Below are 115,343 nucleotides of genomic sequence, written 5' to 3'. Positions count from 1 at the left end.
GCGGCCGCCTACGGGCACTCGACCATGCTGCAGGCTGCACAGGCTGCAGCCGACGCCGGGGTTGGGCGGCTCGCCGTGACGCATATCAGCGGCCGGTACGACGATGCCGCCGTCGCGCAGTTGCTCGACGAAGTCCGGGACGTCTTCCCCGACATCGTCGCGGCCTCCGACTTTCTCGAGCTGTGCGTCGCCCCGCGCGGCACCAAGCGCGATCGCACGCGGGAACCGTGACGCCGCAGGATTCGCTGATGCGGCTAGGTGCGCTCCCCCGGAAGGGGCTGTCCCCAGTCATCTCTGATGATGGGGGACGGCCCCGTTTTTTCATCGATCATCTGGCGCCATTGTCGAATGGATACTATAATTGATGTCAGGAATGATGACATAAAGAGTATCGGGAGTGAGCGGGATGCAGATCAAGGTTGACGACTTGGACGGCAGCGAAATCATCGAGCTGCTGGAAGAACATATGCGCAGCATGTACGAGCATTCTCCGCCGGATAGCGTCCACGCCCTTGACCTATCGGGCCTCAAAAAGCCGGAGGTGACGTTCTGGACCGCATGGGAGGACGGATCGCTGCTTGGCTGCGGAGCGCTGAAGGAGTTGGACGAGTCGCATGGAGAGCTCAAATCCATGCGTACGTCGGCGAGGCATTTGCGCAAAGGCGTCGCCCTGGGGGTGCTGACGCATATTATCGGCGAGGCCAGGCGGCGCGGCTATCGGCGGATCAGCCTGGAGACGGGATCGATGGCGTACTTCGAGCCCGCCCGTCGGCTGTACGGGAGGGTCGGCTTCCGCGAATGCGATCCGTTCGCCGACTACGAGCCGGATCCGAACAGCGTGTTTATGACGATGGAGCTTTGAAGCGAGAGTAGCCCGCCGAGCCGGCGGGCTTTTTTCTGTCTCCGGCCGGATCAAAGGGATGGACCGACCCGCTTCCCCAACATTCGCCAATTCTTTTTGCCGGACGGCAAGGATATGGCAGGATCATGTCGAATATGAAAATGGTGCCGGGCTTTCCAACGCCGGACCCTACCCCGGAATCATGCGTATTTCCTTTTTGAGGCCAATAGACTATAGAACGAAGCGCCTTTTGGAAGGAAAATGAAACATTCCGTCCCGATCCCCCGTAATCCACCTTAAGGAAAGCGAAGCGGTCGCCGGTCCGACGCCCTACAGAATAGAACCAAGAAGGAGCAAGCGAACATGGGTGCCAAATTCATCAAATTGCTCGTTCTCGTCATCGGGATCGCAGCCGTCGATATTATCGTTCTCTCGCCGGGAATGGTCGGCTTGCGGATCGGCGAGAGCGCGATGCAGACCGCGGCGGGAATCACGCTGCTCGTCGCGAGCGCCCTGCTCCTGCTCTACGCCAGCTACGCCATGCTGTTCCGCCAGCCGGCCGCCGTAAAGGTTCGCGAGATCCAGTCGCGCGATGATTTCGAGCAGGCGCTGTCGCGCTTTCGCCGCGTCAAGCCGCTGGAAGGCGATATCGCGCTCGCGCTGTCGCAGATCGAACGCATGGACAAAAAGCAGGAGACGCTGCGTTCGGCGCTGGGTCAGCGCTTCGCGCCGGGGGAGCTGAGCTACGGCAAGTTCGCCTCTGTCATCGAAGAGGTGGAGAAGCTGTTCTACCTGAATATCCGCAGCGTCCTGAACCGGCTGAACGTCTTTGACGAAGCCGAGTACCGCAGCATCACCGCGGGCGGATCGTCCCGGCTGCCGCCGCAGCTCCTCGAAGAGAAGGCCGCGCTCTATCAGGCCCATCTGATCTTCGTCAAGCAATCGCTCGCCACGAACGAGGAAATGCTGCTCAAGCTGGATAAGCTGCTGGTCGAGATTTCGCGCCTCGACGGCATCGAACCGGGGGACATCGAAGGGATGCCGGGGATGCAAGAGATCGACGCGCTCATCAAGCAAACCAAATTCTACAGACAGTAAGAGGTGCCGAACATGCCCAAAGCCGGTAAATTTCTGCTCTTATCCCTTGTGATCTTGGCCGTCGTCTTCGGCCTCGTCTACTACGGCGTCAACCTGACTTCCAATCTGGGCAAATCGAAGTCCCAGGTGTCCGCAGAGGACGCGGGCAAACGGCTGAGCAAGCTGTACAAGGACATTCGCGTCGGCACGGCCGAACCGATCAAGGGTCAGATCGACCTCGATCCGATCGACGTCGCGTCGTCGCTCCCGGACATTTCCAAGTTCCCGGTTACCGTCGAGCCCACGACCGGGACATTCGTCGAAATCTTCTCCTCCACGGAGAAGTCGGGGACCGGCGTGGACGGCTGGCTGACCGAGGTGGCGACGGCCTTTAACCAATCCAAGCCGACCGTGAACGGGCAGCAGGTGTCCGTAAAGATTCGCAACATCGCCTCCGGCACCGCCACGGACTACATCAAATCGGGAAAATACGTTCCGGACGCCTTCACGCCTTCGAACGAGCTGTGGGGCGAAATGGTCAAGGCGAGCGGCGTCAAAACGACGCTCGTGTCGGAGCGGCTCGTCGGGAACGTCCCCGGAATCGTGATCGCCAAGGCGAAGTACGACGCGCTTGTCGACAAGTACGGTTCGGTTAACGTCAAGACCGTCACCGACGCCATCGCGAACAACGAGTTTTCGATGGGCTACACCGATCCGTTCGCCAGTTCGACGGGGCTGAACTTTCTGGTGACGGCGCTCAGCACGTTCGATAGCGCCAATCTGCTCAGCGACAAAGCCGTTCAAGGGTTCGAGAAGTTCCAAGCCAACGTGCCGTTCATCGCGTCGACGACCATTCAGATGCGCGACGCGGCCAAGTCCGGCATGCTGGACGGCTTCGTCCTCGAATACCAGACGTACTTCAACGCGGCCGATCTGAAAAGCGGCTACGTGTTCACGCCGTTCGGCGTGCGGCACGACAGCCCGCTGTACGCGCTGGGCGACTTGCCGAAGGCGAAGCTCGACATCCTCAAAGCATTCTCCGATTTCGTCACCCAGGACAGCTACCAGAAGGCCGCCGAGAAAAACGGCTTCAACCAATTGAAAGACTACAAGTCGGAGCTCGCGCCGGTCGACGGCGGTCTGCTGTCCTCCGCGCAAAAGCTGTGGAAGGAAAAGAAAAACGGAAGCAAGCCGCTTGCGGCCGTCTTCGTCACCGACGTGTCCGGCAGCATGGACGGCGAGCCGCTGAACCGGCTCAAGGAGTCGCTGATGAAGGGGCAGAAGTACCTGGGCAAAGACAACGCGATCGGACTCGTCTCGTATTCGAGCAGCGTCACGGTCAACCTGCCGATCGCCAAGTACGATACGCTGCAGCAGTCGATGTTCGTCGGCGCCGTGAACAGCCTGCAGGCCGGCGGCGGCACGGCGACGTTCGACGGCATCATCGTCGCCTTGAAGATGCTCGAGGACCATCTCGCGGCCAATCCGGGCGAAAAGCCGATCATCTTCGTCCTGAGCGACGGGGAGACGAACGAGGGCTTGTCGCTGAACGACATCAAGGCGCTGGTCGAGACGTACCAGGTTCCGATCTACACGATCGGCTACAACGCCAACATCAAAGCGCTGCAAAGCATTTCGAGCATCAACGAAGCGGCCAGCATCAACGCGGATACCGACGACGTCGTGTACAAAATCGGCAACCTGTTCAACGTCCAAATGTAAGGCGATACGAGGTTCCCACTAAGGAGGAAAACGCATGTCATTCACGATGGAAGTCGCCAGCCCCGAAGAAATCAAAGCGGTCATCGAGCAGGAGGTGAAGCCGGTCCCCGAGGACGTCGCCAAGCTTCAGCAGATCGCGGACGACAACGTCTCCACGATCATGACGATCGATCTCGATTCCCTCGACAAACGCAAAGAAATTCTGCAGTCGATCGAGACGTTCGGCCTGAACACGATGAAATCTTCCTCGGGCAAAAACCAGCTGCTGCAAGTGCAGGTCGGCAACCTGTCCAAAACCGGCGACGAAGGCGGCATGGTGGCCAAAGGACTGACCGATCTGCATATGCAGCTGAAGGATCTGGACCCGAGCGTCATCGACTTCGCCAAGACCGGCTTCCTCGGCAAGCTGTTCAATCCGCTTCGCGCGTATTTTCTGAAATACCAGAAGGCGGACTCCGTCATCGCGGACATCGTCGTCTCCCTGGACAAAGGGCGGGTCACGCTGAAAAACGACAATACGACGCTTGAGATCGAACAGCAGACGCTGCGCGACCTGACCAAAAAGCTGCAAAAGGAAATCCAGCTGGGCATGATGATGGATCAGTCCATCGAAGCGCAGCTCGAAGCGGCCAAGCAACGGGAGGAGGACCCGGACAAGATCCGGTTCATCACCGAAGAAGTGCTGTTCCCGCTGCGCCAGCGGGTCATGGATCTGCAGCAGATGCTCGTCGTCAACCAGCAAGGCATCATGGCCATCGAAGTCGTCATCCGCAACAACAAGGAACTCATTCGCGGCGTCGACCGCGCGAAGAACGTCACCATCTCCGCGCTCAAAATCTCGGTTACCGTCGCCAGCGCGCTGTACAATCAGAAGATTGTGCTGAAAAAGATCGAGCTGCTGAACCAAACCACCAACGATCTGATCGCCGGGACATCCCGGATGCTCAAAGAGCAGGGAGCCGCGATCCACAAGCAGTCGCTCGAAACGAGCATCTCGGTCGATACGCTGAAACAAGCGTTCGCGGACGTGCTGTCTGCGCTTGATTCGATCAGCACCTACAAACAGGAGGCGCTGCCTAAAATGCGGGAGACCATCAATCAGTTCCGCGAGCTCGCCGATACCGGCGAACAGCAAATCCAGCGGTTGGAGAAAGGTCAAAAGCTGGGACTTTGACCGAAGCATGACGAATTCGAACGAAACGCATGAACAGATCCCGAGGAGAACCCCGCGGGATCTGTTTGTCGCTAGGAGCGCCGACGTTAGCGCTGCCTGCCCTCCTTGAAGTAAATGTTGTCGCGAATGTTGACTTTGACCGATAGTTCGAACTTCAGTTGCGGGAACCACTTCGTTTTCCATTCCTTGATTTGTCTCTCGTTCATCGTCGGGCGGAAGATCTGGCCGACGCCGAGGAAGTCGGAGTCGAGTCCGCGCATTTTGGCGACGATCTCGTCGCCTTTCTCGTCGATAAGCAGCCGAATCTCCTCTGCGATCTGCCGATTGGATAGGTTTCTTTTGTTTTCCGTCACGGCGACGTCCAGATAGACGTCGCTTTTGAGCTGCGGGCCAGACGCCGTCCAAGATTTGTGGTGGCGCATCTTGGCTTTTTTGATAATGACGGTCGTGTCTTTGGCCGCCTCGATCGTTCCTCCCGTATACTTTTCCAGGAAGATATTGTAGATCAACGTCTGCTCCGGCGTCATGGAGCCGACCATCTTGTTCTTCTTCATGATCGCGGAGCCCCTGAAGTCGTACAATGTGTCCGTCCCCATATGCACAATCGGATAGGCCAGATCCTCGGTGTAGGATTGGCTGCCCTTGAACGCTTCCCATATTCGTACAATGGAAACATTCGGCGTCCAGCCGCTCTCCTCGCTGAAATAATCGTAGGACGATATTTCCGGGGTCGGGCTGATCTGGTGGTGCAGCGTTTTGTCGAAGTCGCCCGTGACGATGGCCACCATGCCCTTGATGGAGATGTCGTTGGCCCGAATCGCGAAATCCATGACATCCTCCAAGCCGCTCTTTGCCATCTCCTCGCTAATCAGGAACAGCCGCAAATGCAGCAGGTCTACATGCTTTTCCGCTTTGGTGCGGATGAGGTCCAGCGCTTTGCTGATCGAGTCGGCCTCCTGTTGCAGGATTTGCGTCTTCCCGATGACGGAGGGAATTTGGAGCGTGATGGAGTAGTCCGCGTGCTTGCCCTTCGTAATGCCCATAACGACGGGCAAGTAGCGTTTGTTGATGTCGCGCACGTCCCAACAGCCGCACAGGAGGACGAGCGGGAGGAGGGCAGCCAGCACCCGCGTCATCCTTGTCATCCGGAAGACCTCCTTTTGTACCGTCCCAACAAGGCCAAGACGAGCGGGAGAACGATCATGCTGTAAAGGCACAGCGTCGCGCTCAACGCGAAGAAACGGTCCAGCATCTGCATGCCGTGGATGCGCAGGCTGAGGAAAAACATCGCAATGCCGACCAATCCCGCCAACCATTTGTCGCCCATGGGCAAGTAAAGCTTGCGAAGCAGCGTCAGGATCATCCAGATCCGAACGGACGATTCGACGATGCCCAGGGCGCTGGAGGAGACGACCGAGAACGTGGGCAGCCAATCGAAGATGACCCACTCGAGATCGACCGTGTCCGACGCCATCGTCACCGGGTATTGAAACCGTGCCGCCGTTTCCTGGCCGAAAATGAGCAGCGGCACGTAGACACTCGCGAATTGGAAGACGGTCACGAGCGCCATCGCCGGCCAGAGCTTGCGCAGCTTGACCGGCTTGCGCGAAGAGACCATGCCCAAAAACAAAAAGCCGGAGAAGGCGAACAGGCTCGTATAAAACGAAGGCTGCGCGAGGAACGCGGGATCGGACCGCCAGACGGGGAAAATGTTGCGCCATTCAAAATTGGAATAACTGATGAACATCGAGAACACCACGAAGGGCATGAAGGAGAGAAACAGCGCGGCGCCCAAACGGGCGATCGTCTGAATGCCTTTGACCGCGGCGTAAATCGGCAGCGCCATATACAACATCAGCACGGCCCATAGCGGCGTAGAGGGCAGCATAACGATGTTGATCTTGACGAGCTGATAGCGGCTCTGCAGAATGACATAAAAAAACAAAAACGCCACGAACGGCAGGAGAAGCGCCCTTGCCGCCCAGGCGCCTACCGTCTCCCGAATGATCTCGCCGATGTGCCGCCCGGGGAAAGCGGAAAGCCCCTTCAAATACAACCAAGCCAGCAGCAGCTCGAGCAAGCACCCGATCGCGATGGCTTCCCAATGCCCGCTCGAGGTTGTCTCGATCACCTTCGTCGCATAGAAAGACAGGATGGCGGCCAAATGGATCTGCACGAATAATGCGCCCAACAAACGCTTACTCATCCGCTTTCGATCCCTTCACGCTGAGACTGAGATAAGGCACCGTTAACGTTTTTAAGCCGGCAAAGTAAAGGAACATCCAAATGACGGCGACTTCGAGCCCCAAAATGCCGAAAGCGGCGCTGACGAACAGCACGACGTATTTGAAAATGCGGATGCCGATCGTATTCAAATATCCGGCGACCGTAAAATTCGCGATCGTCGAAGCCGCCAGGATGATGATGAGCAGGTTGCTGACCAGCTTCGCCTGCACGATGGCTTGTCCGAGAATAATGCCTCCGATCATCGTGATCGTCGGACCGATGCTCTTGGGCAAGCGGGTAGTCGCTTCGATGACCATTTCCAGGACGAGCAGCATGAGCAGCACTTCGATAAACGCGGGATAAGGGACGCCTTCGCGGCTTTTGGCGACCGAGAGGGCAAGCTGAATCCGCAGCAATTCCGGATTGACGGAGTTGAGCACGACGTAGAGACCCGGCATGACGATCGCGAAGACGATGCCGATCAACCGGATAAACCGGAAAAAAGCCAAATAAGTTTGCGGATAGTTGTGGTCCGTCTTGATGGACCAAACATCCCGGACGATCGCCGGAACCGCCAAAGCGTTCGGGAACTGATCCAAGAGCAGCACTGCTTTGCCGTCCAGCAAATTTTGAGCGGCTTCCTCCGGCAGCTCCGTCGAAACGTACGTGGCCACCAGCGCAAATCTGGGATGCCCCAATAGGCCGAGCAAATCGTCGACTTGCCGGATGTCCCGGCGCTTGTTTTGCTTCAAGCGGTCGTCCACCGCGCGGACGATCTCGGGGTTGGTCTCGCTCCGAAGATAGACCAGCGCGACTTCCCGGCAAGACGTGCTCCCGAGCGAATACTTGACGATCATCAAATCCTGCCGTTTCAGATTTTTGCGAAGGAGGCCGATGTTGATCTGAAGTTCTTCCGTAAAGGCGTCGTTGGCGCCCTGGATCCGATTCTCGTTTTCCGCGGACGAGACCGGCCGCGTGATGGCGGGAGGTTCCGCCTTGAACACCATGGGCTCGCCCGACTCCGGATGGCGGATGACCAGCTTGCCTTGCAGCAGGAGATGCGCCAGTTCCGTTAACGTAGGATCCGCGCGGAGCCGGTAGAGATCGGCTAGCTGCTCCAGTGCGCGAATGTCCGGGCGAAGGCCGACGAGGCTTTGATCCATCCGTTCCAGCGTCGCCGGGAGATCGACGATCGATTCGAACATATAGACGGCGACGGCCCGGCCTGCGATGACGGCTTGCTTGATGGCAAAGTCGGCGTTTCCCTGAAACTTCTCCACCAGCAGTTGTTCCCACCCTCGAGTTGCCATCCGCGCTCACCTGATCCCCTCTGGGTTGTTCTCGAATCCCTTTATGTGTTTCCCAGCAATCGGCTGCGCTATGCGGAAGCTGGCGATGCTGCCGATGATCGGATGAAACGCAAGGTGCATGGAATCGCCTATCATTCGCGTAAGATTGCTCCTCATCGGCCGGCCGGTCCAGTCTCTATAATGAAAAGGCGCGAAGGCAAACGAGGCGGCCTGGTCCTGCGTTCGCCTCGCGCGATCGGAGAAGAGGAGGGGATTAGGAAAAACGGGCTTTTTGGCAAGCGTTGAAAGCGATTAGAATTGGAACCGCTGTCATGGCACTTCGAAGTTCCTTTTGCTTTTCTCGCCGTGCAACCCATCGACAAGAGGAGGACTGTAATGCGCCATAAGTATATCGCCTGGTCGTTAATCGTGAGCATGCTGTTTACCGGCCTGATCCTGGCAATCGGTCCGTTCTCGCCGGCATCCGCCGCCGGCGGAACGAATCTGACGCCGGGCAAGACGATCACCGCAAACGGCCAATCCCAGAACTATGCGCCGAGCCATGTCAAAGACGGCGACGCCGGCACGTATTGGGAAAGCACGAACAACGCCTTTCCGCAGTGGATTCAAGTCGATCTAGGGTCCAGCGTCAGCATCGACCAGCTCGTGTTGAAACTGCCCGCCGGCTGGGAAGCAAGGACGCAGACGCTGGCGGTCCAAGGCAGCGCGAATGGGACGACGTTCGCGGATCTCGTCGCTTCGGCCGGTTACACGTTTAATCCGGCCAGCGGCAATGCGGTTACGATCAACTTCGCCGCAGCGAGCGCGCGATACGTCAAATTGAATTTCACGGCCAATACCGGCTGGCCTGCCGCGCAGCTCTCGGAGCTTGAAATTTACGGAGCGGACGGCGCGACGCCGACGCCGTCCCCGACGCCGGGCACCGATACGTATCAAGCCGAATCTGCCGCGCTGACCGGCGGGGCGAAGGTGAACACGGACCATGCGGGCTACGCCGGCACGGGGTTCGTCGACGGCTACTGGAACCAAGGGGCGACGACGACATTTACCGTCAACGTGCCGAGCGCCGGCAACCGTAACGTCACGCTGAGATACGGCAACGCGAATAGCGCGGCAAGTACGCTCAGCATCTACGTGAACGGCGCGAAAGCGAGAACGACGTCGCTGCCGAACTTGGCCAATTGGGATACGTGGGGCACCAAGACGGAGTCGCTCAATTTGAACGCCGGCACCAATACGATCGCTTACAAATACGATCCTGGCGATTCGGCCAACGTCAACGTCGACCAGATCACGATCGAGGCGGCAACCTCCACGCCGACGCCAACACCGACGCCAACGCCAACACCAACGCCAACACCAACGCCGACACCGACGCCAACGCCAACACCGACACCGACACCGTCGCCGGGAAGCAATATCGCGATCGGCAAGCCGATTACTGCCTCGTCCAACACGTATACCTATGTGGCGACCAACGCCAACGACAACGATACGAGTACGTATTGGGAAGGAGCGGGCAACCCGAGCACGCTGACGCTCGACCTGGGCGCCAACTACAACATGACTTCGGTCGTGCTTAAGCTGAATCCGGCCGCGGTTTGGGCTACGCGAACGCAAACGATCCAGGTGCTCGGGCACAATCAGGACACGACCACGTTTGCCAACCTCGTCTCCTCGCAGGCGTATACGTTTAACCCGGCTACCGGCAATACGGTGACCATTCCCGTCACGGCGACGGTCAAGCGGCTGCAACTGAACATCGCTTCGAATTCGGGCGCGCCCGCAGGCCAAATGGCCGAATTCCAGGTGTTCGGCGCGCCCGCTCCGAATCCCGACTTGACGATTGCCGGCATGTCCTGGTCGCCGGTGTCTCCGGTCGAGAACAACGCGATTACGCTGAACGCGACTGTGAAAAACATCGGGACCGACAACGCGCCCGCGACGACCGTCAACTTCTATCTGAACAACGAGCCGGCGGGCACCGCCGCCGTCGGCGCGCTCGCGGCGGGGGCGCAGACGACCGTGTCGGTCAATGCCGGCGCGAAAAACGCGGGCACCTATAGCGTCGGCGCCAAAGTCGACGAAAGCAACGCGATCATCGAGCTGAATAAGGACAACAATAGCTACACGAATCCGAACGCGATGACCGTGACGCCGGTGGCGAGCTCGGATCTCGTCGGCGCCGTCTCCTGGTCGCCGAACGCGCCCGTCGCGGGCAACGCGGTGAGCTTCTCCGTCAATCTGAAAAACCAAGGCACTATCGCGACGGCCGGTGGGGCGCATGACGTCACGGTCGTCTTGAAGAACGCCGCCGGAACGACGGTTCAGACGTTCAGCGGCGCGTACAACGGCGTCTTGGCCCCGGGCGCGTCCGCGAATATCGTCCTGCCCGGCACATGGACGGCCGCGAGCGGCAGCTACACGGTGACGACGACCGCGGTGGCGGACGCGAGCGAGCTGGAGAGCAAGCAGGCGAACAACGTCGGCACGACCAATCTGGTCGTCTACGGCCAGCGCGGCGCAACCGTACCCTACAGCCGCTATGACACGGAGGACGCCGACTTGGGCGGAGGCGCCGTGCTGCGGACCGCGCCTACGTTCGACCAGTCGCTGACGGCATCGGAAGCGTCCGGCCAAAAGTATGCCGCGCTGCCTGCGAACGGCGCGAGCGCGACGTGGACGGTGCGGCAAGGGCAGGGGGGCGCGGGCGTTACGATGCGCTTTACGATGCCCGACTCGCAGGACGGGATGGGACTGAACGGATCGCTGGACGTATTCGTCAACGGCGCCAAGGCCAAGACGGTGTCTTTGACGTCCTACTACAGCTGGCAGTACTTCTCGGGCGACATGCCCGGCGACGCGCCTAGCGCGGGCCGGCCGCTGTTCCGCTTCGACGAAGTCCACTGGAAGCTGGATACGCCGCTGAAGCCCGGCGATTCGATCCGCATTCAGAAAAACAACGGGGATAGCCTGGAATACGGCGTCGACTTCCTCGAGATAGAGCCTGTGCCTACTGCCGTTCCGCGTCCAACCAATTCCGTCTCGGTGACCGATTACGGCGCCGTGGCAAACGACGGGCAGGACGATCTGGCCGCCTTCAAGGCCGCCGTCAACGCCGCGGTCGCCTCCGGCAAAACGCTCTACATCCCGGAAGGGACGTTCCATCTGAGCGGCATGTGGGAGATCGGCTCCGCGAACAACATGATCAACAATCTGACCGTTACGGGCGCCGGCTTCTGGTACACGAACGTCCAGTTTACGAACCCCAACGCGTCGGGAGGCGGCATCTCGCTGCGGATCTCCGGCAAATTGGATTTCGGCAACGTGTATCTGAACTCGAACCTGCGATCGCGGTACGGCCAAAACGCCGTCTACAAAGGCTTCATGGACAATTTCGGCACGAATTCCGTCATCCACGACGTTTGGGTAGAGCACTTTGAATGCGGCTTCTGGGTCGGGGATTATGCCCATACGCCAGCCATCTACGCGAACGGGCTGACGATCGAGAACAGCCGCATCCGCAACAATCTGGCCGACGGCGTCAACTTCGCCCAGGGCACGAGCAACTCGACCGTCCGGAACAGCAACCTCCGGAACAACGGCGACGACGCGCTGGCCGTGTGGACCAGCAACACGAACGGGGCGCCGGCCGGCGTCAACAATACGTTCTCGTACAACACGATCGAGAACAACTGGCGCGCCGGCGGCATCGCCTTCTTCGGCGGCAGCGGTCACAAGGCCGACCACAACTACATCGTCGACTGCGTCGGCGGGTCCGGCATCCGGATGAACACGGTCTTTCCGGGCTACCACTTCCAGAACAACACGGGCATCGTTTTCTCCGACAATACGATCGTGAACTGCGGCACCAGCAAGGATCTGTACAACGGCGAACGCGGCGCGATCGACCTCGAGGCGTCGAGCGACGCCATTCGCAACGTGACGTTCACGAACATCGATATTCTCAATTCGCAGCGCGACGCGATCCAGTTCGGCTACGGCGGCGGCTTCGAGAATGTCGTGTTCAACAATATGACGATCAACGGCACGGGGCTGGACGGCGTGACTACGTCGAGATTTTCGGGCCCGCATCTGGGCGCGGCGGTATTCGCCTACACGAGCAACGGCGCGGCCACGTTCAACGGCTTGAAGACGAGCAACGTCGCGTACCCGGGACTGTATTACTTGCAAAACGGCTTTAAACTGACGATCAACAACTAGCGGATCGTCCATATACGAAACGAAAACGCCGAGACCTTGAACCCGGGGCGGAAAAGACCTCTTTTCCGCTCCGGTTTATTTTGGCAACAGGAAGAAACGATTATAGCCAAAAAAGACGGTTTGCCGACGTCGGATGTTCCGATACAATGAAAGCAACCAGAATGAAGGAGGCTATTTCCATGAGAAACGATACGATGCGCAGAGGACGGACCTATAAGGGTGCAGCGCATTACTGATCGACCCTGTTCGGGCTGCCCCCTTTTAGGTGTTTGCACAAGAACACGAAAAGGGGCACATTCATGCGATTTCCGATTCGCCGATTTTTTTCCTATTACCAACCCTACAAACGCCTGTACCTGACCGTATTGGGCTGCGCCTTCCTGGTCTCGGCGGCGGCGCTCGTCTTTCCGCTGCTCGTGCAGCATCTGACCAAGGTGGTGCTCCAGGGCGACTTGTCCGAGGCGCTCGGAAAAGTGTACGCCATAAGCGGATGGATGCTGGCGCTGATCGCGATTCAGGCGATCGGGAACTATATCGTGGATTACAAGGGGCACGAAGTGGGCGCCCGCATGGAGAGCGACTTGCGCGGCGAACTGTTCGCGCATATGCAGACGCTGTCCTTCGATTTTCACGACGGGCAGCGCACCGGACGCCTCATGTCCCGCATTACGAACGATTTGCTGCTGCTTTCCGAACTGTATCACCATGGGCCCGAAGATTACGTCAAATATATCGTTCGATTCGTAGGCGCATTTGCGATTTTATGTACGATCGACGCCCGGTTGACGCTTGCCGTTTTTTGCTTTTTCCCGTTTATGGCCGCCTATTCCTTGTACTTCAACAAGAAGTTGAATCGCGCGCTGACGCGGAACAAGGCGCGGATCGGCGACGTGAACGCGCAGGTGGAGGACAGCCTGTCGGGCATTCGCGCCGTCCAGTCGTTTGCCAACGAGCGGTTGGAGATCGAGAAATTCGACCGGGAAAACCGCCGGTTCCTGGACAGCCGGAAGGCGACGTACAGAGCGGAAGCTTATTATTTCAACGGCATCGAAACGATGATCCAGCTCATCACCATGACGGCCATCGTTTACGGCAGCGCGCGGATGATCGGACATTCCATGGAGATCGCGGATCTGATCACGTTTCTGCTGTACATCGGCTATATGATCGAGCCCATTCAGCGGCTGACGCATATGAGCACGCAGCTGCAGGAAGGCGTCACCGGCTTCCAGCGCTTCATGGAGATCATGAATCTGAAGCCGACGATAACGAGCAAGCAGGGCGCTGCGGTCTTGCGCGGCGTAAGGGGCGAGATCTCGTTTCGCGATGTTTCCTTCCGCTACGAAGACCGCCCGGACCCGGTGCTGAACCATCTGTCGCTGCAGGTCCGGCCCGGAGAATACGTGGCGCTCGTCGGTCCGTCCGGCGCCGGCAAGACGACGCTCTGTTCGCTGATTCCGCGGTTTTACGAGGCCTCGGAGGGGCACGTGCTCCTAGACGGGATCGATGTCAAGGATCTGGAGCTGCAGTCGCTGCGCCGACACGTCGGAGTCGTACAGCAAGACGTCTTCCTGTTCGCGGGAACGATCCTGGACAACATTCGGTACGGCCGTCCGGATGCGACCGACGAGGAGGTCGTTGCCGCCGCCAAGCGCGCCCACGCGCACGATTTTATCCTGAAGCTGCCGGACGGCTATCGCTCCGAAATCGGACAACGCGGGCTGAAGCTGTCGGGCGGGCAGAAGCAGCGGATCAGTATCGCGCGCGTCTTTTTGAAAAATCCGCCGGTGCTTCTCTTCGACGAAGCCACGAGCGCCCTCGACAACGAAAGCGAGCGCATCGTCCAAGCGTCGCTCGAAGCGCTGGCCCAAGGACGCACAACGATCGTCATCGCCCACCGGCTGTCGACGATTCGACACGCGCAGCGGATCCTGGTCCTGACGGAGGACGGAATCGCCGAGGAGGGGACGCACGAGGCGCTTCTCGCCCGAGGCGGCATGTACGCGCGATTGTACGCCATGCAGCATGCCGTACACGTCTAATCCGTTTCGATTTGTACGACGGCCCTTCCCCTGTACGGGGGAGGGCCGCTTCTTTTTAACAATTTCGTAAGAATCGGCAGCTATACTGGGATCGGACAGGGGAAAATTCACAACCTAGGAGCGTGTCATGAAACCCGACAAGAAAGTTTGGATCCCGGCTGTCGCTGCCGCTATAATCGCCGTGTTGCTGATCGCCGTTTCCTTGTATGCCGGATGGACGCACGAACGTCCTGACGGGAAAATACCACATCCTCCGGGACCTCGCAACGAAGGCCTCGGAGAATATGCCACCACTTTAGGGACGATAGCGTTATTCGCCGGCGCAGCCGGTTTCAGCTGGTTTTGGTTCAGGAAACGGCTCAAATCGCCGTCCGGCTTGGTGCGGCGTGCGGGAAAGCTGCTTTATGCGTGGCACAAGCCGCTGGGGTGGGTCACCGTTTCACTGATCGCGATTCACGGGGCATACCTCGGGATCGCCAAGTTCGGCGACGACAAAGTTTACACCGGCCTTGCAGGCTTTATCGTGCTGGTGACGCTCGCCGGATACGGTCACCTGATCCGCCGGGTTCGCAACAGGTGGATGAGGGCCGTGCATCGGTCGCTCGGGTTGTTGTTGGCTCCCGTTCTGATCGTACATGCCGGCGGATCTGCCATCCTTGCGATCCTAGCGGCGCTAGCCGTCGGGGCGGCGGTGTCTCTCCTGGAGAGGATCGTTAGAACAAACCGTGCGCCGGACACCGGCCCGTCTTCGTAAACGAAACAAACCTTCCATCGGTATGGGCCGAAGCCGGCAGTCCAAGCGACTGCCGGCTTGCTGCCGTTTCGAGCCCAATGACCGTCTCGTATGGGCGAATGCAAACACGGCAGCCCTCCTGCGGACATATACCTAAAGAAGCAAACGGGAGGGAGAAGAGGCACAAATGGATTACATGGACCTGCTATCGAGGCTGGGCGTCGGTTCCGCGCATCCCGGCGGCTTTGCCGCCACCAGGAAGCTTCTGGAACGCGTAGGCCCGCCGGCCGAATTGCATATCCTGGAGGTCGGCTGCGGGACCGGCAAAACGGCTTGTTATCTCGCGGCGAACGGCTATCGGGTCACCGCCGTCGACCGTCATCCGCTCATGCTTGAAAAAGCCAGGAAGCGCGCGGAGAAAGAAGGGATCGCGGGCATTGAGTGGGTGCCGGGGGACGTGCAGCGGCTTCCGTTCGACGACGGCACCTTCGACGTCGTCATCGCCGAATCCGTCACGATCTTCACGCAGATCGACCAAACGCTGGCCGAATATGCCCGCGTTCTAAAACCGCAAGGCCGTCTGTTCGACCGAGAGCTGGTCCGCTACAAACGGATTCCCGAGGATATGGTCCAAGAAATGAAGGATTTTCTCAAATTGGAACGCCTGCTAAGCCGGGACGAGTGGCTTTCCGCGCTGCGTCTGGCCGGACTTCGGGTCGAACAGCCAAAGCTGGAGTCGTTTCGCAGCCACGAGGCATCCGTCGAGCCCGGCGATTTCGAAGAATTGGACGTTCAAACGCTGCTCGATCCGGAAATCGGACAAGGATTGATGCAGTATACCCAATTGATGCTGGCGCAGGAAGCTTACTTCCGGGTGTGCCAGTTCGAAGCGCGCAAACCTTAAAGCTTGAGGCCGCCGAGCAGCGGCATGATCGTGCGCAGCATGCCGAAGCCGAGCTTGATTCCCGGCCATGCTTTGCCGAGCATGCCGAACATGCCGCCGCCGGTTGCCCCGATGCCGCCTGCGCCCAAAGCGCCGGCGGCGCCGGGCAGCCCTGCTCCGCCGCCCAACAAGCCTCCCAAACCGCCGCCCAAGCCTCCTCCGAACAGCGAGGAGGCAAGGCCCAGCAAGCCGGAGGTACGGACGCTGCCCGACGGCCGGCTGCGCGAACCGCGCCATTTGCGCGGGCTTTTTTCGCCGTGCAACGTGAAGTGTCCTCGACCGACTTCGGAGATGTATCCGACGTAATAGCTGCCGTCCTTTAAAACCACGCAGACCGGGGCGCCGATCCACGGCCTTACCCGATCCGCTTGCCAATTCGCTTTTGCCGGATGGATGGAGATCACCTTCTTTCTCGTTTGGTTATCCTATGCGCGCCGTGCCGGTTCGCTTGTACGTCTACCATTCTCCTGCATAATCGGCGAAATCGCCCAGCGGGAAGAACGGCAAAAGTAGACGGATGAACAAGCGGCCACGGGATTTTGGCATATGTTAACCTATCGGACGGGAGAGATGTCCGCACTCCAGAAGAGAGGAGAGGCTAGCTTGATTCCAATTTCCCCTGTGAATGAAGAGACCGTCCGCTGCTACGTCGGCGCTCCGGTCTGCGCGGTGCTGAACGACGGCACTCGCCACTTCGGCATCCTGCGAGGCATCGACGGCGGTCATTTGCATCTGGGCGGAGGCGGCGGCGAGCTGACGCTGGCGTCATTTCAAAAGAAAGCGAAAGCCAGAGCCAAAACGCACGCTGGCCGAAGACCTTCCGGCAAAAAAGCGAAAACGTCCGCTTGGGGCTGGGGCGGCGGCTGGGGTTGGGGCGGCGGTTGGGGCTGGGGCTGGGGCGCAGGCTTCGCGATCAGCCTTGCGGTGCTCGCCAGTCTGTTTTTCCTTCCGTTCTTCTTCATCTGATGCCCGAAAAGGCAGGCGCGATCGCGGCCTGCCTTTCCCGCGCTGGGACGCGTCGAAGCTTGGGACTTGAACTAGCCGACCTCGATTCATGGCATCATTTTTGCCGGGGCGGGTTATATGTCCAAGAAGAGCGCCTCCCGGACACATACACTAAGACGTAAGTCAAAACCCCGTGAGGAGTGAGCGAACGATGGGATACGGAGCAGGAGCTAGCTGTGCAGGCTACGGCAGCAGCGCTGCATTAGTGTTGGTGCTGTACATTCTGCTGGTCATCATCCTGGCTGGCGCAGCCTTCGTCTAATCGGGCGACACGGCAATGGCCGAGCGGCCTTTCTCGAGAGAGAAAGGCCGTTTTTCGTATGGGCAGAGACATCCAAATCCCGCCTCATTTTACAGAAGGTTAGCAAAATTCGGGATTTCGCCGAACATAACGTCTTTATGCTAGGAATCGAAGTCGAAAAGAGAGCAGGTGAGCCGTGAGTACGACGGAGCAAGAGCTTACCCGGCCGATCCAGGCAAGCAGGCGAATCGCCCGACGCGCCAAACGCCTTGCCGTCTGGAGAGAGAATATGGCGGGATATGTTTTTTTGGCGCCTTCCCTCCTACTGTTTGCTATGTTCCTGTTTGATCCGCTCGTCCAATCGATTTATCTCAGCTTCCATCTGACAGATCCGAGGGGACGCATCGCGGCGTTTGTCGGATTGGACAACTTTACGCGGCTGTTCGCTTCCTCCGCGTTCTGGAACAGCCTCGCCGTGACGCTGATGACGCTCGATTCGACCGGCAGTCTGCGGGGCATCGTCGACGGCGCAAACGGCAAGTTCGAAGTCGGCACCGCCTTTCTGCCAAAGCCGGACGGCGCTCCGGAAGGCGGCGTCATCGTAGGCGGTGCGAGCCTGTGGATCTTGAACAACAAGCCGGATGATGAGCAGAAAGCCGCTTGGACGTTCATCCGATATTTGGCCGAGCCAAAGACGCAAGCGCAGTGGCATATCAGCTCCGGCTACTTCCCGATCAACAAAAAAGCGTACGAAGAGCAGAACGTGAAGATCAACCTGGTCAAGTACCCGCAATTCCAGACGGCGATCGACCAGCTTCATGCGACGAAGCTGACGCCAGCGACGCAAGGCGCGGTCATGGGCGTCTTCCCGGAAGCGCGGCAGATCGTCGAAGGGGCGATGGAGGAGGCGTTCTCCGGCGCCAAGGAGACGAAAAAAGCGCTCGACGACGCCGCGAAGGCAATCACCGACAAGATCGCGACATACAACCGCACGGTGAAATAACGAATAGTCAAGCCAAGCCGCGAAGCTCCATCGGGAGCGAAGCGCGAACAGCCGAAAGAAGCACTTTCGTTGGAAAGTGCTTCTTTCGTTTTTGATTCCGCTGCGAAGGCAGGCGGGTCATTCATAGGAACGCGGAATCCGCTTCCGGTGTTTTTGCGCCGCGACTTCGTCGAACAGATTGCCGTTCGGATCCGGCTTCCCGGGCGAGGCGGGGTGCAAGGGCGCCAATATCTTCTCCAGATCGCCGATCGTGACGGGCTTCGCATGTTCCTTCCACTCGTAGCCCAGTTGTCCGCTTATTTCCATCGTGACCGTTCGGAGATCTTCGACCCGGCTGATTCCCTTTTCCCTTAATCTCGCTTCCAGTTGGTCGACGGTCAAGCGCAGCTTTTTGAGATTCGCCATGATCATCTTGCCGTCTTGGACGACCAGCGTAGCTTTGCCCAGAAAACATCGCTCTACCCAGTCGAATTTGAGCGACAGATACTGAACCGCTACCAGCAAGCCGACGAATACGCACAACACCATAATCGTTTTCCACAAACCGTTGCCGGCCACGGCATGACTGATGTTGGAAGCAATGGCCAAGAGCGTTACGATTTCGAGCCCCGTCATTTCTCCCACCGTTTTCTTCCCGACGACCCGCATCAGACAGAACCCGACGAAGAGGATGATAAGGGCATCCACCATAAAATTCATGCGCTGCTGCTCCTTTCCCGCGGCAGGGTGATCTAGCCGGCAATCGCGTTTCGCATTTGAATTTGGAACTCCTTGTCTCATTCTTTCTAGAAGGGAAGCAATCGATACCCGATGACAGCGCGGCCGCCTGGGAAAGGAGAGCGTCCCTATCGATCTTTTCGAGCCGCGGTTACATTCCTTGAGGAGATAGGCATATATGGTGACAAGCTCATGCAACCATTCATAAGGTACATCAAGAAAGGTGGGAGCTTTTCATGAGCGGATATCGGAGCGCTACGATTCTAAGCAAATGGAAAAAAACGGGTTGGTTGATGACGGACCGAAGCTTGCGCAAACATATTCCCCCTACGCGCCTTTTCAAAAAAGACCATTTATCCTCGATGCTTTCTCGATATTCGACGGTGTACTTCAAGCCCACAAACGGTTCGGGCGGCGTCAATATCGTTCGAATCAAGAAGGTCCGGAAGGGCTATCACACGGAAGGGAGCGCCGGAAAAGCCACCTATCCTACGATCGACAGCTTATACAACAAGTTGAAGCGTTTCGCGCGGGGAAGATCTTATGTGTTGCAGAAAGGGATCCAGCTCGCGAGAACAAACGGAAAGCCGTTCGACATCCGCGTTATGGTACAGAAAACGAATCATGGGAAGTGGGTAAGCACGGCGGTAATTGCCAAAATAGGAAAACCGGGAAAGGTTGCCACCAATTATAATCAAGGGGGAACGCTCGGATATTTTCGCCAAACCATGTCCGGCGCGGGATACAGCCATGCCTCCGCGAATCGAAAAGAATCGCAGCTGAAGCGTATGGGGGTCCAAGCAGGTCGGGTATTCGATCGTCGCCAAAAAGGATTTAGAGAATTAGGCCTGGATGTAGCTTTGGATTCATCGGGCAAACCGTGGATCCTGGAGGTCAACACGAAACCTCAATTTTACCCCTTGAAATGGATGAGAGACAAAGCCCTGTATCGACGCATCTTATCTTACGCGAAAGCATACGGAAGATCTAAATAAATCGTGCGATTGACGGCCGGGAACGTCGCTTCCAATAATCGAGCTATGAAGTCCCGAGCTTGCCGACCGAGCGGTTCGAAATTGTCTCGATCGATGGAACCGAGGCCGTATACGACAAGGATCAAGCGGTTTTGACTTTCTATCAGAGCGAAGAAGGCACCCGTCTTCAATACGAAATTCACTTGTTCCGCTCGATCGAGAATCCGCCGCAACTCGACGATTTGATCGAGGCGGCACGAAGCTTTTTGTAAGCCAAATAGGCCCCCAGGGCGATAGATGATCGAATGTATTCGATTTTTAGCACACCATGCGCACCTCAATTATCGTGTACAATCGCAATCAGCTAAAAGAAGAATATGACTTCCCTGGCTTAATCCAGCCGGAACAGTTGGTGTCGTTTGCGGTACGCGCCCGGCGTGAGGGCGGTGTGGCGCTTGAACAACCGCGTGAAATAGGTGTAATCGTGGAAGCCGCATTGTTCGCCAACCTGAACGAGCGGATCGTCCGAATGCGCCAGCAGCCGTTTGGCACGCTCCATCTGCAGCCGGTGTCTGTATTGGAGCGGACTCATCCCGGTCGTCAGCTTCAGGCAGCGCGATAAATAATCGAAGTGATAGTTCAGATCGCACTCCATCCGTCCCGAGTCGAACGGAAGCTCCAAGCGGCCAGCCAAGTATGCGGCCGCCCGTTCGCCGATCTCGTAGGCGCGCGCTTCCGGACCGTTTTCCCGCAGGCCGTTCTGAAGCTGCAGCAGCGCCTGTCCGAACAACAGATGGAGCGCGTAGGATCGGGCGGGCGTCACGGCGACGTGCAGAGCCAGCATCTCTTGCAGCAACGGCACGAGGGTTCGCAGATCGACGCTGCCGAACTTGGGAATGGAGATGACGGCGGGGAGGGGCTCGGTAGCCTGATCCGTTGACTGCATGATCGACTGAGGCCGGCCGGTTTTCGCGATCGGCATCGTCTCCGCCGCATGCGGGTGCCGGAAGTGGATCCAGTAAACCTCGGTCTCCGCATCCGTCGGCCGATACCCGCGATGCAGGCGCCCCGGCTCGAGGACCAGCACCCGGCCGGCGGAAATGTCGTAGCGGATGCCGTCTTCCTCCATATACAGCGCACCCTTGGCGACGACGATGAGATCGTAGACGTCGAAGCGACGCTCGGCATGGACGACGCCCGGCTGCCACAACACGTGCCCGATCGCGGCCAGCAGCGGCATTGGCGGCACCTGCATCTCCAATACGAGCATCTCGACGCCTCCCTTCGGAAATGTAGATATTGTACGATAGAATGTCGTCTTTGTCAGCTGCGCCAACGGATTCGAGCTGATAAAGTGATAGCTATCATCCGATTCCGATAGGAGGACGCTCGTATGGAACGTTCAGATCTGGTGCAGCGGCAGCGCTGGTTCGTCAATCAAAGGTTCGGCATGTTCATCCATTTCAACAGCGCCACGGTTCAATTCGCCGACAAGGAAATGAAGGACTGGGAGTACGATCATGAAAATCACGATGCGCCTCGCTTGTATCCATTCGATCCGAAAGACTGGCAGCCGGATCGGCTGGACTGCGCGCAATGGGCGCAAGCCGCGAAATCGGCGGGTATGAAGTTCTCGGCGCTGACCGCGAAGCACCACGAAGGCTTCAGCTTGTGGCCGACCCGTTTCACGGAGCATTGCGTGCGCAACGCGACGATCCAAACGGACGTCGTCGCGGCCTATCTCGATGCTTTCAGGCGGGAAGAGATCGACGCGGGACTCTATTTCTCCATGCTGGATTTGCATCATCGGATCGGCCGCAAAAAGTGCACGCCGGCAGACAAGCAATTGATCCTGAATCAGCTTGAAGAGCTGTTGACCGGCTACGGCGACATTCCGTTCCTCGTCATCGACGGGTGGAACGCGCATTGGGGCGGGCCAAGTTACGAGGATCTGCCGTTCGAGGAAGTCGACGCCCTGGTCAAGCAACTGCAGCCGAACTGTTTGCTGATGAACATCAGCTGTGAATCCAACCTGAACCATACGGATATCGTTTTCTACGAAAACGCGGCGGGCCAGGAAGTGGAGCATTCCTTTGCCGGACCGGGAGCGGGCTGCCACATTTTGTCCGACACCTGGTTTTGGAGGACGACCGACACGGCGATGGAGCTGAAGTCGGCGGATTGGGCGCTCGAGCGAATCCGGACAGCCAACCGGCAGAACGTGACCTTCTTCTTGAACGGGGCGCCGAACAGGCAAGGGCAGCTGGATGCCAACGTACTGGAACGTTTCCGGGAAATCGGCGAGCGCTACCGTCCGCCGGCCAACCTGGACGCGCTGCCGGACAACTGGCTTTATCGGGCGTAGGGGCTGTTCGGCTTTACTATTTACAACAAAGCTTGCATTTGCCCAATAGGCAGAGGCGGTCTCGCGGGAGTATAGTGAGGGCGAAGAGAGCGTAAGCGGTTGCATGTCCCGGCGGCGCCAGGCTTTCCTTTCGACAGTCGGTCTTCGGGGGCATTCGCGCGCGTTCGCTCGACCAAACCCAAGCGAGGTGGAGTGATGAAACGAAAGACGTTGAAGCTGCTCCTGTCCTGCTGTCTGTTGTTCGGAATGCTCCCGTGGGGCGCTTCGGCCGCGACGCCCCCGGAGTCGGTCATCTACGGCGGAGGCCCGTTCTATGCCGGGGGAACGGCAACGATGAACGATCTCCGGCAATCCGGGTTTACGACGGTCATGCTGTGGACGATCCACGTCAACGCCAACGGAGACTTGTACTACAACGATCAAAAGGTCGTATCGAACGGCGCTTACGTCGGCAAAGCATCCTGGCCGAGCGAACTGGCAACGCTGAAGCAGGCGCCGACGTCGGTCAAGCGGCTCGAGATCAGCGTCGGCTCCTGGGGCGTAAACGACTTTCAAAACATCAAAGACCTGATCGCCGCCCAAGGAACGGGAACGACCAGCATCCTCTACAAAAATTTCTCCGCCCTCAAAAATGCCATCGGCGGGGACGCGATCAGCTTCGACAACGAGGACCTGTATGACGTAAATTCGTCCGCGGCGTTCGGCAACATGCTGGCAGGACTCGGGTACAAGATTACGCTGTGCCCGTACACGAACGTCAGTTATTGGCAAAGCGTCAAATCGCAGCTCGGTACGAAGGTCGACCGCATCTATCTGCAGGTATACGACGGCGGGGCGGGGAACAACCCGTCGACCTGGAGCAGCCAGCTCGGGATGACCGTCATGCCGGGACTGGACAGCAAGACGTCCAGCAGGGGCAATACGCCCGCCCAGGTGAATAGCAGGATGAGCGCTTGGAAAGCGTCGGCAGGCATTGCCGGCGGTTTCATCTGGTACTACGACGCCATTTTGAACAACCCGTCCGGCGGCTCGGCGGCCGATTACGCGGCTGCCATCAACGGGGCGCTGGGCTCTCCGAGCTCCGGGTCGATCGCGACCGGCGGGACGGTCACTGCCAGCCAAGGAGGCAGCCCGTCCGGCGAAGAGAAGGAGAAGGCGTTCGACGGCAGCAGCGCGACCAAGTGGCTGATCTTCGCCGCGAGCGGCTGGATCCAGTACCAATTCGGCAGCAATGCCGCCTATGCGGCGACCTCGTACTCGATCACGTCGGCCAACGACTATGCGGCGCGCGATCCGAAAAACTGGACGCTGCTGGGGTCTAACGACGGCGCGACCTGGACGACGCTCGACACGCAGACCAATCAAACGTTTGCGAGCCGATTCCAGACGAAGAGCTATTCGTTCGGCAATACGACTGCCTACAAATACTATCGGCTGAACGTGACCGCCAACAACGGCGGGGCGGAGCTGCAGATCGCGGAGATCGGCTTGTACTTGTAGACCTTCAACCAAAAACGGCGGACGCCCCCTTGGGCGCCCGCCGTTTTTGGTTTGGGCAAGCGTAACTTCTAACGCCAACCGTCAACTTGCGCCGCTCGCGCCGCCTTGCATTTTCCGGTATTGCGCCGGCGCGACGCCGACGTATTTTTTGAAGTGCTTGTAGAAGTGCGCGGCGTCCCAGTAGCCGACGGCCTCCGAAATTTCCTGCATCTTCATCTTTGTCGTCCGCATGAGCACGATCGCCCGGTCGATACGCAGCCGATTGAGATAATCGGAGAAAGACTGGCCCGTCTCCTTTTGGAACAGCTGGCCGAGATAGACGGGGTGGACCCGGTACGCCTGCGCCAGCGTCTTGAGCGAATATTCCTTGTGACAGGCGGCTTCGAGCTCCTGAAGGATTTGCCGGACGATCGGATTGCGCTCCTCGCGCTCGCTTAGCGCGTCCGAGATCGCCGCCGCCATCGCGCGCACCAGTTCCTTCAACTGTTCGAGCGAAGCGGAGCCGAGAATGCGGCCGACCGTCTCATGGTACGTTTGAAAGACCGGATGGCCGGTCGGCGTTTCCTTCAGCAGTTTTTTCATCTGCATGACCATCTCCAGAGCGCCGTGCCTCAGCCGCACGGGCGACATCCGTTCCATGGCGGAGAAGGCTTCGAAGTCCGCTTCAATCTGCTTGGCAAGCCGGTTCAAATCGTGGGCGAGCACCAGGCGGGCGTACATATCTCCATCCGCGGTAGGGGAGTAATCGCTGCCGGACACGCCCGCGAGCCGGTCATAGACGAGTACGGGCTCATCCGGGTACAGCATGGCGTACTCCAGCGCCTGATGCGCATGCCGGTAGCTGTCCGGCGCCCGGTCGAAGCCGGCAACAAGCGGGCCGAGCGCGAGGACCGGCAGACATCCCAGCGCGGGCCGCAGTTCGTCGCCCAGCGTCTCGAGCTGCTCCGTCAGATGCGCCAGCCCGTCGGCGTCGCCGGACGGCGATGCGAGGAAGAGGGCGGTATCGTCGGACGTATCCAAAAAGCTTAAGTACGCGGCTCCCCGCAAGGTGAGGAACCGCTCGCAAGATCGGCGGATCCGCGCTTTCAGTTCGTCCCGCTCGGCTTCGTCCGCTTCCCGGTCCGGCGCCCGGACGATCGCCGCCGCGACGAACGGCGCCTGGAGCCGCAGTCCGAGAAACTCGGACCGCAGCCGCCACTGCTCCGGGCCGATCCGGCCCGTCGCCCATCGGTACAGGATATTGTCCTTCAGCATGCCAACCTGGTCTTGGCTGAGCCTGTCGATGCGGGCGCGGTTCAGCTTTTCCACCGAATGGATGAGCGTCTCCCTCAGCTCCTGCAAGTTGATGGGCTTGAGCAAATAGTTTTCGATGCCGAGCTTCATACCTTGCTTGATGTATTCGAACTCGTTGTAGCCGCTCAGGATGATGGCCTTGAGCTCGGGATTGCGGCGGCGGAGTTCTTCCAGCAGCGTCAGGCCGTCCATCTCCGGCATCGAGATGTCGGTGATGAGAATATCGACCTGCGCGCCCGCCGCCTCGATCTGCTCGAGCGCATCTTGCCCGTTCTCCGCCTGGCCGGCGAGCACCAGCCCCAGATCCGGCCAGTTCACGATGCCGGACAGCCCTTTCAAGATAAACGGTTCGTCGTCGACGATCCACACGTTGTACATCAGGCGATCTCCCCTTCGTATGGCAAATGGACGAGGATGCGGGTCCCCTGGCCCGGCTCGCTTCGGATCTCCAGTCCGAAGCGGTCTCCGTAGGTCAGCCGGACGCGTTCATGCACGCTGCGGACCCCGAGCGAAGCCCATCCGCGATTCGCGTCGCGTCCCTCGAGCATCTCCCGGAGGACGGCAAGCCGCGCAGGCTCGATGCCTTTGCCGTTGTCCGCCACCTCCAGGGTCAGCGTCGACGGCGCTTCGCCGGCATAGGCGCGGATCGTCACGAAGATGCCGCTTCGCGAGGAGCGCAGCCCGTGAACCACGGCATTCTCGATCAGCGGCTGAAGCAGCAGCTTGAACACGGGCACCCGGCGAAACGCGTCGCCGATCTCGATCCGGTATCGCAGTTTGTCCGCGAACCGCACCCGGTGCAATTCCAAATATTCTTGGCAGTATGCAGCCTCCTCCTCGAGCGGAACGAGCGTCTCGGGCTTCACCGCGTAGCGGAACAGCGCACCGAGCAGATACAGCATTTCACCCGCTTCTTCCGCACCGCTGAACATGGCATTCATCCGGATCGCTTCCAGCGTGTTGTAGAGGAAGTGGGGATTGATCTGCGATTGAAAGGCGACGAGCTCCGCCTGCTTCATCTTGATCTCCGACACGTAAACCTGGTCGATATAGCTCATCAACTCTTCGCACATCCGGTTAAAGCTCCGCGAGATTTCGTCCAGCTCGTCGCTGCGGCCGACCGGGACGCGGAAACCCAGATTGCCTTGCTGCGCCTGCTTCATCGCTTTGACGATGAGTTGGGTCCGCTTGGCGTACCGGTACATCGCGAGATAGGCAAAGCCGATCGTCAGCGCGATGCCGATGGCGGTAATGACGACGAGGCTGCCGCGAAAGCCGGCATAGCGGCCCGACAGTTCGGGAAACGGAACGATCCCGCTGACGAGAATGCCGGATTTGGCCGAACGCGTCGCAACCGTATGGGACATCACGTCGAGCTGGGCCTCGCTCTCCGTCGCGGTCAGCTTGGCGGCATAGGGATAAGGCTGGCCGTCGTACCGGTGACGAGAGTCGTATAACGAATACCCGTCCGCGAACAGCACGAGACTGTAGCCCATCGGCGGATCGTCGCCGAGCGTTCGCGCACGGTTCAGGGCGTCCGCCCGAAAGGTGACGAGCAGCGCGCCCTCCGCCTGCAGCCGGTCCGGATCGTTGAGATCGAAGGCGACGGTATAGCCGCCTGTCTGTTTCAACTGCAAAATTTCGTCCAGACCGAACGCCGACGCCCGGTTCACCTTCTGGTAGCGGAGCGCTTCAATCGCTGCGGCGGCCTCCGCCCGGTTGTCCTCGAGCGTGCGCAAATACTGCGTCTTGTCGCTGTTAAAGGTGGCGATGAAGGATTGGCTTCTACTGTATACGGCGATCTGCATAATGTCCGGATTCCGCTCGAGTTCCCGCTTCATGAACGTTTCCATATTGTTGTCTTCGGGCCGCGCGCTCGCCACGAAGTTGTTGAACCGGTATTGAATGTAGAGCGGGAAGTCGTGACGCAAAAAAAAGAGGATGTCGTTCAACAGCTGCTGATTTTGATAAAGCTGCAGCACGATCTCTTGCGACTGATCGACCTGCTGATCGAGATGCCGGGAGAGCGCGTCCACCGTCTGCCGCTGGGCGGCCAGTTCTTTTTGCAGCAGCGAGTTGGTCGAAAACTTGTAGACGAGGACGGCCAGCGAGCAGAACGTCACGATCGTCAGCACCGAGAACACGAGGATGATCCGGTTGAACAGCCGCGTGCGAAATACGATATAAGTCAACTCCGATAGTCTTGCCGTAGCCCGTCAACTCCTAAGAAGAAACCGCTTTATTCTCGTATTCCCACGATAACACGGGGGCCGGGAACGGACAATCGCGCGCGCGAGGGAAGCTTTGCTTTGTACAACAAAGCTTGGATTTATTCAATACCGCCGCCCGGGGAACGCGTGGTAAATTGAGGTGGCGACAGCAAACAGACTGGGAGGGACGTATTACCGATGCGCACGTTTTTTCGGGACTTGAACAAAAACAAAGCGTTCCTGACGATGGTGCTGCCGGGGGCGATCTGGTTTATCGTGTTTTGTTACCTGCCGATGCCGGGCGCGCTGCTGGCGTTTAAGCAGTACCGGTTCGATCAGGGCGGCTTTTTCGCGGCGCTCCTGCACGGGGAATGGACGGGATTCAAAAACTTCGAATTTCTGTTCCGCGCCGAAGACGCTTACATTATCACGAGGAACACGGTGCTGTACAATCTCGTGTTCATTTTCCTTGGGCTGGCGCTCTCCGTGTCCATGGCGATCATCTTGTTCAACCTGACGCAAAAGCGCTGGGCCAAATTTTACCAGACCGCGATGTTTCTGCCGTACTTCCTGTCCTGGGTCATCGTCAGCTACTTCGCGTTCAGCTTTCTGAGCGTCGACAAGGGCATTCTGAACCATATACTCGCCTGGTTTGGCGCCGAGCCGATCCAATGGTACGCGGACAAGACGTACTGGCCGTTCATCCTCGTCTTCATGAGCATGTGGAAAAGCGTGGGCTATTCGAGCGTCATCTATCTGGCGGCCATCTCGGGCATCGACAAGTCGTATTACGAGGCGGCGATGATCGACGGCGCGAGCAAATGGCAGCAAACGACGCGGATCACCGTGCCGCTGATCAAGCCGATGATGATCATTCTGACGATCCTCGCGATCGGCGGCATCTTCCGGGCGGACTTCGGCCTGTTCTTCCAGATTCCGCGCGACTCGGGCCTGCTGTTCCCGGTGACCAACGTCATCGATACGTACGTGTACCGCTCGATGAAGGTGCTCGGCGACTTCGGCTTGGCTTCGGCTGCCGGCTTCTACCAATCGGTCGTCGGATTCGTCCTCGTCATCGGCGCCAACTGGTTCGTGAAAAAAGTGAACGAAGAGCAAGCCCTGTTCTGATCCGAATCCCTATCTTCAGCCCAAGGAGGCCAAGCGAATGAATCCTACCGCCAAGCGGACCAAGCTTCGCGATATCCATCGGCTTCCGTTCGGCTGGAACGCCTTGCTCCATCTGATCGCCGGAGGCTTCGCCTTGTCCTGCCTGTTTCCGTTCGCGCTCGCGATCGTCATTTCCTTTACCGACGAGAACACGCTCGCGCTGAACGGCTACAGCATCTTTCCCGAGAAATGGAGCATGTTCGCCTACGACTATATTTTCCGAACCGGCGACCAACTGCTTCACTCGTACCTCGTCACGCTGTCGGTCACCGCGATCGGCACGCTGTTGACCGTCGCGCTTACGGCGCTGTACGCGTACGCTTTGTCCCGCAAGGCGTTCAAGTATCGCAAAGGGTTCACGTTTCTCGCGTTTTTCACGATGCTGTTCGGCGGAGGCCTCGTGCCTTCCTATATCATCGTTGCGCAAATGCTGCATCTGAAAGACACGATCTGGGCGCTCATTCTTCCGATGGCGCTCAACGCCTTCAACATCGTCATCCTGCGCACCTTTTTCCAGACGATGATTCCGGACGCGATCGTCGAATCCGGCAAGATCGACGGCGCCGGGGAGTATAAGATTTTGTTCCGCCTCGTGCTGCCGCTGGCGCTGCCGGGACTCGCGACCATCGCGCTGTTCAGCACGTTGGGCTTTTGGAACGATTGGTTCAACGCGCTGCTCTATATCGATTCGAACCGCATGGTACCGCTGCAGGCGATGCTGATGCGCATCGAGTCGAGCATGCAGTTCATCATCCAAAATTCGAGCATCCTGAACAGCGGCGAGAGCCGCGAGATGCTCGCGTCGCTGCCGCAGGAAACGTCGCGGATGGCGATGGTCGTCCTCGCCACGGGGCCGATCGTGCTTGCTTACCCGTTTTTTCAGCGCTACTTCGTCGAAGGGCTGACGATCGGCGCGGTCAAGGATTGACCGGATGCGGTTTTAGTTGCCGGCGCGTCCTCGCGTCCGGCGGTTAAAATAGACGATTCATACGAGAAGGGGAGCTGGACCGAGTGAAAAAAGGATGGATGGGCACGACGGCCGTCTTGTTGACGGCGAGCCTGCTGGCCGCGGGCTGCGGCAGCAAAGGAAACGAGGAGAAACCGTCCGCTTCCGCGAACGGAAGCCAGGGGGCGAGTCCTTCGGCCTCGGCGTCCGGGAGCGCCAAGACGGAGGAGAACGTCAATCTCGTCTGGTATACGATCGGCACGCCGCCGAAGGATCTGAAGAAGGTCAACGACGCGGTCAATGACTATATCAAGGATAAAATCCACGCGACTGTGGAGATGAAGCTGCTCGACTGGGGCGACTATTCGCAGAAGATGCAGATCATCATCGCGTCGGGCGAGCCGTATGACATCGCGTTCACGAGTTCGTGGGCGAACGATTACTTCGGCAACGCCAAGAAGGGCGCCTTCTACGAGCTGGACGGCCTGCTGGAGAAAGAAGGAAAGGGCGCGAAAGAAGCGTTGAATCCCGCCTTCCTCGAAGGTACGAAGGTGAACGGGCACAACTACGGCCTGCCGACGAACAAAGAGCTGCCGCAGCAGCGCGTATTCCGCTTCAACAAAACGCTCGTCGACAAGTACAAGCTTGATCTGAGCCAGGTCAAGACGATCCAGGATCTGGAGCCGCTGCTCAAGACCGTCAAGGAGAACGAGCCGGGTCTCAATCCGATTCCGGGCAAAATCGCGGAGTTTCTCCCGTTCGACCTGCCGATCAACGATCTGCCGTTCATCGGCGTCCCGCTGGATACGAAGGAGTACAAGCTGATCAACGTCTGGGATACGCCGGAAGCGATGAGCTACCTCGAGACGGTGCACAAGTATTATCAAGCGGGCTATTTCCCGAAAGACGTGGCGACGCAAACCGATGCCGGCGATTACTTCAAAACGGGCAAATGGCTCGTCGACGTCGCCGACGCGCAGCCTTATGCGGACAACCTGTGGAGCAACGATGCCGGCTACGGCGTCGTCAGCGTGCCGATGCAGGACCCGATCACGTTTAACTGGTCCGTCGCGGGTTCGCTGCAGGCAATCAACGCCAAGTCCAAGCACCCGGAGAAGGCGATGGAGTTCCTCAACCTGCTGTACACGGACGCCAACCTCGTCAATCTGATCGACTTCGGCATCGAAGGCGTGCACTACAAAAAGACCGGCGAGCAGTCGAAGGACGCGATCCCGGACAGCGGCTACGGCTTCCCGGCATTCACGACCGGCAACATGATGCTTACGTATTTGAACACGAACGACCCGGCGGACAAGTGGGAGAAGTTCAAGGAGTTCAACGATTCGGCGACGAGCGCGCCGCTGCTCGGTTTCCAAGCCGACACCTCGTCGATTACGACCGAAATCGCCAACCTCAAGAACGCCAAGGACTCCACCTACAATGCGTTGTTCTCGGGCACGATCGATCCGAAGGACAATTTGCCGAAGGTAAACAAAAAGCTGAAGGACAGCGGCCTGGATAAAGTCATGGCCGAGCTGCAAAAGCAAATCGACGCCTGGCGCGCAAGCAAGTAAACGGGCGCGATCGCATCAAAAAAAGCCGAACAGACGCTGAAGAGGCGGCTGTTCGGCTTTTCGCGCGCTGCGGTCGGATGCCGGCGAGTTGTTGCGATCCGTTGACGATTCGTTGCGGACGGCGTGAAAATGGCGGGAGATTGTCCGTTTCCCGCGATTTCCGTTTACAATAAGAGAAAAACGCGACCAGACAAGGAGAGGATGGGATGACACGCACCCTGCTGCTCGTCGACGACGAGCCCGGCGTGATTGAATTTATGGCGCCGTTCCTGGCCGGGGAAGGCTTCCGCATCGTCACGGCGGCCACCGGTCCCGAAGCGATCCGGGTCGCCTCGCGCGAACGGCCGTCGCTTGTCGTGCTCGACTGGATGCTGCCGGACAGGAGCGGCATCGAAGTGTGCGGAGAGCTGCGGCGAATGGGTCCCATGGGCATCATCATGGTGACGGCACGTACGGAAGAAAGCGACAAAATCGTGGGACTGGAGATGGGCGCCGACGATTATTTGACCAAGCCGTTCTCCCTGCGGGAGCTGGCGGCGCGGATCCGTTCCGTACTCAGACGCATCGAGGGACAGGAGGCAGAGCCGCGGACGATCGAGCGCGGCGAGCTGTCGATTTCGGAAGCGCAGCGCCGCGTATGGAAGCGCGGGGAAGAGATCGACCTGACGCCGACCGAGTTCAAGCTGCTGCTGACGCTGGCCGCCAAGCCCGGCATCGTCTACAGCAGGCTTCAACTGCTCCAGTCTGTCTTGAGCGAAGACATCCTGAACGACGAGCGGACGGTGGATGCCCATATCAGCCGCATCCGGCGCAAGCTCGAGGACGACCCCGCCCATCCATCCTATATTGAAACGGTGTTCGGCTTCGGCTACCGCTTCGGTAAGCACGCATGAACGTCGGCCGCAAGCTCTTCGTCGCTATGGCGGTGCTCGCCGTCGCGATGAGTCTGCTATTCGTCTCGGCGACCAACCTCGTCGTTCGCCATTCGCTTGCCGCCATCATCGATTCGACCAAAGGCGAGACGCTCGACCGATGGGAGGCGGAGCTTCTGCGCGATTATGCGGATGAAGGCGGAAGCTGGGGCGGCGTCCGCGCGCGGATCGACCGGCTGAAGGCGCAGCAACCCGAGGCGCGCATCGTCCTCTTGTCCGCCGATCGCGCGAGCCTTTATTCGGATGCGGAAGCCGATTCGCGAATGGTCACCCGGCTTGGCCTGCAGCGAAAGATCCGCGACGACGGCCGAACGATCGGTTATTTGTATTATTACGATCCCGAAACGGCCGTACTCCGCAAAATTCAGATCGGCATTGCGGTTTCCGTCGGCATCTTGCTGGCCGGCGCCGCGATCGCCCTCGCGCTCGTCGCGCTGCTCGCCGCCTTCGGCATTTCCCGCTGGCTGACGGCACCCCTGCGTCGGCTCCTTCCCGCGATCGATCGCCTGGGGAACGGAGAGCTAGGCATCGCAGTTCCCGTCACGACGACGGACGAGTACGGCAAAGTCGCGACCGCGTTTAACGAGATGTCCGCGCAGCTGAGGGAAGCCGAGGCGGTGCGGCGGCATCTCGTCGCGGACGTCGCGCACGAGCTGCGGACGCCGCTCGCCATTCTGCAAGGCAAGCTCGATCTGGCGCAGCAAAACGGGAAGCCTGTCCCGCCCGAGACGCTGTTGCCCCTGCAGGACGAGCTGCTCCGTTTGACGCGCCTCGTCGACGATCTACAGCAGCTCTCGCTCGCGGAAGCGAAAAAACTCCCGCTGGAACGGCAACCGACCGATGTGCGCGCGCTGCTGCAGCGCATCCTGGACCACGTGTCGGACGACGCCGCGAACAAGCGGATCGAGATGAACCTCGAAAGCCGGACGGACCGCGCGACGATCCATGCCGACCCGCACCGGCTGACGCAAGTCTTCTTGAACCTGATCGTCAACGCGATTCGCTATACGCCGCCGGGCGGCGCCGTCCGCGTCGACGTCGAGGAAGATAAGGTCGCGGACCGCGATGGGCTGCAGGTGACGGTGACGGACAATGGGCCGGGCATAGCGCCCGAGCATCTGCCGCATCTTTTCGATCGCTTCTACCGGGCGGACGGCGCCCGGACGAGACATGACGGCGGCGCGGGACTGGGCCTTGCCATCGCGAAAGCGTTCGTGCTGGCTCACGGCGGCGCCATCGACGCGTCGAGCCGTGTCGGGACTGGCGCGACGTTTCGCGTCCGGCTGCCTTACAGCCCTCCGGAGAAGTCGGCGAACTGACCGCGATGCCCTCACCGCCCTTGTTCAAGTCGAAATTCAATTTCATTCCTTCGCCAAGCGATCGCAACAAGTTCACAACATGGCGCTGTTATGATCGAAGGGCAGGAGGGACGAACGAAATCCCTCCGGAGGAGGGATTCGATTGTCCGATCATTCGACCAAGAGAACAAGGGGAGCCGCCATATTCGCCATCGGTTTTACGTTATTGGCGTATTTGTTCGCAGTCGGCGTGCTCGTGCAGGTGTTTTTGGCGGGCATGGCGATTTTCGTCGACTCGCTTCGTTGGCGGGATCACGAGATATTTGTCCGCGTGATCGAGTTTGTTCCGCTGATCATGCTGATTCTGGCTTTTCCGGGTCGGCTGCCGCAGACGCTGCGCTGGATGTGCGCCGGCATGTTTTTGCTGATCTTCGCGCAGTACTTTACCGCGCATTTTCCCGGTGCCGGCGCCTTCCATCCCGTCATCGCCGCCTTGCTCTTCGTGCTGTCGGTCCATGTCGCCACGCAAGCGAGACGGAGCGTCTTTCTTGCGACAAAGGAAGGGGGTGCGAACCATGCAACCTTCCGCTAAACCCGTTGATAGCCGACAGCTGCTGCTTATTTTCGGTCTTGCCGCCTTCGCTTGCCTGAGGCCGATCATGAGCATCACGGGCTTGTCTGAGCAAATCGGCAAACCCGTTGCCTCCGTCGGCATGACCGTCGTCATTACGCTCGTCTGGATCGTCGCCGCGATCGTTGCGCGGGTTCCCCAGCCCGTCGTAACGCTGACCCTTACGGGTATCGCATACGGCGTGCTCGCGATCGTGCTGAGCGGCATCCTCTCGCCGATCCTGACCGGAGAGCTTCAAGGCCCGCTCCGTCACCCGTTCGCGATCATCGCCGTCCTCGCCACCAACGCGATTTGGGGCTGCATTTCCGGGCTGTTGGCGACCGCCGCGTTGCGGGCGAGAAAGCGCTGAACGGCTTCACGCGCGGCATTCGCCTTTCGTTTCGATTCGGGAAGGCCGATATGATATGATACTCCCGAGGTAGAATTAACGAACGGCGGGGAGGATTCATGGATAAGGTCAAAGTCCTCATCGTCGAAGATGAGAAAGCGATCGCGGATCTGCTCTCCTACGGTTTGGAAGGCGAAGGGTACGAAACCCGGATTGCCGCCACCGGCGCGGCCGGAATCCGAGAGGTGGAGCTGTTCCGGCCGGATCTGCTGCTGCTCGACTGGATGCTTCCGGACATGAGCGGCCTGGACATCTGCAAAAAGGTGACCGCGGAGCGGAACATTCCGATTCTGATGATCACGGCCAAAAACGACATCACGGACAAGGTCCTCGGCCTGGAGTTCGGCGCGGACGATTATATCACCAAACCCTTCGACCTTCGCGAGGTGCTGGCGCGCATCCGCTCGATCATGCGGCGGCTGGCACAAGCCAACCGAGCAGGCGAGGAGGCGGAAAGCGAATCGCTGCGGTATCGCGACCTCGAAATCGTGCCGGCGGAACGGCTCGTGCGCAAAAACGGCGAAGCCGTCGATCTCACGCCCAGGGAATACGATCTGCTGCTTCATTTATGCAGCCATCGGGGTCGCGTCTTTTCGAGGGACGAGCTGCTGGAGGGCGTCTGGGGCTACGACTACGCCGGCGAGACGCGGACCGTGGACAACCACATCCAGCGGCTGCGCAAAAAGCTCGAAGCGACCGAATGGATCACCACCGTATTCGGCTTCGGCTACAAGATGGAAAAGGAATAAACGCGCATGAATCGGTTCCGGTCCATTCGCGCGAAGTTTCTCGTCGGTTTTTTCCTGATCTTTTCGATTTCTTTTTTGATGTTGAACCAAACGATGACGCGCCTGATCCAAACGAGCAACGAGCGCATCATCACGGACGACCTGATCGGCGTGAAAAACAACGGAAACAGCTATGTGCGGCAAGCCTACATGATCAATCACTACGCGAGCGATCAGCTTTATTTCGGCGAGATCGCGCGGGAGATGGCGGGCGACCTGGAGCGCGCGACCTCGAGCCAGGTGGGCGCCTATACGACTGGGGGCGAGCTGCTGTACGCCACGGATCCCGCAGCCCTGGAGCGGGGAACGGGGGAGGACCTCTCGCAGGCGATGCGAGGGGCTACGGCATATACGATCACGTACGCGCACGGTACGGCGTCCGTCACTTACGCTTATCCGGTCGTCGTGGACGGCGTAAAGGTCGGCATTCTCCGCTACGCCAAGGAATTCGATCTGCTCTACGCGCAATCCAGCCGCATCTTGAACGCCATTTTCTACAGCGCGCTGGCGATATTCGCCGTCGCGTTCCTCTTTTCGTACCTGCTCTCCCGGCATATTTCCATTCCGCTCGGGAGATTGGCAGGCGCGTCCGCCGAAGTGACGAAGGGCAACCTCGACGTCAGGCTGTCCATGCGGCGCAAGGACGAGATCGGGCGTCTCTCCGGCAACTTCAACGAGATGATCGGGCAAATCCGCCGCCAGATCGACCGGATCGCGAGCGACCGCGATCGCTTGGAGCGGATGAACGTCGAGCGCAAGCAATTTTACGACAACGTCACCCACGAACTTAAAACGCCGCTGACTTCGATCCTGGGCTACGCGGAGATCATTCGCGAAAAGGGGGAGAAGGACCCGGCTTTTTTCCGCAAAGGCATGACGCATATCGTCGAGGAAAGCCAGCGGCTCCATCAGATGGTGGTCGCTTTGCTGGAAGAGAGCAAGGGGACGGGCAGCGAATCGCAACCGGAGCGGATCGACGCAGGCCGGCTGCTGAAGGATGTCTCCGATGCGATGGCCTTCAAGGCGCTGCGTTACAACACCGCGATCCGCTGCGAAACGCAGATCGGGCTGTACGTGCGCGCGCAGCCCAACAGGCTGCGGCAGCTGTTCATCAATTTGTTGGACAACGCGATCAAGTACGGCGACGCCAACACGGAGATCCGGCTGTCCGCCGAAACGGACAAGGAGACGGTCCGCGTTACGATCGTGAACGAAGGCGACGAGATCCCGCCCGAACGGTTGGCCGGCCTGCGCGAGCCGTTGCATACGCAGGCCGACCGCCCGGCCCGCGAGCGAGGAAGCGTCGGTCTCGGCCTGCCCATCGCGCGCGAAATCGCCGAGTCGCTCGGCGGCCGGATCGACATCCGGAGCGAGCGTCGGTTGACGCGCGTCTGCGTAGAGCTGCCCATTCCGAGAGAGGAGCGTCTTCCGCATGGCGAATCGACATAAGCCCCTGCTAGCGGGCCTGCTGCTCCTGCTCGCTTGGATCACAGCCGGCTGCACGCTCGGAACGGGCGCCAAGACGATCGTCATTCCCGATCAGCCGGACGAGACCGCCGGCGGGCCGCCGAACCGATCGTTTCAAGTGAAGACGATCTATCGCATCCCCGTCCGCGAACAGGCGCAAGCGGGCGTTTTCGCCTGGTCGGGCGAGGAACGGGTCCTGGAGCTGTATTGGGACAGCCTGCGCTTTCCGCATTTGGTCCGTCTCGAGCCGCCTTCGTACGACAAGCCCGAGAAGCTGCGGGATTTCGACCGGAGCAGCGGCTTCGTCGGGGGATTGTCGCCGGACGGCCGCTACGCGTGTCAGATGGTCCCGGAGAAGGAGGGCTACGCGATTCGCCTGGTATCGTCTACGGGCCAGGGGGAGATCGCGGTAGATCGTGTCCCGTCCGAAAGAGGCGTCGTCGAAAGCATGGCCTGGTCGAACAACGGCCGGTTTTTCGCCTACGTCGCGGTGCGGGACGACCGCTACGAGATCGCCGTCTTCGACACGCAAGGAGGCAGACTGGCGAGATACGATTGGCCGGACGGGGCGGCATCGTTTCCGGTCACGATGGCGAAGGTGTCCGACGACGGCCGGACCGCGCTGCTCACGACAGTAGGGAGAAGCCGCTACGCCTTCGTTTGGGGATCGCTGGGCGGGGGCGCGTTTTCCGAGCTCTACGCGAAGGAGCTGACGGACGACGCCCAGGCCGATTGGGCCAGCGAAGATCGCCTCGTGTTCGCGGACGGGGAGGACGGTGCGCTCAAGTCGTACGATCGGCGCAACGGCGAGCTTGTCGTCATCCGCGATCGTATCCGGCGGTTCGCGCTGTCCGCGGACAAGCAGTCGATCGCCTATACGACGGACGATGTGACGGTGGAGGCGGCCAAGCTGCAGGGCAATACGCTCCGCAACGAAACGCAGATCTACCAGGGCATCGTTCCGGGTTTTCTGATGTGGAGCCCGAGCGGCGGCAGCCTGCTCGTTCAAGGCAGCAAGCCATACGAAAGCAGCAGACAAAGCGTCGCCGCGCCGGCGGCGCCTGCAAGCGATGCGCTAGCGCTGATCGTCCGTTTCCAGTCCTGACGCAAGCACCCTCCGGCCCGCCGCGCCAACCCGGCGCGGGCCTGGCGCCCGTTCGGGGGTGCTTTTTTTGTTTTGGAGACAATTTGGCGACAAGTCGGGGATACGTTCGTGATATCTCTCCTTTATAGTCGATAGGGATCGATCCACATGCGATGCCAACGACACAAGGAGTGATTTGGATTGAAGAAGCTTACCCGAACGTTACCCGTTCTTTTGCTGGCGACTAGCCTGGCCGCCTGCAGCGGAACGTCGAATGCCGGCGGAGGCAAATCGGAACAACCGTCCGGCGCGAGCGGCGCGGGCAACCTGTCCGCCTCTGACGAGATCCCCGGTCAGCCGGCCGATACCGCTTCGTCAGGCGGCAAAAAGAAAATCGTGTTCTCGACCTTCTGGCCGGACGACCGTTTCAAGGAAGCCAAGCGCCAATACGAAGCGCTGCATCCGAACGTCGAAATCGAGCTGCAGTCCGTCGATACGGATAACGCGCACTTGGAAGCGAACTTGGAAAAATTCCAGACGAAGACGAGCGCGGCGATGCTGGCGGGCAAAGGACCCGATCTGCTGGAGATGGACATGCTGCCTTCGGACGACTACGTGAAGCATCATTTGCTGGAAGAGATCGGAGCTTGGATGGACAAGGATCCGAACTTCGACAAGAACGATTATTTCGGCAACGTGCTGGACGGGGTCCGGGCGAACGGCGGGCTGTACGGCATGCCGCTCCAATTTTTCCTCCTCGGCCTGTCCGGCGACGAATCGGCGATTCAAAAAGCGGGTGTGCAGATTGACGACGCGAATTGGTCTTGGAGCCAGTTCAACGAGCTGGCCAAGACGCTCGTCCAGAAAGGGGAATACAAGCATGCCTTCGTGACGCCGGCCGAATACTTGCTGACCGAGATGGTCACGGATCATTACGGAGAGTTCGTCGACTTGAACGGACGAAAGGCGAATTTCGATTCCCCCGCGTTTACCGGGCTGCTGCAGGAAGTGAAAGGAATGGTCGACGACGGGGTCGTCTCCAACGAGTCCGGGGGAATCGGAGGCAGGGGGGACGCGTATTTCCGCACGATCCAGATCAATTCCCCGTATGACTTCCTCGTCTCTCTGCGGGAGATGTCGGAGCATGAGAAGTTGTATACGAAACCTCATGCCCCGGGATCCCCGAAAGGCGGCTATTTCCGCACGTACCGCACGATCGGCATCAATGCGTCTTCTCGCGTCAAGGCCGAAGCCTGGGATTTTCTCCGGTTCATGATGGCCGACAAGAGCGCCCAAAAGAGCACGGCGGCCGGTTTTCCGATTTCGAAAAAGTCCTATGAAAGCTTGAAGATGGCCCTGTTGAAGGAAGGCAGCGTCAAAGCGTATGAGGATGGCCCCCTCCATGGCTTGAAGATCCCGGTCGACAAGAAGAAGCTGGACGAGCTCGACCGCTTCGTGACGGGAGCGACGCATGCGGCGCATTCCGTCAACTACAAGACGAACAAGATTACGGATTTGATCACCAAGGAATCGACGGCATTCTTCCGCGGGCAAAAATCGGCCGACGCCGTCACCAAGCTGATCCAGAACAAAGCGACAACGTATCTCAATGAGTAAGCGGCGGATTCGCGGTTGGCGCCGGTCCGAGACGGCGGCGGCGCTGGCCTTCACGGCCCCGAGCTTGATCGGCTTCGCCATGTTCTATTTGGCCCCTTTTGCGATGGGGGTATATACCTCTTTCACGGATCGAACGCAGGGCGGACGGTTCGTCGGGCTTCAGACGTATCGGGAACTGCTCGCCAGCAGCTCCTTTCGCAAAGCCGCGTCGAATACGCTGCTCTTCACGGGGATCGGCGTCCCGCTCGTGCTGCTCCTGTCGCTGGCATTGGCGCTGGCGTTGAACCGGCGCCTGCCGCTGCGCGCGTTTCTGCGTTCGGCATACGTGCTTCCGCTTGTCGTGCCGGTCGCCTCGGTCGTGGCGGTATGGCAAATTGTTTTCGATTGGAACGGGACGATGAACCTCCTCCTCCATCGCTGGGGTTTGACGCGCGTAGACTGGCTGCAGTCCGAGTGGGCGATGGGGATCGTCGCGGCGATTTACGGCTGGAAAAACATCGGCTACGATATGATTCTGTTTTTGGCCGGTTTGCAGTCCATACCACAGTCGTACTACGAGACGGCGAAGATCGAGGGGGCGGGGCGCCTCAGGCAGTTTTGGCATATCACATGGGTCTATTTGACGCCGACGACGTTTTTCGTCCTGCTCATCTCGACGATCAATTCCTTCAAAGTGTTCCGCGAGACGTACCTGCTTGCCGGAGATTACCCGTACGACCGGATCTACTTGATGCAGCACTTGATGAACAACCTGTTTTTTTCACTTCAAATCGAGAAATTGACGGCCGCGGCAACGCTCATGGTCGGCTGTATCGTGCTGCTCGTGCTCGCGCTTCAGACGATCGAGCGGCGCTATCGGGAATCGATGGAGTAGCCCGGGAGGTGCGGCTGGCTTGAAGAAACGAGAAATCCCGCGGTTGGCGCTGTCGCTGATGTTGACGCTGGGAGCGGCGGTCATGCTGCTACCGATCGTACTCACCTGGATCCAATCGCTGATGTCCGAGCAGGAGATCGAACGCAATTACAAGTGGATCGGCCAGATGGTGGATACGGCTTCGGGGAACGGGAACGTCTTCGCGAACCTGAAGCTGCTGCCGGACCTGCTCTCGTTTGACCCATATTTGCAAGTACTTGTCCTGTCGCCGAAATACTTGATGCTGTTTTGGAATTCGGTCTTCCTTGTGGTGCCGATCGTGCTCGGCCAGGCGGCGGTCGCGGGCCTGGCTGCCTATGCCTTTGCCAGGCTGCGTTTTCCGGGGCGCGACAAGCTGTTCCTCATGTACGTGATGACGATGCTGATGCCGTTTCAGGTGACGCTCGTCCCCAATTATCTCATCATCGACTCGCTCGGGCTGATGAACCGCAATGCCTCGATCATCTTGCCCGGCATCTTCGGGGCGTTCGGCGTGTTTATGATGCGGCAGTTCATGGCGCACATCCCTCAGGCGTACGCCGAAGCGGCCAAGATGGACGGAGCGGGACATCCTACGATTTTCCTCCGGATCGTTCTGCCGCTCGCGAAATCCGGCTTTGCCGCCTTGACGGTGCTGCTGTTCGCCGACAATTGGAATATGATCGAGCAGCCGCTGCTCTTTTTGCAGGATGCGGACAAGGTGCCGCTATCGCTCTATTTGTCGAGAATCGACGCCGAATCGCGGGGAATCGGCTTTGCGGCTTCGGCCCTGTACATGCTGCCGATGGTGCTGCTATTCCGCTATGCGGAATCGTACTTTATCGAAGGCATTCAGCAGTCGGGCATCAAAGGTTAGCTTGGGAGTGAAACGAAATGGAAGAAGCGCAGGCTGAAGCGCGGAAACGAAAGATGCGAAGGCTCGCCGGGTGGCTCGCCTGCTTGCTGGTCGTCCTGACGCTGACCGGCAACACGGTGCAATCGCTCCTGCTGCCCAAGGCGTATGCGGCGCAGGCAAGCAAAGGCCGGCTCGAGCATCGCTACCGAGGGACGGCAACCGTTCGACCGGCGGAAGAGATCGATCTGCCGAATCCGGCGGGGTGGAAGGTCAAGGAAGTGCTCGCGGGCATGGGGGATCGCGTCAAGCGGGGGCAAGTCCTCGTACGCTACGACGACAAGGAAGCGGCGATCCAGCTAAGCGAGCAAAAGGCCGCGCTGAAAAAGCTGGAGCTATCTGTCCAGACGCTGCAGGCGCAATATAGGCAAGCCGTCGCCGACGGGGACGATGCGGCCCGGAAAGCGGCGGAGTCGGGGATGGCGTCGGTCAAGCTGGATATGGACTCGCAAAAGCTGCGCATCGCCCAGCTTGACGACGGCATCCGCGAGCAGCGGCAGCTCATCGCGCCCTTCGACGGCGTCGTTGTCGCGGTAAACGCGACGGTGGGCTTGTCCGCCGCGAACGGGCCGGATGTCCGGCTGACCCTGGCGGAGAAAGGCTATTCGGCGGAGCTGCAGATGCCGGCGGATCTGGCGTCCCGGCTCTCCGTCGGCGAACCGATCGACCTGCGCCGGATCGAACGGGACGGGGAGACGCTGCGGGGGATGATCGCTCGGATCGAGGACGCGTTCGAGGCGAACCGGCAGGCCGCCGACGGATCGGATCTACCGCCGACCGAAGCGCCGGGTGTTAAGGTGGTAGTCGCCTTGCCGGACAAGAGCGTCCATGGCGGGGAGCGGGTGCAGGTCGATCTGACGATCGACGGGGCGAGCGAGCAGGTGTTGGTACCCAAGCAGGCGGTCCATCGGGATGCGTCCGGAAGCTTCGTGTACACGCTCAAGGAAGATCAGGGTCCGTTGGGCAACGCCTACTACGCCGTCCGATCGCCGGTCGCGGTGACGGATGTCAACGAATGGATGGCTGCCGTCGGCGAAGGTTTGTTCGACGGCCAAGAAATCATCGTCGATTGCAAGGAGCCCCTCCAGGACGGCATGCGCGTGCGCCTTTGAGCTGCATGAGGGCCGGGAGACAACCGCGGCGGATACGAACCGAAGATTTCGGGTTAGAAGATTTCCTCCAATCCTAACGCGCGAAAGCGCGTTTTTTTGCGTTGCAGCCCATTCCAGCCAAGCAAGCCGGAGCGCCGCCGAACGATTTTTTTCTCTCCCGGAGTCAACTTTTTGCCAGATAGCCGGGTAATACTGATAGAACCGCAGGAAAGAGGGGATTGGAGTTGGAGATCCGCTGGATCGAACGCATGCTGGAGGGAGACCGCAACGCGTTTCGATCGCTCTATGACGAGTATTTCGACTACGCGATGCGAACCGCCAAGCTGGTGACCCGAAACGAAGAATGGGCGAAGGATGCGGTGCAGGAAACGTTCCTGCGCGTTTATCGCAACTGCTGGCAGTACGACCGAAGCAAGCCGTTCAAGCCCTGGCTCTACGCCATTCTGTTGCGAGAATGCTACCGCATCATGGAGCGGGAGAAAAAGGTGCTGCCGTTCGGAGAGCAGCTCGAACGGATCGGCGTGGAGCCGAAGCTGCCCGACGATTCGGTCGATCTTTACGAAGCGCTGCAGGCAATGGACGACCTGTACCGCATCCCCGTCATTCTCAAATATTTGCACGACTACAGCGAAAAAGAGATCGCGAGTCTGCTCGACGTCAATCTGAACACGCTGAAATCCAGGTTGCTCAAGGGACGGGAGAAGCTCAAGAAAGGATTGGGAGGGAACCGCTATGGAACGGAATCTTAAAGAACGGCTGCTCGAAGAAAGCCGATACGACGACAACGTCAAGGAAGACATCTGGCGCGAGCTGGAAGCCCGCCTGGATCTGGAACCCGTCGCGCCCGCCGGCCTGCCGAAAAGAAACCGAAAGCAAAGGAGATCGACGAAAATGAGAACCGTTCGGATCACCGCCACCGTCGCGGCCGCCGCGCTGCTGGCGATCGGCGTCTTCCTGGCCATGCCGGCCGGCACCGCCTTCATGAAGGACGCGAAAAACTGGTTTGCCCCGCAGAAAAAAGTCGAGGTGGAGGTCGAAGGGGAGAAAGAGCAAACCGATCAACAGCTTCATCAAAACGAAGAAAGCCGGTACGTCATCTACTACGACAAAGAGCGTTACAAGCTCGTGCAGCAGGACGGCAAAGACGTCGTCACGACGAAGGAGCCGCTGCCCGCACAGTATCCGGAGGTGTCGCTCACGATCGAGCAGAACAAGGACGTCTCGCCGGAGGAGCTGATCAAGCGGCTGAGCGAATCGCTGGCCGGCCAATATGCCCAAGTCGGCGAAGTAGAGAAGGTGACCGAGCCGTTCGAGGGCTATCGCGTGCGCGCCTCGGACGGGAAAAAGTGGGACAGCAAAGTTATCGTCCTCTATACGACGGCCAACGGCAAGCAAGGCAGCTTCGCCTTGACGGAGAAATACTTCCTCGAAGCGTCCGAAGGCCATGGCGCCCGGTTCGAGCAGATGCTGAAGCAATTCCGGGTACTGGACGAATAGGCGGCGGGGCAGACCGGCGTGCGGCACCCGTTCCATTCGACGCCGTTTGACAAGCAATGGGACAATATGACGATCCGTCCCATGCGCCAGAGCACGCGAGACCAGTAGAGCAGGCACTTCCCATCTCCTTCCCGCCTGATATGATGTGAATACCGCGAAGGCGGTATTCACATTTGATGGAGGAGGAATGGATCATGAAGCGTATGTCTTTTCGCATGTGGCCAGCGCTCGCGCTTGTCGGCACGTTGCTTGTCCCCCCGGTCGTCTCGGCTAAAGCCGAGGGCTATAACGCCAATCCGACCGTTCTGGACATCGGTCCGAAGCTGCGGGAAGAAACGCTAGCCGAGGCACAGGCCGCTCACCATCTCGATTTGTCCGCCGGTGCGGGGGCATCCGCGACTGCCGCCGACGCGCCGGCCAGCTTGAGCGCATCGGACGTGGGACTGGTGAAAAAGTGGCTGACGCACAACGACTACACCGGTCAATACGGCCTGACGGACTTCACGCTCAAAGCCGTCGGCACCTACGGCGAAGTGTGGGTGGCGAACGACCTGAGCTACCCGGCCGGCGATCCGCGCAACGCGTTGACCTCCGTCACGGACGAGCAGGTCCGGTATTTGCTCAGCGAGTTCGACAACCGCATCTATCCGCGAGAGACGGCCTTCTTCGCGCCGCCGGCCGAACGCAAGGGCGAAGACGGCTATAACGGCTGGTATAGGGACGACAGCGGCCGTACGGTTATCCTGATCGACAATATCAAGGACCAAAGCTATTACGACGCCAATTATCCGAGCTATATCGCCGGATACTTCTCTCCGACGATCAGCGATTTCGCCGACCGAAACGTCATGACGATCGACAGCTACGACTGGCTGAATCGAACGGGCCCCAAAGCAGACAAGCCATACCTCTACGAAGGCGTATTCGCGCACGAATTCCAACATTTGCTTCATCGCGATACCGATGCGGGAGAAGATACGTTTATCAACGAAGGCTTGTCCGACTTCGCCCAGTTTCTCGTCGGCTACGGCCATTCGCAAAGCCACGTGGACTTTTTCATGAATCATCTTCGCAACTCGCTGACGCTATGGGGCGATCAGTCCGATTTGCAAATTTTGGGCGATTACGGCAACGCCTATTTGTTCCAGCTGTATCTGTACGATCACTTCGGGGAAAGCTTTATCCGCAGCTTGTTCCTGAATCCCAAGCATGGCATTGACGGCATGAACGATACGCTGGCGAAGGCGAACGTTCATCAGACATTCGACCAGGTTTACGCGAATTACATGACGGCCGTCATGCTGGACGGCAAATACGAGGGAGACAACGACACGTATCGTTTCTCCTCCATCGACTTGTCGCCCAACGTGGGCGCCTCCATGCTGCCCGACAACCTGACGCCGGCCTGGGGAACGGACTTCAAGACGATTGTGCCCGACAAGAAAATCGACCACCTCTTTTTCAAGGGGATCGATTTTCTGGGCACGCAATGGACGACCGCCCAAGATCCCGAGCGCGGCAACGTGCTGTGGGGCAACAAAGGCGATCTCGCCGACAACTTTTTGGTCAAGGAACTGGATCTGACCGGACAGACGGCTCCCCAGCTCAGCTTCGACACCTCTTATGAAATCGAAGAGCAGTGGGACTTCGGCGCCGTCCAAGTATCCGCGGACCAAGGGAAGACCTGGGCATCGCTCGCCAATGCCGATACCCGCAGCGATCTCGTCGAAGGGGGCCATCCGACCATTGCGGCCAACCTGCCGGGCTTTACCGGAAGCTCGAACGGCTGGAAGACGGAGACGTTCGATCTGAGCGCCTACGCCGGCCAAAAGGTGCTGATCGGCTTCCGGTACATGACCGATTGGGGGTATAACGAATCCGGGTGGTACTTGTCCAACCTGCGGTTGAACGACGACGTGATCGACCCGATGACGAGCACCGACGCCTTCCAAAGCCTCGAGCAGTCGACCGGGCAGTACGTCGACTATCAGATCCAGTTCATCGGCTTCAAAAAGGGCGGCGGCAATAAAAAAGGGGACGAGAAAGCCAAGATCATTCGCCTGCGCAGCCCGCTGAACATGTCCGAATCGGATCGGATCGATCTGGCCGATATGATCCATAGCGCCCAGTTCGATAAAGTCGTCATGATGACGACGTTCGCGGCGCCGGCGGGGACGAATAACGCCGTCCAGTACGATTACGATGTCGTCATGAAGAACAGCAAGGATCTTGAAAAGCAGAAGCAGAAAGAGGAGAAGAAGCAAAAAAATTGAGGCTTCGGACCCGCCTCCATTGAAATCGGCTGGCGATTATGGTAACATACCGTTACATTGACGAGAGGAGTGGGCGAAGAGAATGTGATGACTTCTTGCGACGGATCGAACCATGGGACGCGTCTGGCGTTCGATGGCGATTTATGCAAGAAAGTTACCCGTTCTTTTCGCGCCTCCTTATGCCCATTTTCGGCTCTTCGATGAGCCGAATTTCGCCTTACGGGAACGAGCCGCGAGAAAGGTAACTTTCTTGCGGCTATTTTATTTTCCCAAGGGAGGGCATGTCCATGGCCATGATCAAAGTAAGCAACCTGACGTTCGGCTACGAGGGGAGTTACGACAACATCTTCGAAAACGTCAGCTTTCAAATCGATACGGATTGGAAATTGGGCTTTACGGGAAGGAACGGAAGGGGCAAAACGACTTTTCTCCGCCTATTGATGGGACAGTACGAATACGACGGCAGCATTTCCGCTCCCGTCGGCTTCGACTACTTCCCGTTCCCGGTCGAGCATCCCGAATACTTGACGATGGATATCGTCGAATCGGTCGTCCCAGAGGCGCAGCGCTGGGAGATTCTGCGCGAGCTCTCGCTGCTTCAAGTATCGGAAGACGTCCTGTACCGACCGTTCGAGACGCTGTCGAACGGCGAGCAGACGAAGGTGCTGTTGGCCGCTCTGTTTCTGAAGGAAAACCGGTTTCTGCTCATCGACGAACCGACCAACCATTTGGATGTACACGCCCGCGAGCTGGTCAGCGACTATCTCGGAACCAAGCGGGGATTTATCCTCGTGTCGCACGACCGGGCGTTCCTCGACCGTTGCGTCGATCATATTCTGTCGATCAACCGGACCGATATCGAAGTCCGAAAAGGGAATTTCTCCGCCTGGTGGGCGGACAAGGAACGGCAGGACAATTACGAACGGGCGGAAAACGAGAAGCTGCAAAAGGACATCAAGCGGTTGTCCGAGGCAGCCAAACGAACGAGTCATTGGTCGGACGAAGTGGAGAAGACGAAAAACGGAACGCGAAACTCAGGTTCCAAAGTAGACAAGGGCTACATTGGCCACAAGTCCGCGAAAATGATGAAGCGGTCCAAATCGATCGAGCAGCGCCAGCAGTCGGCGATCGCAGACAAATCCAGGCTGCTGCAAAATATCGAAACGGCGGAAAGCTTAAAAATCGCGCAGCTCCCGTACCACAAGCAGCAGTTGGTCGAGCTGGACCGCGTCTCGATCCGCCAAGGGGATCGGACGGTATGCGATGATGTCAGCTTCGCGATCGGGCGAGGGGAGCGGATCGCGATCGCCGGCCCGAACGGCTCCGGCAAATCCAGCCTCCTCAAGCTGATCTGCGGGGAGGACATCGTCCATGGAGGCACGCTGCGTATCGGAAGCCAGCTGCGGATCTCCTATGTGTCGCAGGACACGTCGCATCTGAGCGGCAATCTTTCCGCGTACGCCCGGCAGGAAGGCATCGACGAAAGTTTGTTCAAGGCGATTCTGCGGAAGCTGGATTTTTCCCGCGAGCAGTTCGAAAAGGATATGGCCGCCTTCAGCGGCGGCCAAAAGAAAAAGGTGCTGATCGCAAGAAGTCTGTGCGAGCAGGCTCATCTGCACGTTTGGGACGAACCGTTGAACTTCGTCGACGTCATCTCCCGGATGCAGATCGAAGAGCTGCTGCTCGCGCATGCGCCCACGATGCTGTTCGTCGAGCACGACAGCGTCTTCGTGCAGAAGATCGCGACCCGGATCGTGGAACTGCAGCCGCCGTCGGACGAATAACCGTTCCATGCGCGTCTGATCGCTTCTTCTCACCTTCGGGTCGCGATATCCGACTTCCAAATCGGAAGCGCGCCGGCTTTCTTGGCTTTTCCTAACGGAGTCAAGCCGTACAGGTCCTCGATCGTGCGCAAGACGGCGAAGTGATCGGACCGGTTCTTATAGTCCCCTTTTCGGACCATCGGACCGACAAAGACGGTAGGGATTTGGTTCTTCTCGCTGCGATCGTCTTCATCCCAGGTCAGAATGAGCAGACTGTTGTGCGTTTGGGCCCATTTCACGTAGCCGCCGAGGCGCTGCTTCAGCCAATCGTCCGCTGCCTTGATCGTCCCGTCGTGCATGTCATGATCCATATTCGGGATGACGAACGAGACGGTCGGCAGCTTGTCGTAGTCCTGTGGAAAACGGGCGAGCGGCAGATTGGCGGAAGCAGGGACGTTCGCGAAGTCGACCCAAGGATTGTGCTTGCGCGCGTATTTCGTCTTCAGATCGTACGGTCCCGCGTACCCGGCCCGGGGCAAACCTTCCGAGTAGCCGGCGAACGTCAGTCCCCGCATGGCTAGCTGATGCGCCAGGTTGTCCGAACGGAACGTATGGTTGGGCTTATCGTCCGTAACGCCTTGATTCGAGCCGGAAAAGAGATCCAAGTAATTAGGCTGGCTAGGGTGCCGGGTGGCATAATGGTTGACGAGGTTGGCTCCCTGCGACAACAGTTCATTCATATAAGGAGCGGACGGGTTGCCGGCGATTTTTTTGTACGAATGATTTTCTTCGACGACGACGACGATATGATCGACTTTCGGCAGCGGATGCGAAGCGGCGGTCGCGACCGGGACGGCTTTGCTTTGCCCGGACGAATTTCCGGCCAGCGCCGGCAGCGCGAGCAGGATCGCCAGGAGCAACATTTTTTTCATCGGTTTCCTCCATCTCCCTTGACGGGTATTCACAAACCTTTCCGATCCCCTTCACGATACCTCCTCTTTCTTAAGGAAGGATAAATTTGTCCGGGAACGCCGGCCGATTCGCATGTCGCATGCGGAGCGGCCGGCGTTTTTTTGTGCGGGCGCGAGTCGGGTGTCGGAGACGGACCCAGCGAGTTCATTTTTTGTTAAGAATCTGTTTATAGGCGCTTCATGAATTCGCAGTAAGTTAGGGGAAAGAACGAAATGACGAGATGCGAAGGGGATGACGAAGTGAGCGAACCCATGAACAAGCTTCCGGCGGCGGAGTGGATGAACAAGGTACCGGAGGTGACGCTTTATTTCTGGATCATCAAAATCATGGCAACCACGATCGGCGAGACGGCGGCGGATTACTTGAACTTCCATTTGGGGTGGGGGCTCGCGAACACGACGTGGTTCATGCTCGCGTTGTTTTTGGTCGGCTTAATTGCGCAACTCCGATCGAAAACGTATATCCCGGGGATCTACTGGCTCGTCGTCGTTCTCATTAGCGTCGTCGGGACGCTGATCACCGACAATCTGACCGACAATGTCGGCGTCCCGCTGGAAGCGACGACGATCCTGTTCGCCATCGCGCTCGCCGCCGCCTTTACAATCTGGTACCGTGCGGAGCGGACGCTGTCGATTCATACGATTTATTCCGGCCGGCGAGAATATTTCTACTGGCTCGTGATCTTGATTACGTTCGCGCTCGGGACGTCCGCCGGCGATCTGCTGTCCGAAGGCCTCGACCTCGGGTACGCCTGGTCCGCCGTGCTGTTCACCGCCGCGATCGCGCTCGTCACGTTCGCCTATTTCCGGCTGCGCCTCAACGCGGTGACCGCCTTCTGGATCGCTTACGTCCTGACCCGGCCGTTCGGCGCATCCGTCGGCGACTATTTGACGCAGTCGTGGGATGACGGGGGACTCGGACTCGGGTCCGCGCCGGTCACCATTTTGTTCCTGATTACGATCGTCGGCCTGGTCGCCTATTTGTCCGTTTCCAAAAGAGATCGAATCCACACTCCCGAAACCTAAGGAGGACGCTGGCCATGACATCGGAGACCCGCATTCAGATCGTTTATTCCTCGTTCGGAGACGGCCACCTGCAAGCTGCGCTCGCGGTCAAGCAATCGTTCGCCGAGATGGGCATCGATCGCGTCGACTTGATCGATCTATTCGCAGAAGCCCATCCGCGCCTGAACGCGGCCAGCCGGTACTTCTACCTGAAGAGCGCCGTTCACGCCCCGCGGCTGTACGGGCTGCTGTATCGGCTGACCAATCGCAAGCCGCACGGGGTGTTCGGCCGATTGTTTCATTCCTTCGGGCACAGGCGGCTGCTGGAAAGCTGGAGGGAGGAACGGCCCGATTTGATCATCCACACGTTTCCGCAGTTGGCCGCCGACGAGCTGCGGCGTCGCGTTCCTCACCACATTCCGACCTTTACGATCTTGACCGACTTTACACTGCACAGCCGGTGGATCCATCCGCGCACGACCGGCTACTTCGTCGCGACGGAGGCTCTGAAACGAGAATTGGCGAACGCCGGCGTGCCGGAGCACCGCATTTCCGTCACCGGCATTCCGGTGCGCGACCCGTTCTCGCAGCCGATGAATCGATACGCCTTGTGCCGCGCTTACGGACTCGATCCGGCCCGCCGGCATGTGCTCATCATGGCGGGGGCTTACGGGGTGCAAACCTCCGTCCGCGCGATGATGGAGACGGCGCTGCGCGATACGGAGTGCGATCTGATCGTCGTCTGCGGCAAAAACCGCAGATTGCAACAAGACGTCGACGCCGTCTATCTCGTGGAGGATCGCGTGCATACGCTCGGGTATGCGGACAAAGTGCACGAGCTGATGGCGATCGCCGATTGCATGCTAACGAAGGCGGGGGGGATGACGCTGTCGGAAGCGCTGGCCATGTCTTTGCCTACGATCGTCTACCGGCCACTGCCGGGTCAAGAAAGCGGAAATGCCGAAGCGTTGGCGAAAGAAGGAGCGCTAGGGATCGCGACGACGCTGGACGAATTGTCGCGCGAGCTGCAGATGGCGCTCGATCCGGCGCACGCGGAGCGTATGATGGCGGCGATGGCCGACGTCTACCGCGCCCGCTCGTCGGAACGGATCGCCTTAGAAGCCTTGCGGTTCGACGGGACGGCGAACGCGTCGGCGCCGGCGGTATTCGCCGCGGAAAGGAAGGCCGTCGGCGCCCATGTTTAGCTGGAAGCGAGGAAAGCTGCTGCCCGCGTCCCTAATGCCGATGGCCCTGCTTCTCTTCGCGGCGGAATGGGTCAGAGGAGCTTACTTGCTCTCGTTCCTGCCGGTTTACGGGGTCCGGCACGCGAACGGAGGCGTCGCCCTCGTAGGACTGGCCTTGTCGTCGTTCGCTTCCGAGCGCCTGTCGCTTACCGGCTCGGAGCTGTCGCTCGTCACGGTGCTTGGCGGCGCCTGCGTCGTCCTGCTGCTCGTGCCGATGGGCAAGTGGTACGACGCCGCCAAGAGCCGCTGGTTTCTAATCGGCGGATTCGGATCGTTTGCGGCCGCGTTGGTCGGACTGACGGCCGTCCGATCGCTGGCGGGCGCTTCGGCGCTGGCGGTTGCGATGGGGATCTCCTATGCGATGCTGCTGCCGGCTTGGAACGCGCTGCTGGCTCGTCACGTGCCGGCCGAGTCGCCGGGCATGGGGTGGGGGCTGCTTTCTTCGCTCGAGGGCGTGGGCACGATCGTCGGTCCGCTGATCGGCAGCTGGGTCGTCGCCAGGGGAGGCGTTGCTTCGCCGTTCGTGCTGTGCGCCGTTCTTTACGCGGTGATCGGACTTTCTTATTTGCTCATGCCGGCCGAGTCTTTCGGCGGACGTTCCGCGAGCGATACGAGCAGGGCATAAGGAAGCTAGGCGATCACTTCTCCTGGGAGATTCGGAACACGGCGCCATAACGGCCTCGGTAGACCGGCTCTCCGAATGCGTTCGTCCAGTCCTGCATCAGCTTGTCGGAGACGGTCCGTTGGGCGATCACATAGTCGGGCCGGTCTTCCCGGACAATGGCCGGCAGCCGGTCCGAAAATCCGTACATCGACCGTTCGAATGCCGTCCATCCCCATAGTCCCTTGGTGGCGTCGGTGATGAACGGATCCTGCCTCCCATCGCACAGGATGTCCGCACCGCGGAACATGACATACCCGGACGACCCGTACCGGGCGAGAACCTTCGGCCGGACGCCGGTCTGCACGCCGGCCATCACGTAATTCATCTCGTCGACGGGGTATTGGCGGGCGTTCGTTTGCGGAGGAAAAGCGAAGACGAGCGCGACATTGAGCACGAATCCGACGGCCATTCCCGCGAGCGCGGCGAAGGCGATACGCGGGCCGGGGATATCCGGCATGCGGCGGAGGAGCGGCGCCCGATCCATCGCGGACGCGGCGAAATAGGGGAGAAACAGCCACAAGAACAAGTTTTGCTTGAAGTTGGTCGTCCCCAAATAAGCGATTCCGATCGCCAGGAAGATCCGGAACGCTTTTTTGCGCAGCGAAAACGGGAGCACGTAGGCGAAGAAGACGAGCGCCAACACGATCGGGATATTTTCCCAGTTACCGAAATCGAGGCGCCGCCATTCGTCGATCAGCAAATTGAAATGGTTTTTGGTAACCGTCAGGATGTAAAACAAGCTGCGATAGCCGCCCGGATTCAAAAAGCCGGCGATCGCGGCCGCCGCATAGACTACCGCGTCGCGTCCACGGAACTTCCGTTCCAGCACCGACGCGGCGATTTGCATGCCCGAAAACACCGCGATGACGAGCCACACCCCGGCGTGGACGTTGGCGATCGCCAGCGACAGCAGCGTCATGGCCGCCGCGCAGCGCCACCTTCCCGACATCGCGTAACGTCTCATCCAGACGACGTACCAGACGATGAGAAAAGCGGAAATCATCTGCGGCCGGCTCTTGAAATAGCCGTAGTACACCCAGGCGCCGACAAGCGCGAGAAGGACGTAGCAAAGGACCGGCATGCCGGACAGGCCTATTTCCTGGCGCGATATTTGCATCAGCCTGTACAACCCGACGATGAGCAGGAGGAAGCTGACCGCGGTCAATAGATAAATGCCCGGCCAGCCGAATGCACCGTACAGGAGTGCTTCCGGGATTTGGAATCCGAACTCGTGGGGGACATAGGGCAAGCTGTCACCGTAGAAGGTATGTATCGCATGATGCAGAATCGTTCCGTGCGCGATCATGTAACGCCCGTTCTCGATATGCCAAAACGTGTCGGGATCGTTGTACGAGAGCCAGGGAAACAGAAGCAAAGCGGTGAGCGCGGCCAACCCCGCGCTCACTCGCGTTACGTTCATGCGTCGTCTCCTCATGGCCGCGGCAGAAACTTCAGTTTCGCGGTCAACGAGCGGTACGCCTTGATCAATCCGTCAGGCAGGGCATCCCATCTTCCGTTCGTGCGGGATACGGCATAGCTGACGAGCCAGGAGAGCGCGATCGCTCCCAGGATGTCGCCCGGATAATGAACGCCCACATACACCCGGGCGATGCCCGTTAACAGGGCAAGGCCGAGCAGCGCGGCGCCCAGCTTGCGCCGAACGAAATAAACGCTGAAGGCGAGCGAAAAGGCAAGCGTCGCATGATCGCTCGGGAACGATGCGTCCGGGGCATGGGGGATGAGCTGGTGGATGTCATGAACGACGAACGGACGCGGATGGTTAACCGCAGGCGAGATGACCATCGACCCGATCAGCAGGGCGACCGCCGCAGAAAGTCCCGCATAAAAAACCAATTTTTGATTGGTGGCTTTGCCGGTGAACCAAAGCCCGGCCATGACGAGCAGCTGGATCCACACGATATCCTGCGCGCAAAACGCCATGAGGTCGTCGATGCTGTCGAACCGGCCTGCAAATTGATTCAGAAAATGAAATAAGGTCTCGTTCAACTTCAAAACTCCTTTCCTATGTATTTTACAATATCGTCTCGCTCTTAACGAATTATTAAATCCGCGTTAGCGATTCATGGGCAAAATGGGAGGCGATTAAATATTCCTTTACACGTATATTCCTTATATGGTATATTAAAGGCGCAGCAGAACAAATGAGTTCGTCGGACCGTGCTGGAACGGGTTGGAACGTAATGACATTAAAAGAAAAGGATGTGTTTGTACATGAACAAAATGTCGATTTGGTATTGGGTGTTTACCGGACTGTTGGTGATTTTTATGGGTGTGGGCGCCATTCCCGATATCTTGTACGCGCCGGATGCGGTGGAGCTGTTCCGCCAGTTGGGTTACCCGACGTACTTGTTGCCGTTTCTCGGCTTCGCCAAGCTGCTCGGCCTGGTCGCCATCTTGGTCCCCGGCTTTCCGCGGGTCAAAGAATGGGCGTACGCCGGTCTCGCGTTCGATCTGGCCGGGGCGGCGTACTCTACGTTGATGTCGGGGGATGCCAGCGGCGTGCCCTTTTTCCTGATCGGCTTTGCGGTGATCGCCGGATCGTACGTTTGCTATCACAGAAAGCAGAAAACGGCGGTGGCCGGCGCTGTTCCGGCGTAACCGAGATTCTGGCGAATTTCCTTTAAAAGCTGCGCAAGCATCCATTTGCAAATGTAATATACTTAAACGGGGCCGGGGGGAAGTATTCCCCGGCTTTAGCCTTGAAACTTTAATAATAACCGGTTCGTTAAAACAAAGTGGGAGAGAGGTGAATTCATGTATGAAAATCAATAAATCAATCCCCATTATGCTGCTTATTGCAGTTGCTTTAGGTTTCGCATTGGGGTGGTACTTAAAATCGAATGGTGAACATGAGAAGTGGACTCCGGATCAAATGAATCTTTACTATAATGAAGATCAAAGGCAGGTTACAAAAGTAGAACAGCCGCAATCGTTCGATCAGATTCTCCGTTTAATTGTGTTTGAAAAAGGAAATATGATGTCGGGGGGAAATCCTCCACTGACAGAAGATTCCGACAGTCCGTGGCCGAGCTTCTACGGCAAGCTGAAGGAAGCTGGCGAAGAGAGTACGTCGCCGAGGTGACCAAGCCATTCGAAGCGTTTCTCGCGAAGTCCGGCTTGAAAAAATAGCGGGGAAGGCGGCGGCGTTTGCGCGATTGGCGCGGACGGGCGCCGCCTTGCTGCGCGGAACGCCAAGTTGAGGTAGAATGGAAGAGGCAATCGCCGAAGCGTTTTCAATTCCGGGATTTACCATCCGCAGCATATCAACCAAGGAGAGATGACATTTGACTTTGCGTGTAGGCATTATCGGTACGGGCAACATATTCAGATTCGCGCACCTGCCGGGATGGACTTCCCATCCCGACGTCGAGATCGTCGCGTTCTGCGATGCGAACCGCGCGTCCGCCGAAGCCATGGTCCAGGACTATCCGGGGACGAAGGTGTACGAAGATTACCGCGATCTGCTCGCGGACCCGTCCATCGACATCGTCGGCGTCAGCACGCCGAACCTGTACCACTCCGAGATCGCCATCGCCGCCTTGCGGCAAGGGAAGCACGTGTTCTGCGAGAAACCGGACGCGATCAATCCGGTCGAGGCGCAGAAGATGGCCGACGCCGCTCGCGATGCCGGCAAGCTGCTCATGACGATGCGCAACAACCGGTTCGCAGCTGCGGCGCAGTTCGCCAAGCGGATCATTACGCAGGGCCAGCTCGGCGAGCTGTATACGGGACGCTGCGGATGGATCCGCCGCAAGGGAATTCCCGGACGCGGCGGCTGGTTCACGACGAAGGCGCTGTCCGGCGGCGGACCGCTCATCGATCTCGGCGTGCACATGATCGACATGGCGATGTGGCTGAGCGGCAATCCGAAGCCCGTGACCGTATCGGGCTCGACGTACCGCAAGTTTGCAGATCGTCCGGACGCGTCGGGACGCGTTCCGGAAGGGACGTTTGATGTCGAGGATCTGGCGGCCGGCTTCATCCGCTTCGACAACGGCGCGTCGCTGCAAATCGAGTTCAGCTGGGCATCGCATATCGCGGAGGAGCAGAAGTTCGTGGAATGGCGGGGGACCGAGGGCGGATTCAGTCTGGTGAACGACCGGCTTCGCCTGTTCACGGACAACGGCGGTACGCCGGTCGACCAGCAGCCGCACTTCGGCGGAAACGAGATCCCGCAGCATACGGCGAACATCCACCACTTCATCGCTTGCGTGCAGGGACGCGAAGAGCCGATTCTGACGCCGGAGCACGGCGTCGACATGATCAAAATCCTGAGCGCGATCTACGAGTCGGCAGAGCGCGGCCGCGAAATCGTCCTCTAAAGCCAAATGAGGCCATCCCGACAGTCATGGCGACTGGGGAAGGCCTCATTTTTTTGATACATGCCGACTTTTCGTTAGCTGCGCAGAGGCTTCAACGCGCCGCTCCAGGCGACGACTTGGCCGAGCATGTTGTTGACCGAGGCTTCCTGCTTGGGGCCGGGCTTCAGCACGCTAAAATTCTCGAAGTCGTGGAACAGCGACAGCGAGACTTGGGCCTGAACGTCGGCGAGCTTCAACTCGCCCGCGATTTGGCGCAGATGCTCAACTGCGCGGGTGCCGCCGGCGCTGCCGTAGCCCACGAAGCCGACAGCCTTGTCGTTCCATTCGTTGAACAAAAAGTCGATGGCGTTTTTGAGCGCGCCAGACGTCGAGTGGTTGTACTCCGGCGTTACGAACACGTAGCCGTCGAAGCGATCGATCGCCTCGGACCACGCCCGCGTATGTTCGTGCTTGTAGTTGCCCATAATCGGGGGGATGGGCTCGTCATAGAGCGGCAGGCGATAGTCCGCGATGTCGACGATTTCGAATGCCGCGTCGCTCCGCTTCGAAGCGATCTCGTGCACCCACTTGGCAACGTCCAGCGCTTTGCGGCCCGGGCGGGTACTTCCGACGATAATGGCGATGGTAAGCAAGATGATTCCTCCCTCTCTTATCGGGGCGATCGTTCACTGCTCATCTTGCTGTACAGGTGCTTGTGTGCGGGCAGTCGGCGTCATTCCCTCCGTTTCATCCTAGAACAGGTCGTCCCGAAATTCAACCAGATCGGAAAGGGCGGGACATTCAAGACGCCTTCCGTGTTTCATTCGCAGCGATCTGACGCGCCTCGCCCGCCGGCCGCATCAGGAACACGACCGCAAGGAGAGAAGCCGCCAAAAAAACGGCCGAACCCGTGATCGAAACGGAAATCGCATGCGCAAAAGCCGAGCCGGAAGGCTTCGCCGACTGGTTCGCCCCCTCGAAGACGGCGATCAGAACCGCAAGTCCGAGCGACGCGCCGGTTTGGTGGGCGACGTTAACAAGCCCCGAAGCCGCTCCCGCATCCTTTGCATCCACGCCGGACAGTCCAAGCGTCGTGAAGGGCTGGAAAACCATCCCGGCGCCGGCCCCCATGACGATCAAAGGGAAAAACAGATGCGGGAAAAAGCTCGAATCCGCCGAGAGACGGCTTAGCCAGCTTGTGCCGGCAATCGCGACGGCCAGTCCGGCCATCAGCACTTTGGCGTTGCCGAATCGGGCGACGAGCGATGGCATGACATACATCATCCCGAATTGCACGGCCGTGAACGGCATGATCGCCAGACCGGCCCCCAAAGCACCGAAATGAAGAACGTTCTGCAGAAATTGCGGGACGAAGAAGAAGATCGGATAATTTCCGCATAACAGCAGAAGCCTACCCAAGTAAGCGCCCGTTCGCGTTCGGCTCGCGAACAGTCGAAGCGGCGTAATCGGCTCTTTCGCCTTGGCTTCGATTCTCGCGAAAGCCGCCAAAGAGACGCCTCCGAGAACGAGCGAACCCCAGCTTTCCGGCGCTCCCCATCCGACGGCTGCGGCTTGAACGAATCCGAACGCCAACGCCGTCATGCCGATCACCGACGTCAAAGCCCCAAGGACGTCCAGACGTCCCGTTCTCGTCTCCGTCTCCCGTAGATATCGGGGAACCAGGAAGAGCAAAGCAACGCCGATCGGCACATTGAGGAACATGCCGGCGCGCCAGGAAAGCGCGTCCGTCAGCAACCCGCCGACGATCAGCCCTACGCTGCCGCCCGCTCCGGATACGGCGCTGTAAATGGCGATCGCTTTCGAGCGTTCCCGGACTTCCGAGAAGCTTACGGACAACAAAGCGAGCGCCGACGGCGTCGCGAGCGCTGCAGCCATGCCCTGCAGGGCGCGGGCGGCGAGCAGAAGCGGGGCGGATGGCGCCAAGCCGGCCAGCATCGAGGCCAGGGAGAACAAGGCGATCCCCGCCGCAAACGTCCTTCGCCTTCCCAGCATATCCCCCGCTCGCGCGCCCAACAGTAGGAAGCCGCCGAATGCCAACACATATGCGTTTTGCACCCAAGTCAAAGCCGACGTCGACAGCTGGAGCGAGCGGCCGATCTCGGGTATCGCCGTCACCAAGACGGAACCGTCGAGCACCATCATCAACTGACAGGCGACGATCATCGCCAGAATGATCCGTTTCGAATGTTCATTCAAGAGATGTACCTCCCTTTCTCGTTCTAACGGACATTATGGCGCGAATCGGCGGCACGAAATAGATCGTTCCTGCTTAAAAATTGCTCAATCCTGCAAATATACAATTTGTATTTTCAATTAGTGGCATTGGCATGCTTCGCAGACAGGCGTATAATAAGAGAAAAGAAAGGGTCGGGAGTGACGTGCCCATGAAGACGAAATTGGATCATTTGTTGCATATGGTAGCTTCCATACCGCTTGAGGAGGGGCGCAACCAAACCGCCATCCCCTTCTTCTCGCTAGTTCGCCGCAACCGTCCGACGCCGTTCATGCCCGGCGTTCTAACCCCCTCATTTTGCTTGATTCTACAAGGGACCAAGAAGCTTCATCTCGGTCAGGACGCGATCATTTACGGCGCGGGCGACTACTTGGCTTCGTTGATCGATATGCCGGTTTCCGGTCAAGTCGTCGGCGCAACGCGCCAAACGCCGCACATCGGCTTGCGCATCGATTTGACGGCGGAAGAAATTGCGGCGGTCATGGGGGAGGCCGGAATCAGCGTAAAGCCGATCGACAAGAAGCCAAATCTCGCAGCATACGTTGGCAAATCAGACGAACATCTGCAGAGCTTGTTTATCCGGCTGTTGGAACTGCGGGGCAAGCCCGAGTCGGAAGTCCGCTTTCTGTCATCGCTAATTAAACGCGAGATGATCTTCCGTTTGCTTACGGGGGATTACGGTCACTTTTTTGTCCAACGGGCCTTCATGAACCAGCAGAACGAGGGGATCGGCCAGGCGATCGAATGGATCAAGACACACTATAAACGTACCTTTACGATCGAAGAAGTGGCGCGGTCTTCCAACATGAGCGTCTCGGGACTGCACCACAAGTTCAAAGCCGTCACGACGATCGCTCCCCTGCAGTATCAGAAGCAGCTTCGCCTTCAGGAAGCGAGGCGTCTCCTGCTGAACGGCTTCGCGAATGCGACGACCGCCGCGTTGGAAGTCGGATACGAGAGCCCGGCCCAATTCAGCCGGGAGTATCGCCGGCTCTTCGGGCGCCCGCCGCTGCAAGATATCAAGGCTTCCCGCAGCCTTGCCGTGCCGGAAGCTTTCGAGAACAGCTAACGGGATTCCGGACAACGCGCGAGAACGCATGCCGAATCGGAAGAGCGGGCCTGCCAGGAGGCACAAACGGGTCCCCGCAGCCTGAGCACCTGCTTTCCAGGTGTCCAGTCCATGGGGACCCGTATCATTTGGAATGGCGTTTATCGGAGTTGGCGGGCGAGCAGCGGAAAACGCGGGCCAGCGATCGGCACGCCAGGCGTTAGCCCGGCGCCGTCCGTCACGATATGCGGTTCTCCGCTGTAGGTCACGCCGTCCGGCGCGTAGATGATTGCCAGCACGCGCCGCGGACGATCCGTTACGTTGGCGTGGGCGTAGTGGAAGGTCAGGCCGTCGTGAAACGTGCAGCTGCCGGACTTTAAGGGCACGACAACCGGCTGGTGCACGTCCGCACGTCCGCCTTCCACGAATTCGAACAGGTTTTGCGGATTCGCCAGATCGATCCCCTTCAGCTTGCCCATCCGGTTGGATTTCGGGACGAAAGCCATGCAGCCGTTGCGTTCGTCGACGTCGTCGAGCGTGAGCCAAAGCGACAGCATGCCCGGATTCGATTCGTTTACCGGCCAATAGGGCGTATCCTGATGCCAAGGCGTCGCCTTGGAATCTTGCGGCATCTTCCACAAGCCGTGATCGTGAAACAAACGGATGCCCGAAGCGCCGGTCAGCAATCTCGCGGCTTCCGCGAACCTTGGATGCGCGGTATACCTCCCGATGCCCGCATGATCCCGCCAGAGATTGACCTTCTGGTTCAGCACCCGGTAGTAGGCGCCGCCTCGCTTGTCGGTCGCGACGGAGAAGTCGCCTTCGTGCCGCATCGCTTCCTCCATGTATTCGCGAAGCTCGGCCAACTCGTCGGGGGAAATCAAGTCGTCGATCTGGACGAATCCGTGCTCCCGGTAAAAGTCGATATGCGCTTGCGTAACCGGCGTTTGTATTTTCGTGTGATTCTCCATGTTGATCTATCCTCCTTGAGATTCTTTCCCTATCAAGCATAATGGAGAGGAGGAGTATCTTCGATGGACAGGAATCCGGGAGATTTGTAAAAAAGTCGAATGAAAGGGCGATGTTATGGAAGGGGCGCAAAAAATCGATCACCGGCTGTTGTCCCCCTACGTTCGCTACGTGCACGAAGTCGAAATCGCCGCCGGCACCCGATCGCAGGACCGACAAATTTACGACTGCGAGTTTATATTCGTCGTCCGCGGCGAAGGGCGGCTCCGAATCGGCGATCGCATGCATGAGATGAAGCCAGGCGGCTTGTACTACATCCGGCCGCACGTGACCAACGCCATGGAGGTGACGGGGACGCTTCCGATGGATTGCTTCGCCGTTCATTTCGACTATATGTACTTGGGGGACGGACACGAATTTTCCCCTTACGCGGTTTACCTGGGGCAGGGGATCGAAGAGGGCATCGGCCGATTGCCGGAACGGCCTTCCGTCGAACCGTCCGAATTCGAAGTCCCCGCGGCGATGCTCGCGAGCGACGTCAAGAGCTTCTACGAAGCGTTCAAGCAGTTGAACGATGCGTTTCGCCTCAATGGCGTCGGAGGGCGTCTGCAGTTGAAGTCCGCGATGCTGCGCCTGCTATCGCTCGTCTACGAGGAGCTGATGACGCGCGAAGGCGTGCGGATCGGGCACCCGCATGCGGGCATGGCGCTCGATGCGATCCGGTACATGGAGGAGCACTACGCGGAGCGCCTCGACACGACCCGGTTGGCGGCGCGCGCGCTGCTGACCCCCAAATACTTCGGCACTTTGTTCAAGCAGGCGACGGGGACGACCGTCTCGGCGTATTTGCAGCGCCTGCGCATCGAGCGCGCCAAGCCGCTGCTCGCGGAACGCAAGCTATCGGTAGAGGAGGTCGGCGTCCGCGTGGGGATCGAAGATCTCTATTATTTCAGCAAGCTGTTCAAGAAGGTAGAGGGGATGTCTCCCACTCGGTACGCAGCCTCGGTCGCTTGGCCGCAGTCCCGTTAACTAAAATGTCGTGATTGGAAGAAGGCAGCGTGAGGGAGGTGATCCCCGCGCTGCTTTTTCGTTCTTGTTCTTTAATAATAGCGATGAATAAAAAGGGATGTATCTCCTGGAGGAGCGAAGCGTTTGCCTTTTGCCGCCATGAAATCCCCTTGTTACGGGGTTACCCATTCAGATTTCATGGCGGCATCCCGGGGTCCCCGCAAAGTATCTGATACCGCTTCGGAGCGATACATCACTTTGTGGGGGTGGATCAGCAACCGGAAGGAGATACATCCCCAAACATTTCAAATCGCTAAGTTTCTTTGAACCGGAAGGAGAAACATCCCATCAAAAAAAATCACATCGCCAACAAAGATATTAGAGCTTTCCCTAAGTCCTTGACCTCCGGGATTGCGTCAAAGCGTTTCTTGCATGTCGGAATTTCATAGTTCAGGCGATTTCTTTTGAAGATGCGGGTTTCACCCAAATTATGCTAAATTATGGGGTACATCCGGGATTGTAGCCAAGCGCCGGATGACGAGAGGGGGGAGCATCGAGAGATTCGTGTCGCGCAATTCGAAGCGAAAACGCATACACAGAGAGGATGATCGTTTTGTTTTCCCTTATGGTCGTAGAAGATGAACGTTGGATTCGGCGAGGCATCTGCGAAACGATCGACTGGACGACGGAAGGAATCCGCTTGACGGGCGAAGCGTCGGACGGAGAGGAAGCGATGCGGCTCATGGAGCGCCAATCGCCGGATATCGTCCTCACGGATATCGTCATGCCCGGAATGGACGGGATCACGTTTCTGAAGTGCATGCGGGATCGCCAAGTGGATGCGAAAGTGATCATCATGAGCGGGTACAGCGATTTCGAGTATGCGAGGAACGCCCTCAAGAACGGCGCATTCGACTACGTGCTCAAGCCGATTCACGAGAACAACCTGTTGGACGTCGTGCGGCGATGCGTACAGGAACTGAAGCGGCAGCGTCAAACCGAATCCGAGCTGCGAGATTTGGTCCGGTCGGCGCGCGAAACGCTGCTGCTCGCCCGGCAGCGTTTTTTCGAGACGATGCTGCTGATGAAGGAACGCCATGCGCCGGGCTGGGCGGAGGAGCAGATGAAAACGCTGCGGATCGACCTCGACCCGAACCGGATTCGCGCGTTTGCGGTGAAGATCGCGGACTGGGGGCGCAAGGCGGAAACCGGGCGGGATCGCGCGCTCCTGGTCTACGCCCTCTGCAACATGCTGGGGGAAATCGGGAGGAGGTACGGGCCGTCCGTGGCGTTCCCGCTGCACCGCCAGACGACGGACGGCGAAGCGGAGCTGGCGCTGCTTCATACCGAACGCGCCTCGCGCGACCGACGGGAGCCCGCGATCGCCGCCGATTTGCCGTCTTTGATCGAGCTGGCCGGCCAGATGCTCGGCGTGCGCGTCAGCGTCGGTTACGCCGGGGAAGGATCGCTCGCCCGGTTGCCCGGGATGTTCGAGGAAGCGATGCACGCGGCGGCGTTTTGGTTCTACGACGGCGGCGGCAGCGTTTGGGACGCCGGTCGTCTGGCTGCCGCCATCCGGGCGGACGCTCCCTATTGCGGCCCTGCCGATTGGGACCGCAGATTCGTAGCCGAGCTGAACATCGGCGACTTCGAGCGTATCGAGCGGCTGGTGGGAGAGCTGGCCGAGCATCTGCGCAGCCACCAGAACCGCTGCCTGCCGCTGACGATCCGCAGAGGGCTGAAGCTGTTGTTTCAGAACGTCAACCAGACGATCGAAGCGCTTCATCGGCGCGGCCGGCCGTCGGACGACGCGGAGCCGAGCGTACAGCTTGACCTTCCGAACGTCCCCATGGAAACGATCCCAGAGGCGCTGCTCGAGGCGGTTTCGCGCGCATTGCGGCGAGATCGCCCGGCACACGGGCGCAAATGGCTCGTCGCCCGCGCGCTGCAATACCTCGAGAGCCGGCAGGATCAATCGGTGTCGCTCAGCGAAGTCGCGGCGCATCTATATGTCAATCCATCTTATTTCAGCAAGCTGTTTCACGAGGATATGGGAGAGACGTTCAGCCGATACGTGCTTCGCGCGCGCATCGAGGCGGCGAAGAAGCTGCTGAAGGAAACGCCGCTCAAAATCTACGAAATTGCGGGACAAGTCGGCTATCAGGACATCCGCCATTTCACGAAAGTATTCAAGGAGATCGAGGGGCTGACTCCGATCCAATACCGGGAGTACGGCCTGTGAGAAGGGGGCGCGGAGATGAAATGGCTACCGAAATTTCAATGGACGTCCGTCGGTCATCGTTTGTTTTTGCTGTGCTTCGTAGGCATTTCCGTCAGCATCGCGATCATGGGTTACTATTTCTACGAAAAGTCGACCCGCATCATCCAAGACAAAGTGGGCTCCATTACGCAGCAAACGATTCAGCAATCTGGCGAACGGCTCGATCTCATCATGGAGGAATACGGCACGAGATCCTTTTACCTGCTCGGGAGCAAGAAGCTTCAGCAAGGCATCAAGGACGACTTCAAGGACAATTACGAGCGGGAGGAGACGAATAAGGACATCGGCGAGTTTATCGCCAACCTGCTTAATTCCAAAAACGACTTGATCAATCTCTATCTGTTCGGCGAATACGCGAATTCGTATAAATACGCCACAGGCTACACGTCGATCCCCGGGGCGACCGACGCGCTGCGGCGAACGGACTGGTACCGCGACATCGTCGCGGGCGACGGCAAGATCGTCTGGTTCGGCATGCGCCAATCCCTCGTGCCTAAGCCTTGGGCGGACGAGCGATGGCAGGGCGCGGTATTTTGCTTCGGCCGGGCGATCAAGGATATGAACGATTTGAACCGGGTGATCGGCGTCATGTTGATCGAGATCGATCCCGCCACGATCCTGTCGCAGATCGATTTGGGCGAGGTTGGCTCTTCGATGATCGTCGACGAGCGGCACCGGATCGTCGGCGAGCGGGAAGAGGGGCAACTTTTGAAATCGATTCCATTTTCGATGCCCGAGGGGACGGGCTCTTTCGAGACGAAAACGATCGACGGCAAACGTACGATGGTGGCGCATACCCGGCTTTTGAACGGTTGGTATCTCGTCGGTCTCATTCCCGCGCAAGCGCTGGTGCGCGAATCCAAGATGTTGGGCTGGTTTACGCTGTATTTGGCCGCCGGATTCATGGCCGTCGCGCTCGGCTATGCCTGGTTCGCGGCGCGGCAGCTGAACAAGCCCGTCCAACGCCTGCTTCAAGGGATGCAGGAGGCGAGGAAAGGGAATTTCGACGTACAGATTCTGGCGAACCGCAAGGATGAATTCGGCCTTTTGTCCCGCGGCTTCAATACGATGATCGCCCGGATCAAGGAGCTGATCGACGAATTGTACATTCAGCAGCTGCTGCAGAAAGAACTCCAGCTCAAAATGTTCGCCTCCCAGATCAACGCGCATTTTTTGTACAACACGCTCGATTCCATCCATTGGATTTCGAAGATTCATAAAGTGGACGAGATCAGCACGATGATTCACTCGCTGTCGAGCTATTTCCGGATCAATTTAAGCGAAGGCAGGGAGTTCGTGAAGGTGGGCGAGGTAGTCGCCATGATCGAGCACTATTTCGAAATTCAGAAAATTCGGTTCGAAGACCGAATCGTCTGGTCGTTAACCGCCGCTCCCGAGGTGCTCTCGTGCGAAGTGCTCAAATTCGCGTTTCAGCCCATCGTGGAGAACGCGATCTTCCACGGCATCGAGAAGAAGAAGGGGAGCGGGCGCGTGACCGTCGCCTGGAAACGGCAGGAGGACCGCTTGCTCTTCGAAGTGACCGACGACGGGGTCGGCATGCGGCCGGGACAGCTGAACGAGCTGCGCGAGGCGCTGTCGGAACACGAGTCGATCCGGACGGGAAGCAACTTCGCCATGAAAAACATCAGCTCGCTCTTGAAAATCACCTATGGACCCGATTACGGGTTGACGATCGACAGCGAATGGGGGGCCGGCACGCGCGTGACGATGGCGCTGCCGATCGTCCATGCGCCAAACGAACAAAAATAGCCACGGAAAATCCAAAACCGACCTCCCTCTCAAACCGCTTGTATGCGCTTACGATGAAAGAGTATCCACCATTTCAAGGGAGGCGCCTTATGAAGAAACGGAATTGGATCGTAAGCCTTTCCGCCGTCACCCTTGCATCCGTCCTCGCAGTGACGGGCTGCAGCGGCGGCGGTTCGGGCACCGGCACCAACGCGTCGGCAGGCAAACCAACGGATGCCGGAAACGCCGGCGGCGACGGCAAGCAGGAAACCGTCGATTTTTGGGTGAACTGGGGCGGCGACTTCAAGAAGGACTACCAGAAATACGTCATCGACGAATTCGAAAAGAAATATCCGAACATCAAGGTGAAGATGACGTACGTCGAAGGGACGGACAAACTGCTGACCTCGGTCGCGGGCGGCAATCCGCCCGATGTGGCGCAATTGGACCGCTTCATGGTCGGCTCCTGGGCCGCGAAAGGCTCGCTCGAGGATCTGACGTCTCTCGTCGAACGGGACGGCATCAACGAAAACGACTATTATCCCGCGGTGTGGGCGGAGGCCAACTATAAGGATCGGACGTACGCCCTGCCGTGGGGAACGGACGACCGGGCGATGTATTACAACAAGACGCTGTTCAAGGAAGCTGGTCTCGATCCCGACAAGCCGCCGACCACGATCGACGAGCTCGATCAAATGGCGGACAAGATTTTCAAAAAAGGCGGCAACGGAAAATACGACAATGTCGGTTTTATTCCCTGGATGAGCCAAGGTTCGATCTACACCTTTGCCTGGAACTGGGGCGGTAAGTTCGAAGACAACGGACAGCTGACCATCAACGATCCGCAAAACGTCAAGGCGCTGGAATGGATGGCCGGCTATGCGAAAAAATACGACATCGCCACCCTGTCGAGCTTCTCGAACGCAATGGGCCAAACCGGGCTCAATCCGTTCTGGACGGGCAAAGTCGGCTTCATCGTCGACGGCAACTGGATTCTCAACGACTTGGCGAAAACGAAGCCTCAGTTCGAGTGGGGCGTCATCCCGGTACCGGCGCCCGAAGGCCGCGAGCCGACGACCTGGTCCGGCGGTTTCTCCTACGTCATGCCGAAAGGCGCCAAACACAAGGAAGCGGCATGGACGCTGCTGAAGTTCATTGCCGGCTACGACGGCACGCTGCTGTGGGCGAAGCGGCCGACCGCCGGCAACGACATCACGGCGATGCCCGCCGTCAACGCCGAGCTGAAGATGGACGAAAACCCGAACCTCAAGGTGTTCCTCGACCTGATGCCGACCGCGCATTTCCGTCCGGTCACGCCCGTCGGCCAGAAGATGTGGGACGAACTGTTCCGGGTACAGGATCTCGCCATTAACGGCAAAGGCGAGCCGAAGGCGCTGCTCGACGAAGTGAAGAAGAACATCGACAACGAATTGGCGAAAATATCGAAATAATCGGATAGGCGCCTCCGTCAAACGAGCTTGCCGCATGTGCATTCGGCATTCGGCGGCAGGCGCCGATCCCTTCCGGGAGGAACGATTCATATGGCTGCGAACGAACAGGCGGGGACGGCGCTGCGAACCGATCCGAACGCGAAGCCGAGGTCCTCGACGTACAAGAAAAAGTTGACGTTGTACGGCATTTTGTTCGCTCTGCCGTGGATTTTGGGCATTTTGCTGTTCAGCGCGTATCCGCTCCTCATGTCGATTTACTACAGCTTCACGACCTACAGCATCCTGGATCATGGCGAGTGGGTCGGCTTCGGCAATTACAAGGAGCTGATGGGGGACAGGACGTTCCGGATCAGTATTTACAATACGCTGTATTACACCTTTATCTCCGTCCCGCTGAACATCGCGGTCGGCGTCGGTCTGGCGCTCCTGCTTAATACGAAGATTCGCGGACAAGGCGTTTACCGGACGCTGTTCTTCATCCCTAGCCTCGTGCCCGCCGTCGCCACGACGATCATCTGGCTGTGGCTGCTGAATCCGCAGTTCGGTCTCGTCAACTATTGGCTGGAGCAGATCGGCATCTCCGGTCCGCCCTGGCTCGGCGACGAACGTTGGTCCAAGCCTTCGCTCATTCTGATGAGCCTGTGGGGGGTGGGTCAGGCCATCATCATTTACTTGGCCGGGCTGCAGGACATTCCCCAGGATTACTACGACGCCGCGGACGTCGACGGCGCGAATACGCTCCGCAAGCTGAGGCATATCACGCTGCCGCTCATGACGCCGGTCATCTTTTTCAACCTGATCATGGGCGTCATCGGCACGATGCAAAATTTCGTTCTGCCGTATACGCTGACGAACGGCACGGGATCCCCAGCCGACTCGCTCATGTTTTACGTCATGTACCTGTATCAGAATGCCTTCTTGTACCTCAAGATGGGTTACGCTTCCGCGATGGCGTGGATCCTGTTCCTCATCGTGCTCGTTCTGACGATCGTGATCTTCGTAACGCAAAAACGCTGGGTGCATTACCAGGGGAAGGAGTGATCCGATGAGACGCCGCAAACCGCTCGTAGCCAAACACGTTGCCGCCCATTTCTTCCTGCTGGTGTTCGGTCTTTTCTTTCTGTCGCCGTTCCTGTGGATGCTGTCGACCTCGCTGAAGCCGAACGAAGAACTGTTCCTCTGGCCGCCGAAATGGATTCCGAGCAACCTGATGTGGAGCCATTACCCGGACGCCTTCAGCTATTTTCCGTTTCTCTCGTATTTGGGCAATACGCTGACCATCACGGCGCTCGCCACGCTCGGGGTCCTGTTCTCCTGCCCGCTCGTTGCCTACAGCCTGGCCCGCATTCCGTGGAAGGGGTCGAAGCCGCTGTTCGGGCTTACGCTGATCGTCATGATGCTGCCCTATCAAGTGACGATGATCCCGATCTTTATCGTGTTCAAAAATTTGGGCTGGGTCGGGACGAACGTACCGCTTTGGCTGCCGGCTTTTTTCGGGGCGCCGTTCTACATCTTTTTGCTCCGCCAATTTTTCATGGGCTTGCCCAAGGAGCTGGAGGACGCGGGCCGGATCGACGGCGCCTCGGAGCTGCGGATCTACGCGCAGATCATGCTGCCGCTCTGCAAGCCCGGCCTGCTGACGGTGGGGTTGTTCCAAGTCATGGGCAGCTGGACGGATTATCAGGGACCGCTCATTTACTTGTCGGACGAAGCGCAGTACACGCTCATGCTGGGGCTGTCGTCGTTCAAGACGCAGCACGGCGCGGAATGGCAGCTCATGATGGCGACCAGCGTCATGATTACGCTCCCGATCATCGTCTTGTATTTCGTCGTTCAGAAGGCGTTTATCCGGGGGATCACCTTCTCGGGCCTCAAATAAGGCGAGGCGCCGTATATTCGTTCCCAAGCGATCGGCGACCACATGATCTCGTTCGTGGAGAAAAGCGACAAGGTAGGAGGCTATGTGAAAGTGGGCGCGGCCTACCAGCGGCATGGCGGCGGTGGCGCCTGGTTCCGGGCTTTGACGATCCAGGTCAAGGAGTTGGACCAGTCGCTCGCCGATCCGATCGTCGCTTACTATGTGCATCTGTATAACGATGGCGAATAAGTCTGGCCCATAGGCGACTCGAAAGAAGTGCCGACAGTCATAGGCCGGGGAAGCTTTTCGGACAGACGATTGGTTGACCCGTTCAATCAGAACAGAGGGTGTCCCAAAAATAAGTTCATCTTGAGGAAAGCTTCGTCGTGGAATCCCCTTATTACGGGTTACCATTTCAGATTTCATGGAAGCATTCCGGGTCCCCGCAAAGGATCAGATACGGCTGCGGAGCGATACATCACTTTGTGGGGTGGAGCAGCAATACGGAAGAGTCGCAAACGAAGAAGCAGGGCTATCCCGAAGTCATCTTTGATGACTTTTGAGATAGTCCTCTTTTTTTGGGCACGCTGCGTCGGCAAATCAGCCCGACATCCCCATTTCTTGTGTCGGTTAACCGACACCTTCGTCACCCGTCGGTCGGTGCATGTGGATGTAATCTTCCCCCACAGTTTCGATTCCGTCATGGGCATATGTGGCGGAAACGAAACCATTTGCGTCGATGTGTTGTTTAACCGCCATATTCCGGATAATTATTTGTTGCGGTTGCGCCGCGCCTTGCTATTATAGTGAGTAATCCTATAAAACAAATCGGAATAAAGCAAGGGGGAGCGAAGATGGGAAGTCCGGAAGATCGATGGGGCAGCGGACCGTCCGCCGACTACGAGCGGCTCGCCGAACGGTTCCGGCCGACGTTCCGCCGGATCGGCGAAGGCGCGGTCGAGCGGGAACTCGACCGCAGGCTGCTGCACGAAGAGATCGGCTGGCTCAAGGCGGCCGGTTTTGGCGCCGTGCGGCTCCCCCGAGAAGAGGGAGGCGCCGGCGCGACGCTGCCGGAGCTGCTCGGCCTGCTGATCGAGCTCGCGGAAGCCGATTCGAACGTGCCGCAGGCGCTGCGCATCCACTTCAGCTTCGTCGAGCGGATCCTCGGCTTGCCGGACGGCGAGCTGAAGCGGCGATGGCTGCGGCGCATCCGGGACGGCGCGATCGTCGGCAACGCGCTCACCGAGATCGGCGAGGCGCCGGTCGGCCAATATGCCACCCGGCTCGCGGCCAAGGACGGCCGGCCGAGGCTGAACGGCACCAAGTACTATTCGACCGGGACGATCTACGCGGATTGGGTCGTCGTGAGCGCGACGGCCGAAGACGAGGAGGTCGTGACGGCGATCGTGCCGACGGCGGAATAAGGCGTCGGCGTCGTGGACGACTGGGCGGGCTTCGGCCAGACGTTGACCGGCAGCGGAACGACGACCTTCGCCGATACGCCGGTGGAAGAGGACGAGGTGCTGCCCCGCGATACCTACGTGAAGTACGCCGCGGCTTTCGTCCAGATGATCCACCTCGCGACGCTGACGGGCATCGCGAGAGCGGCGGCGGCGGACGTCACCCGGGCCGTCGCCGACCGCAAACGGAATTACTCGCATGCGGCCGCGGCCCGCGCAGGCGACGATCCGCAGGTGCTGCAGGTTGTCGGACGCGTGCGCAGCCAGGCCTATGCCGCCGGGGCGGTCGTGCGCCAAGCGGCCGAGTCGGTCCAGCGCGCCTGCGACGCCCAATCGGCGGAAGACTCCGAGCTCGCGGACCGGGCGGCCGTCGCGGCCGAGATCGAAGTCGCGCAAGCGCAGACGGTGGTGGCGCGGCTGACGCTGGACGCCGTCGCCGCGATCTTCGATGCGCTGGGGGCGTCCGCCACCGCGAAGTCGAAAGGGCTGGACCGGTACTGGCGCAATGCCAGGACGATCGCCTCCCACAATCCGCTCATCTACAAAGAACGGGTCGTCGGCGACTTCGCGGTGAACGGAACGCGGCCGCCGTTCGGCTGGCAGACGGGACAAACGAATACCTGACACGTTGACCAGACCACTGGAGACAAGCGCGCGAAGCGGATCCCTTCGCCCTTGTCTTCTTTTTATTCCGCCTGAATCATCCAACCCCATCGAAGGAGTGTTCTTCCCATGAAAATGTCCGCTAGATTCGCCGTCTTCGTTCTCGCCGCTCTCGTCTTCGTCCTCGTTCTGGCCGCGTGCGGCGGCAAAAAGGACAACGCCGCATCGCCGTCCTCCGGGGTCTCCGCCCAAAGCGCGTCGGGTGCCGACGATAAGGTGATCCATCACATCATGAGCGATGGCGGGTTCAATGCCGAGATCGTCGAGATTTTGCGCAAGGAGTTGGCCAAGGACGGCTACAAGCTCGACCACGTCGTCGTGAACGACATCATCCAGCCGAACAAAATCGTCAACGACGGGGAAGCGGACAGCAATTCTTTTCAACATGAAGCGTATTTCAATCAGTTCGTCCAAGACCAAGGGTTGAAAAACATTTCCAGAGCTTTCTACACGACGTTTTCGCCTGCGGGGCTGTATTCCAAAAAATACAAGTCGTTCGACGAGGTGCCGGACGGCGCCCTGATCGGCATCCCGGTCGACCCCGCGAACAACGGCCGCGCCCTGTTCATGCTGCGGGATCTCGGGTTGCTCAAGCTGAAGGACGGCGTCGAAGTCATCCATGCGACGCTGAAGGACATTACGGACAACCCGCACAAATACAAGTTCAAGGAGGTCGACCAACTGATGCTCCAGCGCACGCTCGACGACGTCGACGTCGGCTTCCTGTTCGCCGGGACGGCCGTCCAGATCGGCTACAAACCGAAGCAGGACGCGCTGGCGCTCGAAACCGGAGACGGATTGCCGTACAAAGGCATCGTCGCCGCCCGCAACGATCTGATCGGTTCGCCCAAGCTGAAGGCGCTGCAGAAAGCCTACGAAAGCCAGGCGATCAAGGATTTCTACAAGGAGAAGTACGGAGACGCGATCGAGATGCTGGACGCACTGAATCACGAGAAGGGGGAATGAACCGATGATCGACTTGCGCAACATCACCAAGACGTTCGCGACGGAGAGCGGACCGCTGCAGGCGGTCTCCGACGTCTCTCTGCAAATCGGCGAAGGCGATATTTACGGGCTGATCGGCTTCAGCGGAGCGGGCAAATCGACGCTGCTGCGGACGATCAACCTGCTCGAGCGGCCGGACGCCGGGACGGTGGCGGTGGACGGAGAAGAGCTGACGAGGCTGAACCTGCGCGAGCTGCGTCGCAGGCGGCTCTCGATCGGCATGATCTTCCAGCATTTCAATCTGCTGAATAACCTGAACGTCTACGACAACGTCAGCTTTCCGCTCGAAATCGCCAAGGTGCCCAAGGCGGAGCGGCGTCCGCGCATCGAGCGCTGCCTGGAGATGGTCGGGCTATCCGACAAAGCCAAGGCGTATCCGGCCAAGCTGAGCGGCGGGCAAAAGCAGCGCGTCGCCATCGCCCGCGCGCTCGCGAACGAGCCGAAGATATTGCTGTGCGACGAGCCGACCTCCTCGGTCGACCCGCAGACGACCGGCAGCATCCTGGCCGCGCTCAAGGACATCAACCGGGAGCTCGGCATCACGATCGTCATCGTCACGCACGAGATGAACGTCGTCCAAGCGATTTGCAACAAAGTCGCGGTGATGGAGCACGGGCGGGTCGTGGAGCGCTTCGATCTGCACGAGAAAAACATCGTCCCGCAATCGCCGATCGCCCAGTTTCTGTTCAAAAACGAGATCGCGCTGGAGACGGGGCGGGAAACGGAGGCACGGTATGCTTGACAATGTGATCTACGCTTGGCCCGAACTGCTGAAGTCGCTCGGCGAGACGTTCTACATGCTCGTTCTGACGATCCCGATCGCCGTCGCCATCGGCACGCCGCTCGGCACGCTGCTGTTTCTGACCCGTCCGGATTCGTTTCTCAAGTGGCCGAAGTTCTATGTGCTGCTTAACGGCGTCGTCAATCTCGTCCGGTCGTTTCCGTTTTTGATCCTCATGATCGCGATCATTCCGTTTACCCGGCTCGTCGTCGGTACGGCGCTCGGGACGACGGCGGCGACCGTTCCGATGATCATCAACGCGGTGCCGTACTTCGCGCGCTTCATCGAACAGGTGCTGCTCGACGTCAACCGAGGCGTTGTCGAAGCGGCCGAGTCGATGGGAGCGAACAAGCTGCAGATCGTGTGGAAGGTGCTGTACACCGAAGCCCGCTCGGGCATCGCCAACGCCGTCACGATCGTCACGGTCAGCTTCTTGTCTTACTCGACGGTCGCGGGACTCGTCGGCGGAGGCGGCATCGGCGACTTCGCCATCCGGTACGGCTACTATCGCTATCAAACCGACGTTATGTTCGTGACCATCGTCATCATGGTGCTGTTCGTGCAGCTGTTCCAGTTCACGGGGAATTTCGTCGTTCGCAAGCTGGATAAACGGCTATAAAGGAGGGAGACCCTTGCCGAAAAAAATACACCTTAACGCCTTCGAGATGAATGGCGTCGGCCATATCGCGCACGGCTTGTGGCGGCATCCGGGCAACCAGCGGCACCGCTACACGGATATCCGCTACTGGACGGAGCTGGCGCAGCTGCTCGAAGCCGGCAAGTTCGACGCGCTGTTCCTGGCGGACGTCGTCGGCGTATACGACGTTTACAAACAAAGCGAAGAGACGGCCGTCCGCGAGGCGGTGCAAATTCCCTGCAACGATCCGCTCCTCGTCGTGCCTCCGATGGCCCAGGCGACCCGGCATCTCGGGTTCGCGGTGACGTTCTCCACGACGTACGAAAAGCCGTTCGCCCATGCGAGGCGGATGTCGACGCTGGATCATTTGACCAAAGGCCGGATCGCCTGGAACGTCGTCACCTCGTATTTGCCGAGCGCGGCGCGCAATTTCGGATTGGACCGGATGATCCGGCACGACGAGCGGTACGAGATCGCGCAGGAGTACCTGGACGTGAGCTACAAGCTGTGGGAAGGGAGCTGGGAGGACGGCGCGGTCGTGCGGGACGCGGCGCGCGGCGTCTACGTGGATCCGGACAAGGTGCATCTGATCCGCCACGAAGGCCGTTACTTCAAGGTGCCGGGTCCCCATCTCAGCGAGCCATCCGCGCAGCGGACGCCGGTCATCTACCAGGCGGGCACGTCCGAGCGCGGCAGAGCGTTCGCGGCGAAGCATGCGGAGGCGGTCTTTCTCGGCGGCGGCACCGTCGAGTCGCTCCGACAGTATGCCCGCGACATCCGGCGGCAAGCGGCGGCCTACGGCCGCGATCCGAATCATCTCAAGCTGATGGCCGGGCTGACCGCCATCGTCGGCCGCACGCGGGAAGAGGCGGAGCGCAAGCTCGACCGTTACCGTCAGCTGTACAGCCTCGAAGGCGTGCTCGCCCACTACGGCGGTTCGAGCGGATACGATCTGTCCGCCTACGATCCCGAAGAGGTGTTCGCGTACCGGCAGACGGACCATGGACAGACGGCCGCCGCGCAGTTTACGAAGCAAAGCCCGGCGCCGAAAAAAGTCCGGGAGGTCGTCGAGACGCTAGGCACGCTGGGGGCGCGGGGACTGTTCGCGGTCGGGACGCCCGAGGAGGTGGCCGACAAGCTGCAATATTGGATCGAAGAGACGGGAATCGACGGCTTTAACGTGACGCAGCTCGTGTCTCCCGATACGCTGCGGGACTTCGTCGAGCTGGTCGTTCCGGAGCTGCAGCGCAGAGGCTTGTTCCGCGAAGCCTACGAAGAGGACACGCTGCGCGAGCGGCTGTTCGGACGCGGCGTGCGCCGGCTCCCGAGCGATCATCCGGGAGCGGCGTACCGGCGTCAACCGACACTTACTTAAAGGAGGAGAGAGCTCTTGGCGATCCGAAAAGAAGCGCTCCCGAAGGCGTCATGGGGGACGGACGCGCCGGATGCGATCGGGTTGGCGCGCGAGCTCGGAGAGCTGCCGCTCGATCTGCGGCGGAAGGGTATCGGTGCGATCCCGGAAGCCGAAGGCGGCGGGCTCCGGCTGGCGGACGGGACAGCGGACGATGCCGCGATCCGGTTCGAGCGGCCCGACCGGGCGCTGGAGCGTCTGGATGCGGGCCAAGACATCCGCATCGTCGGGCTTGCGCTGCAGCATCGCAGGGAGACGATTCTCGTGCCCGAGGAGTCGCGGATCCACGCGCTTGCTGACCTGCGGTCGGCGAGGCTCGGCTATATCGAAACCGGACATCCGTCGGACGAGATCGGTCGGCGGGAGGCGCACGGCCGGCTGGGGCAAGCGCTAGCGGATGCCGGCGTCGCGAAGGAGGCGATCGAATGGGCGGCGCTGCGCGCGGTTGCGGGGCAAGCCGGGACGATCGCGGCGGGCCGGCTGCTGCTTCGCGCGCTGCTCCGGGGCGAGGCGGACGCCGTCCATGCCGGAGGCGCGTTCCCGGCGCAGACGCTGAGGCTGCTCGGCCTGCGCGAGCTGGAGGCGTACGAGGCGTTCGCGCCCGTGTCGTCCGTGCTGACGGTATCGGGCGAATGGCTGCGGCGGCGCCCTGATGACGTCGCTCGCATCGTCGCGCATGCCGCCGCGGCCGCGAGCTGGGCGTCCGACAACCGGGAGGAGGCGAACCGGCTGGCCGCCCGACAGCTCGGCCTGCCCGAAGACGCAGTCGAAGCGATTTATTCCGCTCGGCTGCATCGGGAATACGGCTTCGCGATCACGGACGAGAAGTGGGGACTGCTCGCGCGGCAGAAGGAGGTACTGGAGGCCGCCGGGGCGCTGAAGCGGGACTTCAACTTGGCGCAAGCCGCGGACCTTACGGTCGTGCCGGCGGCGCTCGCGCTGATCGCGGACGGCGGCATCGAGCCGCCCCAAGGCGAAGCGGTCACGGCGTACGCGGCGTCCGATCTGCCGCGCGCCTTCTTCACGGACCGCCCTCCCGCCCGCGTGCTGGCGGGAGACGAGGAGGCGCTCGAGGCGGCGCGCGCCTTCGCCGCGGAGATCGCGCCGGGCGCCTCCGAGCGGGACCGCAAGCGCCGGCTGCCGCTGCGGGAGATGCAGCGCCTTGCCGAGCTCGGCCTGCTCGGCCTCGTCGTGCCGAAGGCGTACGGCGGTCCGGACGTCCGTACGCGCACGCTCGTCGAGATATTCAAGACCATCTCCCGCGCGGACGGCGCGATCGGCCAGATCCCGCAGAACCATCATTTCTTCGTCAAGACGATCGAGCTGGTCGCCTCCGAGGAGCAGAAGCGATTCTTCTTCCATGAAGTGCTGAAAGGCGCGCAGTTCGGCAACGCGCTAGCCGAGCGTGGCGGAGGGCCCGGCCCCCGCAAGGTGGGGACGACGCTGCGCCGCGCGGGCGAAGACGCGTTCGCGCTGAACGGCAGCAAGTACTACGCGACGGGAGCGCTATATGCCCATTGGATTCCCGTCACCGCCCTGGACGAAGAGGGACGGCGGATGACCGCCTTCGTCCCCCGTCACGCACCGGGCGTCACCGTGCTCGACGACTGGTCGGGCATCGGCCAGCGAACGACGGCGAGCGGCGGCGTCGTGCTGCGGGACGTTCGCGTGCCGGAGCGCCACGTGCTGCCGCACTGGCGGATATTCGAAGGTCCCCAGTACTTTACGGCGTTCGGCCAAATCATGCACGCGGCGGTCGATCTGGGCATCGCGCAGGCCGCCTTGGCGGATGCGGCGCATTACGTGCGGGAGTTCGCGCGCCCTCCGTACGGCAGCGGATGGGAGCGGGCGTCGGAAGAGCCGGATCTGATCCGTCGGTTCGGGGAGCTCGGCATTCGGCTGCAAGCGGCGGAAGCGCTGCTGGACCGCGCCGCCGACGCGATCGACGACGCCCGCGCGGATCTGGACGAGGAGACGGCCGGGCGGGCCGCCTTGACGGTGGACTCGGCCAAGTGGCTCGCGACGGAGACGTCGCTCGAAATCGCGAACGCCCTGTTCGAGGTCGCCGGTACGTCGTCGATGGATCGCAAGCACAACTACGATCGGCATTGGCGGAACATTCGCATCCACACGCTGCACGATCCCGCCCGGTTGAAGCTGCATCACGTCGGCAAATGGTTTTTGAACGGCGTTTACCACACGTATCAAATCTAACGCTCTGATGCGCGGTCGCGCGCGGGGAAGGAGGCGGAAGATGGGCACACGAATCATCCTGAACGCGTTCGACATGAACAGCGCGATGCACAATTCCCACGGGCTGTGGAAGCATCCCGGCAACGAGCGCCACCGCTACACCGATCTGGATTACTGGGCGGAAATGGCGCGACTGTTGGAACGCGGCAAATTCGACGCGCTGTTCCTTGCCGATGTCGTCGGCATTTACGACGTATACAGACAGAGCCGCGCGCCCGCGCTGCGGGACGCCGTGCAGGTGCCGTTGAACGATCCGGCGCTCATCGTGCCGGCGATGGCGGCGGTGACCGAGCACCTGTCGTTCGCGGTGACGGTCACGACGACCTATGAGCATCCGTACGCCCATGCCAGGCGGTTCTCGACGCTGGATCATCTCACCGGGGGACGAATCGCGTGGAACGTGGTCACTTCCTACCTGCCGAACGCGGCGCTGAACCACGGCCTGGACGAAATGATCAAGCACGACGACCGCTATGCGCTGGCGGACGAATTTCTCGACGTCGTCTACAAGCTGTGGGAAGGCAGCTGGGAGGAAGGGGCGGTCGTTCGCGACGCCGATCGCGGCGTCTACGCCGAACCGTCGAAGGTGCACCGGATCGACCACGAGGGAACGTACTTTCGGGTGCCGGGTCCGCATCTCAGCGAGCCGTCCCGGCAGCGCACGCCGGTCATCTACCAAGCCGGCAGCTCGGAGAGCGGGCGTGCATTCGCCGCGAAGCACGCGGAGTGCGTATTCGTCGGCGGCAGCTCCAAGGCGTCGCTCAAGGCGAACATACGGGACATCCGGGAGCGGGCGGAACGGCTCGGACGGGATCCTTTAGGCATTAAAATGTTAACGGGATTAAATGTTATCGTCGGCGAAACGGAAAAGGAGGCGCAGGATAAGCTGCGGGAATACGCCGGCCTATGGAGCCGCGAGGCCGCGCTCGCGCAGTTTGGCGGCTCCAGCGGCTACGACTTGTCCGCCTACGATCCGGATTCGGTGCTGGAGTACCGGGCGACGGATCACGGCCAATCCCGGGCCGCGCAATATACCAAGCATGCGCCGGGCAAGCTCTCGGTTCGCGAGGTGATGGATCGCATCGGTTCGCTGGACGGACGGCAAGGGGGCTTGCAAGTCGGAACGCCGGAGTCTATCGTAGACGGTATGCAGGAACTGATCGAGGATACGGGACTCGACGGATTCAATCTCGCGCATCTCGTTACGCCCGGCAGCCTGCGAGAATTCGTCGAACTCGTCGTTCCCGCGCTGCAGCGCCGCGGTCTCCACAAGCCGGATTACGAGCAGGGAACGCTGCGGGAAAAGCTGTTCGGGAGCGGCCGGCGCCTGCTGCCGGACGATCATCCGGCGGCGCGGCACCGCAAGGAATCGCGCGCCTGAGCCGCCCGCGCTATGATGGCGTCGGCCACGTGCGCGGCTCGATGATGGCGGAGCGGCCTCGGCGAGCAGCCCGATGACGAACTGAAGGAGGGAAACATCAACGATGAAGATGAAGACGGTCGGAAATACGGGCATTCAGGTATCGGAGCTAATCTTCGGGACGATGTCCTTCGGCGGCAACGCCGATCGGGAGACGTCCAAGCAGCTGTTCAACCGCTGTCTGGAGAAGGGAATCAACTTTTTCGACACCGCGAACGTTTACAGCGCCGGCGTGTCGGAGGAGATATTGGGCGAGCTGATCGCGGGCAAACGGGACGAGCTGGTTCTGACCTCCAAGGCCGGCTTCCCGTTCGGCGCCGACGCGAACGCACGCGGCGCCTCGCGCCGTCATCTGCAGCTGTCGGTTGAGCAAAGCCTGAAGCGCCTACGCACGGATCGCATCGAGTTCTACTTCGTCCACCGCTTCGACTCGCTCACGGCGATCGAAGAGACGGTGCGCGCGTTGGACGATCTGCGGCGTCAAGGCAAAATTTTGTATCCCGCCGTCAGCAACTGGGCGGCCTGGCAGATCGCCAAGGCGCTGGGCATCTCGGCGAGGGAGAGTCTTGCCTCCTTCGCTCTGATTCAGCCGATGTACAACCTCGTCAAGCGGCAGGCCGAGGTGGAGATTTTGCCGCTCGCCGCGTCCGAAAAGCTCGGCGTCATCAGTTACAGCCCGCTGGGTGGCGGTCTGCTGACCGGCAAGTACGGCATCGGCAAGCGGCCAGAGGCGGGGCGGCTCGTCGAACAGGCCAACTATACGAAGCGCTACGAGAACGAGCAGTATTACGCCATCGCGGACCGGTTCGCCGCGTTCGCGCGCGAGCGGGACGTACATCCCGTGACTCTCGCGGTCGCGTGGGCGAAAAGCCACCCGGCAATCACGGCTCCGATTATCGGCGCCCGCAGCCTCGAGCAGCTCGAGCCGTCGCTCGCTGCGGCGGAACTCGATCTGACCGCGGAAGAGCGCCGCGAAATCACGGCCCTCTCGATCGACCCGCCGCTCGCGACCGACCGCAGCGAAGAAGCCGGGAACGAAACGTAAATGTTGCAAAACGAAGCGTAAAAGCTGGGATTGAAGCGTAACCCCGGTCCTGATCGTATGCGATCCGAATCAGGGTCGACGAACGCTGCCGGCCCGCCTTTTCGACGGGCCGGTTTGTTATGTAGGATTGTCCTCGAGCGCGAGGGTTCGTGTATCGAGTAATCGTACAGTGTCGTGGCCAGCCCGCCCTTTTTGGCGGGGCGGTTTGTTTGTCAAGAATCGCCCCCGGGCGAGAGTTCGTGTATTCGAAAAATCGAATAGATTCGCTGCCAAAAGGGGGGAATGGCGATTTGTATTCGAAATATCGAACAGAATCCTGCTTTTGAGCCGGAAAAAGGGCTTAGGTATGCGAAAAATCGAATACAATCGCCTTCGCGCTGCGCGTCGAAACGAAACGCGACGGCGGGGCGGGGGAGTTCGGTGCGACAAGGAGTGCAGACCACTACGGCGGCATGCGGTCGGTAGTCATTCGGTGCGGTTAGGTACTCAGCCCACCACGGCAGCATGCGGTAGGCGTTCGTTCGGCGTAAATAGGAACGCGGATCACCGTGTGCGTGCGTGTGTGGCGCGTGGATCTCCCGCGTCATTCCGTCCTTTTCGCCACCTTCTTGGCCGGATAGAGAGCCGGGCAGCGCTGCGCGATTCGGGGCGCGAACCTGTAAACCCGAAGCAGGGAGAACGGTAGATCGCACATCGTGCCGCAAGCGAGAATCGAGGGGCGATGAGCGGTAAAATATTCTGCACATGGCGATTCTGAGGCGGATGAGGGGGAATGAGTGGAAGGATTTACCGCACATCGTGCCGCAAGCGAGAATCGAGGGGCGATGAGCGGTATAATTTTCTGCACATGGCGATGCTGAGGCGGATGAGGGGGAATGAGTGGAAGGATTTACCGTACATCGTGCCGCAAGCGAGGATCGAGTGGCAATGGGCGGTATAATTTTCTGCACATGGCGATTCTGAGGCGGATGAGGGGGAATGAGTGGAAGGATTTACCGTACATGTCGCTTCAGGTGCGTCCAATAGATCCTGCATCCCCAAAAGGACCTCCTCTCCGTATCGAGCGGAAGAGGAGGTCCTTATCGTTTTCTTGCAATTGCATGACGGCTGCGTCCTGCCGAGTCCATCCCTTTTTATCCGCGGCTGTGAACCTTTTCCCCTTGCACCCAGACTTCGCGGATGTGCTCCGGACGGACCAGGTACATGATCTTCTGGAACATATCGTGCAGCGGCTCATCCGTTTGATAGAGAGGAAGCTTTGCGCCCGGCACGGCGACGTCGACGATGAGCGCGTCCCAGGCGTATCGCTCCGCCAAACGCCCGATCGGCAAGCTCAAGCACTCGCCGCCGCCCGCCGTCGCGAGATAGAAGGCTTCGTCGATCGTGATGCGCGAGTTCGGCACGCCCCGCTCGTCGGCGGGGAGGGAGGGATCCACGCCGTCCTCCAGCATGCGGGAGGAGATGACGGCTTGCCGGGCATTGTCGAACAGGCTGGGGGAGAAGCCGCCGGACAAATCGGAGCCGAGGCCGATATCGACGCCTTTGTCCCGCCAGCGGGCGATCGGGATGACGCTGTTGGCGAAATAGGCGTTGGAGACGGGGCAGTGGCTGACCGCCGTCCCCGTTCGGGCGAAGAGCTCGGCATCGTTCTCGTCCAGGAAGTTGCAGTGCGCCATGACCGACTTGTTCCCGAGGAGGCCGAAGTCATGCAGGGCGAAGGCATCGTGTTTGCCGAAGCGATCCCGGACGTAGCCGTGCGCCCAGTCGCTCTCGCTGCAGTGGGACTGGACGTGCGTGTCGTACTTGGCAGCTAACTCTCCAAGCCCCTGTAACGCTTGGTCGGTGCAGCTCGGGATGAAGCGAGGGGTGACGACGGGGTAAACGCCTTGTTTGGTCGTTTCCGAAAGCGCCCGCACCTCCTGAATGAAACGCTCGGTGTCCGCCAGCGCCGTCGCCGTGTCGACGTCGCGGTAGTAGTCGGGATTCTGCGCCGGATCGTCCATGACGACCTTGCCGATGAGGCCGCGCTGCCCCTTGGCCGCGCAGATTTCCGCCAGACGCAGGCTGGCTTCGCGGTGCACCGTCGCGAAATAGAGCGCGGTCGTCGTTCCGTTGGCGAGCAGGGTGCCGACCACGTCTTCATAGACTTGGGTCGCGAACGTCAAGTCGGCGAACCGCGATTCGAGCGGGAACGTGTAGGTGTTCAGCCAATCGTACAGCGGAATGTCCAGCGCCGTACCGGACTGCGCCCACTGCGGCGCATGAACGTGCAAATCGACGAGTCCCGGCAGCAAATATTGCCCCGCGGACAAGGCGTGGTAGAGTTCCGTTCCTTGGTAAGCTTGCAAAATCGCCTCGTATTCCGAGTCGTTTGGTCCGACGACCCGTTCGATCATACCGTCGGCGCCGACGCAAAAGAGGTGGTCCTCCAGCATGTCCACCTCATGGGGAGAACGGCTCGTAAAAGCCGTTCCCCGAAACACGCGCGCATACTTTTCCATCCGTACCGAGCACCTTCCTGTCCCTGCATGATTATCCGTAATTATAGGGAATCCGGGCGGAGAAGACAACGATAATGCGTTTAGTCAAAGGTTCGTCTACTGCCAAATACCCGACTCGCGTTTATTTCGCGCTTCAACCTTCAGCTGTTGCATGTAATCTTGATACCGCTTATCTTGTTCGAATTCGGCAAAGTCGGATTGGAGACGACTCCGTATTTGATGGCAGGCGTTCTCGGCTGAATTGTTCGCAACCCATCCTTTCAGACCTTCCATATATTTGATGGACTTTATTTCATAGGAAGGGTTACGGTCAAAACGGATCGCAAGGTTTACGCTTTTTTTCATGCTTCTCCACATGCCGTCAAAGTCGTTTTCGTCTTTTTGATATTTCGCAACATCCAAGCAGCTTATCGCGCATAACAGATCAAAATAATGAGGAGTTTCATGCGTAAAGTGATCAAGAAATTCGGCGTGCAGCACTTGAAGATCCGCGGCATAAGACCGACGATGATCTTCCGCAAAGCATTCGCCCAATAGTCGGATGACCATAGGGAGATGAAACGCCATTCGATAGAGTTCATATTGGAGGATCGGCATCGCCACATGCCTTCTTCCGGCTCGAATCTGATTCAAGGCAATTTCTAGGTCTAGCGTATGGTTCGTGTTGATTTCATGGAGAATGGAAATCGCTTTGTCATGTTCTTCCATCGCCTGATAGGCGAATGCCATATGTTGTTTGATAGATACGATGTCGATAGGAGCGTCCGGCGGTCGGACGCGTAAAGCTCTTTGAAAGCAGAAAATGGCCTCCTCGATGGCTTTCTTTGCGTCAACCTGTTCGTCCGCCGTTCCTTTGGACAATTTCAAATGACCCAATGAAAGAAGCAAATCAAAGTCATTCGGATATCGCTTGATTGCCTCTTCCGCCAAGGGTAATCCGGCTGCATAGTCGGAATTTTGCACAGATCTGCGAATAGCGCTCCTAATTTCCGCTAATCGATCTGAAGGTACGCTGTAATCCAATAGCCTGTCGATCGACACCTCCAAATTCGAAGCGATCGACGGCAAAAGGGCGATATCCGGATAAGTGCTCCCGCTTTCCCACTTGGATACCGCAGCCGCAGAAACGCCAACCGCACTGGCTAGCTGCTCTTGCGTCCATTGCTTTGCTTTTCTCAACTGGGCGATGTTCGAGCCGATATTCAACTTCACGTCCCCACGCTCCTAACATTCTCGATCCGCTGATGGATATAGCATAGCAATGAAATGGCAAGAGGGGTATGGAGCGTTGCGATTGTTTGAATGAACCCAAAATTAACGCAACAGAATTGGCCCTCGAAATAAGCGCCCCATTGGCTCTCCTATTCAACCGGATCCCTCCTTATAATGAGGCCAAGCTCAAGGAAACAGGAGGAACGCAAATGAAGAAAATGGCTCTGGGGCCGCTGGAGGTCAGTCCGCTCGGGCTGGGATGCTGGGCGATCGGAGGGCCGTTCACGCTGGGCGGCATTCCGGACGGATGGGGAGAGGTCGACGACCGGGAATCGGAAGACGCGATCCGGGCCGCGATCGAACGGGGGATCGACTTCTTCGACACGGCGGACGTCTACGGCACCGGCCGCAGCGAGGAAGTGCTCGGCCGCGCCATCCAAGGCCGACGCCACGAGGTCGTCATCGCCACCAAATTCGGTTTTACGTACGACTCCGGGACGAAGGAGGTGTTCGTTCGCCACGACGTAACCCCCGCCTATATCCGGCAAGCGTGCGAGCGCTCGCTCCGGCGACTCGGAACGGACTACATCGACCTGTATCAAATTCACGTCGGTTCCCTGTCCCGCGAAGAGCTGCACGGCGCGATCGACGCCCTCGACGAGCTGCGGCGGGACGGCTGGATCCGCGCTTACGGGTGGAGCACCGAGGATGCGACTCATGCGGATTTGTTCGCCCGCCATTCGGCGGCCGTGGCTCTGCAGCACCCGCTGAACGTGCTGCGCGACGAGCCCGGGATGATCGACGTCTGCGAGCGCCACGGGCTCGCGAGCATCAACAACAGTCCGTTGGCCATGGGGCTGCTGAGCGGCAAGTTCGACCGGGAATCGCGTCTTGCGCCTACCGATGTTAGAGGTGGAGGACATGCATGGGTAGCTTATTTTAAAGAGGGACGCGTCCTGCCGTCCTACCTGGAACGGTTGGAAGCGGTGCGGGAGATTCTGACCGGAGGCGGGCGCACGCTCGTCCAAGGGGCGCTCGCCTGGATATGGGGCAGAAGCTGGGTCACCGTCCCGATTCCGGGCTTCAAGACGAAAGCGCAGGCGATGGAGCTGGCCGGCGCGATGGAGTTCGGTCCGCTTACGACGGCCCAGATGGCCGAGATCGATCGGGTGCTGAGCGCCGCATCATAGAAGGAAGGGCTGCCGAGGCAGCCCTTTCGCCATGCTCAAGACGTTTGGGATCGCACGAAATCATGGAGTCTGCACAATCCTTCTCCGATCTCTACCTCCGTCAGCCTTCCGTATCCGAGAACGAGGTTGCCGGCAAACCGGCCTTGGACCGCCGAATAATCGTCGACGGTGCCGACGTGAATGCCGTGGGCAGCGCTTTGCCGCCAATCGATCCGGGCGAGCCGCGGATCTTCGAAGGCGATTCGCACGTGCATGCCTGCTTCGTCGCCGAGAAGCCGGACGCGATCGCCGAACAGACGGCGGCATTGTTCGACGAGAAAAAGGCGTCGCTTGCGGTAGATCGTCTTCATCCGATGGATATGCCTGTCGTAATGGCCGTCCTCTATCAAGCGGGCCAAGGCGGCCTGGGTTAATCCCGAGGCGGTCAGATGCATGCCGATCTTCGTCATCACGACGCGATCCAGCAGAGGAGGAGGGACGATCAGAAATCCGATTCGCAGGGCGGGCGACAACGTCTTGCTGAATGTCCCCGCGTAGACGACGCGGTCGGGAGACAGCTGCCAAAGCGGCGGAACCGGTCCGCCATAATGCCGAAATTCGCTGTCGTAATCGTCCTCCAGCAAGTAATGTCCCGCGGCTTCGGCGAGTTGGATGGCCAGCTGCCTGCGTTGAATGGAGAGGATGCTCCCCGTCGGATATTGGTGGGAAGGCGTCAGCACGATCAAGCCGGCAGCGGCGGATGGGGGAATCCGGTCCACCTCCATGCCGTGTCCGTCAACCGGCACGCGCGTCAAGTTGTATGGAAGACGCGACAGCACCTCGGGGACGAAGCCGATCGTCGGGTCCTCGATATAGGCGTGGCGGACTTCCGGCGACAAAGCGGACGCGAGCAGGATCAAGCCGTCCGCCGTCCCCGCCGTAACGACGATCTGATCCTCGCTGCAGCGGATGCCCTTCGCGCGGAAGACGTACCGGGCAATCTGCGCCCGCAGTCCAGGATGTCCCAGACAATCTCCGTAATCGAACGTCGGATCGGTTCCGTAGTCCATGATTTCCTTCATGTATTTGGTCCACAAGCGGCGCGGAAACAGCCTCACGTCAGGTGCGCCGGCGTCGAAGTCGATCAGGTCCGGCCGTTGCAAGACGCTGGGCGAGGAAACATCCGCGACCGCCGTTTGTTCCGGCTGCTGTCGAATCGAAGGTTCGAGCCGAATGCCCTCGGCGATAAAGGTGCCGGAGCCGACGCGCGCGGTCAAATAGCCTTCCGCAACGAGCTGCTCGTACACTTCGATGACAAGATTCCGGGCCATGCGGAGCTCCTGGGACACTTTCCGGGTTGGAGGCAGCCGCAGGCCGGGCGCGAGCGCTCCGGACGCGATGCTGCCGCGCAGGTGGGCGCAAAGCTGATGGGCGACGGAGCCGCCTTCCTCAGACGGGATAAAGCCGAACATGGCTACGCTCCTTCAATAGGGTCAGTTGGGTTTGTGACGGAAACGAGGGCAAGAGAACCATTTGTTCTCATTATAGAAGATGGCTGCCTGGGACAACAGCGTATTCGGAGAATGGCGCCGGAAAAAACGATAGGGAATCGCCGGAACCATCATGACAACGCGGGAAAGTTGCGCAGGTGCTTCGTCTTGACACATTGCGATATATCGTAATAGAATAAATGTGTAACGATATATCGTATTGGAGGGTGAAACGATATGCGAATGGACGGATTTCGAGATGGACCGATGGTTCATCGCGGACGTAGATGGTATGGTTGCGAAGATGGGCGTCATCCGCTCTTCTTCAGGCATCGCGGAGGACATGGGGGACACGGTCCGGGCGGCTTCGGCGGTCCCGGGGATTTCGGCGGACGCGGGGGATTCGGCGGATTTGGCGGACGAGGAGAGGGCAAGCGCTTTTTCGGCCGCGGCGAATTCAAATTCGCCATCCTTGAACTGCTGGCCGCCGAGCCGATGCACGGCTATCAGCTGATCAAGGCCATGGAAGAGAAGACGGGCGGGATGTACGTTCCCAGCGCAGGCTCCATCTACCCGAATCTGCAGCTCCTCGAAGACATGAACCTGATCGCGGCCGGCGAAGCCGACGGCAAAAAGCTGTACCGCATCACAGAGGAAGGCCTCGCGTTTCTGCAGGAGCGAGAGAAAGCGCACCGGGAACGGGCGGAGAACCGCTGGGAGCGCCACGTCAGACATGCGCCCGGACCTCGCGGCAAACACGGTCTGCGCGAGCTCGTCAGACGGCATCCTGACGTGTTCGAAGGGATGGTCGCGGCGGATCAAGCGGCGCAGCAAAATCCCGGTTCTCCGCAAGCGGAGCGGTTCAGGCAGCTCATGACGAAGCTGCGGGACGATCTGGCCGCATTAAGATCTGAGGGGACAGATCCGCAGCCGGACGACGGATCGAAATCAGGCGGCCCCGACACGGAACCATCTTAATGCGGTACGGAATAGACGATAAGGAAAGCGGCGCGAGGGGCGGTGCAGGTGACATCCTGCATCGCCCTTTTGGCGTTAGAGGGAATCGCCCGATTCCCGGTACCGGCTCGGACTGACGCCGTAATAAGCGCTGAAATGGCGGGTGAACGGGTGGATGGAAGCGTACCCGAGCTTATCGGCGATCGCCGTCACGCTGAGGCCGCTCTCCTGCAGCAGCCGGGCGGCCCGCCGCATGCGAAGCTTGAGGTGGTAGGCTTTGGGCGTCATCCCCGTCTCCCGCAGGAACAGCTCGTGAAAGTACGTGCGCTTGAGTCCGCACATGCTGGACCAAGTCTCCACCGGCTCGCGCCGATCCAGATGAAAATCCAGATGGGCCAGCAGCCGAACGATGCGGTAGTCGCTCGGTTGGCGAGTGTGCATCGCGTTATGCCATCGGAGAAACCAGGCGTACAGCAGACTGTTGACCGTTTCGTTTCGGTAATATTTGGCATCCTCGAACGTTCGGGCAATCGTGACGAGCGCATCGTACAGCTGCGGGTGGCGCTGCAGGGAGAACACCCCGGGCAAGGCGTCGAGCTCCTCGCAAGGGCGGACGATGGAGGCGGTTCGATAGACATAGGGCTCCGGCGCGTAGATGAAGGTTCGGCTGACCGAGACCGGGGCTTCCCGGTCCCACAGATCGAAGTACAGATTGTAAGAAGCGAGAGGACGCGCGGGGTCGATATGAAACGCGTGGGGCTGCTGCGGCCGAAGGAAGACGACGGTCTGTCTGTCGAACGGATAACGTCTGCCGTCGATCTCCATCTCGCCCGGACCGTCGTGAAACAAGTGAAGCGCGTAGACGTTGCAGACCCGCCACTTTTCGTTGGCGCTGCCGTCGTATACGTAGGGCATCGAGTCCCCCAGGTAGGGGACGAGTTCGCTCAGCTTATGCATGATTCCAACTCCTCATATCGCCAATGCCCGGAAAATTACCGGACGAATCGTCAAATTGATGGATGCGCTGTCAAATACGAGTCTCCATCCCAATGATACGATAGGGGCAGCAAATGCGGAAGTAGGAGCTGTAACATAGCGGAGCATTCGCCAACTTCTATTTGCAACGCGCGGATCGAAGATACGAGAAACGAAAGGCGGAATAAGAATGCGTGGAAACACGGAGATGATGAACCGCGACATGCGGCTAAAATATCGGGGAGCCGCGAGCGGATGGCAGCAAGGATTGCCAATCGGCAACGGGCGACTCGGCGCGGTCGTCTTCGGCGGCGCGGAGGACGAGACGTGGAGCGTAACCGAAATGACGTATTGGTCCGGCTGTTCGGAGCCGAGCCGCAGCCCGATTCGGGGCAAGGAATTCTTGGCGCGGATCCGGGAGCCGTTCTTCGCAGACGATTACGAGCGGGGAGAGTCGCTCGTGGAGTCGCTATGGCAGCCGGAAAAAGGCAATTTCGGCACGCATCTGACGCTGTGCGACGTCAGGCTCCAGTTCGATCGCGCGGGCGGCGACGGTCCAGCGGCGATCAACCGGGAGCTGTGTCTCGAGCGGGCCGTCGTCCGGACGGACGTCGAAGCCGGCGGCGTACAAGTGAGCCGCGAGGTGTTGGCCTCGCATCCCGACGGCGTCATCGCCGCCCGCATTCGCAGCGGGGCGCCGGGCGGCGTCTCGTTCTCGCTGACGCTCGAAGGGCGGACGGACCGCTTCGCGTTCGCTCCGAAAGACGGCCACTCGCTCGCGTTCGAGGGGCAAGCGGTCGAAACGATGCACAGCGACGGCGAGTGCGGCGTACGCTGCCGCGGCGTCGTGCGCGTGTCCGCGCAAGGCGGCGCAGTCCGCGCCGAAGACGGCCGGTTGGTCGTTCGCGAGGCGGACGAGGCGACGATCTACCTCGCCGCCCATACCGACTACCTCGCGGCGGACGACGGCTGGCGGGAAGAGGGGGAACGCCTGGCCGCCCAAGCGGCCGGCAAGGGCTTCGGCCGCATCCTGGACGATCACGTCGCCGACTACCGCTCCCTCTATGCGCGCGTAGCTTTGGACCTGGGCGCCACGGAACGCGCCGGCATGTCGACCGACGAGCGCATCCGCCGGCTCGCAGAAGCGCCGGATGCGGATCCGCAGCTGTACGCGCTGTTTTACCAATACGGCCGCTACTTAACCATCGCAGGCTCGCGAGAAGACTCGCCTCTGCCGCTGAACCTGCAGGGCTTGTGGAACGACGGAGAAGCGAACCGGATGGCATGGAGCTGCGACTACCACTTGGACATTAACACGCAGATGAATTACTATCCGACCGACGCGGCGAACCTTCCAGAATGCCATCTGCCGCTCGCGCGATTCGTCCGGCGTCTCGCCGAGGCCGGCGAATCGACGGCACGGGAGCTGTACGGCTGCGAAGGATGGGTCGCCCACGTCTTTACGAACGCCTGGGGATTCACGGATCCCGGCTGGCACTATTCCTGGGGCATGAACGTGACGGGAGGGCTCTGGATCGCCGACCTGCTGCGGGAGCATTACGAATACACGCTGGACCGCGGCTTCCTCGAGGAGACGGCGTATCCCGTCCTGCGGTCGGCGGCGCTGTTCTTCCTCGATTACATGACGCCGCATCCGAAGACGGGCGAGCTCGTGACCGGTCCGTCCAACTCGCCGGAGAACAGCTTTTACCCCGCTGCCGGGACACCGGCCCCGGGAACGGGCCGCGCGCATGCGCTGTCGATGGGTCCGACGCTGGACATGGCGCTCGTTCGTTCGCTGTTGGCATTCTGCCTGACGTCGGCCGAGCTGCTGGAAGCGGATCAAACGCTGCAAGCGCGGATCACAAAAGCGCTCGATCGTCTGCCGCCGCTGAAGGTCGGAGGCCGCGGCCAACTGCAGGAGTGGCTCGAGGACTATGGTGAAGCGCAGCCCGATCACCGTCACATGTCCCACTTGTACGCCCTGCACCCGGGCGATCTGGTGACGCCGCGGGGCACACCCGAGCTCGCCGCCGCCGCGTACAGGACGCTGGAGAACCGGATGCAGCGCGAAGGTCTCGAAGACGTGGAGTTCACGCTCGCGCTGTTCGCTTCGAGTTTCGCCCGGCTCGGTGAAGGCGAGCGCGCGCTGCAGAGCTTGACCCATCTGATCGGCAAGTTATGCTTCGACAACTTGCTCACCTATTCGAAGCCGGGAATCGCCGGCGCGGAGACGAATATTTTCGTTGCGGACGGCAACTTCGGCGGCACGGCGGCGATCGGGGAAATGCTGCTGCGCAGCCGGCTCGGCGAGATCGAGCTGCTGCCTGCGCTGCCGACCGCCTGGCCGACGGGCAAAGCGACGGGGCTGCGGGCGAAGGGGGGCGCCGAAGTCGACCTCGTCTGGCGGGACGGCGCGCTGACCGAAGCCGTCATCCGCGCCCATGCGCTCGGAGACGTCCTTCTCCGCTGCGGCGACGCGTCCGTTCCGCTGTCGCTGAGCGCGGGCGAGGAAGTCCGGTTGGGGGCCGATCTTCGCCCGATCCCTCAAACGGACACGGCCGCCCGCGAATGATCCTTCCGGCAACGCCGGCGCCCTGGGCGCCGGCTGTTGCATTTCTTCTTGCATCGGAGATAATAGGAATACATTCATGACAGCGCTATCATAGAGAGAGGGGGGTCAGGGATGTCCAGACATTCCAGCGTATTCCGGCGGTTCATGATCTCCTATATCGTCATCCTGATCATCCCAAGCATCGCCGGGTACATGTCCTACCGGACCTCGATCTCCGTGACGCGGTCCGTTTCGATCGAGAACGGCGTCACCCTGCTGCAGAAAAGCAAAGAGATTCTGGAGCGGAGAATGGCCGAGGTCGAAGGTTTCACGAGGCAGCTGGCGATCAATCCGGATCTGAACGTGCTGATGAACGAGAAGCCGGCGGGCGAACAAGCCAACGTCTACGGCATCTGGAAAATGATGCGGGACGTGTTGTCGTTCGGCCAGACGAACGATTTTCTTCAGCACTTTTTCATTTATCTGGGCAACTACAACGTCGTCCTGACGCCCGGATCCGCTTATTTTCGGCCCGAGCACTATTACGAGAGCTTCAAGTACGCCGACCTCTCGCTCGCGGAGTGGAAGCAGAAGGTGCTGGGCCAAACGCACCGGAGCGAGATCATGCCGCTGCGCCCGTTTGTGAGCAAAGGCGCGCAGACCTCCGTCGTCACTTACATGCAATCGCTGCCGCTCGACAGCTTCAACGGCTTGTCGCCCGCCGTGGCCGTCGTCGTCATCGACGAAGAAACGATCGCAAGCCTGTTGTCGGGCTTCACGGACCGATACGGCGGCTGGGCGTACGTCAGCGACGCGCAAGGCCGATTGATCGGCGTGCGGGGGATGGACGAAGCCGAGGCGGCCCGCATGAACGGAGATGGGAAGCTCGATCCGTCGCTCGTCAGCCAATATTACGGGGACGATCTCGTCATCACGATCCGCTCGGCGGCCAACGACTGGGTGTACCGGGCCGGGATTCCGCGCCAGACGCTGCTGGAGAACGCCAACAAAATCAAGTTCATCACCTGGACGGTGACCGGAATCGCGCTGCTGCTCGGCCTGCTCATCGGCATCTTGCTGTCCTACCGGAACAGCGCTCCGATCCACCGGCTGATCGGGATCATGAAGGAGCAGTTCGGTCAGGACGACGGCGCGAGCCGCAACGCCTACGATTTCCTCCACGGCAACATCGCCGAGGTGATCACGAGCAACAAGCGGCTGGAGTCCGAGCTGCGGAGGCAGCGGCCGCTGCTTCGGGACGCTTTCCTGAAGCGGCTGATCGCCGGGGAATTCCAGACCCGGGACGAAATCTGGGCGGCGGCGGCCCAAGCGGACGCCGGACTCGCCGGCGCGTCCGGGTATGCGGGCATTCTCCAAATCAACGGCTACGCCGGCATGGACAGCGTCGACATCTTGAACGAGCTCAGCGCGTCGCGGCTGCTATTGAAGCAGGCGCTGCTGGAGCGGACGGGGGACGTGCATACGACGGATCTCGGCTCGGACAAGATCGTCCTGCTGTTCGTCCCGCGCAGCGAGACGGCCGAAAGCGTAGAGGCGAGCCGGGCATCGATCGCCGGCCAACTGGCAGAGCTCGCGCATACGGCATTCGAGGCGTACCGCATTTCGGTAACCGTCGCGATGGGCGACGCCTTCGACTCCGAGACGGAGGTGAGCGCCTCGTACGAGCAGGCCAAGATGACGCTCGAATACGCGCAGACCGCAAGCCGCAGCGGCATTCTTTGGTACGGCGAAATCCGGATGAGCAGCGCCACCTATTACTATCCGCTCGATACCGAGCTGCGCCTCATCGGCACGATCCGCGCAGGCGAGGTCGAAGAAGCCGAGCGGATCGTTCAGGCGATCATGGTGCAGAACGCGGAGCGGCGGGATCTGTCGCCCGAGATGAGGCACCAGCTCGTCGGCGAGCTGAAAGGGACGCTGCTCAAGCTGCTGGACCAGAAAGCGTTCCAGGAGTCGGAGCTGTTCGAAGCGGTCAAGGACCGGATCATCGGCATTCAAGCCGCAGAGAAGCTAGAGACGATCCGGACGGAGGTGAACGACGTCATCGCGTCGCTTTGCGCGCAGATCAACAGCCGGAAGAACGACGCGCATACCCGCATCGTGGAGGAGATCAAGCGCTTCGTCGGCGAGCGATACGCCGACCCGGACCTGACGCTGTATCGGGTGGCCGAGCATGTCGAGCGACCCGAGAAGTACATTTCCCAGCTGTTCAAGGAAACGACGGGGACGAATCTTTCGGACCATCTGGAGCAGGTGCGGATTCACCGCGCGTCTCAGCTGCTCCGCCAGAGCGACCGCACGGTGGACGACATTGCCGCGAACGTCGGATACAACAGCTCGCACTCGTTCCGCAGGGCGTTCAAGCGGGTCACCGGCGTTTCGCCAAGCAACTACCGCCAATCGCCGCATGATTGAGAAGGAGGGGACCCGATTGAAACGCTTACCGAGCGCATGGCCTATTTCCGTCGCCGCTTTCCTTCTATGGAGCCTGCTCCTTTCCGCCTGCACGTTTTCAGGTGCCGTCCCATCCCGTCCGTCGCCGCTCGAGATTCGCGTCTTCGCGCAGCAGGATGCGGCGCAGGATCTGCGGACGAACGGTTTTACCCGGCTGCTGGAAGACCGGTTCAACGTCCGATTCGTCTGGCAGACGGTGCCGTACGAGGGCGCCAAAGAGAAGCGGCAGATCTCGCTAGCCGGCGGACAATACGCGGACGCCTATATTCTAACGTCCTACATCGATCAATTTTCGCAAGCGGACCTTCTGCGTTACGGCAAGCAAGGCGTCTTTTACCCGCTCAACGACCTCATCGCGAACTACGCGCCGCACATCCGCGCGGCGATGGCGGACAATGCCGAGCTGCGCGAGCTAAGCACCGCGCCGGACGGCCATATTTACGGGCTCGTTGGATACAACGATTGCTTTCACTGCACATACCCTTATAAGATGTGGATTAACGCCAAATGGCTGGACAAGCTCGGTCTCGCCATGCCCGAGACGACCGAAGCGTTCAAGGAAGCGCTGCGGGCGTTCAAGACCCGGGATCCGAACGGCAACGGGATCCCGGACGAAGTGCCCCTCAGCGGATCGACCGAGGACTTCGGCGTGCGGATCGTGCCGTTTCTGATGAACGGATTCGTCTACGACGACGACCGCACGTATTTGCGGTTGGCCGGGGGCCGGGCGAGCCTCGTCGCCGATCTTCCGGCATGGAAGGAAGGGCTTGCCTACATCAAGTCGCTGTACGACGAAGGCCTCCTCGACCCGGGGGCCTTCACCCAAACCGCGGACGCCCTCAAAAAGATCGGGGAAAACGAGGATACGCAAATCCTGGGCGCTGCGGCGGCGATGCATCCCGACATTTTCGTCGGGACCGGAACGGACAACAGGCGTGGAAGCGACTACCGTCCGGTGCCTCCGCTCCGAGGTCCGCACGCGGACTATGCGGTGTACCAGGGCGGCGGCGACTTCGCGCCGGGCGCGAAGTTCGTCATCACGGACAAAGCGAGCGAAGCGGCGCGGATCGCCCTGATCCGAATGGCCGACTACATGTACACGCCGGAAGGACAGGCGAACGCGGAAATCGGCCGGGAAGGCGTCGACTGGCGCAAGCCCCTGCCGGGCGAACGGGCGCTCGGCCCCGGCGCCGATCCGGTCTTCGCACGAATCCCCGCGCGGGATGGCGAGCCTCCCGACAATGAAGGCTGGGGCGGGATGGGACACTTCTTCATGCCGAAATCGTATCGGGACAGCTGGGTGCAGAGCGATGATCTCTATGCGCCGGACGGCTACGAACGCCGGCTCTACGAGGCGACCCGGCTGTACGAAGGCCGCGAATCTCCCGAGCTGTATCCGGTCTGGTCCGTCTGGATCGATTCGGCCGTCGCGGACGAGGCGAGCGTCCTGCAGACGAATATCAAAAATGACATCGATCAGTACGCCCTGCAATTCATCACCGGCGACAAAGACCTGGACAAGGACTGGAACGACTACGTCGCCGGTCTGCGACGAATCGGCGTCGACCGCTATCTGCAAATCATGCAGACGGCCTACGACGACCGGCAGGTGAGACTCCGCTAAACGCAATCCCGCGCATCCCGAACGGTCTCCGGCCGTTCGGGTTTTTGCCGTGCAGGCGGATGGGTCTCCGTGAAAGGCGTGGGGATCCTGCCTTTTTGGGCGCGCCGGCCGGCCTCGGGGGAAAAAGGGCCGCCCGGCGCGCATTTGCACCCCCGAAATCGGGAGAGCTGTACGGTAAAGAGCGCAATTGTACCTATCCCGGCAGCGCCGGATTCCTCTATGATCGGAGCATGTGGAAAGCGCTTTCGCAAGCCGCATCGCATCCGGCAACCGCATAGGGAGGGATTGTTCTGGATTCACCGATCGTCATCGAAAAACGCCGGCCGAAGGCGGCGCCGCCCAGGCGCGGACTTGCCCGCGCCGCGGGCAAAAGCTTCAGAAAACACTGGCAGCTGTATCTCGTCTTGCTGCCGCCGCTCCTCTTTTTCCTCCTCTTCAAGTACTACCCGATGCTGAACGCGGTTCTGGCCTTCAAGGACTACAACGTCATCAAAGGCATCTGGGGAAGCCCTTGGGTGGGGTTGAAAAACTTCAAGCTGTTCTTCGACAATCCGATTTTTTGGAGCTTGCTGAAAAACACCCTGCTCCTGAGCGGGTACCTGCTGCTCGCCGGCTTCCCGGTGCCGATCCTGCTCGCGCTGATGCTGAACGAGGTGCGCGGCGGCCGGTTCAAGCGCATCGTCCAGCTCGTGTCCTTCGCGCCTTACTTCATCTCTACGGTCGTCATGGTGTCGATCATCATGCTGTTCCTGGCGCCGCGGCTCGGCTTCGCGAACCTCGCGCTGAACGCCCTGGGCATGGAATCGGTCAATTTTCTCGGCGAACCGGGATACTTCCGATCGATCTACGTCTGGTCCGATATCTGGCAGACGGCCGGCTACACGGCGGTCATCTACCTGGCGGCGCTCGCGGGCATCGATCCGACGCTCTACGAAGCGGCCAAGGTGGACGGCGCTTCCCGGTTTCAAAAGATCCGGCACGTCGATCTGCCCGGCATTATGCCCACGATCGTAATCGTCCTGATTCTGAACGTCGGCAACGTCATGGCGCTCGGCTTCGAAAAAGTGTATCTGCTGCAAAACCCGCTGAACATCGTCAACTCCGAGATCATCGCGACTTACGTGTACAGCATTGGCCTGCTGAACGCCAACTACAGCTTCGCGACGGCGGTCGGCCTGTTCAACTCGTTCGTCAATCTCATTCTGCTCGTGCTGGTGAACAGCCTCGCCAAGCGCTTCTCGAGCAGCAGCATCTGGTAAAGGAGAGACATGCGCATGGCAACGGCTTCGGCATCGAAAAAAATCCGGGAATCGGCGGGCGACCGCTTCTTTCTGGCCGCGGTCTACACGATCCTCAGCCTCGTGCTGCTCGTCGTGCTCTATCCGCTCGTCTACATCCTGAGCAGCTCGATCAGCAGCCCGGCGGCGGTCACCTCGGGCCGGGTGTGGCTGTGGCCCGTGAACCTGTCGTTCAAAGGCTTCGAGGCGCTGTTCCGCACCCCCGAGGTGATGACAGGCTACGGCAATTCGTTGATATATACGGTCGCGGGGACGATCATCAGCGTGGCGCTGACGGTCATGATCGCCTATCCGCTGTCCCGCAAATCCCTGTTCGGGCGCGGTCCGCTCATGATGTTCGTTACGTTTACGATGATCTTCAGCGGAGGGCTCATCCCGACGTATATGGTCGTCAAGGAGCTCGGCCTGATCGACTCGCGCTGGGCGCTGCTCATTCCGAACGCGATCTGGGTCTGGCAGGTAATCATCGCGCGCTCGTTCTTCCAGTCGTCCATCCCGGACGAATTGCTCGAGGCGAGCGAGATCGACGGCTGCAGCGACCTTCGGTTCATGCGGAGCGTCGTCCTGCCGCTGTCCAAGCCCATCCTCGCGGTCCTCGTCCTTATGTACGCCGTCGGGCAGTGGAACGCCTACTTCGACGCGCTGATCTATCTGAAGACCGCGAACCTGTTTCCGCTGCAGCTCGTGCTCCGCAGCATCATCATCCAGAACAACAGCGCCGGCGGCCTGATGGACGCGATGAAGATGGTGGAGCGGCAGCAGCTCGCCGAACAGCTCAAGTATTCGCTGATCGTCGTCGCGACGCTGCCCGTCTTGATCATCTATCCGTTCGTGCAGCGCTATTTCGTTCAAGGCATGCTCGTCGGGTCCGTCAAAGGCTGACGGCGGCAGGACCGACGGCAGCGAAAGGGGGGATCCGCAGTTCGGACGCCAAGGGCGCCACGATCGCGTCCGCGTCGCTTCACCCGTTTGGCCACGATACCCAAACCTTGAAAAGGGAGCGATTCAGATGAAAAAGAAAATGCTCGGCCTGCTCGCGGTCGTCCTATCGGTCGGCCTGCTGCTGGCCGCCTGCGGCAAGGACAACAACGCCGCTTCGCCATCGGCCTCCGGCGGCGCGTCCGGGACGGATGCCGGCTCGGCGGCGCCGGTAAAGATCAAGGTGTTCGCCGTCCAAGAGCCGAACATCGATCTGAAGACGAACAAATTCACGAAGTTCGCGGAGCAGAAATTCAACATCCAGTTCGATTGGGAGATCAACCCGTCGGACGGCGCCAAGGAAAAACGGCAAATTTCGCTCGCGAGCGGCGACTATCCCGACGCCTATTTTCTCACCGCCTACATCGATCAATTTTCCCAAGCGGACGTGCTGAAGTACGGCAAGCAGGGCGTCCTCGTCCCGCTGAACGATCTGATCGACCAATACGCGCCCAACATCAAAGCGGCGATGGAGAAAGACGCCAGCCTGAAAGCGTTCAACACCGCGCCGGACGGCAACATTTACGGCCTCGTCGCCTACAGCCAGTGCTTCCACTGCTCGTATCCGAACAAAATGTGGATCAACACGAAATGGCTCGAGAAGCTGAACCTGCAAATGCCGAAAACGACCGACGAGTTCCGGGACGTCCTCCGCGCGTTCAAGAAAAACGATCCGAACGGCAACGGCAAGGCGGACGAAGTGCCGCTGAGCGGTTCCACCGAGGATTACGGCGTGCGCATCATCCCGTTCCTGATGAACGGCTTCGTCTACGACGATGACCGCAACTACCTGAATCTGACGAACGGGAAAGTCGAGTCCGCGGCCGCCAAGCCGGAGTGGAAGGAAGGTCTCGCCTACGTCAAATCCCTGTACGACGAAGGACTGATCGACAAGGGCGCGTTCACGCAAAACTCCGAAGCGTTCAAAAAAATCGGCGAAAACGCCGACGCGCAAATCCTCGGCGCCGGCGCGGGCATGCACCCGGCCATCTTCGTCAACATCGACCAAGGCAACAAATACTCGGCCGACTACAATCCGGTGCCGCCGCTCCAGGGGCCGCACGCTTCGTACGCGACGCATGACAGCGGCGGGGTCGCTCCCGGCGCGAAGTTCGTCATCACGAACAAGGCGAGCAAGGAAGCGCAGATCGCGCTGATCAAGCTGGTGGACTATCTGTACACGCCGGAAGGGCAAACGAACGGCGCTTCGGGCATGGAAGGCATCGACTGGGAAAAGCCGGGCCCCGGCGACGTCGCGCTCGGCGAAGGCGTCCAGGCGCAGTTCAAGCCGATCCCGGCCAAGGAAGGCGACGCTCCGCGCAACGCGGGATGGAGCGGTATGGCCCACTTCTACATGCCGAAGGAATATCGCGACAGCTTCGTCCAGGCGACCGACATCTACGATTCGACCGGCTACGAGCGCAGGCTGTACCAGGCGACGCTGCAGTACGAGGGTCACGAGCCGAAAGAGCTGTTCCCGATGTGGTCGATCTGGATCGATCCGTCGCTGATGGACGAAGCCAGCATTCTGCAGACGAACCTGCGCAACTACATCGAGCAGAGCGCCCTTCAGTTCGTCACCGGCAACAAAGATTTGAATAAAGATTGGGACGCGTACATTAAAGGCTTGAAAAATCTGAAGCTGGACCGCTATCTCGAAATTCTCCAGCAGGCGTACGACGCGTCCGCGAAATAATCGCAGCAAGGACGGAGTCCGGAGCCGGGGCGGGTTGGGCTGCCCCGGCTTCGGGCTTCTTTTCCTTCTTGAAAAGCGGATAGCGATGGCATGCGCTACCCGTGGCGGAATCATCCAACGACAAGGGGGACCGCGACGATGAAAAAGCGGTTCGGATTGGCCGAATCCACGCGGCATGTCCGCGAAAGGGAGAGGAGACGCGTATGAGCGATCTTGCGAAGCATACGCGAACGCGAGCGGGTCTGCCGCGCTTTCGCGCCCGCCTGGCCGCGGGGGCGCCGATCGCCGCCGCCTTCCTCGGCGGGTCGATCACCGAAGGCGCCGGCGCTTCCGATCCGGACGCGACGAGCTGGCGGGCGTTGATCTCGGCGTTTCTGCGAGAGTCGTGCGCGCCGGCGGCGTTCGTCTCCGTCAACGCCGGCGTCGGCGGCACCGATTCGACGTTCGGCGCCTATCGGCTGCAGGAACACGTGCTGGACCAAGGCCCGATCGACTTGCTGTTCGTCGAGTTCGCCGTCAACGACGGCGGGGACCGGCGCACCACGATCCGAGGCATGGAAGGAATCGTGCGGCAATGCCGCGCGCGGTCGCCCGGAACGGAGCTCGTCTTCGTCTATACGGCAGACGACGACAATTTGGCTGGCGAAGCGCCGGTTCACATCTCGCTTCACGAAGAGGTCGCGGACCATTACGGCATCCCGTCGATCCACGTCGCGGAGGCCGTCCGAGACCGCATCTTGGCGGGCTCCTCCGGCTGGGCGTCGCTCGCGCCGGACCGCGTCCATCCGAACGACGCGGGCTACGCGCTGTATGCCGAATGCATCCGCGAAGGATTGGCAGCGATGCTCGAAGCTGCGACAGAGGGTGGGGCGGCGGAAGGCGTCGATAAGTCGCTTCGGATGCCGCCGCTTGATGCCGATTCGCTCGATCGGGTCTGGATGCGCGGCGTCGGCTCGGCTGCCGGCATCCGCGGGTTCGATCGGCGAGCGACTGCGCCCGAACCGATGATCAACTGGCGCTACGATCCCGGCCATCTCGTCTCCTCGAATGCCGAGGGCGCCGAGCTCGTCTGGCATGCGAGCGGCAAAACCGCCGGTTTGCTGCTGTTCGCCGGACCGGATACCGGCATGCTGGCGTATGCGGTGAACGGATCGGATTACACCGTTCTCAATCCGTTCGACGATTGGTGCCTGAACTTCTACCGGCCGGTCATCGCGACGATCGCGCTGCCGGACGGACCGGGTCCGGCGCGGGTCGCCGTACGGCCGAGCCGGAAGCGCGACGAGCGCAGCCTGGGCCATGCGCTGCGGATCGTTCGCCTCCTCGGGAGCGACTGAGCGTCGCGCGTCGCGTTTCCATACTTGACCCCTCGGAGGCGCGAAGCTAGAATAGGCGTTATCAAGTTTCGGCTTAGAGCGCTTACATCTGCGCGATGAAAAGGAGCCGATACAGGAGGAAGGGGAGCGGACGCCGTGATGGAAGGTCAAGTCGTTTCTTTGAATCTCAGATACAACGAGCCGCGCGACGGCGATGACAGCTGGCCGAACCGCGTCGGACATGTCGTCACGACGTTGCTGGCCCATCGGCCCTTGCTTGTCGGGACGCAGGAAGGGCTGCGCGGAATGCTGGAAGAGCTGGCGGCCAAGCTGCCCGGCTATGCCTGGATCGGCGAAGGCCGCCGCGGCGGCAGCGACGACGAGCATTGCGCGATTTTCTACGATCACGACAGGCTGGAGCTGCTGGAGCAAGGGCAATTCTGGCTGTCGGAGCAGCCCGGCTTGGCCGGATCGGTCGGCTGGGATGCCAGTCTGCCGCGCATTTGCACATGGGCGAAGCTTCGCGATCGGGCGTCCGGCTTGGCGTTTCGCTGCTACAATACGCACCTCGACCATCAGGGAGTGGAGGCCCGACTCGAGGGAGCGCGGCTTCTGGGCCGAAGGATCGCGGACGATCGGAGGGAGGACCGGCTGCCGGCGCTGCTGACGGGCGATTTCAACAGCTTCCCCGGCGACGCCCCGATCCGGCTTCTTCGCGGCGAACGGGATCCCGGAGAGGGCTTCGGCTTGTCGGACGCGTACGCCCAAGCGACAGCCGAGATCGGCGCGACGTACCACGCATTCCAGGGCGGGGAAGCGGGGGAACCGATCGATTACGTATTCGCGACCGAAGGGATCGACCTTTCGGACGTTCGGGTGGATCGAAGATCGGTCGACGGGCGGTATCCCTCCGACCATTACCCGATCGTCGTAGCGATCGCACTGAGGCCGCCTCGTCTGTAGACGCCCGCCGAAGGAGGCGGGCGATCCTAATCTTGGAGTGAAGGCGATGATCAAAGCAGTGGATTTCACCTCCTAAAATAACGCCGGCATTTTATTTTAGGAGGTTAAATAAATGACGACTTTTCACTTGATCGATCGGAAAGAATGGGCTCGCGAGCCTTATTTCGCGCACTATTCGGAAACGAGCGCTTGCGCGTTCGGCATGACCGCGAATCTCGACGTCACGTTGCTGCTCAGGCGGCTCAGGGAGAGGAAGGTCAAGCTATACCCCGCATTTCTCTATATGACGATGCGCTCGGTCCATATCGACACGGCGTTTCGGACTTCGTTCGACGGCAGCGGCCGCCTTGGCTATTGGGAACGAATGGAGCCGGTTTACACGATCTTTCATCCCGAGGACCGGACGTTCTCGGCGATCTGGACGCCGTTCGAAAACGACTTTGCGCGGTTCCATGCCAGCTACGAGGAGGACCGGGAACGATACGGCGGCGCGAAGGGGCTTTTCACCAAGCCGAACGTCCCCGCGAACGTCATCTCCATCTCGTCCATCCCTTGGACGAGCTTCACAAGCTTTCAATTGCAGCTGTACAACAAAGGGGATTACCTGCTCCCGATCGTGACCGGCGTCAAATGGTTCGCCTCGGGCGAACGGACGCTGCTGCCCGTCTCGCTGCAGGTCCATCATGCGGTTTGCGACGGGTATCATGCCAGCCTGTTCCTTAACGAGATGCAACGACTGGCCGATACGGCAGACGACTGGCTCGACGGTTGACGCCGGCGGTCCGACTACGTAGCGAAAAAGAAGCCAATCCCTCGCCGGGATTGGCTTCTTGAGCGCTCAGGCGCTTACGCCCCTTCAGCTTTGGCTTCCGTCATCTTGACGGGAATCTCTTCCTTGTCGGCGGCATCGGCTTTGCGGATGAAGAAGGAGAGCAGCAAGCCTACGACCCCGATCGCGATAATGACGACATAAGCGTCGTTGATGCCTTGGATGGCGGCTTCCATGATCATATGCTCTTGCGAGCCGGCGCCGCCCGCGGCCATCATTTCCTGCACGTGGGTTTTCGTCCGGTCGGTCATGACCGTGACGAGGAGCGAGGTGCCGACTGCGCCTGCCACTTGCTTGATCGTGTTGGAGATCGCCGTGCCGTGGGCGTTGAGCCGTGCCGGCAGCTGGTTCAGCCCCGCCGTCGTGATCGGCATCAGGAACATCGCCATGCCGAAGCGGCGGCCCGTCGACATGAGGACCAGGTACGTATAGCTGGTCGAGTCGGTCAGGTTCATAAATCCGATCGTCGTGCCGATTGTGATCGCCATCCCGATGATCGAGAGCCATTTCGCGCCGAATCGGTCGAACAACCGGCCCGTGATCGGCATCATGAAGCCCATCAGGAGGGAGCCGGGCAGCATCAGAAGTCCGGACTCGAGCGCCGTAAAGCCCCGTGCGTTCTGCAAATAGAGCGGGAGAAGCATCATGTCCGCATACATCATCATCGTCACGGCAATGTTGATAATGGTCGTAAGCGTGAACATATCGAATTTGAACGCGCGCAGATCGAGCAGCGGATGACGGGACGCAAGCTGGCGCCAGGTAAACAGGACCAGAGCGACAACGCCTCCGACCAGCGACGAGATGACTTCAGCGCTCGACCAGCCCAGGCTGCCCGCCCGGCTGAAGCCGAACAGGACGGCGCCGAATCCGATCGTGGACAGCACGACGCCCAGAATATCGATTTTCGGGTAGGTGCGCTCCGACACGTTTTTCAAATAAATATGCGCCAAAATAATGACCAGCACGACGAACGGGATCATGCCGTAGAACATGGACTCCCAAGGGAAGTTCTCCAGGATGTACCCGGCGAGCGTCGGCCCGATGGCGGGCGCGAAAATGATGGCAAAGCCGACCATGCCCATGGCTGCCCCCCGCTTGTTGGGCGGGAAAAGCGTCAGGATGACGTTCATGAGCAGCGGCATGATGATGCCGGCGCCGGCCGCTTGGATGAGACGGCCCGTCAACAGGGCGGGAAAGCCGGTGGCGATGGCGGAGACGATCGTTCCGGCCAGAAATATAATCATGGACGCCTGGAAGAGCTCCCGCGTCGTAAATCGCTGCATGAGAAACGCCGTGATCGGGATGAGCACCCCGTTGACCAGCATGTAACCGGTCGTCAGCCACTGCGCCGTCGTCGCCGAGATGCCGAAATCCCCCATTAACTCCGGCACCGCCACGCTCATGACGGTTTGATTCAGCGTGGCCAGGAAGGCACCCAAAATCATGATGAATAAGATCGGCCCTTTTTTGACATTGGAGCCGACAACTGCACTGCTAGCACTCAACCTTCCCATCTCCTCCAGCCCAGCATGGACTAAATTTACACTGTGTAATATAATCAACACGGCATAAATTAGATTTTAGCCGGATCAACGTCTTTTGCAATCGACATGAAAACGCAACCGCGTCAATTATTTGGCACTCCGCGGACATTTGTCGCTTAGACACAACATGTTCGACGAAATCCCGAAAATTGTAAATTACATCTGACTGGAAAGGAAGTTGGCAGTGGACCCCACCCATCAACGCACCGACCCTCGCATTCTCCGCACCCGCCGTCTGCTGCGCGAAGCCTTCGTAGAATTGCTGCAAGAGATGGAGATCGACAAAATCACGGTCAATCGCCTCGCCGAACGGGCGACCATTAACCGGGTCACGTTCTATCTGCACTACAAGGATATTCCCGATATGATGGATAAAATGGCCGACGAGATGGTGGAGGACCTGTCCGCCATCCTGGAGCAGACCGTGGCCGGCGAGGATCCGACGAACGGCGAGGAATGGCCCATGATGGTCCATTTGCTGGAGCATATCGCCGAACAGTCCAAGTTTTACAAAGTCATCTTGTCGTCCAGACGGGCTCCCGTCTTTACGGAACGGCTGCTCAAGCTGCTTTCGAAGATGATCCAGGAGCGGTTCGAGCGCTCGGAGGGCAATGTCGGCATCACGCGCGCCGGCATCCAGCGCGACGTCGCCATCTGGTACGGCTCTTCGGCGCTCATCGGCACGATCGTATCTTGGCTGCGCAACGATATGCCCTACACGCCCGCCTACCTGGCCAAGCAATTCAGCTTGCTGCGGGGGCGGTTTTACGACAAACGGTAATTTTCTAAAAGATCGTTGCTCATCCTTTGTTCACCGAATCGTCGCTTATGAAGAGCCGATCGCGCTCTTTATAATGCAAATCGCGACGGCCGATTAGGGTTCGTCCGGCAATGCGAAAGCCAGCCCGAGCGGGCTGGCTTTCGTTCGGAATCTGCGGATTATTCCTTCCGGTTCAGCACGCTGTCTTCCAGCATGGCTGACTTGTCCCCGTATACCTTCGCAATATGAATTTCGCCCCACGCGCAGAGTTGATCCAAAATGCCGCTCAACGACCGTCCGTATTCGCTTAGCTCATATTCCACCTTCGGCGGAATTTGGTTGTGGGTGATGCGGTTGATGACGCCGTCGTCCTCCAGCTCGCGCAGCTGCTGCGTCAGCATCTTTTGCGTAATGCTCGGCATGAGCCGCTTCAATTCGCTGGTGCGCTTGCGACCGTGCGCGAGGTGGCAGAGGATGACGCATTTCCATTTGCCCCCGATCACTTCGAGCGTCGCCTCCACGGCGATGTTATACTTTTTAGCTTGCATCCCTAACCTCCATTTCGGCAGATACTTCAAAGTGCCTACCGTAACCAAAAGTACCTACGGCACTTTGAAGTACGTTCTTCCCTTCGCAGCGGATAAGTAACATAATAGCATTCGCCGGCCGCTCGACGCCATACATCGCCTTTCGACATCAAGAAATGCGAAGCGAAGGGAGATGGCAGTTAGGAACGGAACGGACGATCGAAGAAATGACGGAGGTATTTCATATGGTTAATCAAATAAAAGATACCGTCGCGCTGGCGAACGGCACCCGGATGCCTTGGCTCGGACTTGGCGTCTTTCAGGTTGAGGAAGGGCCGGAGCTGGTGAACGCCGTTCGAACGGCGATCGTTCATGGATACCGGAGTGTGGATACGGCCGCCATCTACGGCAACGAAGAAGGCGTGGGACAAGGGATTCGCGAAGGCTTGGACGCCGCCGGCATCGGTCGCGAATCGCTGTTCGTCACCTCCAAGGTGTGGAACGCGGATCTCGGCTACGAATCGACGCTGAAGGCCTACGACGAAAGTTTGTGCAAGCTGGGATTGGAATATTTAGACCTGTACCTCATCCACTGGCCGGTGGAGGGGAAGTTTACGGAAGCGTGGGGAGCGCTGGAGGCGCTATATGAAGCAGGACGCGTCAAAGCGATCGGCGTCAGCAACTTCCACGTTCACCATCTGGAGACGCTGATGAAGTATGCTCGAATCAAGCCGATGGTCAACCAGGTGGAGTACCATCCCCGTCTGACCCAAACGGAGCTGCAAGCTTACTGCAGAGTGCAAGGCATCCAGCTGGAAGCCTGGTCCCCCCTCATGCAGGGCCAGCTGCTCGACCAGGAGGAGCTCCAAGCGATCGGAGCGAAATACGGCAAATCGGTCGCCCAAATCATTCTCCGGTGGGATCTTCAGAACGGCGTCGTGACGATCCCGAAATCGACCAAAGCCCATCGGATCGCCGAGAATGCGGATATCTTCGATTTTGAATTGACGGACGAGGAGATGCGCGCGATCGCCGGACTCAACCAGAATCGGCGGGTAGGACCGGATCCGGACAACTTTGACTTCTGATCCTGCGCTTCCTTCGAATCAGCCGACCGACAAAAAGAAAGCGGGTGAAGGAAACCGATGAAAAGCGCAAAGTTAGCGTTAACGGCCCTTACTTTGGGGGCGTTTGCCATTGGCATGACGGAATTTATCATTATGGGACTGCTTCCGGAAGTTTCCCAAAGCCTGAATGTGTCCCTCTCGGCGGCCGGTCTCCTCATCAGCGGCTACGCGCTGAGCGTGGCGATCGGGGCGCCGGTCATTACGCTGGCGACCCACCGGATGCAGCGGAAGCGGCTTTTGCTCTTTTTGATGCTTCTCTTTATCGCGGGCAACGCGTTCGCTGCCCTCGCCCCGAATTACGGGGTCTTGATGGTCGCGCGGGTCGTAGCCGCGCTGACGCACGGGTCGTTCTTCGGCGTAGGTTCGGTGATCGCGGCCGAGCTGGTGCCGAAGGAAAAGCGGGCGGGCGCCATCGCCATGATGTTCACCGGCCTAACGCTCGCCAATATATTGGGCGTTCCGTTCGGCACCTGGCTCGGCCAAGCCTATGGCTGGCGATTTCCGTTCTGGACGATTACGGGAATCGGACTCCTCGCGATGATCGGCGTCGCGCTGCTCGTCCCGAAAGTGAACGCCGGCGTTTCCAGCCTGAAGGAGGAGCTTGGCGTGTTGCGGCGTCCGGCCGTTCAGGTGGCGCTGTTGATGACGGTGTTCGGATTCGGCGGGGTGTTTACCGCGTTTACGTATATCGCGCCGATCTTGGTGGACATCACCCATTTTCATGAAAGCTCCGTATCCCTGATTCTCGTCCTGTTCGGCGCGGGCATTACGCTGGGCAACTTCGTGGGGGGCAAATTGGCAGACTGGCGGCTGATGCCTTCGCTCATCGGCATCATGATCGCGCTGGCGGCCATCCTGGCGGCATTCGGCATTACGGATTCGTACAAAGGAGCGACGCTGGCGACCGTGTTTCTGCTGGGAATGGCCGCGTTCGGCACCGTACCGGGTCTGCAGGTCCACATGCTCAATACGGCTAAAGAAGCGCCCACTTTGGCGTCGACGCTCAACATCGCGGCCTTCAATCTCGGCAACGCGCTGGGCGCCTATCTTGGCGGGCTGGTGATCGATGCGAAGCTGGGCGGCGGACTACCTGCCATTCCCTGGGCCGCATCCTTGGTCACCGTCGTCGGGATCGCGTTTACGCTATGGGGCGCGCGGCAAACCCAGAGCCGGCCGGTCATCGGAGCAGCATCGGATTCGGCTTGAAGGACGGCGCATGGCCCAGCACGTTTTTGTAGGCGCGGTAGAAGGACGAATAATCGCGAAAGCCGGAGGCGGCGGCCGCAGCGGACGCGCTATGGCCTTGCAGCATCAGGTTTTGCGCCATAACGACCCGTTTGCGGAGGAGGTAATGGCCGACCGTCGTGCCGGTGGCGCGCCGGAACACTTTGTTCAGGTGATGCTTGCTGATGTAAAAGGCGGCTGACAGCTCGTCCAGCGTGATCGGTTCGGCGATATGCTCGTTCAGATATGCGATGATCCGCGAGACGGGTTTGCCGGAGAACGCGGCATCGGAGGCGCCTTTGCGCGAATAGCCGGTCGTCAGGATTTGGGACAGCAGCGCTTCGAGCCGCGCGCGAAACGCCAGGTCCCGGATGGCTTCGTCGGCAAGCCGGGCATTCATCAACTGCCGGAAATACGGAAGCATCGTTCGGCTGCCGTCGTCGGGATAGTAGATGCCGGCGGCATGAAAGGGAGACAGGAGAACCGACCGGTTCTCCGCCGGCAGGAAGCCGGGCACGAAATGGAGCGATATTCTCTCATAGGGAATATCGCTTTCAATTTTGACCCCGTGAAACACGTGCGGCGCGATGAGCAGCAGGCTGTGCGGTTCCAGCGCATAGCGTGTGCCCTCCACGAGATAGCTGACCTCGCCTGCGATAAAGTAAAACACTTCGTAGAACGTGTGGCAGTGAAGCGCGTATTGGTCGGTCTTCCGCTCGTCGACCGTATGGTGAAGTATCAAGGAATCGGTGTGAAGATGAACGTGCTGCATCCCGTCCCCTCCTTATCCATTACAGAGTAGCCCAGGACCGCTATATTTACAATCTAATCGTCCCGTTTTACAATGGCGCTTTTGCGGCAGCAACCTATAATGAAGGGGTGAAGACCACCATCGAATCGAGGAGAGGTGCCGATTGTCGTGATTTTAGGCGCACAACTGTACACGGTACGTTCGTATTTGCAGACCGAGAAGGACATTCGACGAACTTTGCAAAAAATTGCGGAGATGGGCTACACATCGATTCAAGTGTCGGCCATGGGGCCAATCGCCCCTCGAACGCTGCGGGAAATTTGCGACAGCTTGTCGCTAAGCATCGCCCTCACGCATACGAATCCGGACCGCATCCTGAACGAAACCGACCAAGTCATCGAGGAGCATGACATCCTCGGCTGCGACTACATCGGAATCGGAGGGATGCCGGAGAAGTACCGCTCGCGGGAGTGGTACGGCTATTTCGCGGAAGACTACCGGGAAGCGGCGGGCCGCATCGCCAAAGCCGGCAAGCGGTTCATGTACCACAATCACCACTTCGAATTCGAGAAATTCGATGGCAAGCGTCTCATCGAGCGCATTTGCGAGGATTTCGCGCCGGAGGAGCTTGGCATCACGCTGGACACGTACTGGGTTCAGGCCGCCGGTGCCGACGTTTGCGAGTGGATCGGCAAGCTGGCGGGCCGCCTCGACTGCGTGCATTTGAAAGATATGGCCGTCCGGGGGACGGAGCAGCTGATGGCACCCGTGATGGAGGGCAACATGAACTTCCCGGCCATCATGAAAGCGCTTGAGAATGCGGGCGCGAAGTATTTGCTCGTCGAGCAGGACGTCTGCCAGACGAGTCCGTTCGACTGCCTGGAGACGAGCTATCGCAATCTGTCCGCATTGGGCTATCGCTAAGGAGGAGAGGAACCCGCCATGTCGGAATTGAGAATCGGCATCATCGGGCTCGGCAACATGGGCTCGGACCATGCCAGGAAGTTGATCCATGGCGCCGTGCCGGAGGTCAGGTTGAGGCGTGCTGATCAATCAATGCCCGCATAATATCGACCTGCTCCAATGGATTTGCGGCATGCCCTCCAAAGTCCGCGCCTTCTGCCACGAGGGCAAGTGGCACGATATCGAGGTGGAGGACGACGTAACGGCGTATTTGGAGTTCCCGAACGGCGCGACGGGCGTATTCGTCACCACCACGGGCGATCTGCCCGGGACGAACCGCCTGGAAATCACGCTCGAAATGGGCAAGCTCGTCTGTGAAAATCATACGCTGACGCTGCACAAGCTGAGCCAAAACGAACGCGAGTTTTGCTTTCAATCGAAGGAAGGTTTCGCTCAGCCGTCCGTAGACGTATCCGTCGTCCCGGCGGAAGGAGACAACAGCCAGCACCTCGGGGTCATCGCATCCTTCGCGAAGGCGGTTCTTCACGGCGAGCCGCTGATCGCGAGCGGCGAGGAGGGCATCCGCAGCTTGACGCTGTCGAACGCCATGCATTTGTCCAGCTGGCTGGGCGAGACGGTCGAAATCCCGATCGACGAAGACCGGTATTGGGAGGAACTCCGCAAGTGGATCGAATCTTCCAAGCGAAAGGATACCGCGCCGGTGCTGTTCAGTACGGAAGGCAGCTACGGATCGTAACGGAACTAAAGGTGCGGATATCCACTTCGGCGGACGAAGCCTCCTGAATGCAAAACACGACTTCCCCGGGCGGGGGGAGTCGTGTTTTTTTTCGGCTGCGGCCAAGCTCCTTACGTATTCTCCTGCGCCCTAATGGGACGAAGCAAGCGGACGACGATGCCGGGAACGATCAGCAGGAGGACGATGGAGCCGTATACCCCGAACGTGTAGGCGTTCGAATAGTCGATACCGAATCCCCCGTTCAAGACGGTCGTCAGGAGGTGGATCGACATATTCGTAAAGCAAAAGGCGTAGCTGCGAATCATTCCGTTGCGATGCCGCACGATCCTTTTTTGGCGAATGTGGACGAGCGCCGCCGCGGTGATCCCCAGCCAGATCAGATTCAGCAGATTGAAGCCCATGCTGGCGGCTGTTCCCCCGGTGGCGTACGGCGCCATGTATCCGGACGTGATGATGACGATCAGGACCGACATCACGTAGACGTAGCCGTTGATGCGATGAAATTTGCGGCTCTTCTCGAAGAGCCGATTCGAAAAGTTCAACAGCCCGGCCGCCATGGCGATGCATGCGAAGGCCACATGAACGCGCATGACGCTTAACCAGGCCGAGAGATGCAGCTCGCGCTTCAGGCCGGTTTTGTGGCTCAGGAAGCTTTCGGCTCCCGGGTCGACGAGATAGTTCTTCACCAAGGCGTAAACGATAAATACGATGCTGACAACGGCCAAAAGGCCGAACAACCGATTTCGCTTGCTCATGCTTCGCTAAACCCCCGCTTGCTGTTGTGGTAGCCCCAATCTAGGCGCCGAACTAGGAAACGCGATTGCCGGACCATTTGGAGGCAGGCAGAATGCCGGCCTTGGCCGTTCCGCCGATCCGATCTCCGTCGGCTTCCGCTTCGAATTTGAGATTCAAACGCAGCGGTTTCGTGACGGGCAGCGACCAGGTCAGCTTGCGATCCTGCAGGACGGGATCGACGAGCGGGACCGTTTCGTCCCCTTGCGAGGCAGTGCCCCGGACAATCCCGTCCTGCGTAGTGATCGAGAGACGGACCGGCAGCTTCCCGACGGGCGTGGCGATCGTGATCTCCCAATCTCCTTCGAAGACGGAGGATTGCATGCGGTTGTCCGCCGGGACTTCGCTCGTTCGATCGGTCTTGGCCGCCGCGCCATCCGGTTCATCGCCCGCCGGTGACTTCGCGGCGCTCGGCGCCATGCCGTGTCCCCGCCAAACCGTGCCTCTCCGCTCAAATTCGAACAGCTGCTCGACGGCGTGCGCGATTCGCGGTCCAAGCTCGCGTTCAACCAAGTACAACGCGATATCCAGCCCCGAGGTGACGCCACCGGCGGTGACCAGATTGCCGTCGTCAACGACGCGGGCGGCTACCGGGACGGCTCCGGTCGCGCCGAGCAGATCCATGCCCAGATGATTCGTCACCGCCGGCCGTCCCTCCAGCAATCCGCCCATGGCCAGCACCAGAGAACCGCCGCATACCGTGGCCACGGTGACGTCCGGCCGGCCGAGCGCCTGGCGAATCATGCCCGTCAATTCGGAGCCCGCGGCACGCCCCAGTATGGCCGGGATTGTGTCGGGGCCGTCCCCGTCGACACTCCCGGACGCGCCGGGTACGAGAATAATGCCTCCACGATCCGGATTCAGGGCGCTCATCGCCTCAAGCCTCACGCCGTTAATGCCGCTCGTTACCGGCCGCGGTCCTTCGGGGGCGACGAATTCGACGCTCAGCGCGTCCTCCGTCATCAGGGCCGCCGCCGCAAATACTTCGTAAGGCGCAACGGCATCCAACAGATCGAAGCCGTCAAATAGCACGATTTGAACGTTTAACATCCTTTCAGCCTCCTCGGAATTCACGCTGATGGCGAAGCCTTTCTGCGCATTTGTCCCTTGAATGGTAACAAGCGAAGCTCTCAAACGAAGCTCCAAAAAAGTCACAAAACGATAAACAAGTCGTCACAAAGCGTGGGAGAGCGATTGCGTCGGAGAAAATCATGATAAACTAGGAGGCAAAGGTGGGGGACCGATGACCGATTTGCAAACGATACTCGTCGTCGACGACGATCCGAGCATCGTCGAGTTGCTCCGGGACTTTCTGGAGAACGAACAATTCGAAGTGATGACCGCGGGCGACGTCGAGCAAGCGTGGGAAGCCTTTCGACGGCAAGCCGTCCAAGCCATCGTCCTGGACATCATGATGCCGGGGGCGAGCGGCTTTGAGCTCTGCCGACGGATTCGCGCGGAGAGCAATGTGCCGATTCTGTTCCTTAGCGCCCGCAGCGACGACGTGGACAAGATACGGGGACTGACGCTCGGCGGAGACGACTATATCGTCAAGACCGCTTCGCCCGGCGAGATCGTGGCGAGAGTGAAAGCCGTTCTGCGGCGAACCTCCCCCGATCGGCCCAAGGAAGACAAAGTGCTGAGTTACGGTCGCATCCGGCTGAATCTGTCCACCCGGGAAGTCGCGGTTGGGGAACAACAGGTTTCGCTGACGCCGAAAGAATATGATCTGCTGCGATTGTTTGTCGAGCATCCCCGGCACGTGTTCTCTTACGAGCAGCTCCTCGACAAATTCTGGGACGGCGTAGGGGACAAGCATACGATCCGGGTGCATCTCGGCCGGCTGCGCGACAAGATCGAATCCGATCCGAACCGTCCGCAATATCTCGTCAATGTGTGGGGAGTCGGGTACCGCTTCGGAGGGAGTTAAATGCGCACGCTTCGCATTCGCACGTTTACTTTGATTTGCTTTTTGCTCATTCTGGCGCTGCCATGGATGTTCTACTTGTCTGCGCATTTGGCGGAGACGAAGTCGCTAAGCTTAAAAGCGGGCGGCCCGCAAAACGAAAGGAATCAGCGGCTTTTGACCGAAGCTGTTCGGCAGATCGAGGAAAACGCGGATCGCTGGACGGATCCCGAATGGCAAAACCGAATGCAGGCCCGATTGCAGGAGGCGCGGCTCGGGGCGGAGATCCGATCCGCATCCGATCAGGTACTTTTCCGATTCAGCCCGGAAACTCAAGGCGCTTTTTCGTCCGCCGAACGATTCACCGTCATTCGGGACGGACAGGTGGTCGGCAGGGTCGTCGTTCAAGCGCCCAAATCCAATGTTGTGTCCTTCCATGCAGCGATCGCCGGGTTTGTTCTTGCATTGGCTGCCATTGCGGCGGCCATGCGACGACTATTATTGAAGCCGCTCGAGCGAATACGCGCGGCCGTCCTGGCCTTCGCCGCAGGCGAATGGGACGTAAGGCTGCCCGCATCCCGAATCACGGAAATCGCCGCCGTTCGCGACGGCTTTGAAGGGATGGTCGAGGGACTTCGGCGTTCCCATCAAAAACAGGCGGAACTGGAGGAAGAACGGCGGTTCGTCATCGCGGCCGTCGCGCACGATTTGCGGACCCCGCTGTTTGCTTTGCGGGGGTATTTGGACGGCTTGGAACAAGGCATCGCCCAAACGCCGGAGCAAATGGCCAAATACGTCGCGGTATGCAAGGATAAATCCGCGCAATTGGACCGCCTTGTAGAGGATTTGTTCACCTTTACGAAGATGGAATATGCCGACACGAGCAAACACGAACGGACGATTGATCTCAAACGCATCCTGGAGGGGTCGATGGACAGTCTCCGGCCGCCCGCCGAGAACAAACACATCTCCATCGAAACGCATTTGGAGGCCGAAGCTGCCGTGAAAGGGGATGCCCACCTGCTGGAGCGCGCGATGAACAATTTGCTGGACAACGCCGTTCGTCACGCGCCCGTCCATGGTCAAATCGCCGTTCGATGCGTTCGAGATGGTGGAAAAGTGCGGTTCTCGTTTAGAGATACGGGGCCGGGTTTTACTGAAGAGGAGCTGCAGCGCGTATTCGAGCCGCTTTATCGCGGGGAGGCTTCGCGCAATCGATTGACGGGCGGCAGCGGTTTGGGACTCACGATCTCCAGGCGGATTCTGAGGCAGCATGGAGGCGATCTCGCGGCGGGCAACCACCCGGAGGGAGGCGCGCTGCTGACAGGCTGGATTCCGGCCGCCGAAGACGGGGATGGCGAGAGGGACCGGGAATGAACGAATGCCCGTGAGAACGCGACAACCGCTGCAACATCTCCGTTCAAAAGGCGAATGGGGGACTTTTGCCAAACCGGGCAAAAAGTCCTCTTCGCGCATAATGGCGGATTCGCGCGTTACAAGCGCTTCCATCCCGGTTTTTTCGCCGTATGACCGACCTTCTGCAAAATATAACGGCTTTTAAATCGCTGGTAACTATCATATAATAATAGAGATGCGAACTTTCATGCGATGAAAGGGATATGGACTGGAAATGGCGGGTGACAAGGTTCTCGCCCTATTTTGCTGTGGGGCCCGAATCATACATCCTTCCATTTCTAAAATATGTGGAAAGTAAGGACGGCAAAAAATGAATAACAGAGAAACCCAAACAGACGTAATTTTGATTGGCGCCGGCATCATGAGCGCGACGTTAGGGGCGCTGCTGAAGGAATTGGCCCCCGATTGGAAAATCACGGTATTCGAAAGGCTCGCAAGCGCGGGAGAGGAAAGCTCGAACGAGTGGAACAACGCGGGGACGGGACATTCTTCCCTGTGCGAATTGAACTACACCGTCGAGAAGCCGGACGGCTCGGTCGACATCAGCAAAGCGATCAAAGTCAACGAGGAGTACCAGGTTTCCCGGCAATTCTGGTCCTATCTCGTGGACAGCCAGCTGATTCGCCGCCCGGAGGACTTCATCATGCCACTGCCGCATATGAGCCTGGTACAAGGGCAAAACAACGTCAACTTCCTGAAAAAACGTTTCGAAGCGCTGTCGGTCAATCCGCTGTTCGAAGGCATGGAATACGCCGACGACCCAGCTACCTTGGCCGAGTGGATACCGCTCATCATGGCAGGACGGAAATCGAACGAGCCGATCGCGGCGACACGTATCGCGTCCGGCACGGACGTCAACTTCGGCGCGCTGACCCGTATGCTGTTCGACCACTTGAAGCGCCAGAACGTCGACATCCGGTTTAAGCATCAAGTGGATGACGTGAAGCGGACGAACGACGGCTTGTGGGAATTGAAGGTGCGCAACGAGAGCGGCGCGGTCGAGCGTCATGCCGCCAAATTCGTCTTTTTGGGCGGCGGGGGCGGCAGTCTCCACTTGCTGCAGAAAACCGGCATTCCCGAGGGGAAAGGGATTGGCGGCTTCCCGATCAGCGGCATCTTTATGGTGTGCCAAAAACCGGAGATTGTTGCACAGCATCACGCGAAGGTTTACGGCAAGGCGCCGGTCGGCGCGCCGCCGATGTCCGTTCCGCACTTGGATAAACGATATATTGAAAACAAAGAAATGCTTTTCTTCGGTCCGTTCGCGGGCTTCTCGCCGAAGTTTTTGAAGAACGGCTCCATGCTCGATCTGATCACGTCCGTTAAGCCGGATAACATCAGCACCATGCTCGCATCCGGCGTCAAAAATCTCTCCCTGGTCAAATATTTGATCAAAGAGCTGATGCAATCGAAAGAGCAGCGGATGGAAGCGCTTCGGGAATTCGTGCCGGACGCCAAGAGCGAGGATTGGGATCTGGTCGTCGCCGGCCAACGCGTGCAGGTCATCAAGAACACGTCGGCAGGAAAGGGCATCCTGCAATTCGGCACGGAAGTTATCCATGCCGCGGACGGCTCGATCGCCGCTTTGCTCGGCGCTTCGCCCGGAGCGTCCACCGCCGTATCCGTCATGCTCGAGGTCATCGCCAAATGCTTCCCGCAGCAGATCCAGACGTGGGAGCCAAAGATCAAAGAAATGATTCCTTCATACGGCGAGGCGCTGCTCCAGAACCCTGCACTCATTCAGCAAATTCATACTTCCACGGCGAGAGCGCTCGGCCTGCACAGCGAGCCGCAGCCCGTCGTCTGACTCGAAAAGCCAAGCGGCCTTTGTCCCGAACCCAGGGGCGAAGGCCGCTTTTCGTATGATTGGGGAGATTCGGTAATTGATCGAGTATATGCTTGAACAACGGGTTAGCCTCGAACGAGTAACCTGTTTGGAACATGGCTACGCTCTAACGGTTGTCGTAGAGCTTAATCGGCCAAATAAACGGAGGTTTCTTTTCTAACGGTTGTACGTGAGCTTATTTAGACGAAACAGCACCTCTGTGCAGATAGACTAGAAAGTGGACACACCGTAGTAGCGACCTGTTACAATAAATTCAACAAAAAGGTCGAGGTGTGTCATGGGCGATATCCGTCAACATTTTGACGACGA

At 59.6% G+C, this 115,343-nt stretch carries 98 protein-coding genes and 1 pseudogene (1 of these 99 running past the window's edge); 76 read left to right on the top strand and 23 right to left on the bottom strand.

The annotated features are described in order from the left end of the window. The 5 genes from rnz to LKX83_RS00475 form a co-directional block, all read left to right on the top strand. Positions 1-231, top strand: the end of a protein-coding gene (gene rnz / locus LKX83_RS00495; protein WP_227879805.1) for a ribonuclease Z. Its footprint begins 726 nt before the window's first position; the window shows 231 of its 957 coding nt (coding positions 727-957); the start codon falls outside the window, past its left edge; its stop codon occupies positions 229-231. Positions 232-406: 175 nt separating this feature from the next. After that, complete coding sequence (locus tag LKX83_RS00490; protein ID WP_227879803.1) at positions 407-862, top strand: GNAT family N-acetyltransferase; 456 nt, start codon at positions 407-409, stop codon at positions 860-862. A gap of 342 nt (positions 863-1,204) precedes the next feature. Next, the gene (locus LKX83_RS00485) at positions 1,205-1,939 is read left to right on the top strand and encodes a hypothetical protein (protein WP_227879801.1); all 735 of its coding nucleotides are present in this window, start codon (positions 1,205-1,207) and stop codon (positions 1,937-1,939) included. Positions 1,940-1,951: 12 nt separating this feature from the next. Further along, positions 1,952-3,640, top strand: a complete 1,689-nt coding sequence (locus tag LKX83_RS00480; RefSeq protein WP_227879797.1) for a substrate-binding and vWA domain-containing protein — start codon at positions 1,952-1,954, stop codon at positions 3,638-3,640. 34 nt (positions 3,641-3,674) lie between these two features. Further along, positions 3,675-4,814 (top strand): toxic anion resistance protein, encoded by a 1,140-nt coding sequence (locus tag LKX83_RS00475; protein ID WP_227879793.1) that lies wholly within the window; start codon positions 3,675-3,677, stop codon positions 4,812-4,814. 86 nt (positions 4,815-4,900) lie between these two features. On the opposite strand, the gene LKX83_RS00470 is transcribed toward LKX83_RS00475, so the two are convergent. The 3 genes from LKX83_RS00470 to LKX83_RS00460 are packed head-to-tail and all read right to left on the bottom strand — an operon-like array spanning position 4,901 to position 8,350. Beyond that, positions 4,901-5,959 (bottom strand): Ger(x)C family spore germination protein, encoded by a 1,059-nt coding sequence (locus LKX83_RS00470; RefSeq protein ID WP_227879792.1) that lies wholly within the window; start codon positions 5,957-5,959, stop codon positions 4,901-4,903. Beyond that, complete coding sequence (locus LKX83_RS00465) at positions 5,956-7,020, bottom strand: GerAB/ArcD/ProY family transporter (RefSeq protein ID WP_227879790.1); 1,065 nt, start codon at positions 7,018-7,020, stop codon at positions 5,956-5,958. The genes LKX83_RS00470 and LKX83_RS00465 overlap by 4 nt, the downstream gene beginning before the upstream one ends. Further along, positions 7,013-8,350, bottom strand: a complete 1,338-nt coding sequence (locus LKX83_RS00460; RefSeq protein WP_227879788.1) for a spore germination protein — start codon at positions 8,348-8,350, stop codon at positions 7,013-7,015. Before LKX83_RS00460 ends, LKX83_RS00465 begins: the two co-directional genes overlap by 8 nt. A gap of 375 nt (positions 8,351-8,725) precedes the next feature. On the opposite strand from LKX83_RS00460, the gene LKX83_RS00455 reads away from it, so the two are divergent. The 4 genes from LKX83_RS00455 (at position 8,726) to LKX83_RS00440 (ending at position 16,253) form a co-directional block, all read left to right on the top strand. Beyond that, positions 8,726-12,574 carry a discoidin domain-containing protein gene (locus LKX83_RS00455; protein ID WP_227879786.1) on the top strand — a complete coding sequence of 1,283 codons (3,849 nt, stop codon included), beginning with the start codon at positions 8,726-8,728 and terminating at the stop codon, positions 12,572-12,574. A 299-nt stretch (positions 12,575-12,873) separates the two neighbouring features. Continuing rightward, positions 12,874-14,616 (top strand): ABC transporter ATP-binding protein, encoded by a 1,743-nt coding sequence (locus LKX83_RS00450; protein ID WP_227879784.1) that lies wholly within the window; start codon positions 12,874-12,876, stop codon positions 14,614-14,616. A 127-nt stretch (positions 14,617-14,743) separates the two neighbouring features. Next, positions 14,744-15,370, top strand: coding sequence for a hypothetical protein (locus tag LKX83_RS00445; RefSeq protein ID WP_227879779.1), 627 nt, complete (start codon positions 14,744-14,746; stop codon positions 15,368-15,370). 166 nt (positions 15,371-15,536) lie between these two features. Continuing rightward, complete coding sequence (locus tag LKX83_RS00440) at positions 15,537-16,253, top strand: class I SAM-dependent methyltransferase (protein ID WP_227879777.1); 717 nt, start codon at positions 15,537-15,539, stop codon at positions 16,251-16,253. Here LKX83_RS00440 and LKX83_RS00435 read toward each other — a convergent pair. Then, positions 16,250-16,696 carry a hypothetical protein gene (locus tag LKX83_RS00435; RefSeq protein ID WP_227879776.1) on the bottom strand — a complete coding sequence of 149 codons (447 nt, stop codon included), beginning with the start codon at positions 16,694-16,696 and terminating at the stop codon, positions 16,250-16,252. The genes LKX83_RS00440 and LKX83_RS00435 overlap by 4 nt on opposite strands. A gap of 199 nt (positions 16,697-16,895) precedes the next feature. Between LKX83_RS00435 and LKX83_RS00430 the strand changes: the two genes are divergently transcribed. The 3 genes and pseudogenes from LKX83_RS00430 to LKX83_RS00420 all read left to right on the top strand — a co-directional run. Beyond that, a complete protein-coding gene (locus LKX83_RS00430; protein ID WP_227879774.1) occupies positions 16,896-17,258 on the top strand; it encodes a hypothetical protein in 363 nt (120 codons plus the stop codon). A gap of 190 nt (positions 17,259-17,448) precedes the next feature. Then, positions 17,449-17,559 (top strand): YjcZ family sporulation protein, encoded by a 111-nt coding sequence (locus tag LKX83_RS00425; protein WP_227879773.1) that lies wholly within the window; start codon positions 17,449-17,451, stop codon positions 17,557-17,559. Between the two features lie 463 nt (positions 17,560-18,022). After that, positions 18,023-18,541 (top strand): annotated as a pseudogene (locus tag LKX83_RS00420) (extracellular solute-binding protein); the annotation flags it as partial. Between the two features lie 117 nt (positions 18,542-18,658). Here LKX83_RS00420 and LKX83_RS00415 read toward each other — a convergent pair. Next, complete coding sequence (locus LKX83_RS00415) at positions 18,659-19,240, bottom strand: DUF421 domain-containing protein (RefSeq protein WP_227879771.1); 582 nt, start codon at positions 19,238-19,240, stop codon at positions 18,659-18,661. Between the two features lie 254 nt (positions 19,241-19,494). On the opposite strand from LKX83_RS00415, the gene LKX83_RS00410 reads away from it, so the two are divergent. Beyond that, the gene (locus LKX83_RS00410) at positions 19,495-20,253 is read left to right on the top strand and encodes a YheC/YheD family protein (protein ID WP_227879769.1); all 759 of its coding nucleotides are present in this window, start codon (positions 19,495-19,497) and stop codon (positions 20,251-20,253) included. Between the two features lie 59 nt (positions 20,254-20,312). Beyond that, entirely contained in the window at positions 20,313-20,504 is a 192-nt protein-coding gene (locus LKX83_RS00405) for a hypothetical protein (RefSeq protein WP_227879767.1), read from the top strand. A 119-nt stretch (positions 20,505-20,623) separates the two neighbouring features. Here the strand turns inward: LKX83_RS00405 and LKX83_RS00400 are convergent, their stop codons facing one another. After that, a complete protein-coding gene (locus tag LKX83_RS00400) occupies positions 20,624-21,502 on the bottom strand; it encodes an AraC family transcriptional regulator (RefSeq protein WP_227879765.1) in 879 nt (292 codons plus the stop codon). A gap of 123 nt (positions 21,503-21,625) precedes the next feature. Here LKX83_RS00400 and LKX83_RS00395 point away from each other — a divergent pair, with 123 nt between their 5' ends. Next, on the top strand, positions 21,626-22,597 hold the full coding sequence (locus LKX83_RS00395) for an alpha-L-fucosidase (RefSeq protein WP_227879764.1): 972 nt from the start codon (positions 21,626-21,628) through the stop codon (positions 22,595-22,597). 195 nt (positions 22,598-22,792) lie between these two features. Further along, positions 22,793-24,097: a discoidin domain-containing protein gene (locus LKX83_RS00390; protein ID WP_227879762.1), complete on the top strand. Its 1,305-nt coding sequence runs from the start codon at positions 22,793-22,795 to the stop codon at positions 24,095-24,097. A gap of 81 nt (positions 24,098-24,178) precedes the next feature. Here the strand turns inward: LKX83_RS00390 and LKX83_RS00385 are convergent, their stop codons facing one another. Next, positions 24,179-25,768, bottom strand: coding sequence for a response regulator transcription factor (locus LKX83_RS00385; protein WP_227879760.1), 1,590 nt, complete (start codon positions 25,766-25,768; stop codon positions 24,179-24,181). Next, the gene (locus LKX83_RS00380) at positions 25,768-27,582 is read right to left on the bottom strand and encodes a sensor histidine kinase (RefSeq protein ID WP_227879757.1); all 1,815 of its coding nucleotides are present in this window, start codon (positions 27,580-27,582) and stop codon (positions 25,768-25,770) included. Before LKX83_RS00380 ends, LKX83_RS00385 begins: the two co-directional genes overlap by 1 nt. 216 nt (positions 27,583-27,798) lie before the next feature. Between LKX83_RS00380 and LKX83_RS00375 the strand changes: the two genes are divergently transcribed. The 18 genes from LKX83_RS00375 (at position 27,799) to abc-f (ending at position 47,963) form a co-directional block, all read left to right on the top strand. Continuing rightward, positions 27,799-28,728, top strand: a complete 930-nt coding sequence (locus LKX83_RS00375; protein ID WP_227879756.1) for an ABC transporter permease — start codon at positions 27,799-27,801, stop codon at positions 28,726-28,728. A gap of 37 nt (positions 28,729-28,765) precedes the next feature. Further along, on the top strand, positions 28,766-29,695 hold the full coding sequence (locus tag LKX83_RS00370; RefSeq protein ID WP_227879754.1) for a carbohydrate ABC transporter permease: 930 nt from the start codon (positions 28,766-28,768) through the stop codon (positions 29,693-29,695). A gap of 74 nt (positions 29,696-29,769) precedes the next feature. Further along, positions 29,770-31,287: an ABC transporter substrate-binding protein gene (locus tag LKX83_RS00365; protein WP_370639001.1), complete on the top strand. Its 1,518-nt coding sequence runs from the start codon at positions 29,770-29,772 to the stop codon at positions 31,285-31,287. A gap of 206 nt (positions 31,288-31,493) precedes the next feature. After that, the gene (locus tag LKX83_RS00360) at positions 31,494-32,180 is read left to right on the top strand and encodes a response regulator (RefSeq protein WP_227879750.1); all 687 of its coding nucleotides are present in this window, start codon (positions 31,494-31,496) and stop codon (positions 32,178-32,180) included. Then, on the top strand, positions 32,177-33,538 hold the full coding sequence (locus tag LKX83_RS00355; protein ID WP_227879749.1) for a sensor histidine kinase: 1,362 nt from the start codon (positions 32,177-32,179) through the stop codon (positions 33,536-33,538). The genes LKX83_RS00360 and LKX83_RS00355 overlap by 4 nt, the downstream gene beginning before the upstream one ends. A gap of 142 nt (positions 33,539-33,680) precedes the next feature. Next, positions 33,681-34,109, top strand: a complete 429-nt coding sequence (locus LKX83_RS00350) for a DUF6220 domain-containing protein (RefSeq protein ID WP_227879747.1) — start codon at positions 33,681-33,683, stop codon at positions 34,107-34,109. After that, positions 34,093-34,497 (top strand): hypothetical protein, encoded by a 405-nt coding sequence (locus LKX83_RS00345; protein WP_227879746.1) that lies wholly within the window; start codon positions 34,093-34,095, stop codon positions 34,495-34,497. Before LKX83_RS00350 ends, LKX83_RS00345 begins: the two co-directional genes overlap by 17 nt. A gap of 98 nt (positions 34,498-34,595) precedes the next feature. After that, positions 34,596-35,285, top strand: coding sequence for a response regulator transcription factor (locus LKX83_RS00340; protein WP_227879744.1), 690 nt, complete (start codon positions 34,596-34,598; stop codon positions 35,283-35,285). A 6-nt stretch (positions 35,286-35,291) separates the two neighbouring features. Next, positions 35,292-36,773, top strand: coding sequence for a sensor histidine kinase (locus LKX83_RS00335; protein WP_227879743.1), 1,482 nt, complete (start codon positions 35,292-35,294; stop codon positions 36,771-36,773). Continuing rightward, on the top strand, positions 36,757-37,896 hold the full coding sequence (locus tag LKX83_RS00330) for a WD40 repeat domain-containing protein (protein WP_227879742.1): 1,140 nt from the start codon (positions 36,757-36,759) through the stop codon (positions 37,894-37,896). The genes LKX83_RS00335 and LKX83_RS00330 overlap by 17 nt, the downstream gene beginning before the upstream one ends. A 180-nt stretch (positions 37,897-38,076) precedes the next feature. Next, positions 38,077-39,492 (top strand): ABC transporter substrate-binding protein, encoded by a 1,416-nt coding sequence (locus LKX83_RS00325; protein ID WP_227879740.1) that lies wholly within the window; start codon positions 38,077-38,079, stop codon positions 39,490-39,492. Further along, on the top strand, positions 39,485-40,366 hold the full coding sequence (locus LKX83_RS00320; RefSeq protein ID WP_227879739.1) for a carbohydrate ABC transporter permease: 882 nt from the start codon (positions 39,485-39,487) through the stop codon (positions 40,364-40,366). Before LKX83_RS00325 ends, LKX83_RS00320 begins: the two co-directional genes overlap by 8 nt. A gap of 19 nt (positions 40,367-40,385) precedes the next feature. Then, on the top strand, positions 40,386-41,261 hold the full coding sequence (locus tag LKX83_RS00315) for a carbohydrate ABC transporter permease (RefSeq protein ID WP_370638992.1): 876 nt from the start codon (positions 40,386-40,388) through the stop codon (positions 41,259-41,261). A 17-nt stretch (positions 41,262-41,278) separates the two neighbouring features. Then, positions 41,279-42,409, top strand: coding sequence for an efflux RND transporter periplasmic adaptor subunit (locus LKX83_RS00310; RefSeq protein ID WP_227879736.1), 1,131 nt, complete (start codon positions 41,279-41,281; stop codon positions 42,407-42,409). Positions 42,410-42,633: 224 nt separating this feature from the next. After that, a complete protein-coding gene (locus LKX83_RS00305) occupies positions 42,634-43,158 on the top strand; it encodes an RNA polymerase sigma factor (RefSeq protein ID WP_227879735.1) in 525 nt (174 codons plus the stop codon). Then, positions 43,142-43,906: a hypothetical protein gene (locus LKX83_RS00300; protein WP_227879733.1), complete on the top strand. Its 765-nt coding sequence runs from the start codon at positions 43,142-43,144 to the stop codon at positions 43,904-43,906. Before LKX83_RS00305 ends, LKX83_RS00300 begins: the two co-directional genes overlap by 17 nt. A 194-nt stretch (positions 43,907-44,100) precedes the next feature. Further along, entirely contained in the window at positions 44,101-46,179 is a 2,079-nt protein-coding gene (locus LKX83_RS00295; protein WP_227879732.1) for a choice-of-anchor J domain-containing protein, read from the top strand. Positions 46,180-46,466: 287 nt separating this feature from the next. Beyond that, complete coding sequence (gene abc-f, locus LKX83_RS00290; RefSeq protein ID WP_227879731.1) at positions 46,467-47,963, top strand: ribosomal protection-like ABC-F family protein; 1,497 nt, start codon at positions 46,467-46,469, stop codon at positions 47,961-47,963. A gap of 29 nt (positions 47,964-47,992) precedes the next feature. On the opposite strand, the gene LKX83_RS00285 is transcribed toward abc-f, so the two are convergent. Continuing rightward, positions 47,993-48,874 carry an alkaline phosphatase family protein gene (locus tag LKX83_RS00285; protein ID WP_227879729.1) on the bottom strand — a complete coding sequence of 294 codons (882 nt, stop codon included), beginning with the start codon at positions 48,872-48,874 and terminating at the stop codon, positions 47,993-47,995. 291 nt (positions 48,875-49,165) lie between these two features. Between LKX83_RS00285 and LKX83_RS00280 the strand changes: the two genes are divergently transcribed. The 3 genes from LKX83_RS00280 to LKX83_RS00270 are packed head-to-tail and all read left to right on the top strand — an operon-like array spanning position 49,166 to position 51,787. After that, entirely contained in the window at positions 49,166-49,939 is a 774-nt protein-coding gene (locus LKX83_RS00280; protein ID WP_227880338.1) for a COG4705 family protein, read from the top strand. Positions 49,940-49,953: 14 nt separating this feature from the next. Beyond that, a complete protein-coding gene (locus LKX83_RS00275; RefSeq protein WP_227879726.1) occupies positions 49,954-51,123 on the top strand; it encodes an MGDG synthase family glycosyltransferase in 1,170 nt (389 codons plus the stop codon). Next, entirely contained in the window at positions 51,116-51,787 is a 672-nt protein-coding gene (locus tag LKX83_RS00270; protein WP_227879725.1) for an MFS transporter, read from the top strand. Before LKX83_RS00275 ends, LKX83_RS00270 begins: the two co-directional genes overlap by 8 nt. 13 nt (positions 51,788-51,800) lie before the next feature. On the opposite strand, the gene LKX83_RS00265 is transcribed toward LKX83_RS00270, so the two are convergent. Further along, positions 51,801-53,246, bottom strand: coding sequence for a hypothetical protein (locus LKX83_RS00265; RefSeq protein ID WP_227879724.1), 1,446 nt, complete (start codon positions 53,244-53,246; stop codon positions 51,801-51,803). A gap of 11 nt (positions 53,247-53,257) precedes the next feature. Next, positions 53,258-53,833: an undecaprenyl-diphosphatase gene (locus LKX83_RS00260; RefSeq protein ID WP_227879722.1), complete on the bottom strand. Its 576-nt coding sequence runs from the start codon at positions 53,831-53,833 to the stop codon at positions 53,258-53,260. A gap of 225 nt (positions 53,834-54,058) precedes the next feature. Between LKX83_RS00260 and LKX83_RS00255 the strand changes: the two genes are divergently transcribed. From LKX83_RS00255 to LKX83_RS00245, 3 genes are all read left to right on the top strand, one after another. Next, positions 54,059-54,445: a DoxX family protein gene (locus LKX83_RS00255; RefSeq protein ID WP_227879721.1), complete on the top strand. Its 387-nt coding sequence runs from the start codon at positions 54,059-54,061 to the stop codon at positions 54,443-54,445. Between the two features lie 160 nt (positions 54,446-54,605). Beyond that, positions 54,606-54,929, top strand: coding sequence for a hypothetical protein (locus LKX83_RS00250; protein WP_227879719.1), 324 nt, complete (start codon positions 54,606-54,608; stop codon positions 54,927-54,929). Between the two features lie 202 nt (positions 54,930-55,131). After that, positions 55,132-56,169: a Gfo/Idh/MocA family protein gene (locus tag LKX83_RS00245; RefSeq protein ID WP_227879717.1), complete on the top strand. Its 1,038-nt coding sequence runs from the start codon at positions 55,132-55,134 to the stop codon at positions 56,167-56,169. 74 nt (positions 56,170-56,243) lie between these two features. On the opposite strand, the gene LKX83_RS00240 is transcribed toward LKX83_RS00245, so the two are convergent. After that, complete coding sequence (locus LKX83_RS00240; protein WP_227879715.1) at positions 56,244-56,801, bottom strand: NADPH-dependent FMN reductase; 558 nt, start codon at positions 56,799-56,801, stop codon at positions 56,244-56,246. Positions 56,802-56,949: 148 nt separating this feature from the next. Further along, positions 56,950-58,365: an MFS transporter gene (locus LKX83_RS00235; protein WP_227879714.1), complete on the bottom strand. Its 1,416-nt coding sequence runs from the start codon at positions 58,363-58,365 to the stop codon at positions 56,950-56,952. A gap of 188 nt (positions 58,366-58,553) precedes the next feature. On the opposite strand from LKX83_RS00235, the gene LKX83_RS00230 reads away from it, so the two are divergent. Next, entirely contained in the window at positions 58,554-59,471 is a 918-nt protein-coding gene (locus tag LKX83_RS00230) for an AraC family transcriptional regulator (RefSeq protein ID WP_227879713.1), read from the top strand. A 140-nt stretch (positions 59,472-59,611) separates the two neighbouring features. Here LKX83_RS00230 and LKX83_RS00225 read toward each other — a convergent pair whose 3' ends face one another. Then, on the bottom strand, positions 59,612-60,421 hold the full coding sequence (locus LKX83_RS00225; RefSeq protein ID WP_227879711.1) for a phytanoyl-CoA dioxygenase family protein: 810 nt from the start codon (positions 60,419-60,421) through the stop codon (positions 59,612-59,614). A 115-nt stretch (positions 60,422-60,536) separates the two neighbouring features. On the opposite strand from LKX83_RS00225, the gene LKX83_RS00220 reads away from it, so the two are divergent. The 16 genes from LKX83_RS00220 (at position 60,537) to LKX83_RS00145 (ending at position 79,441) form a co-directional block, all read left to right on the top strand. Continuing rightward, complete coding sequence (locus LKX83_RS00220; RefSeq protein ID WP_227879707.1) at positions 60,537-61,448, top strand: AraC family transcriptional regulator; 912 nt, start codon at positions 60,537-60,539, stop codon at positions 61,446-61,448. A gap of 592 nt (positions 61,449-62,040) precedes the next feature. Beyond that, positions 62,041-63,669, top strand: a complete 1,629-nt coding sequence (locus LKX83_RS00215; RefSeq protein WP_227879705.1) for a response regulator — start codon at positions 62,041-62,043, stop codon at positions 63,667-63,669. 15 nt (positions 63,670-63,684) lie between these two features. Next, positions 63,685-65,478, top strand: coding sequence for a cache domain-containing sensor histidine kinase (locus LKX83_RS00210; protein ID WP_227879704.1), 1,794 nt, complete (start codon positions 63,685-63,687; stop codon positions 65,476-65,478). Between the two features lie 89 nt (positions 65,479-65,567). After that, positions 65,568-66,908: an ABC transporter substrate-binding protein gene (locus tag LKX83_RS00205; protein ID WP_227879702.1), complete on the top strand. Its 1,341-nt coding sequence runs from the start codon at positions 65,568-65,570 to the stop codon at positions 66,906-66,908. A gap of 90 nt (positions 66,909-66,998) precedes the next feature. Continuing rightward, complete coding sequence (locus LKX83_RS00200) at positions 66,999-67,949, top strand: carbohydrate ABC transporter permease (protein ID WP_227879699.1); 951 nt, start codon at positions 66,999-67,001, stop codon at positions 67,947-67,949. 4 nt (positions 67,950-67,953) lie between these two features. Beyond that, positions 67,954-68,787, top strand: coding sequence for a carbohydrate ABC transporter permease (locus tag LKX83_RS00195; RefSeq protein ID WP_227879697.1), 834 nt, complete (start codon positions 67,954-67,956; stop codon positions 68,785-68,787). 42 nt (positions 68,788-68,829) lie between these two features. Then, positions 68,830-69,015: a hypothetical protein gene (locus LKX83_RS00190; protein ID WP_227879696.1), complete on the top strand. Its 186-nt coding sequence runs from the start codon at positions 68,830-68,832 to the stop codon at positions 69,013-69,015. 605 nt (positions 69,016-69,620) lie between these two features. Further along, positions 69,621-70,190, top strand: a complete 570-nt coding sequence (locus LKX83_RS00185) for an acyl-CoA dehydrogenase family protein (RefSeq protein WP_227879695.1) — start codon at positions 69,621-69,623, stop codon at positions 70,188-70,190. A 12-nt stretch (positions 70,191-70,202) separates the two neighbouring features. After that, entirely contained in the window at positions 70,203-70,850 is a 648-nt protein-coding gene (locus LKX83_RS00180) for an acyl-CoA dehydrogenase family protein (protein ID WP_227879693.1), read from the top strand. Positions 70,851-70,958: 108 nt separating this feature from the next. Next, positions 70,959-71,855 (top strand): MetQ/NlpA family ABC transporter substrate-binding protein, encoded by an 897-nt coding sequence (locus LKX83_RS00175; protein WP_227879692.1) that lies wholly within the window; start codon positions 70,959-70,961, stop codon positions 71,853-71,855. 4 nt (positions 71,856-71,859) lie between these two features. After that, on the top strand, positions 71,860-72,636 hold the full coding sequence (locus tag LKX83_RS00170) for a methionine ABC transporter ATP-binding protein (protein WP_227879687.1): 777 nt from the start codon (positions 71,860-71,862) through the stop codon (positions 72,634-72,636). After that, entirely contained in the window at positions 72,629-73,294 is a 666-nt protein-coding gene (locus LKX83_RS00165; protein WP_227879685.1) for a methionine ABC transporter permease, read from the top strand. The genes LKX83_RS00170 and LKX83_RS00165 overlap by 8 nt, the downstream gene beginning before the upstream one ends. Positions 73,295-73,307: 13 nt before the next feature. Then, on the top strand, positions 73,308-74,687 hold the full coding sequence (locus tag LKX83_RS00160; protein ID WP_227879683.1) for an LLM class flavin-dependent oxidoreductase: 1,380 nt from the start codon (positions 73,308-73,310) through the stop codon (positions 74,685-74,687). A 15-nt stretch (positions 74,688-74,702) separates the two neighbouring features. After that, positions 74,703-76,937, top strand: a complete 2,235-nt coding sequence (locus LKX83_RS00155) for an SfnB family sulfur acquisition oxidoreductase (RefSeq protein WP_227879681.1) — start codon at positions 74,703-74,705, stop codon at positions 76,935-76,937. Between the two features lie 40 nt (positions 76,938-76,977). After that, complete coding sequence (locus LKX83_RS00150; protein WP_227879679.1) at positions 76,978-78,357, top strand: LLM class flavin-dependent oxidoreductase; 1,380 nt, start codon at positions 76,978-76,980, stop codon at positions 78,355-78,357. A gap of 103 nt (positions 78,358-78,460) precedes the next feature. Then, on the top strand, positions 78,461-79,441 hold the full coding sequence (locus tag LKX83_RS00145) for an aldo/keto reductase (protein WP_227879676.1): 981 nt from the start codon (positions 78,461-78,463) through the stop codon (positions 79,439-79,441). 1,133 nt (positions 79,442-80,574) lie between these two features. Here LKX83_RS00145 and guaD read toward each other — a convergent pair. Then, positions 80,575-81,942, bottom strand: coding sequence for a guanine deaminase (gene guaD, locus LKX83_RS00140; protein ID WP_227879673.1), 1,368 nt, complete (start codon positions 81,940-81,942; stop codon positions 80,575-80,577). A 96-nt stretch (positions 81,943-82,038) separates the two neighbouring features. Beyond that, a complete protein-coding gene (locus LKX83_RS00135; protein WP_227879672.1) occupies positions 82,039-83,154 on the bottom strand; it encodes a helix-turn-helix domain-containing protein in 1,116 nt (371 codons plus the stop codon). Positions 83,155-83,363: 209 nt separating this feature from the next. On the opposite strand from LKX83_RS00135, the gene LKX83_RS00130 reads away from it, so the two are divergent. Further along, the gene (locus LKX83_RS00130) at positions 83,364-84,344 is read left to right on the top strand and encodes an aldo/keto reductase (RefSeq protein ID WP_227879670.1); all 981 of its coding nucleotides are present in this window, start codon (positions 83,364-83,366) and stop codon (positions 84,342-84,344) included. Positions 84,345-84,379: 35 nt separating this feature from the next. On the opposite strand, the gene pdxR is transcribed toward LKX83_RS00130, so the two are convergent. Further along, positions 84,380-85,795 carry a MocR-like pyridoxine biosynthesis transcription factor PdxR gene (gene pdxR / locus LKX83_RS00125; protein ID WP_227879667.1) on the bottom strand — a complete coding sequence of 472 codons (1,416 nt, stop codon included), beginning with the start codon at positions 85,793-85,795 and terminating at the stop codon, positions 84,380-84,382. 285 nt (positions 85,796-86,080) lie between these two features. On the opposite strand from pdxR, the gene LKX83_RS00120 reads away from it, so the two are divergent. Further along, positions 86,081-86,791, top strand: a complete 711-nt coding sequence (locus LKX83_RS00120; protein WP_227879666.1) for a PadR family transcriptional regulator — start codon at positions 86,081-86,083, stop codon at positions 86,789-86,791. A gap of 75 nt (positions 86,792-86,866) precedes the next feature. Here the strand turns inward: LKX83_RS00120 and LKX83_RS00115 are convergent, their stop codons facing one another. Next, positions 86,867-87,727 carry an AraC family transcriptional regulator gene (locus LKX83_RS00115; protein ID WP_227879665.1) on the bottom strand — a complete coding sequence of 287 codons (861 nt, stop codon included), beginning with the start codon at positions 87,725-87,727 and terminating at the stop codon, positions 86,867-86,869. 208 nt (positions 87,728-87,935) lie between these two features. Here LKX83_RS00115 and LKX83_RS00110 point away from each other — a divergent pair, with 208 nt between their 5' ends. The 9 genes from LKX83_RS00110 (at position 87,936) to catA (ending at position 101,421) form a co-directional block, all read left to right on the top strand. Further along, positions 87,936-90,320: a glycoside hydrolase family 95 protein gene (locus LKX83_RS00110; RefSeq protein WP_227879664.1), complete on the top strand. Its 2,385-nt coding sequence runs from the start codon at positions 87,936-87,938 to the stop codon at positions 90,318-90,320. Between the two features lie 111 nt (positions 90,321-90,431). Next, positions 90,432-92,735 (top strand): AraC family transcriptional regulator, encoded by a 2,304-nt coding sequence (locus tag LKX83_RS00105; RefSeq protein WP_227879663.1) that lies wholly within the window; start codon positions 90,432-90,434, stop codon positions 92,733-92,735. After that, positions 92,728-94,398 carry an extracellular solute-binding protein gene (locus LKX83_RS00100; protein ID WP_370638991.1) on the top strand — a complete coding sequence of 557 codons (1,671 nt, stop codon included), beginning with the start codon at positions 92,728-92,730 and terminating at the stop codon, positions 94,396-94,398. The genes LKX83_RS00105 and LKX83_RS00100 overlap by 8 nt, the downstream gene beginning before the upstream one ends. A gap of 449 nt (positions 94,399-94,847) precedes the next feature. Then, entirely contained in the window at positions 94,848-95,657 is an 810-nt protein-coding gene (locus LKX83_RS00095) for an ABC transporter permease (protein WP_370639000.1), read from the top strand. Between the two features lie 15 nt (positions 95,658-95,672). Next, positions 95,673-96,578: a carbohydrate ABC transporter permease gene (locus LKX83_RS00090; protein ID WP_227879660.1), complete on the top strand. Its 906-nt coding sequence runs from the start codon at positions 95,673-95,675 to the stop codon at positions 96,576-96,578. Positions 96,579-96,705: 127 nt separating this feature from the next. Continuing rightward, entirely contained in the window at positions 96,706-98,370 is a 1,665-nt protein-coding gene (locus tag LKX83_RS00085) for a type 2 periplasmic-binding domain-containing protein (RefSeq protein WP_227879659.1), read from the top strand. Between the two features lie 203 nt (positions 98,371-98,573). Beyond that, positions 98,574-99,707 carry an SGNH/GDSL hydrolase family protein gene (locus tag LKX83_RS00080; protein WP_227879658.1) on the top strand — a complete coding sequence of 378 codons (1,134 nt, stop codon included), beginning with the start codon at positions 98,574-98,576 and terminating at the stop codon, positions 99,705-99,707. A 138-nt stretch (positions 99,708-99,845) separates the two neighbouring features. Further along, positions 99,846-100,649: an endonuclease/exonuclease/phosphatase family protein gene (locus tag LKX83_RS00075; protein ID WP_227880336.1), complete on the top strand. Its 804-nt coding sequence runs from the start codon at positions 99,846-99,848 to the stop codon at positions 100,647-100,649. Between the two features lie 112 nt (positions 100,650-100,761). Next, on the top strand, positions 100,762-101,421 hold the full coding sequence (gene catA, locus LKX83_RS00070) for a type A chloramphenicol O-acetyltransferase (protein ID WP_227879656.1): 660 nt from the start codon (positions 100,762-100,764) through the stop codon (positions 101,419-101,421). 74 nt (positions 101,422-101,495) lie between these two features. Here the strand turns inward: catA and LKX83_RS00065 are convergent, their stop codons facing one another. Then, the gene (locus LKX83_RS00065) at positions 101,496-102,926 is read right to left on the bottom strand and encodes a DHA2 family efflux MFS transporter permease subunit (RefSeq protein ID WP_227880335.1); all 1,431 of its coding nucleotides are present in this window, start codon (positions 102,924-102,926) and stop codon (positions 101,496-101,498) included. A gap of 283 nt (positions 102,927-103,209) precedes the next feature. On the opposite strand from LKX83_RS00065, the gene LKX83_RS00060 reads away from it, so the two are divergent. After that, positions 103,210-103,806, top strand: coding sequence for a TetR-like C-terminal domain-containing protein (locus LKX83_RS00060; protein ID WP_227879655.1), 597 nt, complete (start codon positions 103,210-103,212; stop codon positions 103,804-103,806). Between the two features lie 158 nt (positions 103,807-103,964). Here the strand turns inward: LKX83_RS00060 and LKX83_RS00055 are convergent, their stop codons facing one another. Further along, positions 103,965-104,333, bottom strand: coding sequence for a winged helix-turn-helix transcriptional regulator (locus LKX83_RS00055; RefSeq protein ID WP_227879653.1), 369 nt, complete (start codon positions 104,331-104,333; stop codon positions 103,965-103,967). Between the two features lie 224 nt (positions 104,334-104,557). Here LKX83_RS00055 and LKX83_RS00050 point away from each other — a divergent pair, with 224 nt between their 5' ends. Next, on the top strand, positions 104,558-105,400 hold the full coding sequence (locus LKX83_RS00050) for an aldo/keto reductase (RefSeq protein ID WP_227879651.1): 843 nt from the start codon (positions 104,558-104,560) through the stop codon (positions 105,398-105,400). 57 nt (positions 105,401-105,457) lie between these two features. Continuing rightward, positions 105,458-106,645: an MFS transporter gene (locus LKX83_RS00045; protein WP_227879650.1), complete on the top strand. Its 1,188-nt coding sequence runs from the start codon at positions 105,458-105,460 to the stop codon at positions 106,643-106,645. On the opposite strand, the gene LKX83_RS00040 is transcribed toward LKX83_RS00045, so the two are convergent. Then, positions 106,617-107,435: an AraC family transcriptional regulator gene (locus LKX83_RS00040; RefSeq protein WP_227879647.1), complete on the bottom strand. Its 819-nt coding sequence runs from the start codon at positions 107,433-107,435 to the stop codon at positions 106,617-106,619. The genes LKX83_RS00045 and LKX83_RS00040 overlap by 29 nt on opposite strands. Before the next feature lie 147 nt (positions 107,436-107,582). Between LKX83_RS00040 and LKX83_RS00035 the strand changes: the two genes are divergently transcribed. Both LKX83_RS00035 and LKX83_RS00030 read left to right on the top strand, forming a co-directional pair. Further along, on the top strand, positions 107,583-108,338 hold the full coding sequence (locus LKX83_RS00035) for a sugar phosphate isomerase/epimerase family protein (protein ID WP_227879646.1): 756 nt from the start codon (positions 107,583-107,585) through the stop codon (positions 108,336-108,338). A gap of 118 nt (positions 108,339-108,456) precedes the next feature. Then, on the top strand, positions 108,457-109,074 hold the full coding sequence (locus LKX83_RS00030) for a Gfo/Idh/MocA family protein (RefSeq protein ID WP_227879643.1): 618 nt from the start codon (positions 108,457-108,459) through the stop codon (positions 109,072-109,074). Between the two features lie 110 nt (positions 109,075-109,184). Here LKX83_RS00030 and LKX83_RS00025 read toward each other — a convergent pair whose 3' ends face one another. Both LKX83_RS00025 and LKX83_RS00020 read right to left on the bottom strand, forming a co-directional pair. Beyond that, entirely contained in the window at positions 109,185-109,829 is a 645-nt protein-coding gene (locus tag LKX83_RS00025) for a DUF2306 domain-containing protein (protein WP_227879642.1), read from the bottom strand. A 52-nt stretch (positions 109,830-109,881) separates the two neighbouring features. Beyond that, the gene (locus tag LKX83_RS00020; RefSeq protein WP_227879641.1) at positions 109,882-110,916 is read right to left on the bottom strand and encodes a DJ-1/PfpI family protein; all 1,035 of its coding nucleotides are present in this window, start codon (positions 110,914-110,916) and stop codon (positions 109,882-109,884) included. Between the two features lie 193 nt (positions 110,917-111,109). On the opposite strand from LKX83_RS00020, the gene LKX83_RS00015 reads away from it, so the two are divergent. The 3 genes from LKX83_RS00015 to LKX83_RS00005 all read left to right on the top strand — a co-directional run bounded on the left by LKX83_RS00015 (position 111,110) and on the right by LKX83_RS00005 (position 114,995). After that, positions 111,110-111,796, top strand: coding sequence for a response regulator transcription factor (locus tag LKX83_RS00015; RefSeq protein ID WP_227879639.1), 687 nt, complete (start codon positions 111,110-111,112; stop codon positions 111,794-111,796). Continuing rightward, the gene (locus tag LKX83_RS00010) at positions 111,797-113,149 is read left to right on the top strand and encodes a sensor histidine kinase (protein ID WP_227879637.1); all 1,353 of its coding nucleotides are present in this window, start codon (positions 111,797-111,799) and stop codon (positions 113,147-113,149) included. A gap of 349 nt (positions 113,150-113,498) precedes the next feature. Continuing rightward, on the top strand, positions 113,499-114,995 hold the full coding sequence (locus LKX83_RS00005) for a malate:quinone oxidoreductase (RefSeq protein WP_227879631.1): 1,497 nt from the start codon (positions 113,499-113,501) through the stop codon (positions 114,993-114,995). The last annotated feature ends 348 nt before the right edge of the window (positions 114,996-115,343 follow it).

This window comes from Cohnella baijiui (assembly GCF_020731285.1).
Lineage (GTDB): Bacteria > Bacillota > Bacilli > Paenibacillales > Paenibacillaceae > Cohnella.
The sequence above is the reverse complement of the archived record's forward strand: the minus strand, read 5'-3'. Positions and strand labels throughout refer to the sequence as shown.

Bases quoted from the DNA above. Each gene is read 5' to 3' on its own strand.
- LKX83_RS00205 (WP_227879702.1), top strand. From the start codon at position 65,568: ATGAAGAAACGGAATTGGATCGTAAGCCTTTCCGCCGTCACCCTTGCA.
- LKX83_RS00340 (WP_227879744.1), top strand. From the start codon at position 34,596: ATGGATAAGGTCAAAGTCCTCATCGTCGAAGATGAGAAAGCGATCGCG.
- LKX83_RS00310 (WP_227879736.1), top strand. From the start codon at position 41,279: ATGGAAGAAGCGCAGGCTGAAGCGCGGAAACGAAAGATGCGAAGGCTC.
- LKX83_RS00270 (WP_227879725.1), top strand. From the start codon at position 51,116: ATGTTTAGCTGGAAGCGAGGAAAGCTGCTGCCCGCGTCCCTAATGCCG.
- LKX83_RS00345 (WP_227879746.1), top strand. From the start codon at position 34,093: ATGCAACCTTCCGCTAAACCCGTTGATAGCCGACAGCTGCTGCTTATT.
- LKX83_RS00225 (WP_227879711.1), bottom strand. From the start codon at position 60,421: ATGGAGAATCACACGAAAATACAAACGCCGGTTACGCAAGCGCATATC.
- pdxR (WP_227879667.1), bottom strand. From the start codon at position 85,795: ATGTTCGGCTTTATCCCGTCTGAGGAAGGCGGCTCCGTCGCCCATCAG.
- LKX83_RS00425 (WP_227879773.1), top strand. From the start codon at position 17,449: ATGGGATACGGAGCAGGAGCTAGCTGTGCAGGCTACGGCAGCAGCGCT.
- LKX83_RS00300 (WP_227879733.1), top strand. From the start codon at position 43,142: ATGGAACGGAATCTTAAAGAACGGCTGCTCGAAGAAAGCCGATACGAC.
- LKX83_RS00220 (WP_227879707.1), top strand. From the start codon at position 60,537: ATGGAAGGGGCGCAAAAAATCGATCACCGGCTGTTGTCCCCCTACGTT.
- abc-f (WP_227879731.1), top strand. From the start codon at position 46,467: ATGGCCATGATCAAAGTAAGCAACCTGACGTTCGGCTACGAGGGGAGT.
- LKX83_RS00485 (WP_227879801.1), top strand. From the start codon at position 1,205: ATGGGTGCCAAATTCATCAAATTGCTCGTTCTCGTCATCGGGATCGCA.
- LKX83_RS00075 (WP_227880336.1), top strand. From the start codon at position 99,846: ATGGAAGGTCAAGTCGTTTCTTTGAATCTCAGATACAACGAGCCGCGC.
- LKX83_RS00320 (WP_227879739.1), top strand. From the start codon at position 39,485: ATGAGTAAGCGGCGGATTCGCGGTTGGCGCCGGTCCGAGACGGCGGCG.
- LKX83_RS00095 (WP_370639000.1), top strand. From the start codon at position 94,848: ATGCTGAACGCGGTTCTGGCCTTCAAGGACTACAACGTCATCAAAGGC.
- LKX83_RS00330 (WP_227879742.1), top strand. From the start codon at position 36,757: ATGGCGAATCGACATAAGCCCCTGCTAGCGGGCCTGCTGCTCCTGCTC.
- LKX83_RS00090 (WP_227879660.1), top strand. From the start codon at position 95,673: ATGGCAACGGCTTCGGCATCGAAAAAAATCCGGGAATCGGCGGGCGAC.
- LKX83_RS00490 (WP_227879803.1), top strand. From the start codon at position 407: ATGCAGATCAAGGTTGACGACTTGGACGGCAGCGAAATCATCGAGCTG.
- LKX83_RS00015 (WP_227879639.1), top strand. From the start codon at position 111,110: ATGACCGATTTGCAAACGATACTCGTCGTCGACGACGATCCGAGCATC.
- LKX83_RS00370 (WP_227879754.1), top strand. From the start codon at position 28,766: ATGAATCCTACCGCCAAGCGGACCAAGCTTCGCGATATCCATCGGCTT.
- LKX83_RS00165 (WP_227879685.1), top strand. From the start codon at position 72,629: ATGCTTGACAATGTGATCTACGCTTGGCCCGAACTGCTGAAGTCGCTC.
- guaD (WP_227879673.1), bottom strand. From the start codon at position 81,942: ATGGAAAAGTATGCGCGCGTGTTTCGGGGAACGGCTTTTACGAGCCGT.
- LKX83_RS00385 (WP_227879760.1), bottom strand. From the start codon at position 25,768: ATGTACAACGTGTGGATCGTCGACGACGAACCGTTTATCTTGAAAGGG.
- LKX83_RS00195 (WP_227879697.1), top strand. From the start codon at position 67,954: ATGAGACGCCGCAAACCGCTCGTAGCCAAACACGTTGCCGCCCATTTC.
- LKX83_RS00040 (WP_227879647.1), bottom strand. From the start codon at position 107,435: ATGCAGCACGTTCATCTTCACACCGATTCCTTGATACTTCACCATACG.
- LKX83_RS00050 (WP_227879651.1), top strand. From the start codon at position 104,558: ATGGTTAATCAAATAAAAGATACCGTCGCGCTGGCGAACGGCACCCGG.
- LKX83_RS00120 (WP_227879666.1), top strand. From the start codon at position 86,081: ATGGTTCATCGCGGACGTAGATGGTATGGTTGCGAAGATGGGCGTCAT.
- LKX83_RS00045 (WP_227879650.1), top strand. From the start codon at position 105,458: ATGAAAAGCGCAAAGTTAGCGTTAACGGCCCTTACTTTGGGGGCGTTT.
- catA (WP_227879656.1), top strand. From the start codon at position 100,762: ATGACGACTTTTCACTTGATCGATCGGAAAGAATGGGCTCGCGAGCCT.
- LKX83_RS00110 (WP_227879664.1), top strand. From the start codon at position 87,936: ATGCGTGGAAACACGGAGATGATGAACCGCGACATGCGGCTAAAATAT.
- LKX83_RS00025 (WP_227879642.1), bottom strand. From the start codon at position 109,829: ATGAGCAAGCGAAATCGGTTGTTCGGCCTTTTGGCCGTTGTCAGCATC.
- LKX83_RS00375 (WP_227879756.1), top strand. From the start codon at position 27,799: ATGCGCACGTTTTTTCGGGACTTGAACAAAAACAAAGCGTTCCTGACG.
- LKX83_RS00145 (WP_227879676.1), top strand. From the start codon at position 78,461: ATGAAGATGAAGACGGTCGGAAATACGGGCATTCAGGTATCGGAGCTA.
- LKX83_RS00390 (WP_227879762.1), top strand. From the start codon at position 22,793: ATGAAACGAAAGACGTTGAAGCTGCTCCTGTCCTGCTGTCTGTTGTTC.
- LKX83_RS00415 (WP_227879771.1), bottom strand. From the start codon at position 19,240: ATGAATTTTATGGTGGATGCCCTTATCATCCTCTTCGTCGGGTTCTGT.
- LKX83_RS00020 (WP_227879641.1), bottom strand. From the start codon at position 110,916: ATGTTAAACGTTCAAATCGTGCTATTTGACGGCTTCGATCTGTTGGAT.
- LKX83_RS00335 (WP_227879743.1), top strand. From the start codon at position 35,292: ATGAATCGGTTCCGGTCCATTCGCGCGAAGTTTCTCGTCGGTTTTTTC.
- LKX83_RS00080 (WP_227879658.1), top strand. From the start codon at position 98,574: ATGAGCGATCTTGCGAAGCATACGCGAACGCGAGCGGGTCTGCCGCGC.
- LKX83_RS00465 (WP_227879790.1), bottom strand. From the start codon at position 7,020: ATGAGTAAGCGTTTGTTGGGCGCATTATTCGTGCAGATCCATTTGGCC.
- LKX83_RS00455 (WP_227879786.1), top strand. From the start codon at position 8,726: ATGCGCCATAAGTATATCGCCTGGTCGTTAATCGTGAGCATGCTGTTT.
- LKX83_RS00360 (WP_227879750.1), top strand. From the start codon at position 31,494: ATGACACGCACCCTGCTGCTCGTCGACGACGAGCCCGGCGTGATTGAA.
- LKX83_RS00250 (WP_227879719.1), top strand. From the start codon at position 54,606: ATGAAAATCAATAAATCAATCCCCATTATGCTGCTTATTGCAGTTGCT.
- LKX83_RS00085 (WP_227879659.1), top strand. From the start codon at position 96,706: ATGAAAAAGAAAATGCTCGGCCTGCTCGCGGTCGTCCTATCGGTCGGC.
- LKX83_RS00265 (WP_227879724.1), bottom strand. From the start codon at position 53,246: ATGAACGTAACGCGAGTGAGCGCGGGGTTGGCCGCGCTCACCGCTTTG.
- LKX83_RS00475 (WP_227879793.1), top strand. From the start codon at position 3,675: ATGTCATTCACGATGGAAGTCGCCAGCCCCGAAGAAATCAAAGCGGTC.
- LKX83_RS00400 (WP_227879765.1), bottom strand. From the start codon at position 21,502: ATGCTCGTATTGGAGATGCAGGTGCCGCCAATGCCGCTGCTGGCCGCG.
- LKX83_RS00410 (WP_227879769.1), top strand. From the start codon at position 19,495: ATGAGCGGATATCGGAGCGCTACGATTCTAAGCAAATGGAAAAAAACG.
- LKX83_RS00230 (WP_227879713.1), top strand. From the start codon at position 58,554: ATGAAGACGAAATTGGATCATTTGTTGCATATGGTAGCTTCCATACCG.
- LKX83_RS00480 (WP_227879797.1), top strand. From the start codon at position 1,952: ATGCCCAAAGCCGGTAAATTTCTGCTCTTATCCCTTGTGATCTTGGCC.
- LKX83_RS00355 (WP_227879749.1), top strand. From the start codon at position 32,177: ATGAACGTCGGCCGCAAGCTCTTCGTCGCTATGGCGGTGCTCGCCGTC.
- LKX83_RS00105 (WP_227879663.1), top strand. From the start codon at position 90,432: ATGTCCAGACATTCCAGCGTATTCCGGCGGTTCATGATCTCCTATATC.
- LKX83_RS00450 (WP_227879784.1), top strand. From the start codon at position 12,874: ATGCGATTTCCGATTCGCCGATTTTTTTCCTATTACCAACCCTACAAA.
- LKX83_RS00065 (WP_227880335.1), bottom strand. From the start codon at position 102,926: ATGATTTTGGGTGCCTTCCTGGCCACGCTGAATCAAACCGTCATGAGC.
- LKX83_RS00440 (WP_227879777.1), top strand. From the start codon at position 15,537: ATGGATTACATGGACCTGCTATCGAGGCTGGGCGTCGGTTCCGCGCAT.
- LKX83_RS00005 (WP_227879631.1), top strand. From the start codon at position 113,499: ATGAATAACAGAGAAACCCAAACAGACGTAATTTTGATTGGCGCCGGC.
- LKX83_RS00185 (WP_227879695.1), top strand. From the start codon at position 69,621: ATGGGAAGTCCGGAAGATCGATGGGGCAGCGGACCGTCCGCCGACTAC.
- LKX83_RS00055 (WP_227879653.1), bottom strand. From the start codon at position 104,333: ATGCAAGCTAAAAAGTATAACATCGCCGTGGAGGCGACGCTCGAAGTG.
- LKX83_RS00445 (WP_227879779.1), top strand. From the start codon at position 14,744: ATGAAACCCGACAAGAAAGTTTGGATCCCGGCTGTCGCTGCCGCTATA.
- LKX83_RS00210 (WP_227879704.1), top strand. From the start codon at position 63,685: ATGAAATGGCTACCGAAATTTCAATGGACGTCCGTCGGTCATCGTTTG.
- LKX83_RS00280 (WP_227880338.1), top strand. From the start codon at position 49,166: ATGAACAAGCTTCCGGCGGCGGAGTGGATGAACAAGGTACCGGAGGTG.
- LKX83_RS00100 (WP_370638991.1), top strand. From the start codon at position 92,728: ATGATTGAGAAGGAGGGGACCCGATTGAAACGCTTACCGAGCGCATGG.
- LKX83_RS00200 (WP_227879699.1), top strand. From the start codon at position 66,999: ATGGCTGCGAACGAACAGGCGGGGACGGCGCTGCGAACCGATCCGAAC.
- LKX83_RS00470 (WP_227879792.1), bottom strand. From the start codon at position 5,959: ATGACAAGGATGACGCGGGTGCTGGCTGCCCTCCTCCCGCTCGTCCTC.
- LKX83_RS00150 (WP_227879679.1), top strand. From the start codon at position 76,978: ATGGGCACACGAATCATCCTGAACGCGTTCGACATGAACAGCGCGATG.
- LKX83_RS00115 (WP_227879665.1), bottom strand. From the start codon at position 87,727: ATGCATAAGCTGAGCGAACTCGTCCCCTACCTGGGGGACTCGATGCCC.
- LKX83_RS00190 (WP_227879696.1), top strand. From the start codon at position 68,830: ATGATCTCGTTCGTGGAGAAAAGCGACAAGGTAGGAGGCTATGTGAAA.
- LKX83_RS00130 (WP_227879670.1), top strand. From the start codon at position 83,364: ATGAAGAAAATGGCTCTGGGGCCGCTGGAGGTCAGTCCGCTCGGGCTG.
- LKX83_RS00295 (WP_227879732.1), top strand. From the start codon at position 44,101: ATGAAGCGTATGTCTTTTCGCATGTGGCCAGCGCTCGCGCTTGTCGGC.
- LKX83_RS00175 (WP_227879692.1), top strand. From the start codon at position 70,959: ATGAAAATGTCCGCTAGATTCGCCGTCTTCGTTCTCGCCGCTCTCGTC.
- LKX83_RS00285 (WP_227879729.1), bottom strand. From the start codon at position 48,874: ATGAAAAAAATGTTGCTCCTGGCGATCCTGCTCGCGCTGCCGGCGCTG.
- LKX83_RS00010 (WP_227879637.1), top strand. From the start codon at position 111,797: ATGCGCACGCTTCGCATTCGCACGTTTACTTTGATTTGCTTTTTGCTC.
- LKX83_RS00460 (WP_227879788.1), bottom strand. From the start codon at position 8,350: ATGGCAACTCGAGGGTGGGAACAACTGCTGGTGGAGAAGTTTCAGGGA.
- LKX83_RS00275 (WP_227879726.1), top strand. From the start codon at position 49,954: ATGACATCGGAGACCCGCATTCAGATCGTTTATTCCTCGTTCGGAGAC.
- LKX83_RS00255 (WP_227879721.1), top strand. From the start codon at position 54,059: ATGAACAAAATGTCGATTTGGTATTGGGTGTTTACCGGACTGTTGGTG.
- LKX83_RS00395 (WP_227879764.1), top strand. From the start codon at position 21,626: ATGGAACGTTCAGATCTGGTGCAGCGGCAGCGCTGGTTCGTCAATCAA.
- LKX83_RS00170 (WP_227879687.1), top strand. From the start codon at position 71,860: ATGATCGACTTGCGCAACATCACCAAGACGTTCGCGACGGAGAGCGGA.